The organism is Serratia sp. PF-27, assembly GCF_030053255.1.
Classification (GTDB): Bacteria; Pseudomonadota; Gammaproteobacteria; order Enterobacterales; family Enterobacteriaceae; genus Serratia; species Serratia bockelmannii.
The window spans coordinates 1-113,329 of the sequence record NZ_JASGBT010000006.1 but is presented as its reverse complement, the minus strand read 5'-3'; the positions used below and the strand labels follow the sequence as shown (position 1 = coordinate 113,329).

Sequence of the window (113,329 nt, the reverse complement as noted above, 5' to 3'; positions counted from 1 at the left end):
TTTTCTCAGCGTCGGCACCGATTTAGGGGCACGATCCACGCTGGCGATTGAAGACGGCGCGGTGCTGAATACCGCCTTTGACGCACGCATCGGCAATGGCAGCGGGCCGGGCGAGAGCGATATGCTGAGCCCGAAAGCCACGGTCACGGGGGCTAATTCCCAATGGAACGTCGGCCGTGCGCTCACGCTTTACGGCGATCTGGACGTGCTGAACGGCGGCGCGGTCAACGTCGGTAATATTCAGGTGGCGGGCGTCTCCGGCGCGCGTAAAACCGCCGAGCTGACGATCGCCGGCAGCGGCTCACGGTTTACCAGCGGCAGCAGCGTCAACGTCGGCGATTACGGCAATGGCGTGTTGGCGGTCATGGACGGCGGGACATTCTCCGCCGGCGGCAACGAAGTGGTGCTGGGCAAGACCGGTTCCGGTTCTAACCGCGGCGCGCTGATTATCGGCAGCCGCGGCAACATGGATACCGGCACCGGGTTGACCGAGCCGACGCTCGGCGCGGCGGGCGCTGCTGGCACTATCGATGCCCAGACGGCGATCGCCCTGCGGGGCGGATTGTTCCGCAGCTATGTGTACTTTAACCATACCGACGGTAATTACGTCTTCAGCAACAAGATGAGCGGCGAAGGCGAGGTGATCAACACCGCCGGGCACACGACGCTGAACGGCGATCTCACTGGCCTGCAGGCAAACGTCACCGCGCGCGGCGGTAAGCTCATCATCGCCAGCGACATCAATACCCAGAAAGAAGACGACATTTTCGAGATCCAAACCCTCAGCGCCGAAAACGGCGGCACGCTGATCCTCAATGCGACGGCGGGTTCCGACGTCAATAACGGGCAGGGCTACAGCAGCGCCGCCTCGATCAAGGCCGGCGGCACGCTGGGCGGCAACGGCACGCTGGGCCAGACCGAGATCCAGTCCGGCGGCCATATCTCGCCCGGCGACGGCAATATCGGCACGCTGACGCTGAAACGCTACCTGAATTTTATCGGCGAATCCTTCTACGACGTCGATATCGCCGGCGACGGCCGCAGCGATCAACTGCTGGTGGCGGGCAAAACCACCATCAGCGATCAGGCCAAGGTGCAGGTTACGGCGCTGGATCCGCAAACCAGCTATAAAACCGGCCAAAGCTACCGCATTCTGACCTCGGACGGCGGCATTGACGGCCAGTTCGCGTCGGCGGTTTCCAAGTCCGCCTTCCTCGATGTGGCGTTGAACCACAGCGCCAACGCCGTGGATCTGACCATCGCGCAGAAAGACACGGGCGGTGAAAACCCTGGCGGCGAGAACCCGGGTGGGGAAAACCCAGGCGGTGAGAATCCAGGGGGCGAGAATCCGGGCGGGGAAAACCCAGGGGGCGAGAATCCAGGCGGCGAGAATCCGGGCGGAGAAAGCCCAGGCGGTGAAAATCCGGGGGGCGAGAATCCAGGCAGCGGCAAACCGGGCATTTTCCAAACGGTGGCCGAGAGCGGCAACCAGTGGAATACCGCTGGCGCGCTCTCGACGCTGGCGCAGAGCGGCCCTTCGCTGGCGCTGTATAACTCGCTGCTGCTGCTGAGCGCGCCGGAAGCGCGCGAGGCGTTCAATCAGCTGTCCGGTGAAGTCTATCCGTCGATGCAGTCTAACCTGATCGCCGGCAGCACCCAGCTGTTCAACGTGCTGAACCAGCGCATGCTGCGCCTGTTCGACAATGACAGCCTGCCGATACCGCCGTTGGCGATGTCGCTGGTGCAACCGGCGCAGGCGCAAAACAGCGGCGTTTGGGGGCAAACCTTCAGTTCCTGGGGCAAAAACAGCGGCAACGGCAACGTGGGCAAGCTGGATGGCAACACCACCGGCTTCCTGTTGGGCGCGGATCGCAAGCTGGCGGACCATAACGTGCGCATCGGCGGCTACTTTGGTTACAGCCGCGGCGACTACGACGTCGACAGCCGCCGTTCCAAGGCCGATACCGACAACTACCACCTCGGCCTGTATGCGGCGGGGCAGCAGGATGCGTTCTCGCTGCGCGGCGCGCTGGGTTACACCTGGCATAAGATTGAAGGCAAGCGCAACGTCGATTTCAGCGGCTTCTCGGATCGGCTGAAGTCGGATTATGACGCGAACTCGCTGCTGGCGTTCACCGAAGCGGGTTACCGTTTCGGCCAGCCGGAGATGAACGTCGAACCGTTCATCAACCTGAGCTACATCCGCCTGCATACCGACAGCTTCCAGGAGTCGGGTGGCGCGGCGGCGCTGAGCGTGCGCAATGAAACGATGAACACCTTCTACTCTACGCTCGGGGTGCGCGGCGTGACCGAACTGCCGAAGAACGTCAGCCTTTACGGCTCACTCGGCTGGCAGCACGCCTACGGCGATAAGAACACTTCATCGCGCATGGCGTTTGCCGGCAGCGACGCGTTCGTCACGCAGGGCCAGGCCGTGGATGACAACGTGATGGTGGGCGATATCGGTGTGAGCGTGAAACTGTCGCACGCCGCGACACTGGATGTCGGCTATCAGGGGCAATTTGGCGCCGATACTCGCGTTAATTCGGTCAACGCCAACCTGCGCTGGTCGTTCTGATTTTTTCCTCCAGGCTTCTCTGGTACTTGCAGGCCCGCTTGATGCGGGCCTTTTTTATGGTGAGAACGCAGTGGCGGCCTGTGGCTGACTTTTATGATGAAAAAGCCCGCGCGATGGCGGGCTTGGCGAGAAGCGCGAGCGGGGGTTAACGCCCTTTTTTCTTGCGCCCTGGCTGGGTAAAGCGCTTGCGGCCGGCTGGCGCAGCGGCTTTGTCGGCGCCTTTCGGCCCGCCGGCGTTCGGTTTTTTCGCCGGGGCAGATTTGGCCGGGGCTTTCTTCGTCGGTTTAGCCTCGGACGAAGAGCCTTCAATCAGCTTGAACAGCTCAATCAGCTCGTCATCGGTCAGATCGCGCCACTCGCCCAGCGGCAACCCTTTCAGGCTGACGTTCATGATGCGCGTGCGTTCCAGCTTGGTGACCTCATAGCCGAAGTGTTCGCACATGCGGCGGATCTGGCGGTTCAGCCCCTGGACCAGCGTGATGCGGAACACGAACGGCGCCTCTTTCTTCACCTTGCACTTTTTGGTCACGGTGCCCAGCATCGGCACGCCGGCGCCCATGCCGCGAATAAACTCGTCGGTCACCGGCTTGTTGACCGTCACCAGATACTCTTTCTCATGATTGTTGCCGGCGCGCAGGATCTTGTTGACCAGGTCACCGTGGTTGGTCAGAAAGATCAGCCCCTGTGAATCCTTGTCCAAACGGCCGATCGGGAAGATGCGTTTGCTGTGGTTGACGAAGTCGGCGATGTTGTCGCGCTCGCCGTCTTCGGTGGTGGTGACGATGCCGACCGGTTTGTTCAGCGCGATCAGCACCAGATCTTCTTCATTGCGCGGTTCGATCAGCTGACCGTTAACCTTCACCACATCGCCGGCAAATACCTGAGCGCCCACGGTGGCGCGTTTACCGTTGATGAAAACGTTGCCCTGTTCGATGTATCGATCGGCGTCGCGGCGTGAGCAGATGCCACTCTCGCTAATGTATTTGTTCAGACGAATGGATGAGTTAGTCAGCATGGGATCTCCGTAAAACGCGGACTATACATTACCCGGATGACGCTGCGAAGCGAATCATGCAGGGGGGCTGGATAAGGGTATCCTGACCGCGGCTACTACAAAGGTATTTGCAATATGTTTTTTTCGTTTAATTAATTATAGAAAATCGATGAGGATTTTTCTGCAAATTATTCAGGTTATAAATGGATTGTGCCAAATTAAACCATTTAAGCGTTCATGTATAGATTCATTTTAGAAAAGCATTAGGATATTGATAAATTCAAGGAGGGATAAATTAACGCATTAGCCGAGGAAGGGACGTTACGACGTATGACCATGGGGGAAATTAAATTGGCTCGCCATATATATGGAAGCTCAATTATATATGGTCGTGTATGGATACACTGTGATAGCTATTTCCCGTTTGGCTTACAAAACAGAAGTTATGCCATGGCACCTAATGGCGAGTTATGGTTTCGGAGGGAACTCTATAAAGACGATTTTTCTGATAACACGGTTCTGATAGAAGAAAAACATCTTTTCATCCATGAGTTGGGGCATGTATGGCAGCATCAGCATGGACAATGGGTAAGAATGCGTGGGTTGTTTAGTTGGGCGGCTGAGTACAACTATCGTCTTGATAAGAATAAAATTACTGATTACTCGCTGGAGCAACAAGCTTCGATTTTTGCTGATTACTGGCTGCTGTTGGTTTATGGTATTGAAACGTGGCGTTATTATCAACGTCCTGGACGAGTGGGCAAGTACAGGGGAACCGATAGTTTGCGTGACATTCATGCACTTTATCAAAAAATTATTAAGGGATGAGGGGAGCATGAAAAAATATTTGGTTCTATTCACGGCCAGCCTCCTGGTCGGCTGTCCGGGGCCTGGCGATAAGCTGACTCCGCGCTTCCCCGCCGTCGTCACTGCCAAAGATAACCATGTCTGCATTCTTTCTTCTATGAAGGCAGGGGATAATATTCGCTTCGTTCAGATTTATAGCGAATCAGGCGATAAGCTCATTAAAGCTATCGATAATGACGTTTTCTTCGTTGAGCCGGGGAGGTGCATGCCGGTATTCGACTATGCTTTTCGGCCAGGGAAGCGTTATTCCGTCGCCTACGATATACAGACACCCGAAGGTTCGCATTTGATTACCGCCGCATTCATGGTTGTCTCCGACGAACGGGGCAACCTGAGGGTTAACCATTAACGCATGTTCTTAGGTTTAGTTTGTTGGACTGCGTTAGGTTGTAGAATGAAAGGCTATGAAAAAACTTGCCCTGTTGCTCGCTAACGCATTGGCTGTTGTTGGGCTGGCTGTGCTGACAATAAAGCTTTTTCCTGTACCCAGGCTAAACCAGAATCAAACCGCTTGGCTGATTGACGCCAGTGGGTTTTTCCATTTTAACGGTACGGAATGGTTTGGTGCGCTCGTTTTTGGCGCGGTTTATCTGCTGGCCGGGTGTCTGGAATGGCTCTTTATCCGCCAGGTTTTTCAGCGGGTGAGCTGCGGGCACCGCCACTAACTCTCATCACCGTTCCTCCACCTTCACCACCCGGGTATTCAGCGGGGTGAGCGTTTGCCCGGCGCTGCCGATCGGCGTCAGGCGCGGGACGGGGCGGCCGCTGTCGCTTTCCACCAGCGTTGAGTGCGCTTCTCCCTCGGCGAACAGATGATCTTCCCCCCACTGGCGCAGGCCGACGATCACCGGAAACAGCCCGCGGCCTTTCTCGGTCAGCACATATTCCTGATAGGCGCTGCCGTCTGCGGCGGGCACGATCTCCAGCACGCCGTGCGTCACCAGCGCGCGCAGGCGGGTGGCAAGGATGTTCTTCGCCATCCCCAGCCCTTTTTGAAATTCGCTGAAGCGGGTGACGCCGTCGAAGGCGTCGCGCACGATCAGCAGCGACCACCAGTCGCCAATCACATCCAGCGTGCGCGCCACCGGGCACGGCGCGTCTTCCAGGCTTTTACGTTTCACGACGGTTATCTCCAGCTGCATATTCTGGTTGCATTATAAAACCTCTGCACCTAAAGTTCATTGGGTTTAATAATGAAACCAGATTGAGGTGTGCAATGAGCGACAAACTGCTGGATCCTCCCTGTGCGGCGCTGGGGCGCTTGCCGGCCACCCTGGTGCTGCTGTTGGCCGGTGCCAGCGCCTTTAGCGTGGCCAACGTTTACTATGCGCAGCCGCTGTTGGACGCTATCGCCCATGATTTTTCCATCAGCCTGGCGGCGGTCGGCATGGTGATCTCCGTGACTCAGTTGGGCTGCGCGCTGGCGCTGCTGTTGGTGGTGCCGCTGGGGGATCGGTTGAACCGGCATCGGTTGCTGGCGGGGCAGCAGCTGGGGCTGATTGGCGCGCTGTTGCTGGTAGGCTGGGCGCATAGCGCATCCGGGCTGCTGGTAGGGATGTTGTTGGTAGGCTTATTGGGCACCGCCATGACGCAGGGGCTGATCGCTTTTGCCGCGGCACTGGCGCCGCCGCAGGAGCGCGGGCGGGTGGTTGGTGCGGCGCAGGGAGGAGTGGTGCTGGGATTGCTGTTGGCGCGCACATTGTCCGGTGCGCTGGCGGACGTTGGCGGCTGGCGCACGGTGTATTTTTTCTCCGCCGGGGTGACGCTGGTATTGCTGCCGATCCTGTTGCGCCTGCTGCCTGCGCCGCGCACCGCTCCCAGTACGCTGAGTTATCCCGCGCTGCTGCGTTCAATGCTGACCCTGTTGCTGCATGACCGCACGCTGCAAATTCGCGGCATGCTGGCGCTGCTGATGTTCGGCGCTTTCAGCCTCTTTTGGAGTTCACTGGTGTTGCCGCTGAGCCAGGCGCCGTTCAGCTTCAGCCATGCCGCGGTGGGGGCGTTCGGCCTGGTCGGTGCGGTGGGCGCGCTGGCGGCGGTGCGCGCCGGGCATCTGGCGGATCGCGGGTTGGGGCAGGCGGCCAGCGGCGTGTGTCTGCTGCTGTTGACGCTGGCCTGGCTGCCGCTCGGTTTGCTCGGCAGCGGCCTGGTTTGGCTGGTGGCGGGCATCGTGCTGCTGGATCTGGCGGGCCAGGCGATCCACGTGCTGAACCAGAGCATGATCTTCAGTGCACACCCGCAGTCGCACAGCCGGCTGGTGGGCTGCTATATGCTGTTTTACGCCGTCGGCAGCGGGCTGGGCGCCTTTGCCGGCACCCATATGTACGCCTGGGCGGGCTGGAGCGGCGTCTGCTGGCTGGGGGCGGGCGTCAGCCTGAGCGCGTTGCTGTTTTGGCGGCTGACGCTGCGCGGGATGCCGCCCTCAGCGACGGCGGTGGAGCAGTGAAAGCTGGAAGCCCAGCGCACCGCACAGCTGCTGAGGCGCGGTGAAGCCGCTTTCCGCCAGGAGGAGACGGCTGCGCGCCGCCGTCATCGGGTGCCAGTTGCGGCGGGTGCGTTCGATCACCTCCTGCGCCTGCGCCGCCGAATGCCCGGCGCTTTGCAGCCAATGTTGGTAGTGGCTGGCGGGCAGGCCCTCCGGTTGATAGTCGAACAGCAGCAGCGGTGCGGCGGGGGAGAGGCGCTGCGCCAACTGCTGCAGAAAATCCAGTTTGGCGCCATCGTCGGCGATAAAGTGCAGCACCAATGAGCACACCGCCGCATCGTGGCGGGTTTGCGGCGCTTGTTGCAGCAAGGTGGGTTGGAAACTCACCCGTTGTGCATAACCCGCGGCTTCGGCCTTGGCGCGTGCGGCCGCCAGCATGCCGGCGGAGGGTTCCACGGCGCTGAAACGCCAGCTGGCGTTGGCGGCGGCCAGCGCCGACAGTTCGCTGCCGGTGCCGCAGCCGGCCAGCAACAGCGTGGCGTCATTCGGCAGCGTCTGCGCGAGCGTCGCCGTCAGCAAAGCCTGGGCAAACTGATAGCCGGGCACCAGGGTCAGGATACGGCGATCGTAATCCGCCGCTGCGGCATCGGGGAAGCGAGTATCCGTTTGATGTGGCATAACCTTCCTTGCCAAGTTCATTGAGAGGGGCAAGGAAGGGTATGCTTAAATGATAATGAAATCCATTATCATTAATGAGTTCTGTGACGGGAAAGGCGGCGTTAGCGGGCCGGTGAATGCATCAGGTAATAATCTTCTTCGCCGTCGTTGCCGGTAGAGATGATGCGCCAACCGTGTTTGCGGTAGAACGCCAGCGCCTTTTCATTCTTCACCAGGCATTTCAGCGAGCCGGTGGCGGTGAAGGTGGCTTGCGCTGCCTGCAGTAGCGCACTGCCGACGCCGCGCGGCGGCTGATGGGGATCGACATACAGGTTATGAATGAAGTTGTCTTCGCGGTAGACGGAGACGAATCCCAGCAGCGTGCCGCCGTCTTCCGCCACCCAAATCGCTTCGCCCAGCGTCGCGCCGTCGAAATCTTCCAACTGATAGTTTGAGGTATCGCGCCAGCCGAACGCCGCCTTGCGCGACGCCAGGTACAGCGTGCGCAGGAAGGGGCGATCGGTCTCTTGGTAGGGTCTTATCTGCATGGCATCTCCCGGTGGTTTGTGCTCACTATAGCGCATTGCACCGGGCGTGCACGGCCACAAACGGAAAATGCTAGGCGTCGCCCCAGGCGGGCAGGCGATTGAGCCCGTCGCTCAACTCCTGAGCCAGGTGGCGCACGGTGTCGGCATGCAGGGCGGCCAGCGGTGGATGAAAGTCGGGCGTCCGCAGCGCTTGCGGCGCGCTGGCAAGCTGCGCCGCATACTCGGCGAGAACGCGCCCGCCCTGGCGTTGCACCTCGATCAGCGCCTGGCGTTCGTGCACGGACAGCGCCGCGCCGCCGCCTGCCAGATAGGTGTTGAGCTTTTCGCTGGTCAGCAACAGGCTGCGCGTCTGGTTAAAGATCAGTTGGATGTGCCGGGTGAAGCTTTCATGGTTATCATCTGCCAACTGCCAGGTAGGCTCTAGCGTCACCCGGGCCACCACCGCTTCGCAGCCCTCGATCTTTTGCCAGATGCCGATGGCGTTTGTGTTCTCGCCGCCGAGGAAGCGCGCCAGTTCCCGCAGCACGTTGGCAACCTGCTGCCGCAGCGACTCCCCTTCGTATTCCGGCCACAGCGTGGCGTGAATGAAAGTGGCGAACCCTACCCCCAGCACGATGCCGATCAGGCGATCGCGGATCTCGGTCAGCTCGGTGACCGGGCCAAAGCTTTCCAGCAGCGCCAGGGAAAAGGTGAACAGGATCTGTACCCCTGCATAGCTTATCTTCTCGGAGCCGGCGGCGATCCAGGCGGAGAGGGCGATCACCGGCAGCGTCAGCAGCAGTAAGCCGACGAGGCTGTCGAGGTGAGGCATGATCCACACCACCGAGATCAGCGCCAGCAGGCTGCCGATCGCCGCGCCGCCGAGACGCAGCCGCGCCCGCCGCTGTGTGGCGCCAAGGCTGGGCTGGGCCACGATCAGGCAGCTCAGCATGATGGTATGAATGCCGGGCCAATCGACGGCGGTATAAAACACGTAGGCGACCAGCACGGTCAGCAGCGTTTTCAACGAAAACTGGATGTAAACCGGGTTGGTCAGGGCATCGGGGGTAAAGAAGGGCACTTTTGGCGGTGGCGCGGCCTGCAGGGCGTCGGCGTAGTCGCTGCGGTTGGTGTAGACCTGCAGGAGGCCGGCCATTTCATTGAGCGGCGCCGGCACCTGCGGATCGTCGCTGCCGGCGATCGCGACGGAAAATCGCAGCGCGCTGTCGTGGCTGATCGCGGTTTGCAGCGCGCGGCAGGCGGCGTCTATCTCTTGCGCCAATTGACGCGCGGCCGCGCCGAAAGCCGGCGGCAGCTGATAGGCCAGAATATTCAGCTGCAACACCAGGGTGATCAGCGCCAGATAACCGGGCTCGCTGGCGCGGCAGCGATCGCTGCGCATCACCGAAAAGCGCAGCAGCTTATGCAGCTCGGTGGCGTGCTGCGAGATGGCGCTCAGATCGTGCGTCTCGCCGCCATTGGCCAACATAGCGCGGGTTTCGTCCAACACCGCGTTCATCCGGCCCTTTAGCTGCTTCAGCGGTTCGGCCGGCAGCAGCAGGGTATTGACGATCAGGGTGAGCAGGATGGCGTAATTGATCGCCACCCATACCCACAGCACCAGCCGTATCACCACTTCCGCCTGCGGAGTGAGATCGACAAAGCTTTGCGTGTAGATCACCACCAGCGCCATCAGGAAGAACAGTACCCCAACCTTGGTCACCCGCATCAGGAACACGCTGAGGAAAAACAGCGCGCTGGAGAGCAGGATGCGCAGTATCGGGTAGTCGTAGGTGAACTTCAGTACCAGGATAGCGGCGCCGATCGCCAGCGTGGAGCTGACGAAAAACAGGATGCCGATCGTGCGGGTGATAACGATATTGGACTGCGTGATAAAGAAGACAGCGATCAGCGACAGCGCCAGCCACGGCACCTGCAGCGTCTGCGAGATCACGATGGCGATCGCGCTGGAGAGCAGAGCACGGATCATCAGGTTGATGCGGCTGTCCGAAGGGCGCAGCTCGTCGATCAACGGGGACAGCCAGCCGCGAGACATCGTTTTATTCTTCATGGCGCAGGTTCAGCTTGGCTACCGCCGAAGCGCCCACGCGGAACAGCGCCGGGTTGGGGGCCTCGACCGCGATCTTGACCGGGAAGCGCTGCGACACGTGTACCCAGTTGATGTTGCGCGACACGTTGGGTAGCCCGCCCAGCACGGTGCCGCCGTCGTCGGGCTGCACGCCGTAGCTGATCGATTCCACCTTGCCGCTGAAGGTCTGGCCGGCGTCGCTCATTAAATACAGCGTGGCCGGCACGCCGGGATGCACGCCTTTCAGGTCGGTTTCGCGGAAGTTGGCGACCACGTACCAGTGGCGGGTGTCGATCAGCGTGAACACCGGTTTGGCGCTGGAGGCATATTGGCCGACGGTGGTTTTCAGGGAGGCGATGCGGCCGTCGAACGGCGCTCTCACCTCGGTGAACTCCAGGTTCAGTTTGGCGATGGCGATGTCGGCCTGTACTTCGGCGCGCTGTGCGACCAGGGCTTCGACGCCGCTGACGGCGGCTTCCGCCTGTTTCGCCTGCAGCAATGCGGCCTGCAATTCCGCCTGCGCCGAGCGCTGGGAGGTGCGGGCGGTTTCCACTTCTTCCGCCGAAACGTAGTTCTTGCCGAGCAGCTTTTGCCGGCGGTTAAGGGTGTCGGTCGCCTGCGCCACCAGCGCCTGTGAGCGTTTGACGATGGCGTTCATCGATTCGGCGTTGTACTGCTGTGCGTTGACCGAACGCTGCGTCAGCTTGATCTGTTCATTCAGCGTGATCAGGCGCGCTTCGCTGGCCGCCAGCGCGTCCTGGTAAGGGCGCGGATCGATGCGGAACAGCAGATCGCCTTGCCGCACTTCCTGGTTGTCGCGGATCGGCATCTCGACGATGCGACCGTTCACCTCCGGCACCACGTCGATGGTGTCGGCATAGGCGTAAGCATCGTCGGTACTGGGGGCGTTTTCCACCCGCCAGACGACGACGGCGGCCACGATGAATGTCAACGCCAGGATGGTAAGCACCAGCAGTCTGCGCCGGTTTGGGGTGTGTGGTTGGGTCATGGCGTCAGTCTCAGTGGGGGAAAACCAGTAACCAGATCAGCATGGCGATCAGCGCGGTCAGCGCCGGATACGTCAGCAGTTGCGGCGCCAGCCAGGCGCGTTTTTCCGGGGTGCGCAGCAGCAGGTGGAGCGCCACCATACCCGCCACGCCGCCGCACAGGCAAAACAGCCAGTCGGGGAACGAAGCGCCGAACACCACTATCGACGGTGCCGGCGAGCACCCGGTGAGCAACAGCGCGGTCAGGCAGGTGATAAGCAGTTTTTTGTCGGGCATAGGGCATTCTCTGACGATTGGCTTGGGCGACGGGCCGAATGAAATGACTCTTTTTCAGTGAGTGAGGTCACTGTTTGTCTTCCCCACGCTTGCGTCAGGGTAAACTAGAATAAATACTCTACTCTAAACTAGAGGGATTAATCTAGTTTTTTGTGTCGCCCTGCCTTCGTAGCGGCAAATGGGTATAATGCGTTGATGACAGCGGGCAGAAACGAATATGCAAATCGACGAAAACATCACCGGGCGAGAGCCACAGCAGGAAAGAGGGCGGCAACGCGTACAAACCATTCTGGATTCGGCGGCGGCGATCGTGGCGCAGGACGGCCTGGCGGCGCTCAGCATGCAGCGGCTCGCCAAGCACGCCAAAACCTCCATCGGTTCGATGTATCACTTTTTTCCCGATCGCCACGCGGTGATCAAGGCGCTGGCAGATCGGCATACCGAGTCGATTGAGGCGCTGGTGCGCGACATGGCGTTGGCCAGTGACGATGAGTGGCGGCGCCTCTCCGCTGAAGCGGTGATCCAGCGGCTGTTTTCACCCTATGCGCAGTACCTGCGTGAGCATGCCGACTACCTGCCGGTGATGCGGGAAATGAACCTGCCGGATGAAAAGTCCAGCTTCCTGACGCTGATCGCTAGCGTGTTGCAGCTGCGCCGCCCCGAGACCGCCGAAGCGGAGATCCTGCAGCAAACCCGGCTGTTGCAAAGCCTGGTGGCCGGTACGCTGCACCATATCTTCAAGACGGCGCCGCAGAGCGTGGCGTTCACGCTGGCGGAGCTGCCCGGCGTGCTGAGCCTGTACCTGACGGGAAAAGAGGGAAACATCGCTTAGGCGCGAGTCAATTTATTCGCTTGTTTGTCCGCGCCGCCGCTGGCATGATCCCCTGCAGGGATTAACGCAACGTTGATCACAACCTATTGATTTTCATGACTCGGGGTGCCCTTCTACGTGAAGGCTGAGAAATACCCGTATTACCTGATCTGGATAATGCCAGCGTAGGGAAGTCACGGCCGCCCAGCCGGCGCCGCCTTCTTGAACGCCGGTTGGGAGGAATATGATCGCTCGACCTGATGCACTACCCGGCGCGCGCGCCGCGGCCTGTCTGACCCAATTCCAACAGCGCCCTTCGCTGATCCACTGCCTGACTAACGAAGTGGTGCAATCGCTGACCGCCAACGTGTTGCTGGCGCTCGGCGCTTCCCCGGCGATGGTGGTGGAGCCGCAAGAGGCGGCGCAGTTCAGCGCGCTGGCCGACGGCCTGCTGATCAACGTCGGCACCCTCAACGCGCTGCGTGCCGAATCGATGCGGGCGGCGGTGGCCGCCGCCAATCGGGCCGGCAAGCCCTGGACGCTGGATCCGGTGGCGGTCGGCGCGCTCTCCTACCGCACCGCCTTCGCCAAACGGCTGCTGGACGAGAAACCGGCGGCGATACGCGGCAACGCCTCGGAAATCATGGCGCTCAGCGGGTTGCTGGCCAGCGGCCGCGGCGTGGACAGCGGCGACGATTCGCTGGCGGCATTGCCCGCCGCGCGTGAGCTGGCGCAGCGCAGCGGCGCGGTGGTGGCGGTCACCGGCGCGGTGGATTACGTCACCGACGGCCAGCGCGACTGGGCGATCGAAGGCGGTTCCCCGCTGATGACGCGGGTAGTGGGCACCGGCTGCGCGCTGTCGGCGGTGGCGGCGGCGTTTTGCGCCCTGCCGGGCGATCGCCTGGATAACGTGGCGACCGCCTGCCGAGTGATGTCTCACTGCGGTGGCCTCGCGGCCAGGCAGGCCGCCGGGCCGGGCAGCTTTACGCCGGTGTTCCTTGACGCGCTGTATCAGCTGCGTGGGGAGGATCTGTGATGAAACGCATTAACGCCCTGACCATCGCCGGCACCGATCCCAGCGGCGGCGCCGGCATTCAGGCCGATTTGAAGGCTTTCTCGGCGCTTGGCGCCTACGGCACCTCGGTGATCACCGCGCTGGTGGCGCAGAATACCCGCGGCGTGCAGTCGGTGTATTACATCGATCCGGCGTTCGTCGCCGCGCAGCTGGACTCGGTATTCAGCGACGTGCGCATCGACAGCGTCAAGATCGGCATGCTGGCCAACGCTGACATCGTGCAGGCGGTGGCCGAACGGCTGCGCCATTACCGGCCGGAATTCGTGGTGCTGGACACCGTGATGCTGGCGAAAAGCGGCGATCCGTTGCTGGCGCCGGAGGCGGTGGCGTCTATTCGGCGCGAGCTGTTGCCGCTGGTGTCGATCATTACGCCGAACCTGCCAGAAGCGGCGGCGCTGCTGGCGTGCGCGCCGGCGGAAGATGAAGCGCAGATGCGTGAGCAGGGGCGGGCGCTGCTGGCGATGGGCTGCCGGGCGGTGCTGATGAAGGGCGGCCACCTGAGCGAAAGTGAGAGCCCGGACTGGCTGTTTACCGCAGAAGGCGAGCAGCGCTTTACCGCGCCGCGCGTCGCCACCCGCCACACCCACGGCACCGGTTGCACGCTCTCGGCCGCGCTGGCGGCGCTGCGCCCGCGCCATGCCGACTGGGCGGCCACGGTGGCCGCCGCCAAGGACTACCTGCAACACGCGCTGCAACAGGCGGACACCCTGGAAGTGGGGCACGGCATCGGGCCGGTGCATCATTTTCACGCCTGGTGGTGAGTCAACTTTTTGCCGCAACCGTGGTCTGACTAGTTCAGGCCCGGTTTGACGGGCGAAACCTGATTTAACCTAGGGAGAAGGACTATGACGGGACACCAGGCGCTGCGTTGCGCCCTCTTCGGCGCACTGCTCAGCTTCAGCGCGGGCAGCTTTGCCCAGCAGATCGTCACCACGTCGGATTTAATTCAGCAGCCGGGGTATCAGGCCAGCTGGCAAAACATGGTGAAAGGCCAGGCGCGGATGCCGGGCTGGGCGCGCAAGGGCGTCGGCACCTCTACGCCGGCGCAGAACCTGAGCTGGAAGGGCAAAGAGTATCTGGTCGGCAACCTGTGCAAGCCGCACGACTGCGGCAACAACTTTTTGATCGTGGCGTTCAGCGCGGATAAATCTCAGGCCTGGGGCGTGCGGGTCGCGGTGGAAGATCGGCCGGAAGCCGTCGATCATCCGAAGAAATACGCCAAGTACCAGTGGCTAGGCAAGCCGAATGACGACATGAAAGCGCTGCTGAAGCAGCAGTTCGAGAACAATCCCGATTGGAAATGATCTGACCGGGGGCGCCGGTGATGGCGCCCCCGGCGTTGATCAGCCGATGCCGGCCTGATGCAGATCGTGCAGGTTGAGCGCCCCCACCAACACACCGTCCATATCGACCACCGGGGCCGCGCTGATGTGCTGTTCGTGCAGCGCTTCCAGCGCCTCGCCGGCGCGCCACTGCTCCGGCAGCCGATAGCCGGGGCGGGTGATCGCCGGGCTGAGCGGATCCTGCAGGCTGTTGCCCTTCACCAGCCAGCGGCGCAGGTCGCCGTCGGTAAATACGCCCACCACCCGCTGCTGCGCGTCGCAGACCGCCACCAACCCGAGCCCGGTGCGGCTCAGTTCCAGCATCGCTTCCATCACGTTGGCGCTTTCGCTCACGCGCGGCAGGCGATCGCCGGTGCGCATCAGGTGATGCACGCGGTTCAGCAGGCGCGCGCCCAGACTGCCGCCCGGGTGCGAGCGGGCGAAGTCTTCCGCGTTGAAACCGCGCTGGCGCATCAGCGCCATCGCCAGGGCATCGCCCATCATCAGGGTGTTGACCGCGCTGGAGGTGGGCGCCAGCCCCATTGGGCAGGCTTCTCGCTCGACGCCGATATCCAACACGCAGGCCGCGGCCTGCGCCAGCGGCGACTCTTTGCCGCCGGTAACGGCGATCACCGGAATACCGTTCTCCGCCAGCAGCGGCAGGATCAGGTCCAGCTCTTTGGCGCGGCCGGAGTAGGAGATGAACACCACCACGTCGTCGGCGCCGATCATGCCGAGATCGCCGTGCAGCGCCTCCGCCGGGTGCACGAAGAACGACGGCGTGCCGGTGCTGGCCAGCGACGCGGCGATCTTCTTGCCGATATGGCCGGACTTGCCGATGCCGGAAATCACCGCTTTGCCACGGCAGTTCAGCAGCAGTTCGCAGGCGCAGACGAAGTTGTCGTCCAGGCGCGCCAGCAGGCGCTGCGCTTCGGTCAGCTCGATCTCCAGCGTTTCGCGGGCGAAGGCGAGCAGGGCGTTGGCGTTACTCATCGGGGTCTCCTACCAGAAGGATATTGATGCCTTTCGCCTGCAGGGCGGCGAGGTAATCGGGGTTGATGTCTCGGTCGGTGATCAGCGTGTCGACGGCGCTGAGTTCGCACACCACGTTCGGGCTCTTACGGCCGAATTTCGAGGAGTCGACCAACAGAATAATGCGGCCGGCGGCTTCGCACATCGCTTTGCTGACGTTGTGCACTTCGTTGAAGGTGGTGACGCCGGCGTTGAGATCGACGCCGTCCGCGCCGATAAACAGCTTGTCGAAGCTGAACTGCTGGAACGCCGATTCGGCCAGGCTGCCGTGGAACGAGGCCGATTTTTTGCGGTAGGTGCCGCCTGGCATCAGGATGGTCTGATCGTTGTCCAGCTCCACCAGCGCGTTGACGATGGTCAGGCTGTTGGTCATCACCGTGATGTTATTGAACTGCGCCAGGTGCGGCACCATCTGCAGCACCGTGCTGCCGGCGTCGAAGATCAGCGAGTCGCCGTCGGCGATCAACGCCACGGCGGCGCTGGCGATGTGGCGTTTTTTCTCGGTATTGATATGGGTTTTGCGGTCGATCGGCTGATCGCCGTCGTCGCGGCTGAGCACCACGCCGCCGTAGGTGCGGATCACCTCGCCTTCGTCTTCCAGCAGGGTGAGATCCTTGCGGATGGTGGTGCCGGTGGTGGAGAAATGCTCTGCCAGGGCGTCCACTGCCGTTTTGCCATGCCGCTGCAGATATTCAAGGATAGCGGCCTGCCGCTGCTTTGGTTTCATCGCGATTCCCGTTCACAAGAGTGGGGCATTTCCCCTCGCTGAATAATTCACTATGAAAGGTAATGCCTTTTAATGTGAAAATATCACGATTTGGGTTCAATCGCTAACGATAGTGCAGACTGGCATGCGCGATCCTCGGGGAAGATCACATCCGGGCGCAAATCCCGCTGATGCAAACCGTGTAATCGGGGCAGCGGGCGGGGCTGGGCGAAAACGGTCAGGCCGCGTAGCAACAGGCTGCCGCACACCCGCCGATCGGCATCGAAGGCCAGCGCCAGCACCACCCGCGGGCGGAAACGGCCGCCGGAACGGCCGACGCCGACGGCGCCCAGTTGGCACAGGCCGTCGAAGGCGCGGTTGAAGCGCTGCAGTTGCCACCAGCCGAAGGCGATTTGCAGCAGCCAGGCCAGCAGTGCGAAGGCGATCAGAGCTTGTGTCATGGGGTTCTCCTTAGGCCCCCTTCCACGGGAGGGGGGCGTCGGTGGCGTCAGAACATTACCTGGCCGCCGGTGATGTTGATCGACTGGCCGGTGCAGTAAGAGGCCTTCTCGCTGGCGTAGAACAGCAGGGTGTTCAGCACGTCCTGATAGTCGCAACCGCGTTTCAGCGGCACCTTGTCGATGTAGTACTGCTCCACCTGTTCCGGCGCGATGCCCAGTTTTTGCGCGTACTGCGGCAGCAGCGACTGGAACATCGGCGACTTCAGCAGGTTGCCAAGCATCAGTGAATGCACGGTAATGCCGTACTCCGCCAGATCGAGCGCCAGCGACTGCGTCAGCCCCACGCCGCCGAACTTGGCGGCGCTGTAGCCGGAGTTGTGCTTGCTGCCGACCTTGCCGGACTTGGAATTGATCTGAATGATGCGCCCGGCGATGCCGTCACGGATCATCAGGCGCGAGAATTCGCGGGCGCAGAGGAAATAACCCACCAGGTTCACCTGCAGCGAGCGATCGAAGTCGCCCAGCGGGAAATCGGTGATCGGCGCCGCCTTGGCGATGCCGGCGCTGTACACCAGCAGGTTGGTCTGGCCGAATGCCCGGTCAACCGCCGCCGCCAGCGCGATCACGCTCTGTTCGTCGGTGGCGTCGGCCTGAAAACCGCAGGCGCTGCCTGCGCCAAACGCTTCGTTGATCTGCTGTGCCACCCGATTGGCATTGTCGGCGTTCAGATCGGCCACCGCCACCCGATAACCGGCCTGCGCCAGCCCGTGGGACAAAAAGGCGCCTAACGTTTGGCCGCCGCCAATCACTACAGCTACTTCAGACATGGTCTACTCCTTATGCGATAAATGACAGCGTGCTGCCCAACGGGATATCGGTCGGCGTCGGGCCGGATACGTGGATCGATCCGGGGAATTCGGCTTCGGCTTCGCCGTCGAAGCGCACGGTGATGTGGCCCAGTTCGCGCAGATTCTGCGTGGCGACGCTGCCGACGGCGGTGATGGCGTAGCGCTGCTGCGCCAGCTCCATCACGCCGCCGACCTGCAGCTCGCCGGCGGTCGCACCGTGGCGGTGGATGAAGCAGAACTCTTCGATATCCGCCGGCGCACCTTCACGGAAAGTGATCAGCATGTTGTCCAGCAACGCGTCGCGGGCGCAGCCGCCGATCTGTGTGATGGTGGTATGAAAAATGGTGTGCATAAATGTCTCCCTAGGGATCAACTTATTGATAAATGAAGGCCGAGGCGGCCCAGGCGATCAACACCGTCGGCGCGCCGGTCAGGAAGCGGCCGACCAGCACTGAAGGCACGCCGACTCGCACGGTGTCCTGCTTGGCTTCCGCCAGCGACAGGCCGACCGGAATGAAGTCGCAGGCGGCCTGCGCGTTGATGGCGAACAGTGCGGGCAGCGCCAGCTGCGGCGGAATATGGCCGAGGCCGATCTGCACCCCGACCAGCACGCCGATCACCTGGGCGATGACCGCGCCGGGGCCGAGGAACGGCGACAGCAGCGGGAATGAGCAGATCAGCGCCAGCGTTACCAGGCCGATCGGGCTGTTGGCCAGCGGCGTCAGGCCGTGAGCGATAAAGTCCCCGAGGCCGGAGGCCATGATGATGCCGATCAAGGCCGAGACGAACGCCATAAACGGCAGGATGGTCTTCAGCACGGTGTCGATGGTGTCGCGCCCGGCCTGGAAGAACACCGCCACCACCGATCCCATGCCCATGCCGACCTTCGCCAGCAGCCCGTCGCTTTGCTCGGTGATCTTCTTGCTAGTGTCGTAGTCGCGCGCCTTGGGCGGCGCGGCAACGGCGGCGGCGGGTTGGCTATCTGCCGCTTCGATTCGGCTGATGTTGTGGTCACGCACGCCGGAGACATAGATGTCTTCGAGGATAAACTGCGCCAGCGGGCCGGACTGGCCGGTGGCGTGGATGTTGACTGTCGGAATGCGGCGTTTCGGATACAGGCCGCAGCGCAGGGTGCCGCCGCAGTCGATCACCGCCACGCCGATCTCTTCCGCCGGCGGCTCGCCCTCTTTGAAACCGTCGACGGCCGGCCAGCCGGTCAATTCGCTGAGGCGATCGACGATGGAAGGTCGGGTGCCGGCGGTGATGTACACCACTTTTTTACCGGGTTCGATCGGCAATTCCAGGGGGCCGCCCCAGCCGCTGGCGCCTTTTTCAATACGGATATAAGCACTCATGCTGCACTCCACGAATTAAAGTTGCACCTGGCGATCCAGACGGATGCCCATCTTGCGTTCAAACAGGCTGGTGGTCAGATCGGTGACCCAGCCGCGGAAGAAGTTGGTGAACAGCCCCACCAGGAAATAGCTCACCGCCAGCGGGCCGAGCGGCAGACCGAGGGTGGTCAGGCCGCTGGCGATGCCGAGATAAACGAACAGTTCGCCGGGGTTGATGTGCGGAAACAGGCCGTTCATCGAGTGGCAGCTGTAGGAGGCCGCCGCGTAGTAGCTCGGCTTGTATTTCTCCGGCATGAAGCGCCCCAGGCTGAGGGTCATCGGGTTGCAGAAGACAAAGGTGCCGATCAGCGGCAGCAGCAGATAGCGCGAGACGGGGTTGCCCGCGCAGCGCTGCGCCAATCGTTCGATACGTTCCTGGCCAACAAATTTGATCAGCGCGTTCATGATTACCAACAGGCTGATCAACAAAGGTAAAATGCCGGTCACCATGCCGACAAACACTTCACCGCCTTTCTGAAACAGGCCGATAAACCACTCGGCGCCGTGGGTGATTAGCTCAATCATTATGTTCTCCTGTAATGGACTGATATGGCCTGGAGCGAACGGCGGCTCTGTCGCCATGGGCCTTACAGTAGTCACTTTGGTGGGCTATTTGTTTTAAATAGATCACAATTTGAAAGATAAATATTTTATTTTGAAAGTTTAAGGTGAAAGAAAGAGAAGGTTGACGGCGTCGGGTTTAGGGGAACGGGCACAAAAAAGCCCGGCGAACCGGGCTTTGGGACAGGCGGTCTGTCACATCAGGCGATGGTGACCTTCTTGTCCAGGTAGGCGTCTTGCACGGCGTTGATCAGCGCCACGCCGTCTTTCATCGATTTCTTGAACGCCTTGCGCCCCAGGATCAGGCCCATGCCGCCGGCGCGTTTGTTGATCACCGCGGTGCGCACCGATTCCTGCAGGTCGTTCTCACCGGCGGCGCCGCCGGAGTTGATCAGTCCAGCGCGGCCCATGTAGCAGTTGGCCAGCTGGTAGCGCACCAGATCGATCGGGTGATCGGTGGTCAGTTTGTTGTAGACGCGATCGTCGGTATAGCCGAATTTCACCGCACGGTAGCCGCCGTTGTTTTCCGCCATTTTCTGTTTGACGATGTCGGCGCCGATGGTGGCGGCGATGTGGTTAGCCTGGCCGGTCAGATCGGCGCTGGAGTGGTAGTCCACGCCGTCCTTGGTGAACGCCGGGTTACGCAGATAGGCCCACAACACGGTGACCATGCCCAGCTCATGCGCGCGCTCGAAGGCGATCGAGATCTCTTCGATCTGGCGGCGCGACTGCTCGGAGCCGAAGTAAATGGTGGCGCCGACCGCCACCGCGCCCATGTTGAATGCCTGCTCGACGCTGGCGTACAGGGTCTGGTCGTACTGGGTCGGGTAGCTCAGCGTTTCGTTGTGGTTGAGTTTGACCAGGAATGGGATCTTGTGCGCGTAGCGGCGCGATACCGACGCCAGCACGCCGTAGGTGGAGGCGACGCAGTTACAGCCAGCTTCAATCGCCAGCTCGACGATGTTCTTCGGATCGAAATACAGCGGGTTGGCGGCGAACGAGGCGGCGGCGGAGTGCTCTATGCCCTGATCGACCGGCAGGATAGACAGGTAGCCGGTGCCGGCCAGGCGGCCGTGGTTGAACAGGGTTTGCATCGAACGCAGCACGCTGTTGGGGCGGTTGTTATCGATCATTACGCGGTCGACGAAGTCGTCGCCCGGCAGGTAGAGATTCTCGGCGGGGATAGTGGTACAGCGGTGTTGCAGCAGATCTTCCGCTTCCTTTCCTAGCAACTGCACAATATCAGTCATGATTCACTCCCGATTAAGCTTCTTCATACACCGGCAATGCAAGGGTTTTTGACCACCGGCGCAGTAAAAAAGCGGTGATTGAAGCTGTAAAGCGATGCTACCGAACTTGATCCGGCAAGGACAAACAATAGATGCGATTGAGAGGAAATGCCATTGGCGTGGCCAAATACGCGGGGGCGATCGCCCCCGGCGCGCTAAGCGATTGATTATTCGATCTCGAACCACTCGGTGTTCTGCAGGGCGATCGGGGTGATGGAGTAGATCATCTCCTGCAGGTGATCGTGGATGGCGCGCTCCGCCGCCTCGGCGTCGCGCGCTTTCAGCGCCTCGTAGATGCGGTAGTGCTGCTTGATCAGGCTCTCTGGCGGCGAGACTTCGCTCAGGCTGAGGAAACGCACTCGATCCATGGTGGCCTTGATGGTTTCGATGGTCTCCCACGCCAGCGGGCAGTCGGCAAACTGGGTCAGCAGTTGGTGGAATTCGTCGTCCAGCGCCAAAAACTCGCGCGTTTGCCCGTTCTGCGCCGCCAGCGCCTGGCGGTGCAGATTATGCTCCAGCGTCATCAGCTGCGCCGGGGTGGCGCGCTCGGCCGCGCGGCGCACGATGGCGCATTCCACCGCCTGACGGATAAAGCGCCCGTCGGCCACGCGCTTGGCGGAAATCTTCATCACGAAGGTGCCGCGCTGCGGCAGGATCTGCACCAGGCCGGCCTCCGCCAGCTTGATGAAGGCTTCGCGCACCGGCTGGCGCGAAACGCAAAAGCGGGTAGAAATCTCTTTCTCGGACAGCAGGGTGCCGGGGGGGATGGTGCAGTCGACGATATCCTTGCGCAGGAAGCGATAGATCTGTTGGTTGACCGGGACGTTGTTGGTGAGGCTGTACGTTTCAGACATGGCGACAATCAGGCATCTGGCTGGAATTCGAATGCCACCATACTAGCAGATTATTGGTTAAGGGCGGGGGGATAAATCCGCCCGCCGAGCAGGGTAACTCAGTGATGCCAATCCTGATATTCCTGCTTGCGCCGCGCTGGCGCAGTTTCCGGCATCAGGCTCAGGCCGATGGCCGACACCACGCCCAGCACCATCATGTACCCCGCCAGCCCGTAGTAGTGGCCGCCGGTCACCTGCAGGATCTTCACCGCCAACAGCCCGAGAATGCCGCTGCCGATCAGCGAGCCGATCTGCCAGATCAGCGCGATGCCGCTGCAGCGCACGCGGGTGGGGAACAGCTCCGGGAAGTAAGAGGCCTGCGGCGCGTAGCACATGCTGTGGCCGAAGGTCAGCACCACGATCATGGCGATCTGCGTCACCCAGAAGCTATCGAGGTTGATCGCCATAAAGAACGGCACGATGCACACCACCTGCAGCAGCGCGCCGGCGATGTAAACCGGTTTGCGCCCCAGCCGATCGGAGAGGCGGCCCATCAGCGGAATGGCGAAAATCTCCAGCAGCACCGCCACGATCATCGCCTCCAGCAGAATGGTTTCGTTGAGGTGGTTGGCCTTGCCGTAGGCCAATACGATCACCGTGAACATGGCGAAGGCGCAGGCTTCGATCAGCTTGGCACATACCCCTTTGCCGATAAGGCCGGGATAGCGGCGGGCCACTTCCACCACCGGCCGGCTCTCCACCGCTTTGGTGGCGCGGATCTGGGTAAACACCGGCGATTCGTCGATCCTCAGGCGAATAAACAGCCCGACCAGCACCAGCAGCAGGCTGAGCAGGAACGGAATGCGCCAGCCCCAGTCCAGCATCTGCGCCGGTGACAGCACGGCGGTCAGCAGCGCGAACAGCCCGGACGGCAGCAGGAAACCGGCGGGCGCGCCGATCTGCACCCAACTGGCGTAGAAGCCACGCTGGGGCGGCGGCGCATATTCGGCGGTCATCAGCACCGCGCCTGCCTGTTCGCCGCCGACGCCGAAGCCCTGCAGCACGCGGATAAAGATCAGCGCGAGCGGCGCCCAGATGCCGATCTGCTCATAGGTGGGCAGCAGGCCGATGCAGAAGGTGCCGAGGCCGACGATCAGGATGGTGATCACCAGCGCCTTCTTGCGGCCGACCTTGTCGCCGATATGGCCGAACACGATGCCGCCCAGCGGGCGCGCCAGGAAACCGACCGCGTAGGTGGCGAAGGCCGCCAGCGTGCTGATCAGCGGATCGGCGCTGGGGAAAAACAGCTGGCCGAAGAACAGCACCGCGGCGGTGCCGTAAGCGAAGAAATCATAATATTCGGCGGCGGTGCCGATGGCCGAAGCGCTGGCGACGCGCCGCAGCAGCGGTTGATTGCCGGTATTGACGGCGTTATGCGTGGTGACGGTCATCGGAAACCTCCCGGTCGGTAAGCGGCAGAGCGGCGACGGCGGCTTTGGCCCCCTGGCTCAGCAGTTGATGATAAGCGTGGCTGACGGCGCGGACGAAGTCAGGCGAATCGGGCAGATCGTGGCCGAAGACGCTGTCGAGCTGCAGCAGCGCCAGGACGCGGGGCCGGCCTTCCTCGCTGCCGGCGACCAACGCGGCGAGGCGCTCGCGCAGCGGGTCGCTGATGGCGATCGGCTTGCCTTGTTCATCGCGGCCGCCGACGTAGCGCATCCAGCCGGCGACGCCCAGCGCCAGGCAGTCGAAGCGGCTGCCGCGCGCCAGATGCCAGCGGATCGCGTCCAGCAGCCGTTGCGGCAGCTTCTGCGTGCCGTCCATGGCGATCTGCGCGGTGCGGTGCTTCAGCGCGCGGTTGCGGTAACGCTGCAGCAGCGAGTCGGCATACTGCGCCAAATCGACGTTCGGCACCTGCAGGGTCGGCGCCTGTTCCGCCAGCATCAGGTGACGGGCGGCGCGGACAAAATCCGCATCCAGCATACAGTCGCCGACGTGCTGATAACCGGCCAGGTAGCCGAGGTAGGCGAGGAACGAATGGCTGCCGTTCAGCATGCGCAGCTTCATCTCCTCATACGGCAGCACGTCGCTCACCAGTTCGGCGCCGGCCTTTTCCCAGGCCGGGCGCCCCTGAGGAAATCGGTCCTCAATGACCCACTGGCTGAACGGCTCGCAGGCCACGCTGACGTCATCCTCGACGCCGCCCAGCCAGGTGCGCAACTGTCGGCGGGCCTCCGGCGTTACCGCCGGCACGATGCGATCCACCATGGTGGAAGGGAAGGCGACCTCTTGACGCACCCAGTCGGCCAACGCCGGATCCTGCCGCTGCGCCAGTTCGACCAGCACCTGGCGCGTGACCCGGCCGTTAGCCGGCATGTTATCGCAGGACATCACGGCGAACGGCGGCAGCCCGCGTTCACGGCGCAGGCGCAGCGCCGCCAGCAGCAGCCCCGGCGCCGACTGCGGCTGTGCCGGGTGGGCGATATCGTGCGCGATCGCCGGGTGTTCCTCCATCAGCCGACCGCTGGCGGGGTGGTAGCAATAGCCCTTTTCGCTGATGGTCAGCGAGACGATGGCGATCTCAGGCTGTGTCAGGGCCGCCAGCACCGCCGCCAGCCCGTCGGTTTGCAAGTGCAGCGCCTGGCGAACCACGCCGATGACCCGGCCCCGCCAGCCGTCGTCGTCCATCTCCGCCACCGAGAACAGCAGGTCCTGTTGCCGTAGGTCGGCGATCTTTTGCTGGCCGTGCTGCATGCTGATTTCGCAGTAACCCCAGTCACTGCCGTGCTCGCTGGCCAGCCTGTCGGCGTACATCGCCTGGTGCGCGCGGTGAAACGCGCCGAAGCCGATATGCGCCATGCGCGGTTTCACGCGCTCACGTGCGTAGCCGGGCCGGATAACGGCGGCCGGCAGCGCGCTGTGGTCGGAAAGTCTCATGTTCAATGTCCCTGGAGAGGTAAGCAAAGGGGCGAAGCCGCCCCGTCTGGCGTTAGGGTTTTAAGATTTGCACGCCCGCCGTTGCGCGCGGCGCCTTGATCACCAGCAGCACCAGCAGCGCGCCCAGCGCGGCGACGCCGCCCGCCAGCATAAAGGCGCTGTCGAATTTGCCGGTGTTCTGCACGATGTAGCCGGTGACGATCGGCCCGATGATGCCGGAGACGCTGCCGATCAAATGAATGAACCCGCTGGCGCCGCCGACCCGGGATTTATGCACCACGTCCTGGATGATCGCCCAGTAGAGAGCGCCGGTGATGTAAAGGAAGAAGATCGACACCGACATCAGCATCACCGCCGGCACCACGCTGCTGACAGTGCCTGCCAACGCCACGCACACCGCCGCCGCCAGCAGGCTGGTGACCAGCACGATCTTGCGCGACAGCAGCAATTTGCCGGTGATGTTGAAGATCTTGTCGGAAATATAGCCCCCGAGCGCCAGCCCGACGAAGCCGACGATCCACGGGATCATCGTGGTCAGGCTCATCTCTTTGATGTTCAGGTTGTGCGCCTGCACCAGATACGAGGGGAACCAGCTCAGGAAGAAGAACAGGATGTAGTTGTAGCAGAAGAAGGCGAAGGCGGTGACCAGAATGATCGGCTGCTTCAGGTAGTAACCCAGCCCGTGCGCGGCGTCGCTCAGCGCGCTTTCCTCGCCGAGGTTTTCCTGTTTCAACTGTGCGATCAGCGCCCGTTCTTCGTTGCTGACGCGTTGGCTTTTCGCCGGGTTATCCGCCACCACGAAGAACCACACCAGCATCCAGACGATGCCGATGGCGCAGATGATCATAAACGCCGGCCGCCAGCCGAACGCCAGCGCCAGATAGCCGACGATCGGCCCGGCCACCGCGCCGCCCAACGGTGAACCGGCGCTGAGCAGGCCCATAGCGGTCGCCGCCTGTTTCTTCGGGAACCAGCCGTTGATCATCTTGTTGGCCGAGGCGCAGATCGGCCCTTCGGCCATGCCGAACAGGACGCGCAGGATCAGCATTGAGTAAAAGCCGGTGGCGATCGCCGTCATGCCGCAGAAGATGGACCACAGGCCGACCGCCACGCCCAGCACCAGCGTCGGGCCGAAGCGGTCGACCGCCAGCCCGCCGACGAAGTTGAAGATGGCGTAGCCGAAGAAGAAGCTGCCGAAGATCAGGCCGAACTGTTCGGCGTTCAGCATCAGATCCTGTTCGATCATCGGCACGGTGATCGACAGCGCTACGCGATCGAGGTAGTTGATCATGTAGACCATGAACAGCAGGAACACGATGGTCCAACGCAGGTTTTTAAACATAAAGCACTCCACTGGGTGTCGTTTTAATCGTGATGCTTCGTTGTTTGCACGGGCGGCGGGTGCCGCCCCATGCCCCGATGCTGCCGTGACGTTACTCGAACTGCAGCAGTACCTTGCAGCAGGTGCGCTGATCCCGCTCGAACATCTGCATTGCCCGTTCGACGTCGCCGGCGGGCACGCAGTGGGTGAGTAGCCGCTGCGGGTCTAGCTTGCCGTCCGCCATCCAGGCGATCACCTGTGGGAAGCGCGCGCTGTTCAGGCGCGAGGAGAAGATCGACAGCTCCTTGCTGGTGATGCTCTGCTGGGTCAGGGTGCAGGCGTCGCCGGAAAAGCCCATGATGCCGATGCGCGCCGCCGGCGAAGCCAGCGCGATCGCCTCCGGTAAAATGGCGGGGTGGCAAGCGGCATCGACGATCAGCGTCGGCTGAACGCCGCGCTGCTGCAGCGCCTGCGGCAATGCGGCCTCGGCGTTGTTGAATGTTTCGTCGGCGCCGTTGGCGCGCGCCATGTCCAGCCGCTCGGCGATGCGATCGACGACCCATACCTGCTTGACGCCATACACCCCTTTCAGCGTCTGGATCACCGTGAGCCCCATCGGCCCGGCACCGTAGATCAGCGCGATGTCGTCGGGGCGCGGTTGCAGATGGGCGGTAATGTTGGCGGCGATGCTGAAGGGCTCGATCATCGCGGCGTGGCGATCGCTGATGGCGGCCGGAACCGGATAGGCGTTGCGTGCCGGCACGCAGGCGTAGTCGCTGAAGCCGCCGTCGCGGTGCACGCCGATCACCTGCAGCGAGGTGCAGACGTTGGGGCGGCCGACCGAACAGGGATAGCAGTGGCCGCAGCTCACCACCGGGTCTACCGAGACGCGTTCGCCGAGGCGCGCCGGATCGACGCCTTCGCCCAGAGCATCGATCAGGCCGAAGAACTCGTGGCCGATCACCCGCGGGTAGCGGGCGAACGGGTTATGGCCGTGATAGATATGGACGTCGGAGCCGCAGATGCCGGCGAATTTCACCTTGACCCGCACCTCGCCGGCCGCCGGTTGCGGCAGCGCGCGCGTCTGCAGCGCCAGGCGCCCGGGCTGTTCGATCACGACGCTGCGCATGGTGTTTACCAGTTCCATAAGGTGCCATCCTCCAGACGTGCGACCGGCAGGTAGGCCGGTTCATACGGGTAACGGGCCGCCAGCTTCTCATCGAACTCGATGCCGATGCCCGGCTTGTCGCCCGGATGCATATAGCCGTCGTCGAACGTCCAGCTGTGCGGGAACACCTCGAGCATCTGCTCGGAATAGCCCATGTATTCCTGCACGCCGAAGTTCGGCACCCACAGATCGAAATGCAGCGCCGCCGCCATGCAGATCGGCGACAGATCGGAAGGGCCGTGAGAACCGGTGCGCACCTGATACAGCGAGGCGAAGTCGGCGATGCGCCGCATGCCGGTAATGCCGCCCGCGTGCGTCAGGGTGGTGCGGATGTAGTCGATCAGCTGTTCTTCGATCAGCTGTTTGCAGTCCCAGATGCTGTTGAACACCTCGCCGACGGCGATCGGCGTGACGGTATGCTGGCGGATCAGGCGGAAACAGGCCTGATTTTCCGCCGGCGTCGGATCCTCCATCCAGAACAGGCGATACGGCTCGGCGCTTTTACCAAAGCGCGCCGCTTCAATTGGCGTCAGGCGGTGGTGCATGTCGTGCAGCAGGTGCTCGTTGAAGCCGAACCTGTTGCGCACCGCGTCGAACAGTTTGGGGGTGAAATCGAGGTATTTTTCCGTCGACCACAGCTGCTCTTCCGGCCAGTCACCCTTGGTGGCCGGCTCATAGGCCTGGCCTTTGCCCTTGGCCATGCCGTAGGTGGTTTTCATGCCGGGCACGCCGCATTGCACGCGGATCGCCTTGAAGCCTTGTTCTTTATGTTTGGCGTAGTCGTCGAGCACCTCGTCGATCGAGTGGCCGGTGGTATGGCAATACACCATCACTCCCGAACGTGAGGCGCCGCCCAACAGCTGATACAGCGGCATGTTGGCGGCCTTGGCCTTGATGTCCCACAGCGCCATGTCGACGGCGGAAATGGCCGACATGGTCACCGGGCCGCGCCGCCAGTAAGCGCCTTTGTAGAAGAATTGCCAGAGGTCTTCGATCCGCTGCGCGTCGCGGCCGATCAACTGCGGGCAGAGGTGATCTTTCAGGTAAGAGGCCACCGGCAATTCGCGCCCGTTCAGCGTGGCGTCACCGAGGCCGATGATGCCGTCATCGGTGGTGATTTTCAGCGTGACAAAGTTGCGCCCCGGGCAGGTGACGAACACCTCGGCGTTGACGATTTTCATAACCTTCACATCCTGTAGCTGCGGAGAGATAGCGCGAAAATACGTCATGAACTAACTACCATACAAGTATGAATTGATGAATTTGCCGGAGAGGATCACATTTGATCGCGAGTGGAAGCGGATGAACGGAGGGGAATAAGTGGGGCGCAGCGGCTGCGCCCGACAAGGTCAGCCCAGCAGGGCGCAGTTAGGCGGCAGGCGGCATTCGATGGCCTGCGGCAACACTTCGATGCGGAAATGGCGGCCTTTGAGCGGTTCGCCGTCGAGGTTGAAGGTCATCTCATGCGGCGCGTCGATCTCGAGCCACGGCAGCGCCGCGCTGAGGATGCTGTTGCTCTCTTCGTCGTTGAACAGGGCGGCGACCAGCGCCGGCAGCAGTTCATCGGCGATCAGCAGGCGCAGCTGCAGCAGACCGTCGTTGATCAGCGCGCTGGGGCACAGTTCCTGGCCGCCGCCGGCCTGCTTGCCGTTGCCGATGCCGATCACCAATGCTTCGCCGGCCCAGCGGAAGTCCGGCCCGCGGATTTCACAGCGGTCGGCCTGCAGCGTATCCATGCGCAGCAAGCCGTGCACGAAGTAGGACACGCCGCCCAAGGCTGCTTTCAACTTCTCCGGTGTCTCGGTGGTGATGCGGGTGCCGAAGCCGCCGGTGGCCATGTTGATGAAGTAGCGCTCGCCGTTGACCTTCGCCAGATCGATCGGTACCGAGCGGCCCTTGATCGCCAGCTGCAGCGCCAGTTCGGGGGATGGGGGGATATTGCACGCCATGGCGAAGTCGTTGGCGGTGCCGAGCGGCAGAATGCCCAGCGCCGGCCGGTTATGCGCCGGCAGCTGCACCAGCGCGGCGGCCACTTCGTTGATGGTGCCGTCACCGCCGCCGGCGACGACGGTGCCGACGCCGAGTTGTGCAGCTTCCGCGACGTAGCGCGCGGCGTCGCCGTGCTCCCAGGTCACGCGCACGTACAGCGTGATTTGCTCTTCGCGCAGCCGTGTGACCGCCTGACGCAGTTCTTCGTTGCCGGCGCCCTTGCCGTTGAGAATAAGCAGGGCGGCTGCATGTGAGTGTTGAGGCATTACCGATCTCCTCCGGCGGAAAACCAAGAATGCCTCAAGATAAACCAGCCTACGCCGCCAAGCCATCAGAATATTCAGCTAATTCCGGTTATTTCCTATTGTGCCGTGAATATGAAGACGATGCGAATTTATCTGAATTTAACCTGACAATAAGCGGAATTTTAATGGCGGCAGGATTAATCGCTATAGCGTTATTTATATATCGATGTGGCGTTATTATTTTTATTAAAATGGATAACGGGAAAACGTAATGAAAAATAGGCGCACCGGCGGCAATGGCGGACCCATAAAGAAAAAGCCAGCCCAAGGGAGATTGGGCCGGCTAAGGAGGTGGTTCCTAGTATTGCTATGCAAATATTTTCGTTGTTCGTTTTAAGCAGCGTGATAGTAACCAAGCTGCGGGCACATTGATGTGATCCAATTCTAATATTTGCTAAAAATCGCCGCCGAATGGCGACGATTGATTGTTAGGCTCCGGCGCTATTTTCTTCCGCCAAATTGCGGATCAGCAATGCATAATTGAGATCAATATCCTGCGGGATCGGCAAATAAACGATATGGCCGTTGCCCGGCGCGACCTCAATCGGCTCGCCTTTCTTATTTTGCATGCTTTCGAGGGTGAACAGCACGTTGCCGCCTGGCGTCATCATCTCGACGCTGTCGCCGAGTGAGAATTTATTCTTCACGTCGACTTCCGCCCAGCCTTCGCGGCGCACGCCGGTGAACTCGCCGACGAACTGCTGGCGCTCGGAGAGCGAAGAGCCGTATTCGTAATTCTGCTGCGCTTCGTGCACGTGGCGGCGCAGGAAGCCTTCGGTATAGCCGCGGTGCGCCAGGCCTTCCAGCGTGGTGAGCAGGGTCGGATCGAACGGTTTGCCGGCAACGGCGTCGTCGATGGCGCGGCGGTAGACCTGGGCGGTGCGGGCGCAGTAGTAGAAGGACTTGGTGCGCCCTTCGATCTTCAGCGAATGCACGCCGAGCTGCGTCAGACGCTCCACGTGCTGGATGGCGCGCAGATCCTTGGAGTTCATGATATAGGTGCCGTGTTCGTCTTCGAAGGCGCTCATATATTCACCTGGCTTTTGCGCTTCAGACAGCATGAACACCTTGTCGGTCGGCGCGCCGATGCCCAGCGTCGGCTCGACGGTCTGCACCGGGATCGGTTCGTGCAGGTGCACGATATTGCCGGTGTCGTCCTCTTTGCCTTCCTCCGCCTTGTACTGCCAGCGGCAGGCATTGGTGCAGGTACCCTGATTGGGATCGCGTTTGTTGATGTAGCCGGACAGCAGGCAGCGGCCGGAGTAGGCCATGCACAGCGCGCCGTGGACGAAGATCTCCAGCTCCATGTCCGGCACTTCGGCGCGGATCTCGGCAATCTCTTCCAGCGACAGTTCGCGCGACAGGATCACGCGGGTCAGGCCCATTTGCTTCCAGAACTTCACCGTCGCCCAGTTAACGGCATTGGCCTGCACCGACAGGTGGATGTCCATCTGCGGGAAGGCTTCGCGCACCATCATGATAAGGCCAGGATCGGACATGATCAGCGCATCCGGGCCCATATCGATAACCGGCTTCAGATCGCGCAAGAAGGTTTTCAGCTTGGCGTTGTGCGGGGCGATGTTCACCACCACGTAGAATTTTTTGCCCAGCGCATGCGCTTCGTTGATGCCCTGCGCCAGATTCTCGTGGTTGAACTCGTTGTTGCGTACCCGCAGGCTGTAGCGCGGCTGGCCGGCGTAAACCGCATCGGCGCCGTAGGCAAAGGCGTAACGCATGTTTTTCAGCGTTCCGGCCGGGGAGAGAAGTTCCGGTGTAAACATAGTGTGTCTCGGTCTGATTTCAGGTCAGCACCACGCCACCTGATGGCGCAGTAAAAGCGGGGGATTGTAGCCGCAGCGCGGCAAGAAATCAGCAGTTAACCGGATTTATTCAAGGGAGATTGATCCCGGTCAAACGGAAAACGCGCGGTGGCGGCCACCGCGCGGGCGAAACGGGGGATCAGGCGCTCAAATCGCGGATATCGGTGGTCGGGCCGTTTTTCGTCACCGACTGGATACCGTTTTTGGCCGCGCTTTCGGAGCTGTACATTTCGCTGACGCCGATCACCTGATGGTTCTTGGCCTTCAGCACAAAATAGGGCTGATTGCTGGCGCTGTGCTTCAGTTCGTACTGCGCTTCGTGCGGTGAATTGGTCTGCACCGAGGCGATGCCGTTCTCCGCCGAGGCTTTGCTGGCATACATCTCGCTGGCCAGAATAATTTCGCCGTTACTGGCTTTCAGGTTGAAGTGGTACTGTCCGTTCTTTGCTTTTTTCAGCTCGTAATGACCGATTGCCATGGTTCTTCTCCTGTAGGTTCCGATTCGTGATGTAAGTGTAGCCAATCGCTTGAAAATCGGCGGCTAAACCTCACTGCAGCTTAGTCGAAAAAATGCGCAGTTTTTTTGCGCCGGCGCGGAGTTTTCATTCGGTGAGCCCGGCGCCGCACGGGAAGCTAAGGAAAGGCGCGGTGATTGCGCAGTGCGCCGCATAATGACAATTACGTGGTTTCATCGAGCAGCATTGCGCGTTACCGTTTGCCCGCTACGTAAAGGTGAGTGAAAAGTGAGCGATAGATCTTGGCATCGACGCGCTGCAGGCATATGCTTTGGCCTATGCCTGCTGTGGAGTGTCGAGATGGAAAGAATCGCCAAGCTGTTTAAAAACGGTAGAAATCAGGCGGTGAGGTTACCGGTGGAATTTGAATTTGATACGGATCGTGTGTATATCCGTCGCGATCGGGAGGGAAACGTGATTTTATCCAAATATCCGGCAAAGCCGGACAGCTGGGCACCGCTGCTGAGCATTATCGCCCAAACGCCGGTGCCGCAAGAGTTTCTTGGCGCGGAAGATCGTCAGCAAGGGGTTGCAGACCGCGATCCATTCTCAGAGGAAGAGTAGGCGATGTACATGTTTGATACCAACACCGTCAGCCACTTGTTTCGGCAGCATCCGCAGGTGCTTAACGTCATGCAAAAGCTCCCGCCTTCTGCCGTATGTATTTCCAGCGTCACGGAGGCGGAACTGCTTTACGGTGTGGCCAAACGGCGGAACAAAGCGTTGCAAAGCATGGTCGAGGCCTTTCTTGCTGCGGTGACGGTCTATGCATGGGATCGCGAGGCCGCCCGCTGCTACGGTGAAATGCGGGCAACCATGGGGAGAAAGGGCAAAATCATGGGCGCGATGGATCAACTGATCGCCGCTCACGCGCAGAGCCGTGGCGCGACGCTGGTGACCAACGATCGCGCATTCGCCATGGTGCCCGGGTTGGCGGTTGAAGACTGGACGCGCTGATTTCCCTCTAAACCCCATTCATCAGCCGGCAGGGCTCGGCTTCCCAGCGGTAGCCCACACCGTATACCGAGCGAATAAAGGATTTTTCCCCGTCGATCAGTTCCAGCTTGCGGCGCAGGTTTTTGATGTGGCTGTCGATGGTGCGGTCGGTGACCACCCGGTAGTCGTCGTACAGGTTGTTCAGCAGCTGCTCGCGAGAAAACACGTTGCCTGGCTGGCTGGCCAGCGTTTTCAGCAGGCGGAACTCCGCCGGCGTCAGATCCAGCAACTGCCCCTGATAGCTGGCCTGGAAGCGCGGTTCATCGATGTGCAGCAGATCATCTTCCCGCGCGTTCTCCTGCGGCCGATAGCTGCGGCGCAGGATGGTTTTCACTCGCGCCACCACTTCACGCGGGCTGTAGGGTTTGCAGATGTAATCGTCGGCGCCGATCTCCAATCCCAACAGGCGGTCAATCTCTTCGATTTTCGCCGTCACCATCACGATGGGCACGTCGCTGAAGCGGCGCAGCTCGCGGCACACCGTCAGGCCGTCGGCCCCTGGCAACATCAGGTCGAGTAAGATCAGCGCCGGCGGATGCTGGTGCACGGTCGGCACCACTTCATTACCGTTGGTCAGCCAGCGGGTGGCGTAGCCCGCCGCCTGCAGATAATCCACCAGCAGCTGGCCCAGCTTGGGCTCATCTTCAACAATCATGATCTGCACGGGTTGATTCTGAATGTCCATCAGGGCGCCTTATTTTTTATCGGGGTAGCAAATTCTACTGTAATGCGCACGCCGCCTAAAGGCGAATGCTCGGCGCGGATTTTCCCGTCGTGCGCTTCCACGATGTTGTGGCAGATCGCCAACCCCAGCCCTGAGCCGCCGCTGGCGCGGTTGCGTGAACCTTCCGCCCGATAGAAGCGTTCGAAAATGCGCGTCAGTTGCTGATCGCTGATGCCCGGCGCGCTGTCCTGCCAGCAGAGGATCAGTCTCCCCGGCTGCAGCTCGGCGCCGATCTCCAGCCGGCCACCGACGTCGGTGTAACGCAGGCTGTTTTCCAACAGGTTATTGAACAGCTGGTTCAGGCGATCGGGATCGCCGAACAGCGGCGCCTGGGCCGGCAGATGGGTGACGATCTCCAGCCCTTTGGCGCGGAAGCGTTCGCGGAAGGCGGCGACGGCGATCTGCACCAGGTGCACGCAGTCCACCTGCGCCTTGCGATAGGCCAGCGCGCCGAGATCGGAGAGCGACAGCTGGTGCAGGTCGTCGACCAGTTTGGTCAAGGTGGATACCTCAGCCTGCAGCGAGCTGAGCGACGCCGGCGTCGGCTGGCGCACGCCGTCCTGCAGCGCCTCCAGCTCGCCGCGCAGCACCGCCAGCGGCGTGCGTAGCTCGTGCGACACGTCGGCCATAAAGGCGCGACGCATCTGCTCGTTTTTTTCCAGCGAGGTGGCCAACTGGTTGAAGTCGTGCGCCAGCCTGCCCAGTTCATCCTGGCTGCTGACCGCCACGCGGGTGGTGAAATCGCCCGCCGCCAGGCGGTGGGTGCCCGCCACCAGGCGCTTGACCGGGGCCAGCATGCCGCGCGACAGCAGCCAGGTCACCGCCGCTGCCAACAGGGTGGAGAGCGCGACGATAATCCAACTGGTGCGCCGCTGCTGGCGATCGAAGTTGATGTCCGTATTGCGCGTCAGGCGCTCGACCGGGGTGGTGAGCACCCAGCCGACGATCTCGTTGTTATAGCGGATTGGGTGGCGCGGCCCCTCTTTCGGCAACGGGCCGGAATGCCCGACCAGCCGATTGAACTGGCTGTCCACCACCCAAAACTGGGTGCGCCAGCCCTTGGGCGGCAGATTGTGGCTGCTGTCGCTGTTCTGTTCGAACGAACGCATGATTTGGTAGACCACCTGATCGTTGTTGCGCAGGAATATCCAATTGCCATGATGGCTGTACTGTTCCTCCAGCGCTTCGCTCAGCATGTTGATGCGCTGCTCGTTGCTGCTCTTGATGTAATCGATAAAGCCGCGCTCAAAGCTGACGCGTACCCCCCAATGCATGGTGATCAACACCAGCATGCAGGTAGCGAAAATGGCCAGGAACAGCTTCCCGGTAATGCCTATCCTCATTGCAACCTCGTTGAGCCGGTACCCGGCTCTTTGTTCAGCGTGCGGTTGGGCGCGCTATCGGCCGGCACGCGCGCGAAGGCGAGCGCGGGCAGGGCGATAATCAACGCCATACAGCAGTAGCTGTAAATAAATGCGCTGTGAATGGCTGGGCTATCGGCCACCACCTGGTGATGGGCGAAGCTGCCGATCAAGATGCCGGCGACGCTGACGCCGAGGCTCATCGACAGCTGCATGACCATCGACAGCAGGCTGTTGCCGCTGCTGGCCAGCCGGTCCGGCAGATCTTTCAGCGTCAGGGTGTTCATCGCCGAGAAGCGCAGCGAGTTGACCATCCCCTGGAAGAACAGCACCACCGGCAGCAGCCACAGCCAGCCGAGCATCGTCGCCAGCAGGAAACTCAGGCTGACCAGCGCCAGCAGCAGCGTGGCGGCCACCAGCACGTTGCGGTAGCCGAAGCGGTTGACCACCTGCACCACGATGCGCTTCATGCCCATGCTGCCGATGATCATCGGGATCATCATCAGCCCGGCGTGGAACGGCGAGAAGCCCATGCCCACCTGCAGAAACAGCGGCGTCATGAACGGCAGCATGCCGCTGCCGATGCGCCCCAGCAGGCTGGCCAGCAGTCCGATCTTGTAAGTCGGGGTGCGCAGCAGCCGCAGCGAGAACAGGGCGCGGCTATTGCCGTAAGCATGCCAAACATACCCCAACAGCGCCGCCACGCCCAGCGCCACCAGGCCGGCGATGGCGCTGCCGGACAGCCCCATGCCTTTGTGGCCGTCGAGCGCCAGCGTCAGCGACGCCATGCCGATCGCCAGCAGGATAAAGCCGCTGACGTCGAAGCGGCGGGTCTGCATTTGGTAGTTGGGCATCAGCAGCAGCGTGGCGATGGCGCCCACGATACCCACCGGAATATTGATCAGGAAAATCCAATGCCAGCTGGCGTATTGCACCAGGAAGCCACCCAGCGCCGGCCCCATCAGCGGGCCGATTTGGCCTGGCAGCGTTACGAAGGTCATCGCCGCCATGTACTGCTCGCGCGGCACGATTTTCATCACCGTCAGACGGCCGACCGGCACCATCATCGCGCCGCCGACGCCCTGAAGCACGCGCGAGGCGATCAGTTCGTTCAGGGTTTCCGAGCGGGCGCAGAGGAGGGAGCCGAGGGTGAACAGCACGATGGCGCTGAAAAACACCCGCTGTACGCCGACCTTGTCCGCCAGCCAGCCGCTGGCCGGCAGCGTCACCGCCACCGTCAGCACATAGGAGACGATCACCGACTGCATGCGCAGCGGGTTCTCCCCCAGGCTGGCGGCCATCGAGGGCAGGGCGGTGTTGACGATAGTGGTATCCAGCGTCTGCATAAAGAAGCCGAATGCCACTATCCAGAGTTGCCAGCGTACTGTGGCGGTGTGTTTCATCAGCATCGGTCGGCCATTAATGGGGCAGCGGGGCCAGTTGCTTGTTGCGGCGGAACTTCGCCTGCAGCCGGTCGAAGTAAAGGTAGATCACCGGGGTGGTGTACAGCGTCAGCAGCTGGCTCATCACCAGGCCGCCGGCGATGGTGATGCCGAGCGGCTGGCGCAGCTCCGCGCCGTCGCCGCGGGTCAGCACCAGCGGCAGCGCGCCGAACAACGCCGCCAGCGTGGTCATCATGATCGGCCGGAAACGCAGCAGGCTGGCCTGGAAAATCGCCTCGCGGGCGCTGATGCCGCCGTTGCGCTGCGCTTCGAGCGCGAAGTCGACCATCATGATGGCATTTTTCTTCACGATACCGATCAACAGCATGATGCCGATCAGCGCGATCAGGCTGAACGGTGCGCCGAACAGCTCGAGCGCCAGCAGCGCCCCCACGCCGGCGGAAGGCAGCGTGGAAAGGATGGTCAGCGGATGGATATAGCTCTCATACAGCACGCCGAGCACGATATACACCGTGGCGATCGCTGCCAGGATCAGGATGAGCTGCGACTTCAGGGTGTCCTGGAATACCTGGGCGGTGCCGGCGAACGCGCCGCGCACCGTGGACGGCACACCGAGCTGAGTCATGGTGCGCTCTACCGCCGCGGTGGCGTCCGACAGGCTGCCGCCGTCCGGCAGGTTAAAGGAGATGGTCGAGGCGGCGGACAGCCCCTGATGGTTGACCGACAGCGGCGCGTTGGCCGGTCGCCAACTGGCGAAGTAGGAGAGCGGTATCGCCTTGCCTTCGTTGTTGATGATGAACATTTTGTCCAGCGAGCTGACGTCCTGAGTGTAAGGCGGCGCCACTTCCATCACGACTTTGTATTGGTTGAGCGGTTGATAGATGGTCGAAATCTGTCGCTGGCCGAAGGCGTTGTTCAACAGGTTGTTGGCGTCGGACACCGAAATGCCGAGGCGCGCCATGGTTTCGCGATCGTAGACCAGATCCATCTCCGAGCCTTTATCCTGCTGATCCGAGTTGACGTCCGCCAGCTCGGGCAATGCGGCCAGCGCGATGCGGATCTTCGGCTCCCATTCGCGCAGCGCGGCGAGATCGTCCGCCAGCAGCGTATATTGGTAGCTGGCGTTGGCCTGCCGGCCGCCGACGCGGATATCCTGTACCGCCATCAGAAACAGGCTGGCGCCCGGTTCTTTGGCCAGGCGGGCACGCAGGCGGGCGATCACTTTCTGCGCGTCGTCGCTGCGTACCGACAGGGGTTTCAGTGAGATGAACATCGAACCGCTGTTGGTGCGCGAGCCGCCGGTAAAACCGGTGACGTTTTCCACGTCCGGATCTTCGCGCACGATTTTCATGAAGTCTTCCAGTTTGCCGCGCATCGCCTGGAACGAAATGCTTTGGTCGGCCTGGATAAAGCCCATCAGACGCCCGGTATCCTGTTCAGGGAAGAAGGTTTTCGGGATGCTGATATACAGCCAGACGTTGAGCGCAACGGTGGCGAGGAACACCGCCAGCACCCAGCGCGAGTGGCCGAGCACCCAGTTCAGCGAGCGTCCGTAACCCTGCTGCAGCGCCAGCAGCATTTTGCCGAAGCCGCGCGCGCGCCGCTGCGAACGCGCCGGCTGGTGGCGCAGCAAATAGGCACACATCATCGGCGTGAGCGTCAGCGAGACGATGAGCGACAGCCCGATCGATACCGACAGGGTGACGGCGAACTCGCGGAATAGCCGGCCGGGCAGGCCTTCCATCAGCAGCAGCGGGATAAACACCGCCACCAGCGAAACGCTCATCGACAGCACGGTGAAGCCGACTTCCCGCGCGCCCAGCAGCGCGGCGTTGATCGGTTTCATGCCGGCCTCGACGTGGCGGGAAATGTTTTCCAGCACCACGATGGCGTCGTCCACCACAAAGCCGGTGGCGATGGTCAGCGCCATCAGCGACAGGTTGTTGAGGCTGAAGCCGCACAGATACATGGCGGCGAACGAGCCGATCAGCGACACCGGCACGGCGACCGCCGGGATCAGCGTGGCGCGCCCGGAGCGCAGGAAGATGAACACCACCAGGATCACCAGCCCGATGGCGATCGCCAGCGACTGTTCCACCTCGGCCAGCGACGCGCGGATGGTTGGCGAACGATCCTGCGCGACGTTGAGTTGAATCGAGGCCGGGATATTCTCCTGCAGGGCGGGCAGCTCGGCGCGAATGCGATCGACGGTTTCGATGATGTTGGCGTCCGGCGCGCGGCTGATGGCCAGAATGATCGCCGGTTTGGCGTCGGTCATCCCGGCGTTACGCACGTCTTGCACCGAGTCTTTGACCTCGGCCACGTCGGCTAAACGCACCGCCGAGCCGTTGTTGTAATGAATGATCAGCGGACGATAAGCATCGGCGGTTTTCAGCGCGTCGTTGGCCTGGATCTGCCAGCGCTGCTGCGGGTTTTCCACGGCGCCCTGCGGACGGCGCACGTTGGCGTTGGCGATGGCCTGCCGCACGCTGTCCAGCGACACGCCCTGATTGAACAGCGCCGAAGGGTTCAGCTCCACCCGCACCGCCGGCAGCGAGCTGCCGCCTACGGAAACGTCGCCGACGCCCTCGGTCTGGCTGATCTTCTGCGCCAGCTGGGTGGAGGCGAAATCGTAAAGCTGCCCCTGGCTGTAGGTGTCCGAGGTCAGCGTCAGGATCATGATCGGCGCGTCGGAAGGGTTGACCTTACGGTAGCTGGGGCGGCTCGGCATGCCGGTCGGCAGCAGGCTTTGCGCGGCGTTGATCGCCGCCTGCACGTCGCGCGCGGCGCCGTTGATGTCGCGATCGAGATCGAACTGCAAAATGACGCGGGTACTGCCGAGCGAACTCATCGAGGTCATTTCGTTAACCCCGGCGATGCGGCCCAGCGCGCGCTCCAGCGGCGTCGCCACCGAGGACGCCATGGTTTCCGGCGAGGCGCCCGGCAGCGACGCGCTGATCGAAATCACCGGAAAATCCACCTGCGGCAGCGGCGACACCGGCAGCAGGCGAAAGCCGATCGCGCCGCTGATGGCGATGGCCAGCGTCAGCAGGGTGGTGGCCACCGGCCGGTGAATGAACAGGGCGAAGAATTTCACGGCAGCTCCTGCGTATCCAGCTGGCGATGCGTGTTGCGCGCCAGCTTGTCAAACAGCAGGTAGATCACCGGCGTGGTGAACAGCGTCAGGATCTGGCTCATGATCAAACCGCCGACCATACAGACGCCGAGCGGATGCCGCAGCTCCGCGCCGACGCCGGTGCTCAGCATCAGCGGCAGCGCGCCGAGCAAGGCCGCCAGCGTGGTCATCAAGATCGGCCGGAAACGCAGCAGACAGGCCTGATAGATGGCGTCGCGCGGCGATAAACCCTGCTCGCGTTCCGCCGCCAGCGCGAAGTCGATCATCATGATGGCGTTCTTCTTCACAATGCCGATCAGCAGGATGATGCCGATGATGGCGATCACGTCCAGCTCGCTGCCGGCCAACATCAGCGCCAACAGGGCGCCGACCCCGGCGGTCGGCAGGGTGGAGAGGATGGTGACCGGATGAATGAAGCTTTCATACAGCACGCCCAGCACGATGTACATCGCCACCACCGCCGCCAAAATCAGCCACAGCGTGCTGCCGAGCGCCGCCTGGAAGGCCAGGGTCGCCCCCTGGAATTGGGTGGTGATGTCCCTTGGCATATTGAGATTTTTTTCCGCCTGGGTGACCGCGTCGACCGCCTCGCCGAGCGAGTAGCCGTCGGCGACGTTGAACGAAACGGTGGCCGACGGGAACTGATCGAGATGGTTGACCGACAGCGGGCCGAAGCGCTCTTCGATTTTGGCGATGGCGCTCAGCGGCACTACGGCGCCGTCGTTGCCGCTCAGACGGATCTCATTGAGCGCCGCCAGCCCCGGTGTCGCGCTGACGTCGTGCTCCAGCACCACGCGGTATTGATTGGCCTGGGTGTAGATGGTGGAGATCAGGCGCTGGCCGAACGCGTTGTACAGCGCATTGTCCACGTCGCTCATGGTGACGCCGAGGCGGGAGGCCGAATCGCGATCGACGTTGACATAGGCCACCAGCCCCTGATCCTGCCAGTCGCTGGTGACGTCCGCCAGCTGCGGGGTTTGCTTCAGCTCATCCATCAGCTGCGGCACCCACAGGCTGAGATCGTCCAGCGACATTGCCTGCAGGGTGAACTGGTACTGGGTGCGGCTGACCTGGGTATCGATGGTCAGATCCTGCACCGGTTGCAGATACAGCTTCACGCCGGGGAACTGCGCCGTTTGCTGCTGCAGGCGGCTGATGATCGCCGGAATGCGCTCGCTGCGTTCGCTCAGCGGCTTTAGGTTGATCTGCAGCCGGCCGCTGTTGAGCGTGGCGTTGCTGCCGTCGACGCCGACGAACGAGGTCAGGCTCTCCACCGCCGGATCTTTGAGGATCTGCGCCGCGACCTGCTGCTGGCGCTCGGCCATGTTGCTGAACGAGACGCTCTGCGGCGCCTCCAGCGTGCCCTGAATGATGCCGTTGTCCTGCACCGGGAAGAAACCTTTCGGGATCAGCAGGTACAGCAATACCGTCAGCGCCAGCGTGCCCACGGCCACGCCGAGCGTCAGCCAGGGATGGTTAAGCACCGTTTTCAGCCACTTGCCATATTGCGCGATCACCCGGTCGAAAAAGCGTTCGGAGGCGGCGGAAAAACGGTTCTGCTTGCGCAGCGATTCGTGGCTGAGCATGCGTGCGCACATCATCGGCGTCAGCGTCAGCGACACCACGGCGGAGATCAAAATTGCCACCGCCAGCGTGACGGCGAACTCGCGGAACAGGCGGCCGACGATGTCGCCCATGAACAGCAGCGGGATCAGCACCGCCACCAGCGAGAAGGTCAGAGAGATGATGGTGAAGCCGATCTCGCCGGCCCCTTTCAACGCGGCGTCGAGCGGTTTTTCCCCTTTCTCGATGTAGCGCGAGATGTTCTCGATCACCACGATGGCGTCGTCCACCACGAAGCCGGTGGCGATGGTCAGCGCCATCAGCGTCAGGTTGTTGATGGAGAAGCCAAGGAAGTACATGGCGGCGAAGGTGCCCACCAGCGACAGCGGCACCGCCACGCTGGGGATAATGGTCGCCGGCACGTTGCGCAGGAACACGTAGATCACCATCACCACCAGCGCGATCGCCAGCAGCAGCTCGAACTGCACGTCGCTGACCGAGGCGCGGATGGTGGTGGTGCGATCGGTCAACACCTTGACGTCGACTGACTTGGGCAGGCTTTTAATCAGCGTCGGCAGCATTTCGCGGATGCTGTCGGCGGTGGTGATGACGTTGACGCCGGGCTGGCGTTGGATGTTCAGCACGATCGCCTGTTGCTTGTTGGCCCAGGCCGCCAGTCGGGTATTTTCCGCCCCTTGTTCGATGGTGGCGATATCCTGCAGGCGGATCGCCGCGCCGTTCTGATAGGCGACGATCAGCTGGCGATAGTCGTCGGCAGATTTCATTTGGTCGTTGGCGGAGAGGGTGACCGATCGGGTCGGGCCGTCAAGGCTGCCTTTCGCCGAGTTGACGTTGGCGTTGCTGATGGCGGCGCGAATGGTTTCACTGTTCAGGCCATAGGCGGCGACCGCCGCCGCGTTCAATTTTACGCGCACTGCCGGGCGTTGGCCGCCGGCCAGCGTCACCAGGCCGACGCCGGTCACCTGAGAAATTTTTTGCGCCACGCGGGTTTCCACCATGTCTTCCACCTGCGTCATCGGCATGGCGGTGGAGGTCACGGCCAGCGTCAGGATCGGCGGATCGGCGGGGTTAACCTTGCTGTAGATCGGCGGGTAAGGCAAATCGGTCGGCAGCAGGTTGGTGGCGGAGTTGATCGCCGCCTGCACTTCCTGCTCCGCGACGTCGAGCGGCAGCGCCAACTGGAACTGCAGTGTGACCACCGAGGCGCCGCCGGAGCTTTGCGACGCCATTTGCTTCAGGCCGGACATCTGGCCGAACTGGCGTTCCAGCGGCGCGGTAATGGCGGAGGTCACCACGTCCGGGCTGGCGCCGGGGTACAGCGTCACCACCTGGATAGTGGGGTAATCCACCTCCGGCAGGGCGGACACCGGCAGCGCGCGATAACCGATAATCCCCGCCAGCAATATTGCCACCATCAGCAGCGTGGTGGCGACCGGACGCAGAATAAACAGGCGGGACGGACCGCCGCCGGCGTTGGGAGGCATCACCTGCATCAGGACTTCCTCTGAACGTCAGGTTCGCGCTTGGCGTTGGCCGCCGCCGGCGCTTCGCTCGGCGCGAGCACTTCCACCTGCATGCCTTCGGTCAGGCGATCGATGCCGTCGGTCACCACCCGATCGCCGGCGTTGAGACCGGCGCTGATCACCACCTGTCGGCTGTCCTGCACGCCGGCGGTGACCCGATGTTTGCTGACCTTGTTGTCTTCGCCGAGCGTCCAAACGAAGTTGCCCTCGTTGCCCATCTGCAGCGCAGCGGTCGGGATCACCACCGCATCGTGCAGGGTATCCACCTGCAGCCGCGCGTTGACGAACTGATTGGGGAACAGCGCGTCATCTTCGTTGGCGAAGCGCGCTTTCAGCTTGATGGTGCCGGTGGCGGTATCAATTTGGTTGTCCAGGCTCAGCAGCGAACCGGTCGTCAGCTTGTTCTGGTTGGTGCGATCCCAGGCTTCGACGCTCACCGGCCCGGCTTTTTGCGCCTTGAGCAGATCGGCGATGCTGCCTTCGGGCAGCGTGAACACCACGTCGATCGGGTGCGTCTGCGTGATCACCACCAGACCGGTGGTGCTGCCGCTGGTAACGTAGTTGCCGACGTCGACCAGTTTCAGGCCGACGCGGCCGTCGATTGGCGCAGTGATGCGGCTGTAGGTGATCTGCAGTTTGGCGCTGTCGACCGCGCCCTGATCGGCCTTGATCGCGCCTTCGGTCTGCTGCACCAGCGAGGCCTGCGTATCCAGCTCCTGACGGGACACCAGATTGGTTTTCACCAGCTGCTGATAGCGCGCCAAATCGCGTCGGGCGTTGGCCAGCGTGGCCTGATCTTTTGCCAACTGCCCCTGAGCCTGGGTCAACTGAACCTGGAATGGCCGGGGATCGATTTCCGCCAGCAGATCGCCGGCTTTGACCTGCTGGCCTTCGGTAAAGTGGATCGCCATCAGTTGGCCATCGACCCGGCTGGTGACGGTCACGGTATTGGCGGCGGTGGCGGTGCCCAAGCCGGAAAGATAGCGTGGCACCGTCTGTTGCGTGGCGGTCGCCGCTTGCACCGGCGACATCGGCGCGCCGCGTCTGCCGCCCGCCGCGCGGCCCGCTCCCGTTTTACCGGCGGCCTGGTGCGCGCCCGGCGTCGTCCCAGCGGTCGGTTGGGCGGCGCTGAAATGGCGCCAGGCCAGAACGGCGACGATGATCGCAATCGCCGCAACCAGCAGGCGCAGCAGCAGGGAACGACGTTGGGGTTTTGCATTCATGGTGGTGAAAATTCTCTCCAAAAGGCAGGGGCGCGGGCACTCATTGCCACAAAAATGACACTCCTTACAGGATACTAGTTTAGCCAGCGAAGACGGCATAAAAATGAAGGAAATATGGAGGAACCGTCAGCATTGTCTTAATAAGTGGGTGATTTGCGCGTGCTATGTTTATAAGTGATTTATTCCGGCTTATAGCTAATACGTTTTAACGATTTCCTGTATTTGGCGCTAATAATTAACAGGCAAATCATTTAACCCATGGAGCCTTTGTGATGAGCAAGAAACAACTGGGTCGTTCCGGCATTCAGGTGCCGGCGTTAACCTTCGGTGGCAACGTGTTCGGCTGGACGGCGGATCAAGCGACCTCGTTCAGCCTGCTGGATGCGCTGGTGGACAATCAGCTCAACTTTATCGATACCGCCGACGTTTATTCCAGCTGGGCGCCGGGCAACCGGGGCGGCGAATCGGAAACCGTCATCGGCGAATGGCTGAAGAAGAGCGGCAAGCGCGACCAGGTGATCATCGCCACCAAGGTGGGCAAACCGATGGGCGAAGGCAAGCAGGGGCTGTCGCCGCGCTATATTCAGCAGGCGTTGGAGGACTCGCTGCGTCGCCTGCAAACCGATTATATCGATCTTTATCAGTCGCACGACGATGACCGCGATACGCCGCTGGAAGAGACGCTGGCGGCGTTCGATGCGCTGATCAAGGCCGGCAAGGTGCGGGCGATCGGCGCCTCCAACTATCAGGCGGATCGCCTGGAAGAAGCGCTGCGGGTGAGCGAGAGCAACGGATTGGCGCGCTACGAAACCCTGCAGCCGGAATATAACCTGTATGCGCGCGAAGGGTATGAAGCCGAGCTGGAAGGCGTGGCGCAGCGTCATGGCCTCGGGGTGATCAACTTCTTCGCGCTAGCCAGTGGTTTTCTGACCGGCAAATACCGCAGCAAAGCGGACGAGGGCAAAAGCCAGCGCGGCGATCGCATCGTCGAACGCTACCTGAACCCGCGCGGTTTCCGCATTCTGGCGGCGCTGGATCGGGTGGCGGGCAAACACGGCAGCTCCCCGGCGCAGGTTTCGCTGGCCTGGCTGATAGCGCGCCCGAGTATCACCGCGCCGATCGTCAGTGCGACCTCGTTGCCGCAGCTGGATGAGTTGGTCAGCGCCACCCGCCTGACGCTGGATGCGGACGACATTCAGGCGCTGAACGACGCCAGCGCCGAGTAGGGGGCGTTACCCGGCGGCGATTTTGCTCTATGCTGAAGGGGTTAACATGGCCCATTCAGGAACCCGCAATGTCTGGTGATATCATCAACGACCTCGCGACGCTGGAACAGCTGTACGGCAAACCCGCCGCGCCCTCGGTTTTTAAAGAAGTCAGCTATATTCACCCGGCGTACCGTCCGTTTATCGAGGCGGCGCCGTTTGCCGCGCTCTCGACGGTCGGGCCGGACGGCATGGATGTCTCTCCGCGCGGCGATCCGGCCGGTTTTATCCATATCGAAGACGAGAAAACCCTGCTGCTGCCGGACCGTCGCGGCAATAACCGCATCGACAGCTTGCGCAATATCCTGCACGACAACCGGGTGGCGCTGCTGTTGCTGATCCCCGGCATCGGCGAAACGCTGCGGATTAACGGGCGGGCGGAGATCGTGGTGGCGCCGGCGGTGCTGCAGCGCTTCGTCCATCGCAACCAGCTGCCGCGTTCGGTGCTGCGCATTCGGGTGGAGGCGGTGTTCTTCCAGTGCAGCCGGGCGATCTTGCGTTCGGGATTGTGGGAAGAGGGCAGCCGCCTCGAACGTTCGGCGCTGCCCAGCCCCGGCCATATTTTGGCCGCGGTGAGCCAAACGCGCTTCGACGGTGAGGAGTACGACAGCGCGCTGCCGCAGCGGCTGAAGGATACGCTGTATTAATCGCCGTGGCGTTCGCGCCACATTTGCCGGTTCAGCCGATACAAGACGTGCTTTTGCAGCGGATGGCCCGTCGGCAGGCGCGGATGCAGGAAGGTTTCGCCGTCAAACTGCATGCCGATGCGCGTCATCACCCGGCGCGACGGCTGGTTATTTTCGGCGGTGAAGGACACCACTTCCGGCAAGTGCAGCGTGTCGAAGGCGTACGCCAGCGCGGCGCGCGCCGCCTCAGCGGCGTAGCCGTTGCCCCAGTGAGCCGCCGCCAGCCGCCAGCCAATCTCCACGCAGGGGGCACAAGGCAGATCGTCGCCCGGCCGCGCCAGCCCGACAAAACCGATAAAAGGCGCGCCGCCTTTCACTTCCACCGCCCATAGCCCCCAGCTATGTTGTTGCATGAAGGCGCGAATGCGTTCGGCCTGCGCGTGGCTTTCCTCGGCCGTCATCGTCGCCGGGAAATAGCGCATCACCTGCGGATCGGCGTTAAGCGCGGCGAAGGCCGGCAGATCGTCGTCGCACCAGGCGCGCAGCCGCAGCCTGGCGCTGTCGAGGGTAAGGATGGTCGACATGATGCATAGCCTCCAATGAACAAGGGCGCGGCGAGCCGCGCCCTTGGGCTGTCAACGGAACAGCGTTTGCGCCCAGCGCGCCAGCCCGGCGGTGACTGAGCCGAAGTCGTTGCCGCCGACGATCGGAATGCCCGGCAGCTGCTGTTGCAGCGCGGCGCGCAGCAGAGGTGAGCGCGCGCTGCCGCCGGTCAGGTAGATCACCTGCGGCGCGGTCTGGCTGCTGGCCAGCGCGGCGCTGACCTGCTCCTGAATGCGCATCAACGGCTGCGAAATGGCGTCGGCGAGCTGAGCCTGGCTGATGCTCTCCGCCAGATCGGCCTGCACGAAATTGAGCGGCGCGCTGATGGCCGTTTGGCCGGACAGGGCGATCTTACTCTCTTCGGCCGCCCGCACCAATCGGTAGCTCAGGCGCTGTTGGTACACTTTCAGCAGGCGTTTGACCTTTTCCGGCTCCGCCGCGTCGAGGATCAGATCGCGCAGCACGCGGCCGTTGGCGGCGCTGTAGAAGTCATTTTGCGCCGGCACGTCGTTGGTCGCCACCGCGTTCCAGTAAGGCAGCGCCGGCAGGGCGATGCCCTTCGCGGTTTCGCCGCCCAGGCCGAACAGCGGCATCAGCTGTTTGAAGGCCAGCATGATGTCCAGATCGTTTCCGCCGACCCGGCAGCCGCTGTGGCCCAGCAGGCTCTGCTGACGATCGGCGCGGTCGCGCCACTGCGGCCCCATCAGCAGCACCGAGCAGTCGGTGGTGCCGCCGCCGATGTCTACCACCAGCACGGTTTGCTCTTCGCTCAGCGTCGCCTCGAAGTCCAGCCCCGCTGCCACCGGCTCGAACTGGAATTCAATGTCCTTGAAACCGGCACGTTCGGCGGCGCGCTGCAAAATGCCCTGCGCCTGCCGGTTGGCTTCGTCGCCGCCGATGCCCTGGAAGTTGATCGGCCGGCCGATCACCGCCTGATCGATGCCGGTCTGCAGCACGTTTTCCGCCTGGCGTTTGATGTGGAACATCATGGCGCACACCAGGTCTTCGAACAGCGCGATCTGCTGCGGTTTCAGGCCGTTGGCGCCGAGGAAGGACTTCGGCGAGCGCACGAAGTACACCTCTTCGGGATCTTCCATATAGTGCGCCAGCGCCTGCAGGCCGAACAGCACGCTGTCGCCGTTGACCGGAATGTCTTCTTCGCGGTTGTAACTGATGGCGCGGCGCAGCAGCTGCTGGTTTTCTTCGCTGCCGGTCGGCACCTGCCAATGGCGGTGCAGGCATTCGCTCACCGCTTCGCGGGTCGGCGCGCACAGCATCGAAGGCAGATACGGCTCGTTGTTTTCCAGTGTCAACAGCTCGGGGCCGTGGTCGCGCATCACTGCAACGGAACAGTTGGCTGTCCCGTAATCGAATCCAATAAACATCTCTTTTTTGTCCCCATGCCAATGAAGGGGGGCGACTTTACCCGAGACGGGGCCGGCGGGCAATGCACCAATGCGCGAGTGTCGAAAAATTTAGCGGGCGCGGCGGCGGCGTGCTTAACTTAATGTCCGAATTCCGCACGTCAGCGCGTCAGGCGAGCCCCATAATGCAGAAAAAACCGAACCCGAGCGTTGCCATGAATACTCAACAGCAAGCGTTGTACGACGCGCTGCGCGCGCGTGACCGCAAATTCGACGGCCGTTTTTTCGTCGGCGTCTCTTCCACCGGCATCTATTGTCGCCCGGTGTGCAGCGCCCGCACGCCGAAGCGGGAAAACTGCACCTTTTATCCGAGCGCGGCGGCGGCTGAACTGGCGGGGTTTCGCCCCTGCCTCAAATGCCGACCGGAACTGGCCCCTGGCCTGGCGCTGATCGATCTGGGCAACCGCTATGCGCAGGTGGCGGTGCAGCTCATCGAGCAGGGCTATCTGTCCGAACACAGTTGCGAAGCGCTGGCGGCGCGGCTCGGCATTTCCGATCGCCACCTGCGGCGTATCTTCGCCGAGCAGTTTGGCGCTTCGCCGATCGATTACGCGCAGTCGCACCGGCTGCTGCAGGCCAAGCGCCTGTTGGCGGATACCGACCTGCCGCTCAGCGAGGTGGCGTTCGCCGCCGGTTTCGGCAGCCTGCGGCGTTTCAACGAGCTGTTCAAGGCGCGCTACCGCCTGATCCCGTCGGCGCTGCGCAGCGGCGGCGCGCGTGGTGAACGGGCGGCCGCCAGCGGGTTGGTGTTTCACCTGGGCTATCGGCCGCCCTATGACTGGGATCGCATGCTGAATTTCTTGCAGGCGCGCGCCGTGCAGGGCGTGGAGCGGGTCGAGGGGCGCCGCTACCTGCGCTCGATCGCCGTCAGCCAGGGGGGCACTGAACACCGCGGCTGGTTCAGCGTGCAGCCGGAAGAGGCGCGCAATCGGGTTCGGGTCGAGGTAGCGCCGACGCTCAGTCTGGTGACGACGGAGGTGTTGCGCCGGGTCCGCTTGCTGTTTGATCTGGACGCCGCGCCGGATCGCATTAATGAGGCGCTGGGCTCGCTGGCGGCCGATGCGCCGGGATTGCGCCTGCCGGGCTGCGTGAACAGTTTCGAGCAGGCGACGCGTGCGGTGCTGGGGCAACTGGTCAGCGTGAAAATGGCGGCGACCTTCGCCGGGCGGATGGCCGAACGCTGGGGGGAAGCTCTGGCAACGCCGCATGAGGGCATCACCCACGTTTTCCCCACCGCAGAACGGGTGGCGCAGCTGCAGCCCGAAGAACTGCGCCCGCTCGGGGTGCAGGTGAAGCGTGCGGCGGCGCTGATCGAGATTGCCCGCGCGCTGGGCGAAGGGCGGCTGCAGCTCGACAACGTGCTGGATATCGAACAGGGCATCAAGGCGCTGACCGCGCTGCCCGGTATCGGCAACTGGACCGCCAGCTATATCGCGATGCGCGCCTGGTCGTGGCCGGACGTGTTCCTGGCCGGCGACTACCTGATCAAACAGCGTTTCCCTGGCATGACGCCGCGCCAGATTGAACGCTACGCCGAGCGCTGGCGCCCGTGGCGCTCTTACGCCACGCTGCACCTGTGGCACAACGGCGGCTGGGCGCCGGAAGGGGAGAGTTGAACGTGGCTAGCGGGGGGACTCGATCAGCTGCAGCAAGCGGCTCATGCCTTCACGCATCAGGAACGCCAGCAGCTTTTCCCGTTCGGCCGGCGTCAGGTGATAGTAATACTCGATCCAGACCCGTATTGGATCCTGGCGTTTGACGTCGTAGTCCGGATGATCGGCCTCGTGCAACGCCGAGAGGCTGCGCGCGCCGAATGGCAGGCTGTCGATATGGTATTCCAGCGCTTTGCCCTGTACGCCGCTGCGGCGGCGACTGACCCAGCCTTCTCGCCGGGCCATCAAATTGACTCCTTGTGGGGTTGAGGGCAACCCCGCCTTCCCCATCAGTTCCCTGGCGGAAAACCATTTCTTTTCCATAGTCCCTTATCCTGAGTCATCACATGTCGAGGAAAATCAACGGATACGCTGATACTCGCATGGGCGATTCATCTTACTTAATCGTTTAAGCCTAAGGTGTTATTTATATCACTAATCTCGTATGGGTTAACACAATGTGAAATACGGGGGAGTGCGGCGGCGCCCGTGCGACGGCGCCGGTGAGGAAGAGGGATTAGCGAATGCCGAAATAACCGTCGCTGAGCAACACCGCCAGCGGCTGCTCCAGCGCCACCTGATCGCCGTCCGCCAGATCGATGCCGATATCGCGCAGCGCCTGCAGCGTCACCGGCTGGTGGGCCGGCCCGGCGAGCGTCTGCGCCTTGATTCGATGCGCCGCGCCGTTGAGCATCGCGACCATCAGCTCGTCCATCTGGTTGCAGTGCACGTTGGTGATAAAGCGCTCATCGATGCGAATGATGTCTATCTTCTGATCGCCCAACTCATCGAAGGCATTGATGTTATGCCCAAAGCCGTTGACGATCAGTCGGCAGCCCAGCTGCTGCAGCTCGCGGAGAAATGCCCGGCACTGCGCGGCATGTTCCAGCACCGCAGCCTCATCGACGCTAAACAGCAGTGCCTGCGGCGGCAGCGAGGAGGCGCGCACCGTTTCCGTCAGCTCGCGCTGGAAGTCGGTGCTCAGCAGGCTGTCGGTGGCCAGCGGCAACGCGAGCGACAGCCCCTTGCGCTTGATGTCGTCGGCGCACGATACCAGCAGCTGCGCCACCGCCCAGCGGTCGATATCCGGCATCAGGCCGTACAGCTGCGCGGCGGCGATGAACGCCTCGTGCGGCAGCGGCCGATCGTCCGGTGCCATCACCTGCAGCTTCACCTGGTGGAACGCGGCCGACAGCGGCGTCGCCGGCGGCGCGACCGCGTGGGTCAGCAGCCGCAGTTGCCCCTCGCTGATGATGGCCTGTACCTCCTGCGAGTTCAGCAATTCATGCTGCCGTTCCAGCAGCTGTTTTTGCCGCGTTTCGTATAGATAAACCTGGCCGCGCCCGTGGTGTTTGGCGGTGTAGCAGGCGATGTCGGCCTGCGCCAACAGTTCGCTGCTTTGGGCGTCGCCGCTGATGTGCGTGATGCCGGCGCTGGCGCCGACGCGGTAAATTTTTCCTTCCCAATAGAACGGATGCTGGCTGATTTGGTTGACCACCTGCTGTACCAGCGATTTGGCCTGTTCCAGCCGGCAGTCGAACAGGATCAGACCGAACTCGTCGCCACCCAACCGAGCCAGGCAGTCGCTATTGCGCAGCTGGTGGCGCATCAACTGAGCGATGTCGCGCAGCAAGGCATCGCCCGCCGCATGGCCGGCGGTGTCGTTCACCGCCTTGAACCGATCCAGATCGAGGAATACCAGCGAATGCGGCGGCGACGGTTCCCCGGTGGCGGCGATCGCCGCCTTCAGCTGCTTCTCGAAGCGGGTGCGGTTCGGCAACCCGGTCAGCGCATCGTGCGAGGCGCTATAGCTGAGCTTTTTCATCAGTTCGCGCGAGGCGGTGACGTCCTGCAGCACCATCACCGCGCCCATGGTTTCGCCGTCGAGAGTTTTCAGCGGTGAGACCGACTGCTGCACGTCGAAATAACGCCCGTCGCGGCTGTGCAGCACCAGCGCATAATCCGCTGGCCATTGCCGTGGGTATTGCGTGAGGTTTTCGATTTCCGGGCCGTCTTTGCCGTTGGTCAGGCGCACCACGCCGGCGACCGGCATACCGATCGCCAGTTCGAGCGGCCAGCCGCACATCTGTTCCGCCACCGGGTTCATAAAGGTGATACGCAGGTGGCTGTCGGTGGAGATCACCCCTTCGCCGATGGCGTCGAGAGTGATGTGCAGGCGCTCCTTTTCTTCGTGCAGCGCCTCGGCGAGGCTCTTGAGCTCGGTCATGTCGATATTGGTGCCGATCATACGTAGCGGCCGGCCGTGGTCGTCGAGGATCACGTTGCCCTGGCCGCGGATATGGCGCACTTTGCCGCCGCGCGTCGTGATGCGAAACTCCATGATGAATGGCCGCGGCTGCGCCAGGATCTCGGCCAGTTCGCGATCGGTGCGCTCGCGATCTTCCGGCACCAGCAGGCTGCGCCACAGCGCCTGCGTCGGCGTTTGGTCGGGATTGAGATCGTAGAGTTCGAACATACGCTGATCCCAGGTGAAGTTTTCCTGGTTCATCACCCATTCCCAGATGCCGACGCCGCCCACCTGGTTGGCCAGCGTAATGCGCTCCACCAGCCGGTTGTTCTCCGCCTCGCTGCGTTTGAGGCCGCTGATGTCCTCGACCTGAGAGATGAAGTACAACGGCCGGCCTTCGCCGTCGCGCACCAGCGAGACCGCCAGCAGCGCCCAGACCGTCTGGCCGTCGCTGCGGATATAGCGCTTCTCTAGGGTGTAGCTGCTGATATGGCCGTCGAGCAGTTCGTGCAGTTGGGATAGGTCGGCGTTCAGATCGTCCGGGTGGGTGATCTCTTGAAAGGTCAGGCGATAAAGTCTTTCGGGCGGATAGCCGAGCAGTTTGCACAGCGCCTGATTGACCTGCAGCCATTTGCCCTCCGGCGACACCAGCGCCATGCCGATGGCGGAATACTCCAGCGCGCTGCGAAACCGGCTCTCGCTCTCGACGATGTGCTGTTTCTCCACCCGGAAGGTGTGCATCACCATCGCCATGGCGTGCGCCGGGATCAGGATCAGCAACATCGGCAGATAGAGGCCGAGTTCGCCCAGGAAAGTGTGCCGGGAAGACGTAAGGCGCATCAGGCCCAGCGACAGCAGGACGGTGATCAGCAGGATTGTACAGAAACAGACGGTGAAGGTTTCGAAGCGCGACAGGGCGATAGCCGCCCACAGCAGCGGCAGGATGACGAAGGTAAAGGGGAAGGGCAGATGCGTCAGCGCCAGATAGCTGAAGGCCAGCGATCCCATCAGGGTCAACAGCAGCGGATACGGATTCAGCCCAGCCAACAGGCGGCGGTGATAGGTGAGCCCGAGCGGCGCCAGCGACAGCACCCCTATCGCCTCAGCGATGAACCAGGTGCCGAACGATTGCCAAAACGTCTGGTCCGGCGTTGGGGGCAGTCCGGCGGCCAGCAGCGCGCTGAACAACGGGGTAAAGATCACCGCGCAGACCACGAAGCGCAGCCAGCAGCCCAGATCGCTCAGCGGATCGTTCGCCGGCAGCGTGCGGCGCAGCAGCAGGGCGCAAACCGCCGCTTCCAACAGGTTGATGGCGGCCAGCTTGACGGGAGTGGCGCTGACGCCGAACAGCAAGAAACTGGCGAGCACGATGCCGAGGCCGCTGGCCAGCAGCGGCAGGCCCCAGTGGCGCGGGGCGTGGCGGAACAGCACGGCGATCGCGGCGGCGGTCGGGAACCACAGCGGCGTGAAGTGATGAGCCTCACTGGATAACGACAGGCTCAGCAAGGCGAGCAAAAACGTCGCCAGCGCCACGAACAGGGAATGCGTCAGCACGACGCCTTTGTGTGTGCCGAACGTGTTCGGCGCGCTGATCTCCATAGACACCCTTACCGATGGCCTCTGCCTGTGATTGAATTCATGACGTGAATGAATTAAGGCGATTTATTGGCAAAGGGTAGTACAGCGTGAGAGGAAAACCTACCGGGAGGGCCGACTTTACTGCATTAGCGCAGGCCCGGCGACAGAATGACGAAAAAGCCGGCGCGGGGCCGGCTTTGAGCGTCTTACAGCAGGAACAGGGTGGCGAGGCCGAGGAAGATGAAGAAGCCGCCGGTGTCGGTCAGCGCGGTGATGAGCACGCTGGAGCCGACCGCCGGATCGCGGCCCAGTTTGAGCATGGTCATCGGGATCACCACGCCCATCAGCGCCGCCAGCAGCAGGTTGAGCAGCATCGCCAGCGTCATTACGCCGCCCATCGCCGCGTCGCCATACAGCAGCCAGGTGATCACGCCCATGATGCCGCCCCACACCACGCCGTTGATGATGGCGACGCCCAGCTCCCTCAACATCAGGCGCGAGATATTGCCGACTTCGATCTGGTGCAGCGCCAGCGCGCGCACGATCATGGTGATGGTCTGGTTGCCGGTGTTGCCGCCGATGCCGGCGACGATCGGCATCAGCGCCGCCAGCGCCACCAGCTGGGAAATGGTGTGTTCGAACAGGCCGATCACGCGGGAGGCGATGAATGCGGTGCAGAGGTTGATCGCCAGCCAGGCCCAGCGGGTCTTGACCGCCTTGCTGACCGGGGCGAACACGTCTTCTTCCGGGCTCAAACCGCCCATGCGGCGCAAATTGGTGTCGCTCTCTTCGTTGACGGCGTCGACGATCTCTTCGATGGTCAGGCGGCCCATCAGTTTGCCTTTGGCATCAACCACCGGGGCGCTGATCAGGTCATAACGTTCGAAGGCGCCGGCCGCATCATCGGCCTTGTCTTCGGGCTGAAAGGTGGCGGGATCGCTGTCCATCACGTCGCGCACCGGGATCTCCGGATCGTTCAGCAGCACCGCGGTCAGCGGCAGCTCGCCCAGCAGGGTGTTTTTGCGGTCGGTGACGAACAGTTTATCGGTGGCGTCGGGAATGGTTTTGCGCATGCGCAAAAAGCGGTGCACCGCGCCGAGCGTGACGTCCGGCCGCACCGTCACCAGTTCGAAATCCATCATCCAGCCGACGCTGTCTTTGGCGTATTGGCTCATCTCGCGCACCTGGGCGCGCTGCTCCGGCTCCAGCGAGGTCAGCAACCGGCCCATCAGGTTACGCGGCAGGTATTGCGCCAGGTAGGCCTGTTCGTCGACATCCAGCGTTTTGATCGCCTTGAGCAGGTCTTTGTCGCTCATTTCCTCGATCAGGCTGTCCCAGACCGGCTCGGCGACTTCCACCAGCGTCTGGCCGCGCTTGCTGTTGCCCACCAGCCGCCACAGCGCCATGCGTTCGTCCTGCGGCAGCGCTTCCAGCAGGTCCGCCAGGTCGGCGGCGTGCATGTCGTCCAGCAGGCCGGTAATTTCCGCCGTCTGGTTCAGCCGTTCGCTTTGGCTGAGGGCGTGTTCATCCCCCGGCCGGCCGAGAATGCCGTCGACCAATTCCTTATTGTTCAACAACAGAGTAAGAATGCGCTGGCGGTGTTCAGCGACTTTTTTGACGTTATGGGTTGCGGCTGACATGGTGTTCCTTAACGGGCGCTCGGCGTTCCTGACGCAGGCTCATTAAAAGATAGAGCATAGCGAGTGCCGGAGTCATTTTTATGAAACGGACGGGGCGCGGCGGTTATTCAGAGGAGGCGTCCTGTTGCGGCGCGCTGACTTCGGCGGCGTTTTGCGCAGCGGCCTGCTTTTTTTCCTGATGATGAGGCACCGCCACCACGGCGGCGTACAGCAGTCGGCCGACTAAAATGATAAAGCTGATAAACAACACTATCTTCGTCATCTGTCCGGTGGTTTTCTTGCGCATATATCACCCGGTATGCCGGTGTCCTGTGTTATTCGCTCGAGAATTTGTAACCGGATTTTAGGCGCTGATGACAAAAGTTGTCCATTTTTTTCCGGCGAGCGGCGCGCCGTATTAGGGTTTCGTTTAGGTTGGCGGAGCGGGGGCGGAAAGAAAAACCCCCTGGCTGGCAGGGGGCGAAGGATCAGGCGGAGCGCTGTTCGTCTTGCGAGCCTTCTTCGTCGATCAGCAGCTTCCAGCCGACGACGTCGTTCCAGTAGGCCTGCTCGCGCTCGAAGTCCAACTGCACCAGGTTGTTTTGCGCCAGGTAGCCGGCCGGGAAACGCAGCGTCCAGTGGTTGTCGTCGGTGGTCAGGCGCAGCGTTTCCGGCGTGGTGGTCGACTGACGCTGGTTGTTGAGCAGGGTGCTCAGACGCAGCAGCTGGATCAGCGGCAGGTAGTGTTTCTTCTTGAACAGGTTAAGGCGCGGCAGCTCTTCCAGCTTGATCGCCTTGCGGTGGAAGCGCACCAGCGCCGCCAGCAGCAGCTGCTGTTCCTGATTGAAGCCAGGCAGGTTGGAGTTTTGCAGAATGTAGGCCGAATGGCGGTGCATGCCGCTGTGGTTGATGCTCAGCCCCACCTCGTGCAGCATGGCGGCCCATTTCAGCAGGGCCTCCAGCTGCGGATGCGCCAGCTTGGTGTTTTGCGCCATCCACTGTGAGTAGAGCAACTCGGTGGTTTCCAGCACCCGTTTGGCCTGTTCGCGGTCGATGTTGTAGTGATCGGCCAGGCTCTTGGCGGTGCGGCTGCGGATGTCCTGGTGGCGGAAACGGCCTTCCATTTCATACAGCACGCCTTCGCGCAGCGCGCCGTCGGACAAGCGCAGATCGCGGATCGCCAGCGCGTCGAACACGCCGCACAGGATAGCCAACCCCGGCACGAACACCGATTGGCGGTCTTCCGACAGCCCCGGCAGGCTCAGCGAGCCGAAGCTTTTGAACTGCAGCACCTGTTCGGCGAGCATTTCCAGGCGTTCCAGGGTGATGAGACCGTCTTTTTCTCCCATCGCCACCAGCACTTCGTGGGCGGCCTTGATGGTACCCGAGGCGCCCAGCGCGTACTGCCAGCCCTGAATGCGGTACTGCCAGGCCAGCGTTTCCAGCTTCTGTGCCGCCGCCAGCCGCGCGCGGCGGAAGTTGTTTTTGCTGATCTCTCCGCCGGGGAAGAACAGCTGGGCGAAGCTGACGCAGCCCATGCGGCGGCTTTCCGCCAGCAGCGGCTCGAAGTCTTCGCCGATCACCAGCTCGGTGGAGCCGCCGCCGATGTCGATCACCAGCTTGCGGCCTTTCTCCGGCTGGGTGTGTTCCACGCCCATGAAGATCAGGCGCGCCTCTTCCTGGCCGGCGATGATTTCGATCGGGTAGGGGATCACTTTGGCGGCGCGCTTGAGGAATACTTCGGCGTTCACCGCCTGACGCAGGGTGTGGGTCCCGACGATGGTGACGTTATCCGCCGGGAAGCCCTGCAGCCGTTCGGCAAACAGCGCCAGGCAGGCCAGGCCGCGTTCTATCGCCTCTTCACTGAGTACGTTGTTGCTGTCCAATCCGTCGGCGAGATGTACCCGTTGTTTCAAACGGCCCAATACCTGTAAAGCGCCGTTGACGACGCGGGCGATCACCATGTGGAAGCTGTTCGACCCGAGGTCGATGGCGGCGATTTCCTGCGGTTTGTTCGATGCAGTGTTTTTTAGCGGCATAGTTGCTGGCCTACTGTCCTGGTTGTTCCAGAGCTTTTAAATACTCGTAAATAGCCACCTGGGCGCGCACTTTGCGGCGGTTGCCGCGCGGCACGTACTGGTTGCTCAGTTCTTTATCCACATAACGGGCCTTGACCGTATCGCTGAACAGGATCTCCAGAATGTCCAGAACGCGCTGTTTCAGCGCCGGATCCAGCAGCGATACCGCCACTTCGATACGGTAATCTATGTTGCGGGTCATCCAGTCGGCGGAGGACAGATACACCCGTTTGTCACCTTTATTGTCGAAAACGTAAACCCGATCGTGTTCCAAAAAGCGATCGACGATGCTGATCACCTGAATATTGTCGCTGATCCCCGGCAGGTTGGGAATCAGGGAACACATGCCCCGCACCAGCAGGCGGATCTTCACGCCGGCGCCGGACGCGGTATATAACCGATCTACCAGTCCTTTATCCACCAGATTATTTATTTTCAACATAATGCCGGCCTGTTCCCCGGCCTGCGCGTTGGCGATTTCGTTGTCGATCAGCTCATACAGCTTCAGGCGCGAGTTCTGCGGCGACACCATCAGGTTGTCGAAGGTGACCGGCCGGTAGGGGTTCTCGATAAAGTTGAATACCCGGCGCACCTCGTTGGTGATGCGTGAATCGGCGGTCAACAGCGAATAGTCGGTGTAGATGCGCGCGGTTTTTTCGTTAAAGTTGCCGGTGCCGATATGAGCATAGCGCACAATGTCATCGCCTTCACGGCGTGAAATCAGGAACAGCTTGGCGTGGATTTTCAGGCCCGGCGCGGAGAAGATCACGTGTACGCCGGCCTCGGTCAGGCGCTTCGCCCAGTGAATGTTGGCTTCTTCGTCGAAGCGCGCCTGCAGCTCGACCACCACCGTGACCTTCTTGCCGTTGTGCGCGGCGTGGATCATCGATTCGATGATGCGCGAATCTTTCGCCACTCGGTAGATGTTGATTTTGATCGCCAACACGCTCGGATCGAACGACGCTTGGCGAAGCAGCTCCAGCACGTGCTCGAAGGTGTGGTACGGGTAGTAGAGCAGCACGTCTTTTTCACGAATGGCGTCGAAGCCGTTGCGGAAACCGTCGAACCAGATGTGGCGCAGGCGCGGCAGCGGCTTGTTGACCAGATTGGCCTTGCCGACGTTCGGGAAACTGATGAAATCTTTGAAGTTGTGGTAACGGCCACCGGCGATCACCGAATCGTAGTTGGAGATGCCCAGCTTGCCGCGCAGCAGTTCCACCATTTCGTTCGGCATGTCGCGCTGATAAACAAAGCGCACCGGCTCGGCGGTCAGGCGCTGTTTCAGGCTGGAGGACATCAGTTCCAGCAGGCTGGATTCCATTTCGGTGACCAGATCGTACTCCGCGTCGCGGGTCATTTTCATCGAATAGGCGTTGAGCGCATCGTAGTCGAAGAAGCCCTTGAAGATATCGTCTAGGCAGTAACGCAGAATGTTGTCCAGCAGGATCATTGGCTTACGGCGGCGCGGCGCTTCCGGCGGCAGATTGACGAAGCGCGGCACCTTGTCGGACGGGATCTCCAGCAGCGCATAGTCGGTGCGGGCGCCGCGGATGATCTCCACCGCCAGATAGGTGTAGTCGTCTTTCAGGAACTGCACCAGGTTGGTGTCGTGGTTGATCAGGATCGGCGTGATGTGCTGGCGCAGATGTTGTTTGAAATATTGCCGCAGCCAGATTTGCTGGTTCTCGGACACCTGGCGTTCGTTGATCAGGAAGATCTGGTTGCGGGCCATTTCCAGCAGCAGATCGTTGTACAGGCCGTCGAACTCCTGATCGGTTTTCAGCACCTTGGCCTGGATCTTTTTCAGCAGGTGGCGCGAGGAACCGGCGGAGCCTTGCTCTTCGCTGATCAGGATGCGCCGTTTGAGATCGGCGAAGCGGACTTTATAGAACTCGTCGAGGTTGTTGGAGTAAATGCCCAGAAAACGCATACGTTCAATCAGGGGATTGCTCTTATCTGCGGCTTCCTGCAACACGCGTTCATTAAAGGATAACCAGCTTAGTTCTTTTTCGATGTAGAGCTTTTCCTGACCCATTGCCACTCCAGTTCAAATTTAGAATAGGATCCGGGACGCAGCGCCCGGATGCCGCTCTAGTGTCCTTCATCATTATTGCGAGAGATTGACAGGAAAGTCCAACATATCCATTGCGTTGGCGCGCGGCGTTTTTCGGCGGCAATAAATTTTCCCCGCGGCGGGATGCTCGGCAGTAAAACGATCAGCATGAAATGACGGCTAGCAGGCTTATTCTTGGCGTTATAAAGCGTGTTTATGGTCATTTTTCAGCAATATATCAAATTCATATTGTCTGTTGGCAGTGTAAAAAACCTGGGTTGAGTCGGGTAACTTTGTCATGCAAACGTCATAAAACTGACATAAGATGCCCGGTTATCTTACGGCGTAAGCCCGATTACATCAGCGACAGCGAGACACATGACACAGACGACGGCCAATCAACATCCCCGAGATCGCATGCGCGGGCGCATCGACCGCGGCGTGCAGGCGGCAGTGACCGCCAGCGGGCTGATGGTGCTGGTGACGTTGATGCTGATCTTCGTTTATCTGCTGTTTGCGGTGCTGCCGCTGTTCAAACCGGCCTCGCTTGGGCAGGCTCAGCCGCTGCCGATCGCGGTGTCGGCCCCGGCGCTGGCGCTGGGCATGGACGTGCAGCAGCGCGTGGGTTATCGCATCGACGCGCAGGGCGCGGGGCAATTTTATCGTCTGACGCCGGCGCCGAGCGGCCAGGCCCAGACGCCGCTGGCACAGCAGACGCTGTTGGCTAAACCGGCGCTGCTCGCGCAGGCTGCCGGAGAGCGCGATCTGTTTGCGCTGGCGCAGGCCGACGGCCGGTTGGTGGTGGCGCGCGCGGACTTCGCCACGGCGGAAAACGGCCGGCCGCAGTGGCAGTTCCCGCTTGGGCAACAGCCGTTGGCGCTGGATCCGCAGAACAAACCGCTGAAACTGCTGTCGCTGGCGGATGCGCATCGCGGGCAGTATCTGCTGGCCGGGGTGACCGACGATCGGCGCCTGGTGTTCGGTCGCTTCAGCCCTGACCGGCCGCCGCAGTTCAGCGAGCGGCCGCTGGAGCACGACGGGGAGCAACTGGTGCTGACGCCGGATGGCCGCCAGCTTTACCTGCTGACCGGCAACCGGCTGGCGCGTTATCAGATCGACGGCGCGCAGCTGCAGCTGCGTGAAACGCGTACCCTTGGCGAACACGCCCCGTATCAGATGACGGCGCTGCCCGGCGGTAGCGCGCTGCTGATCAAGGGCGCCGACGGCAATCTGCGCGAGTGGTTCGAGGTGGAAAAAGATCGGCGCTGGCGCCTGACGCCGGTGCAGCATTTCGATCACGGTGCTGACGGGCAGGAGCTGACGGTGGCCGAGCCTTACCGCCGTGTGTTCGCCACTCTGCGGCCCGATGGCGGCTTCTCGTTATTTTCCGCCATTCAACCGCAGCCGCTGCTGAATACCCGTTTGGGTGCCGAGGTGCGGCAGATGGCGTTCGCGCCGCGCGGCGATGGTCTGCTGCTGGAGAGCGCGCAGGGCTGGCAGCGCTATGCGCTCGACAACTCGTATCCGGACGTCACCTGGCGTTCGCTGTGGGGCAAGGTGTGGTATGAGAACTACCCGCAGCCGGCCTACGTCTGGCAGTCCACCTCCGGCGAAGACAGCTACCAACCCAAATTCAGCCTGATGCCGGTGATCTTCGGCACCTTCAAGGCGGCGGCTTACGCGATGCTGTTCGCCATACCCTTGGCCTTGGCCGGCGCCATCTATACCGCTTACTTTATGACGGCGGGGCTACGACGGGTGATCAAACCGGCTATCGAAGTGATGGGCGCGCTGCCGACGGTGGTGATCGGGCTGGTGGCCGGCATCTGGCTGGCGCCGATCATCGAGCAGTATCTGTTGGCGGTGCTGGCGTTGCCGCTGCTGCTGGCGGCGGCGGTGTTGCTGTGCGGCGCGTTGACCCATCGCTTTATGCCGCGCTGCCGGCCGGGCGTCGATCTGCTGCTGCTGTTACCGCTGCTGGCGTTGACGGTGTGGCTGGCGTTCAGCCTGGGGCCGTGGCTGGAGGTGGCGCTGTTCGGTGAGCCGTTGCATTTCTGGCTGGGGGATAATTATGACCAGCGTAATGCGCTGGTGGTGGGCGTGGCGATGGGCTTCGCGCTGGTGCCGATCATCTTCTCGCTGGCTGAGGACGCGCTGTTCAGCGTGCCGGCCACCCTGAGCCAGGGCTCTTTGGCGCTGGGCGCCACCCAATGGCAGACGGTGATCAAAGTGGTGCTGCCTTCCGCCAGCGCCGGCATTTTCTCCGCGCTGATGATCGGCTTTGGCCGCGCGGTGGGGGAAACCATGATCGTGCTGATGGCTACCGGCAACACGCCGATTATCGACGGCAGCCTGTTCCAGGGGCTGCGCGCGCTGGCGGCCAACATCGCCATTGAAATGCCGGAGGCGGTTTCCGGCAGCAGCCATTACCGCGTGCTGTTCCTGACTGCGCTGGTGCTGTTTGTCTTCACCTTCGTGTTCAACACGCTGGCGGAGGCGGTGCGCCTGCGGTTGCGTAAGCGTTACACGCCGAATCAGGAGGCGCCATGAAGAGCTGGGTGAAGAGTGGGTCGCCGTGGGTGTGGCTGACCGCCGGTTCGGTGGCCGTCAGCCTGTTGGCGCTGATCGGCATTCTGCTACTGCTGGCCGGGCAGGGGATGCGCTATTTCTGGCCGAGCCCGGTTTATCAGTTCGAACTGAATCAGAACGGCGCTGGGCCGGTGACGGTGATCGGTGAGTTGTACCAGCAACAAAGCATTTCCCGGCGCCAACTGGCCGAGGCGGGCGTCACGCCGCCGGGCGAGGCGCAGAACGTCGAACGTTATCTGATTAAGGTCGGCAACCGCGAACGCGAGGGGCAGGATTTCCGCACCTTGCTGGCCAGCGATATCCGCAGCCAAAGCACGCCGCGCAGCCTGCTGGTGCTGGAACGCGACAGCCACGGCACCGCTTACGGCTATCTGGCGGGGCTGCTGGAAGACGGGCAACCACTGACCGGCCGCAATCTGGGGCAGGCGTTGCAGCAGCGCCTGCCGCAAATCGCCGCGCTCTCGCGCCAGGCGCACGACATTCAATTCCGCGACATGGCGCGCATCAATCAGCAGTTTGACGCGCTGCGGCTGCGGGAAAAGCGCCTGCAGCGCGACGATAAGCTGGACGCCCGCGCACAGGACGCCATCAAGGCCGAACGGCTGGAGCTGCAGCGGCAGTATCAGCTGTTGTCCGAACGTCTGGCGGGGCTGAACCGCGATCGCCAGCGCGACGCGTTGCTGCTGCGCGACATGCACGGGCAGACGTTGACCATTCCGCTCAGCCAGGTGCGCGATGCCTGGTACCCGAACGCCATGAGCACCACCGAGAAGCTGATGCACTGGGGCGAGCAGGTGAAGAAGTTTCTCACCGACAGCCCGCGTGAGGCGAATACCGAAGGCGGGGTGTTCCCGGCCATTTTCGGTACGGTGTTGATGGTGATCCTAATGTCGATCGTGGTGATGCCGTTTGGCGTGATCGCGGCGCTGTATCTGCACGAATATGCCGGCAACAATCTGCTGACGCGGGTGATCCGCATCGCGGTGGTCAATCTGGCCGGCGTGCCCTCGATCGTCTACGGCGTCTTCGGCCTCGGCTTTTTTGTTTATATGATCGGCGGCACGCTCGATCAGCTGTTCTATCCTGAATCTTTGCCCAACCCGACCTTCGGCACGCCCGGCGTGCTGTGGGCGGCGCTGACGCTGGCGCTGCTGACGCTGCCGGTGGTGATCGTCGCCACCGAGGAAGGGTTGTCGCGCATTCCCGCCTCGCTGCGGCAGGGCTCGATGGCGCTGGGCGCCAGCCGGGCCGAGACGCTGTGGCGCATCGTGCTGCCGATGGCGGCGCCGGCGATGATGACCGGCCTGATCCTGGCGGTGGCGCGCGCCGCAGGGGAGACCGCGCCGCTGATGCTGGTGGGGGTCGTGAAATCGGTGCCGGTGCTGCCGGTGGACGAGATTTTCCCGTATCTGCACCTGGAGCGGAAGTTCATGCATTTGAGCTTCCAGATCTACGATATGGCATTCCAGAGCCCGAGCGTGGAGGCGGCGCGGCCGCTGGTGTTCGCCACCGCCTTCTTGCTGGTGACGATCGTGGTGAGTTTGAATCTGGCGGCGATGGGCATCCGCCATTCGTTGAGGGAGCGGTACCGAGCATGGTCGCAGTAACAATGACGCTATTTTTGGGGAGTGCGTAATGGGTTTGATGACGCCAGGCAGTTTGCCCCGGCTGGATGTCCAGCATCTCGACGATGAACAGACCGCGCTGGCGGTCAACGGCCTGAACCTGTTTTATGGTGACAAACAGGTGCTGCACGATATTTCGCTGCGTATCCCGAAACATCGGGTGACGGCCCTGATCGGCCCTTCGGGCTGCGGCAAATCGACGCTGCTGCGCTGTTTCAATCGCATGAACGATCTGGTGGACAACTGCCGCATTGAGGGCGATCTGCAGCTGAACGGCGCGGCGATCTCCGGCGCGCAGATCGACGTGGCGGCGCTGCGGCGGCGGGTGGGCATGGTGTTCCAACGGCCGAACCCGTTCCCGAAATCGATCTATGAAAACGTGGTGTACGGCCTGCGGCTGCAGGGCGTGCGCGACCGGCGCTTGCTGGATGAAGCGGTGGAGCGTTCACTGCGCGCCGCCGCGTTGTGGCATGAGGTAAAAGACCGGCTGCGCGAAAATGCGTTCCGCTTGTCCAGCGGCCAGCAGCAGCGCCTGGTGATCGCGCGCGCCATCGCCATCGAGCCGGAAGTATTGCTGCTCGACGAGCCGACCTCGGCGCTCGATCCGATCTCCACGCTGACCATCGAAGAGCTGATTTCCGCGCTGAAACAGCGCTATAGCGTGGTGCTGGTGACGCACAACATGCAGCAGGCGGCGCGCGTCTCCGACTACACCGCCTTTATTCATCAGGGGCGGCTGGTGGAGTACAACGACACCGACGCCATTTTCACGTCGCCGCGCCAGCGCCGCACCGAGGATTATATTACCGGGCGGTATGGTTGAGGCCGTTTGGGCTATGAACAAACGAAAGGCTGCACAACCGTGCAGCCTTTTGTCTATCAGGGGCGTCAGTAATTTTTACGAATGCGGATCGCTTCTTCTACCCACTCAGCCAAATTGTCTTTTATATGGTTATAGACATTGGTGCTGGTCGAATAAGGCGGATCATAGGCTTTGGCGATTGTGGAAAGCTTTGCGTCACCCAGCTTGATGTGATCCAACGGGTTTTTACCTTTCGTGGTTTGGTCGCCGGCGCTGTCTTTCAAATTGTGTATATACACCACCAGCACGCCCATGCCTTTTTTCCAAGCCTCGCATATTTCGAAATTAATCCATTTGCGATCAGCGGTATCTTTACCGGCGAGAATCACGGCGCAGCTGCGATTGTCCAACTGGCCCTTGATCCAAGCGGCGATGGCGGCGTCACCGCCTTTTTTCACTTCCTCCCAATCGTTATCCGTGGCTGGCCGGTTACCTTCCAGCGAGCCCATTTCGCGTACCTGAGAAGCGCGCCAGTTGTCCGGCTCATAATGGAAACTGTAAAAACATTTTCTGGTCATCGGGGGTTATCCTTAGTAATGATATCGATAAGCGCCAACAGGCTTTTTTTCTTCTCCGCCAGGCTGCCCGGTTCGTTAAGCTGATCCAGCAGATTCATGGCGGCGGGGTTGCGGTAGTAGAGGGTTTCTTTCATCTCCTCCTTGATTTTTCGGTAGATCTCGGCAGATGCGCTGCCGGTACAACCGATAGGAATGCAGACGCAGCCTTGTTCCGTGGCGATCTGGAACTCTTTCAATAAACCGTCGGCCAGCACGTATTCGCCTTCGGCGTTGCGTTTGTTGCCGAACAAAAAGATTGCGATGCCGCTGAGCGAAATCATGTTCTGACGGTATTCGTGCCAAAGTGCCGGTAGGGTAATGCCGCCGCTGGCGAATTGGGGGAAAGGACGCAGCACCAGCTGGCTTTCGCTGATTTTTCCTTGGCTATCGTAAATGGCTTCCAATGCGCCGTTGATCACCGCTGTGCCTACGCCCCAGCCGAAACCGTTGACGATGCGATACTGTTTGTGGATAAGCAGGCGCGCCAGACGATGTATGAACTGGATGGACTCTTCACGGGTATAGGGCTGGTAGTTGTCGGCGCTGCCGGAGATAAACACCGTGCTTTTTTTGAACTGCGTTTCGATGGCATACAGCAGGTCAGTGATTTGCCGATAGTCATCCACCAACAGCGTTTGAATGCCGTAACGGCGCAGATCGTTAATCATCAAGCCTTGTTTGCGGCTGTTGTAATCGCAAGACGCCTGATCCTCGCTGCCGCTGTCGCCGAGCTGGACGCGCCGCATGATGCAGTAGTGGTTTCTCTGCCCTTCGCCGTACTGTGCGTAAAGGCGGCTCAATACATATTGCAGGTTGGGGTCTTCAAAGCTGAAACCGATAAACAGGAAGGTTTTGGCAGTCAGCTCCGCCATCAGCATGTTGATAAAAGGAAGGTGTGTACGGGAGTAAGTTTCGTATTGTTCGCGGGTGATAATCGCCTGGTTGGGATTTCTATAGTCACCATGCATTTTATATAAAACAACATCACGTTTATGAATGTTATTAGTCAGGCTTTCCGGCGTGGTTTTGACGTCGCAGACGCGATTATAACGGGCATAGGTTTTTTCAATCAGGTCGTCGTAATTAGTGGTCCAAAGTGACGCTATCGGTAATCTGGCGATAATCCGGTGGTTTTCTGTTTCTTCCGCCTGCTCAGCGAATTCTGTAATTATTTTCTGATTTATCTTATGTCTGTTGCCTTTTTCATTGAGGTGATATTGCGCCAGAGAAATAAGATCGCTCTCTTTTTCGATATCCAGCTCCAGTTCATAAGCGATATCGCCGATAAGCTCTTTCCAGCTAACGAAACCGGCGGGGATGGACAGTCCGGCGCCGGCAAACAGCGCAGCGCTGCCGGCTTTGATATCATTAACGTAATCTCGAATAAACAGTTCTATATCACGGTTAAACATGAGGCTATTCCCGATATTGTTTTTCTTTATTGGTTAGTTAATAACTATGTTTTTTATGAATTAATTATGCGAATAGAACGACCAAGATAAAATGGCGAGTTAACTTTGTAAACTCTGCTCGTTTGTTTTTGTCGATATTGAATGTGTTATTTTAATATTGAATTTATTTGCTTTTATTATTTGTTTTTTTAATTTTAATTTTAATTAAATGCACTCTGGTTAATAAGACGCAGTGGTCGTGGCATATCTGCATTTTTTGTCACATTGTGACTTCGATTAAATGGAAGTGATTCTCATTATCGTTGATTTGCGGCGTAAATTGTATATACTTCGCTAAGGTATGTAAGTTAACGTAAATAGATGTGTTTAAATGTGTGCATGGAAGCTGAGGATTTGGCCTGTGCTCTTGGCGTTTTGCAGCTCTGCGTGGTGCGCGGAAATCACCAGCCCTGCTGACCGCGACAGCATTACCCAACAGCAGAAAACGTTGCTGGAGCAGGCGCAGCAGCAACGCGAGGCGCTGCAACATAACGTTGAATTGCCGGCGTTACCGCTGCCTGTGCCGGCCGCCGCAGGGGCGGTTTGCCAAACGGTGCGGCAGATCGTTTTTCAGGGCGCCGAACATCTTTCCTGGTCGGTAAAAGAAAGCCTGGCGCGCCCGTATCAGGGGCGTTGCCTGACGCTGGAGCACATCAACCGTCTGGTGCGCGAAACCACCAATGCTTATCTGCAACGCGGCTATGTCACTTCGCAGGCCTGGCTGCAGGAGCAGGATATCTCCCGCGGCGTGTTGACCGTCAGCGCCAGCGAAGGGCGAATCGAGTCCATCACGCAAAACGGTGAGCAGACGCTGGCGTTGAAGATGGCGTTCCCCGGTCTGGTTGGTGACGTATTGAATCTGCGCGATATCGAGCAGGGCATGGAGCAGCTCAACCGCCTGCCGTCGCAACAGGTGACTATCGATATTCAACCTGGCGAGCAACCCGGCTTTTCCAACGTGGTTTTGCTGCGCGGTGCCACGCGCGCACCGGTCTCTTTCTCTTTCGGCGCCGATAACAGCGGCCAGAAAAGCACCGGCACCGGGCAGATGAACGCCGCCTTCTCGCTGGATAATCCGCTGCATCTTGCCGATCAATGGTCGCTTTCCGCAGCGCGCAATAACGATTTCAGCCCGCATTATCGCAGCCGCAGCCTGAACGGCAGCGTTACCTTACCCTATGGCTATTGGCTGTTCAGCTACCAGTATGCCTGGAACGATTTTTTCCAGCAGGTGCCATTCAACGGCACGGCTTACCGCTATCAGGGCAACAACCAGACCCAGCGTTTGGGCGCGAACCGCACGTTGCTGCGGGATGGCACACGTAAGCTGGCCGTCGATATCGGGCTGGCGCGGCGCACCACGGAAAATAAGCTGGCGGGGGAACGGTTGGGCGTCAGCAGCCCGACGCTCAGCATCGCCAGTCTGGGCCTCAATTACAGTGCGGTCACGGGCGGCGGCTATATGACGTTGAACCCGACGGTAAGCCGTGGGCTGCGCATGCTGGGCGCCACCGCCGACGATCCTGAGCGCAACGGGGCGCCGCGCAGCGAGTTCCGCAAGCTTGGCCTCAGCGCCAGCTATTTCTATCCGCTCGCGCCTTCTCTCTACTACCTGACCTCGGCCTACGCACAAACCAGCGCCGACAACCTGTATGCCGGCGAACGCATTTCCATCGGCGGGCAATACTCGGTGCGTGGCTTTAAAGAGCAGTACCTGACCGGTAATCGCGGCGCCTACTGGCGCAATGAACTCAACTGGCAATGGCTGACGTTGCCGAGGCTGGGGGAGCTTTCTTTGACCGGCGCGTTAGACGCCGGCTGGCTGCAGGGGCGCGCCGGGCAGATAGACGGCGGCAGCGTCGTCGGGGCGGCGCTGGGCGCCACGCTAAGCGGCCGTTGGTTCAATCAGGCGGTCACCGTCGGTAAACCGCTGACGCACCCAGACAGCCTGCAACCGGATCGTTGGGTGGCCTACTGGCAAGCCACCGTCACGTTATAACGCCAGCACACAGCAGGAGCGCCTCGGCGTTCAAAACAACATCCTTTCGAAGGAATGAATATGGATAAGCTCAATCATCCGCTGGCGCGGGGCGCCAGCTATTTGCTGATCTACCTGACGGCTTTCCAGCCGTTGCACCCGGCGTTCGCCGCCGGCATTACCGCCGCTAACGGCAATACGCAGGTGGTTATCAAGCCGGGCAACGTACCGGTGGTGAATATCGCCACGCCGAACGGTGCGGGCATCTCCCACAACACCTATAAAGATTTCAACGTTGGGCCACAGGGTGCCGTATTGAATAACGCCACACACGGCGGCAAAACGCAGCTGGGCGTGGAGATCTACAGCGCGCAGGGCAACACCTACCTGAAGGGAAAACCGGCGGAGTTGATCATCAATGAGGTGATCGGCGGCAGTCGTTCCGAGTTGCAGGGTAAACTCGAGGTATTCGGCAACAAGGCCAACGTGATGATCGCCAACCCGAATGGCATCACCTGCGACGGCTGCGGCTTTATCAACGCGCCGGGCGTGACGTTAACCACCGGCAAGCCGCAGTTCGACAAGCAGGGCGCGCTGGAAGCGCTGGAGGTGAAAAAAGGCGGCGTCACCATCGGCGGTAAAGGGCTGGACGGCAGCGGCGCCGACTATGTCGATATCATCAGCCGCGCCACCGAGTTGAACGGCAAAATCAATGCACAAAATCTGTCTCTGACTCAGGGCGCCAACCGCATCAGCTTCAAGGACGGCAGCATCAAACCGATCGCCGGTGAAGGCGCTAAGCCCCAACTGGCCGTGGATACCAAAGCGCTGGGCGGCATGTACGCCAACAAAATCCGCCTGGTGGCCAACGAGGATGGGGTGGGGGTGAACCTGAAAGACCTCACCAGCAAACAGCGGGATATTACGCTGAGCGTTAACGGTAACCTGGTGCTTAACGGCACCACGCACAGCAAGGGTGACCTCAATGTTAGCGCCAAGGGATTGCACATTACGCGGGGTGCTGTCGTGCAGGCGGACGGCAACGCCACGCTGGCAGCAACGACGCTGGTGAATGACGGGCAAACCAGCACCAGTGGCGATATGCGTATCTTTGGCGACCATATCCGCAACGCCGGGGAAAATGCCAAGCTGCACGCCAATAAAAATATGTGGATCCAAAAGGATGCTCAGGGCAACAAGGCTAAATCCGTCGAGAACCGTTCGGCGAAAATCCTGACCAACAGCGGCGATTTAGTGATACGCACGGAGAGTTTGAACAACGTTCGCCAGCAGTTCGCCATTTCCTCCAACAACGCGCCGAAGGACAACAAGGATATCGATCGTTGGTTGGCTGATGGTGTGTACGAGGGGCAATTCGATTACCAATTTTTTGATTATTTGGCGGACTTTGAAGATAAAAATTTCACCTGGTTGGGACACGTCGATTTCAAAAAAACGCCCTGGGTTAACAGTGAACGCGCGCGTTTTACCGTAGTGACCGACAGCCGTCCCGCAGAAATCATTTCAGGGAAGAATGCCTACATTAATGCGTCGGAGCTTTGGAACCACGTCAGCACAATAAAAGCGACTAACGATCTGATTTTAACTGGTAATAATCTGGGCGTGCGCAGTGAAATGACGGGGGACATGAACGACTATGCACTTTTCGAACCGAAGGTGCCGAATCCTAACGTTGTTCTGGGACATAAATGGCAGGATCAGAAATCGTCGATCCCGGAATATGTCATTTATGTCAGAAAAGGCGGGCAAAAGAGCTGGTCGGCTTCTGGCTATCCGGCCTCAGCCATGTTGGCGGGCGGCAATTTGGTTGCGGATTTTAAAAATCAGATAGAAATTAAAACTTCGACGCCGGCGGGAAATCAGCTTAGTGAGGTGGTGGCTTCGGGACGGCCTGACTCACTGGTAGCTCACAACATTGTGCTGCATGCGGGACGTGTTATCAGTACCGATAAAATAAACGCGCGTAACGACCTGACTGTGGTTGCCGATGATGTGTTTTACACCGACGGTGCTGAGCTAACTGCGGGCAAGAGTCTGAACGTTGCAGCAGTGAATGAGCTGGATGCCCGTCAAAGCTATCTGAAGGGACATCATGTCACTTTGACCAGCCGCAACGGCAACGTCAAAGTGCACACTGTACCTAGCCCACGCTATTTCGGCGTCGATGGTGCCCGCTGGCTGAGCCAATTGAATGCTGCCGGGGACTTAACCTTAAATGCCGGGCAAGGTATTTATCTACGTAACACGCACTTCGCGCCGCAAAGCCAAAATATTGCAATGACGGCGAACGGCACTGTTTCGATTGTCAGAAATGACGAGGCGTTGAATAACGATCGTTTAGCGCAGAATTTATCTCCTGAACAACGACAAACGCAGTTCAACCAACTGCTAAATGCCGGACAGTTGAACGCCAGTGGTTCAGTGCTGCTCAACAGCGGCGGTTATCTGGCGTTGCGCGGGACGCACATTAAAGCAGGTAAAGATGTCACGCTGTTGGCCGGCCATAATGCCGATCTGAACTATCGCGAATTGGGGGAGCAATTTAGTCGCTTGTTCCCCTCTTCCCGCACGCCTGAACTGGGTAGCCGGGTACACGCCGGCGGCAATTTACTGATTAACTCGGCCCGCGACATCGGCACCCAGGGCGGCGCGCTTTCCGCCAACGGTAATATCACGCTGCTGGCCGGGCAGAATCTATGGTTGTCGAACCTGGCCTATTCCGCCATTGATGCCGCTAACGACAACAACAAAGACGACCGCCATGTGGTCACTACCCTCAGCGCCGGGAAAAACCTGACCGCGTCGGCGAATAACCAACTGCTGACTTACGGCGCCAGGCTGACTTCCGGCGCCAACATGACGTTGACCTCCGGCGGCGATATGCGCTTCGAGGCGGTGCAAAACCACACTTACCGCGAGAGCGGCAACGAGTTCACCGAAACCCGTACCCAGCAAGGTACCGAGCTGAATGCCGGCGGCCTGATGACGGTGATTTCCGGCGGCAGCATTCTGTTCCAGGCGACCAAGCTGGTGGTTAAAGGATTAGGAGCGAACTGGAAATCACCGGTAGCGGTGACGGATTGGGGGAGTCGGATAGCCATTGCCGAGCAGCAGCTTCGAAATACGCAGCAGCAAATTAATCAGGCATTGCAGGCAAAAACAAATGCTGAACATATTGTTACGCAAAGAATTTCGTTCGTTCAGCAAGCAGAGGCTGCCGTCAGAGATGCTGAGGAAAGGCGGGATGAGTTTATGCGTAATAACCCACCTCACGAATATGGCAGTGGTTGGTCTGCTGAAGTAGGGAGTTGGGATAAATTCGTAGCACAGCGCGAAGGAGAACTTAGTGCTGCAAGAAGTAGTCTGGCTGCTGCTCGAAATGATGTCACGCAGGCAGAGCAGCGAATTAATCAAGGCAACAAAACAAAAAACGAGGCACAAAACCAGCTGACCGCTGCGCGCCAGGAAGCCCAAAGCAAAGGCATTGACGAAGCCAAACAAAAGGCCCAGGTCGACGCCCACAACCAGGCTGAAGCCATGCGCGCCGGCAATATGGATATCGCCGCCAAGGGTGGCTATCTCTACGCTCAGGCGATGGAGGAGTCCAGCCACTACGAGAAAACCGAGAAAAAACGCAAATGGTGGGGCAAGAAAACCGAGGTTAAGCAGACCCGCCATGACGTAACCAACAAGGTTACCGAGTTTACCGCCGCCGGCAATATCACGCTGATGAGCCGCGACGACAGCACCTATGAAGCCAGCAAAATCGCCGCCGGGCAAAACGCGCGCCTGACCAGCACGCATGGCCAGGTTAGCTTCCGCGCGGTGAAAAACACCTCTTTCGAACAGACCGTCAGCAATTCGAAAGGCTTCTTTATCAAGCAGGCCAATAAAGGGTACGAAGACAATAAGTGGGTGCTGCCGAGCATTCATACCGGTGGTGCCTTGACCGTGGAAGCCGCCAAGGGCGTCAGCGCCGACGTGAAGGTGAAAAACGGGCAGGCGCTGCAAAGCGCCATCGACGCCCTGGGCAATACGCCGGGCACCACCTGGGTCAAAGATCTGAACAAGCGCAACGACGTGCAGTGGAGCAAGGTCAAAGACGCTTACGACAGCTGGGATTACAAGAGCCAGCACCTGAACCCGGCGGTGGCGGCGGTGATCGCCATTGCGGCAGCGGCGGTGACCGCTGGCAGTTCACTGGCGGCCACGGCGGCTTCCAGCGTTTCCGGCGCCGTGGGCGGTGGGGCGATAACCAGCGGCGCGGTCACGGCCGGAATGTCTTCGCTGGCCTCCCAGGCGGCGGTGGCGCTGGTGGAGAACCAGGGCAACCTGTCGAAAACCCTGCAGGCGCTGGGCAGCAATGAAAACGTCAAGGCGACCGCCACGGCGATGGCGATCGGCGGCGCGCTCAACGGCTTCGACAGCGCGATGGGCTGGAGTAAGGATGCGGCGGGCAAACCGCTTAACCCGAACAACGTCAAACTGCCGCAGCTGAGCAACGGCGACTGGAGCAAGGTGGCGCAGCGGGTGGCCGGGCAATCGGTCATCAGCTCCAGCCTGAATACCGCCATCAATGGCGGCAGCTTCAAAGACAACCTGACCAATGCGCTGCTGGCGAACATCGGCAGCCAGGTTCAGGCCGAGGGCGCCAACCTGATTGGGGATAACGGTCAGGTTCTCGATAAAAACAGTTGATGGACATCAATATGCACGTATAGGTGATCGTCTTTACTCTCAACATGCCGTTGACCGAATGTAAGCAACAAGCTTAGGCTCTTCGGCAGGAACCATTGGACCTGGAAAAACCGTTTCGTCCAATATAGTTGAGTATGTAATTAAAATAGGTGTTACTGAAACAAGCATATCTAATGATATTCAAAGGACAATTTATCGGGCTGGTGACATTGGTGTGGTTACTGAAAACCATGGTAACATAATAATCACAATCCTTCGCAGGAGTGAAAAATGAGTGGGTGGATTTATCCCGATGTAATTAAAAAGCTTAGTTTTTCCTGTGTGGCCTTTTTAGAAGGAAAACTACCTGTGGCTGAAATTCAATCAGAAATAAATAACGCAGGTGACAGTATTGTAGCGATAGAGGAAAAATGGTTACGACAGATGCTACTTGATGCGGAAAGCGACATTGAGCTTTTAATCTTCACTATTGACAATGAAAAATTGACAGCAGCTGTCAAACCTATCGTGCAGAATATTATCAAGGCAATAAGTTAGGACATGGATTAACCCCCTATTTCCGCAACATGCTATGCATCATAAAATAGGCACCTGATACCGTTTATGAAGGCTGTTGACCCACGTATGGAAACGGCTCTTCGGAGCCGTTTTCTGTTTTTAACGTCCCCGCCCCGAAACCCGCAACACTACCCCCACCAGCAGCAACGCAGCTCCCGAGGCATAGAGCGGGAACCAACGCGTCCACCAGAGTGAGGAAAACAGCGGGGTGCTATTGGGATCTGCGGAGGCGTAGCCGCTATAGGTATTCAGGCCGGCGGCGATGGCGAGCATCGCCAGGCCGATAAAAAGCAGCAGGTTTGAGACGGTTGTCATGGCATTTTTCCTTTGTAGAGGCAGAGGGTAATTCTTACTATTAATTATTGTTCGATTAATTATCTCGGGAAATATTATTTATTTTCGTATTCATCAGGCTATTTCCTGACGATAAAATAATATGCCTTAATACTAGCCGCTTATTTCCCAATAAAAAACCCGCCTGGGCGGGTTTTCTCTTTTTTCTCGCAAATTGTCACTTCACCAGCGGCTTATCATTGGGCGTTTTGAACTTCGCCAGGTATTGCGGCTGGAAGATGCACATGCGCAGCACGGTGCGGTATTCGCCGTTGACGAAGAACTCGTCGATCAGTTCGCCTTCCACGTTGAAGCCCAGCTTGCTGTAGATGTGGATCGCCTTCGGGTTCTCCTTATCGACGATCAGGTACAGCTTGTACAGGTTCAGCACCGAGAAACCGTAGTCCATCGCCAGACGGGCGGCGGTGCTGGCGTAGCCTTTGCCCTGGTGGGCAGGATCGATGATGATCTGGAACTCAGCGCGGCGGTGGATGTGATCGATCTCCACCAGCTCTACCAGGCCGACCTTGGCGCCTTCGTGCTCGATGATAAAGCGGCGCTCGCTCTGATCGTGGATGTGTTTGTCGTAGAGATCGGAAAGCTCGACAAAGGCTTCGTAGGGTTCTTCAAACCAATAGCGCATGACGCTGGCGTTGTTGTCCATCTGGTGGACGAACGACAGATCGTCCCGTTCCAATGGGCGTAACCTGACGCTGGCAGTGCTGGACATGTGGGCTCCTCTGTGCCGTGAAATTGTGCAAAGTATAACTTCACAGAATGGATGAAGGCGAAAAAAAACGGCGCCGCGTGGGCGCCGTTTAGGCAAGGTTCAGGCTGCGCGCATCAGTCGGCGGCGTGACCCTGCTCAGGCAGGCGTTCGCCGTCCAGCCAGGCGGCGCCATCGCGCATCGCCAGGCGACCGTCGACGAACCAGCTCACCACCAGCGGATAGATCGTGTGTTCCTGGGTTTGCACCCGTTCAACCACGTCATCCTCTCCGTCGTCAGCGAAAATCGGCACCTTGGCCTGTAAAATCACCGGGCCGCCGTCGAGCTGTTCGGTCACGAAGTGCACCGAGGTGCCGTGTTCGCTGTCGCCGTTGTCGATGGCCTGACGGTGGGTATGCAGACCCGGGTATTTCGGCAGCAGGGAAGGGTGGATGTTCAGCATGCGGCCGGCATAACGCTGCACGAACTGCGGGCTGAGGATGCGCATGTAGCCGGCCAGCACCACCAGATCGGGCTGGTGCTGGTCGATGGCGTCCGCCAACGCGGCGTCGAACGCCGTGCGATCGGCGTAGGCCTTGGCATCCAGCGCCTGGGCGGCGATGCCCGCCGCTTCGGCGCGTTGCAGGCCATAAGCCTGCGCCTTGTTGCTGAACACCGCCACGATTTCGGCGGCGATGCGGCCTTGCTGGCAGGCGTCAATCAGCGCCTGGAGATTGCTCCCCTGGCCGGAGACCAACACCACGATCTTTTTCATCAGTTGATGACCACTTGTTGTTCGTCGGAAGAGGCGGTCAGTTTACCGATTTTCCACGCTTTTTCACCTGCCGCGGTCAGCAGCGCGATGGCCGCTTCCACTTCGGCTTCCGGCAGGGCGATGACCATGCCTACGCCGCAGTTGAAGGTGCGGTACATTTCATGACGGCTGACGTTGCCGGCCTGCTGCAGCCAGGTGAACACTGCCGGCCACTGCCAGCTGGTTTCGTCGATCACCGCCTGCATGCCTTCCGGCAGCACGCGCGGAATGTTTTCCCAAAAGCCGCCGCCGGTGAGGTGAGCGATGGCGTGTACGTCCGCCTTCTCGATCAGCTCCAGCACGGACTTCACGTAAATTTTGGTCGGCGCCAGCAGGTGGTCGGCCAGCGGCTTGCCTTCCAGCTGAGTGGCGGTCGGATCGGTGTTGCTCACTTCCAGGATTTTGCGCACCAGCGAGTAGCCGTTGGAGTGTGGGCCGGAAGCGCCCAGGGCAATCAGCGCGTCGCCGGACTGCACTTTGCTGCCGTCGATGATCTCGGATTTTTCGACCACGCCGACGCAGAAACCGGCCACGTCGTAGTCTTCGCCGTGGTACATGCCCGGCATTTCAGCGGTTTCGCCGCCCACCAGCGCACAGCCAGACTGTTTGCAGCCCTCGGCGATGCCGGTGATCACGCTGGCCGCGGTGTCCACGTCCAGCTTGCCGGTCGCGTAGTAGTCGAGGAAGAACAGTGGCTCGGCGCCCTGAACCACCAGATCGTTGACGCACATCGCCACCAGATCGATGCCGATGGTGTCGTGGCGTTTCAGATCCATCGCCAGACGCAGCTTGGTGCCCACGCCGTCGGTACCGGAAACCAGCACCGGCTCGCGGTATTTCTGCGGCAACGCACACAGGGCGCCAAACCCGCCCAGACCGCCCATCACTTCCGGGCGACGGGTCTGTTTAACTACACCTTTGATGCGATCTACCAATGCGTTGCCTGCATCGATATCGACACCTGCGTCTTTATAGCTGAGAGAGGTTTTGTCGGTCACTGCGCGATTCCCCACGACGATTTGCGGTTTGAAAACTGTGCTTCCGATGTTGATTCCGGAATAAGGCGCGGCAATTCTAACAGCGCAGGCAAACGTTTGCGAGCGGCTTGTGAACCGGCTCCGCTTTTTCGTCATCTATACTGATATTCAAACTTTTGTTGATCCCGATCGGGCTATTGTGGGTGGCGCGGCGAAAAAAAGGAGGTATAATCCCGCGATTTTTTTGGCCGCAACCACCTTAATAGGAGAAAAATGATGAAGATCGTTGAGGTGAAACACCCGCTGGTAAAACACAAGCTTGGCCTGATGCGTGAAAATGACATCAGCACCAAACGCTTCCGTGAGCTGGCCTCAGAAGTGGGTAGTTTACTGACCTATGAAGCGACCGCCGATCTGGAGACGGAAAAAGTCACCATCGAAGGCTGGTGCGGGCCAGTTGAAGTGGATCAGATCAAAGGGAAAAAGATTACCGTAGTGCCAATCCTGCGCGCAGGTCTGGGCATGATGGAAGGGGTGCTGGAGCACGTGCCGAGCGCGCGCATTAGCGTGGTGGGCGTATACCGCGACGAAGAAACCCTGGAGCCGGTGCCGTACTTCCAGAAGCTGGTTTCCAACATCGAAGAGCGCATGGCGTTGGTCGTCGACCCGATGCTGGCCACCGGCGGTTCGATGATCGCCACTATCGATCTGCTGAAGAAAGCCGGCTGCCACAGCATCAAGGTGCTGGTCCTGGTCGCAGCGCCGGAAGGCATCGCCGCGCTGGAGAAAGCGCATCCGGACGTTGAGCTGTACACCGCCTCCATCGATCAGTGTCTGAACGACAAGGGCTACATCGTGCCTGGCCTGGGCGATGCGGGCGACAAGATATTTGGTACTAAGTAAACATTTGAGCCGACTTAACGAGTCGGCTTTTTTTTGACTAAAACCTATAAAACCAATAAACCGAGGAAAAGCACACATGACCCGTCGCGCCATCGGCGTCAGCGAGCGCCCGCCGCTGCTCCAGACCATTCCGCTCAGCTTCCAGCACCTGTTCGCCATGTTCGGCGCCACCGTGCTGGTGCCTATCCTGTTCAAGATCAACCCGGCGACCGTGCTGTTGTTCAACGGCATCGGCACGCTGCTGTATCTGTTCATCTGTAAAGGCAAGATCCCGGCCTACCTCGGCTCCAGCTTCGCGTTTATCTCGCCGGTGCTGCTGCTGTTGCCGCTCGGTTACGAAGTGGCGTTGGGCGGTTTCATCATGTGCGGCGTGCTGTTCTGCCTGGTGGCGCTGATCGTGAAAAAGGCCGGCACCGGCTGGCTGGACGTGATGTTCCCGCCGGCGGCGATGGGGGCGATCGTCGCCGTCATCGGGCTGGAGCTGGCGGGCGTAGCGGCCAACATGGCGGGGCTGCTGCCGGCGGAAGGCACCAGCGCCGACTCGACCACCATCACCATTTCGCTGGTGACGCTGGCGGTCACGGTGCTCGGTTCAGTGCTGTTCCGCGGCTTCCTGGCGATTATCCCGATCCTGATCGGCGTGCTGGTGGGCTATGCGCTGTCGTTCTTCATGGGCGTGGTGGATTTGACCCCGATCCGCGAGGCGCACTGGTTCGCGCTGCCGACCTTCTACACCCCGCGCTTTGAGTGGTTCGCCATCTTCACCATTCTGCCGGCGGCGCTGGTGGTGATCGCCGAGCACGTCGGCCACCTGGTGGTGACCGCCAACATCGTGAAAAAAGACCTGATCCGCGATCCGGGCCTGCACCGCTCGATGTTCGCAAACGGCATCTCGACGGTGTTCTCCGGCTTCTTCGGCTCCACGCCGAACACCACCTATGGCGAGAACATCGGCGTGATGGCCATCACCAAGGTCTACAGCACCTGGGTGATCGGCGGCGCGGCGGTGCTGGCGATCCTGTTGTCCTGCATCGGTAAGCTGGCGGCGGCGATCCAGGCGGTGCCGGTGCCGGTGATGGGCGGCGTTTCCCTGCTGCTGTACGGTGTGATCGGCGCTTCGGGCATTCGCGTGCTGATCGAGTCCAAAGTGGATTACAACAAAGCGCAAAACCTGATTTTAACCTCGGTGATCCTGATCATCGGCGTGAGCGGCGCCAAGGTGCACATCGGCGCGGCGGAGCTGAAAGGCATGGCGCTGGCGACCATCGTGGGGATCGGCCTGAGCCTGCTGTTCAAGGTCATCAGCCTGTTCCGCAAGGAAGAAGAGGTGCTTGACGCGCCGGACGAATCGGCGGAGCAGAAGTAACGAAAAGGGCAGCCCAGGGGCTGCCCTTTTGACTTATGGCATTCGCCTTAGCTGCGAATTTTGCGGTACACGAACAGCACCACGATGGCGCCGATAACCGCCACCACGAAGCTGCCGAAGTTGAAGCCGTCAACCTTGCCGTAGCCGAAGAAGGTGCTGATATAGCCGCCGACCACGGCGCCGATGATCCCCAGCACGACGGTCAGAATAAAGCCGCCGCCGTCTTTGCCGGGCATGATCCACTTAGCCAAAATACCGGCGATCAGGCCGAAGATAATCCAGGAAATAATCCCCATTTACTGCTCCTTTCTTTGGTGGCTGAGAATAGCTTACTGCTGGGTGGCCGGCTGAGTATTGCCGTTCACCGCCGCATCGGTCTCTTGTTTCAACTCTTGCGCTTTGTTTTCGGCGCTGTTCTTGATGGCTTCGGTCTTCGCCTTGGCCTGCTCGGTCAGATCGTTGGCGCCGTTGATGGCGTCGTTTTTGATGGCCTTGGCCTGATCCACCAACTGCTGGCTCTGTTTACCTGCGTCGTCTTTGATCGCGGCGGCTTTGGCCTTGGCGTCGTTGGTGATGGCGTCCGCCTGCTTGGCGGCGTCTTCTTTAATCGCCGAAGCTTTGTCTTTCAGCTGATCCGCCTGAGTGGCGGCCTCTTTTTTGATTTCATCCGCCGTCGCTTTCGCTTTGTCCGTCAGATCGTCCGCTTTTTTCTGGGCGGCGTCTTTCATCTGCTCGGCGCTGTCTTTGGCTTTATCCAGGTTGGCGTCAACCTTGGACGAGTCATCACAGCCGGCAACCAACAACCCGATAAAGGAGGCCAACAGCACTTTATTCCATACTTTCATCGTCTATATCCTTGCAGAAACCTTGTTGATGGTGATTGCATTTAGCCTACCTATACTAGGTCAGATTTTACTTAAATTACAAATTTAACCTGCGCAGGCATGGAGTTAGGGAATGATATCGGATAATTCTTGCCTCGACGGGTGCCGCCGCCGATCAAGCGGCGCTTAGGCATTGTTCACTATTGCGGCATAAGATCCTGCCGGTTCAACAGCGCCCGTTTTCTGTGTTAAACTGCCCACGTTTTTCTGCCAGTTTTGGTTGAGGTGCTTCTCTGAATACGCCGGCACAGCTTTCACTGCCACTTTATCTTCCCGATGATGAAACTTTCGCCAGTTTTTATCCGGGCGAGAACCCATCCCTATTAGCCGCGATCCAATCCGCCGTCCGTCAGGAACATGGCAGCTATATCTATTTCTGGTCGCGTGAAGGCGGCGGGCGCAGCCATCTGCTGCATGCGGCCTGCGCCGAGCTTTCGCAGAAAGGCGAAGCGGTGGGCTATGTGCCGCTCGACAAGCGCGCTTACTTCGTGCCTGAAGTGTTGGACGGCATGGAGCAGCTGGCGCTGGTCTGCATCGACAATATCGAATGCATCGCCGGCGACGAAGAGTGGGAGATGGCGATCTTCAACCTCTACAACCGCATCCTGGAAACCGGCCGCACCCGGTTGTTCATCACCGGGGATCGCCCGCCGCGTCAGCTGAACCTGCGTTTGCCGGATCTGGCTTCGCGCCTGGACTGGGGGCAGATCTACAAGCTGCAGCCGCTGTCGGACGAAGAGAAACTGCTGGCGCTGCAGCTGCGCGGCAAACTGCGCGGCTTCGAGCTGCCGGAAGACGTGGGCCGCTTCCTGTTGAAACGGCTGGATCGCGAGATGCGCACGCTGTTTATGACTCTCGATCAGCTCGATCGCGCCTCGATCACCGCCCAGCGCAAGCTGACCATCCCGTTCGTTAAAGAGATCCTGGGGCTGTAATAGCCTGAGTAAAAGAAAGGGCGCGACAGTCCGCGCCCGAATTCGAATCTATAAAATCTCCAGCACCTGCTCCGGCGGCCGGCCGATGCGCGCCTTGCTGCCTTTCACCACGATCGGGCGTTCGATCAGTTTCGGGTTCGCCGTCATCGTCGCCAGCAGCTGCTCTTCGCTCAGGCTGTCGTCCGCTAGCTTCAATTCCTTGTACAGATCTTCTTTTTTGCGCATCAGTTCGCGCGCGGATGTGAAGCCCAGTTCCTTCAACAGCTTTTTCAGCTCATCAACCGTAGGGGGCGTTTCGAGGTACAGCACCACCTTGGGATCGACGCCGTGCTGTTCCAGCAGCGCCAGGGTTTCACGGCTCTTGGAGCAGCGCGGGTTGTGGTAAATCGTGACGTTTTTCATGGCGTTCATTCCTTGTTGAATCAGCTGCGTTGGTATTGGCGGAAGCGCTGTTGCAGTTGGCGCAGCTGGTCGATGCGCGCATCGTAGCGCGCCTGTTTTAGGCTGCCGAGTTTTTGCAGCGAGCTGGCATTGCTGAGCAGGCCGATGGCCTGATCGAGCCGGCCGTTCAGCGCCAGGCTTTCGGCACGGGCCGACAGCTCTTCATCGCGCAGCCCTTGTGCGGCGCTGGCCTGCGCCAGCAGATCCCAGCCGTTCGGATCGTCCGGATGGGCAAAGGTGTAGCGGTTCAGGATCTTCGACGCCTGCGCCGGCTGGTTGCCTTCGACATAGGCGTTGGCCAGGTTGAGCTGCAGCACCGGATTGTTGCTTTGGGCGGCGTTGGCCGCCTGCAGGCGGGCGATGGCCTGCGGCGCGCGTTTCTGGCCGAGATCGATGTCGGTCATCAGGTCGATCAGCCAGACGTTTTTCGCATCCTGCGCCAGCATCGGTTGAATGATGTTGCGCGCGTCGTCGTATTTTTTCGCTTCATAGAACTGGATGGCGCGGCCGTATTTGGCGGCCGCCTGTTCGCGCACGTTGCCCTTGCTGAGCGATCCGAGCAGTTCTTCGTTCAGGCCATAGCCTTCCGAACTGTACATGCCCAGTGCGCGCACCTTGGCCATCAGGTAATCCTGCGAGGACTGCACGATGTGTTTCGGCATCTGGTTGGCGCGGTTGCGTGCGTCGGAGAGGCGGCTGTCCGGCAACGGGTGCGTTAGCAGCATTTCCGGCGGTTTGGAGGCGTAGCGCGACTGATCCGAGAGTTTCTGCAGGAAGTCGGGCATCGCTTCCGGATCGAAACCGGCGCGCTGCAGCACCTGAATGCCGATGCGATCGGCTTCCTGTTCGTTCGATTGGGTAAAGCTGATCATGCCTTGCTGGGTGCCGGCCATGGTGCCGCTCAGCGCCGCCATGCCCATGGTCGGGTTGGCCATCGCCAGCAGGATGGAACCAAGCGCGCCCACCCAGGTCAACGGGGCGTTGCGCTGCTGATCTTCCATGGCGCGCGCCAGGTGGCGCTGGGTGACGTGCGAGATTTCGTGCGCTAGCACCGAAGCCAGCTGGCTTTCGTTGTCGCTGACGCGGAACAGGGCGGAATGCAGCACCACGTTGCCGCCGAAGAAGGCGAAGGCGTTGATTTCGTCGTTGCGCACCAGATAGAAATGGAACGGCGTGCGCACCGAATAGGCGCTGGCCACCAGCCGGTTGCCCAGCTGATTGATATATTGGATTAGCAGCGGATCGTTGATCAGCGGGGCGCTGGCGCGCAGTTGGCGCACGTAAAAATCGCCCATCGCCAGTTCTTGTCCGATGCTCAGGGTGCCGCCGGCGGAGGTGCCCATATCCGGCAACTGGTCCTGGCTTTCCGCCTGTGCTGGCGCCAGGGCGGTGGCGTTCAGCGTGCCGAGCAGCAGCACCGCTAACGCGGTTTTGGTCAACCGGTTGGTCATAGTCAGGCGTTTCCCTTAAATAATCATTTCTAAGACGTCAGCAGCAGACAAGAGTTCTTTATTCCCACGGCGCAATCCGCGTGAAAGTGCGGCGGCTCACAAACCGCGGCGGCGGTGCCCATCACATCATAGTCAGCCGTTGGCAACAAGGAAACGTTAGCCGGGCGCGAATCGGGCAAAAAAGTTTTATTTTTCATTTCGAAGGGCGTTTTCTGCGTCGCCGGTGGCCTGCATTGTCAATAAAACACGGACAAAGTTGATCTGTGTTTTATTGACAAGATAAACGCAGACTCATATAGTCTGCGTTATTGAAGGTTCATTGACGGTTGAAAACGGACATATGGCGTACATCACAACCAGCGTTGAATATGGCATCCACTGCCTGCTGTGGCTGGTCGGCGATAACCAGCGGGCGCTCAGCAGCCGCGAACTCGCCGAGCTGCAAGGGATCTCACCCAGCTTTCTGGCCAAGATTTTCCCCAAGCTGGAAAAGGCGGGGATCGTCGCCGCCAGCGAAGGGGTGCGCGGCGGCTACCGGCTGGCCCGCCCGGCGGACGAGATCAGCTTTCTGGCGATCATCGACGCTATCGAGGGGCACAAGCCGCTGTTCGATTGCCAGGAGGTGCGCGGGCGCTGCGCGGTGTTCGATGACTCCCCGCCGGATTGGGCGGTCTCCGGCAAATGCGCTATCCATGCGGTGATGCTGCAGGCGGAGAAGGCGATGCGCGATGCGCTGGCGGCGCAGACTCTCGGCGCCGTCGCCGCCCGTTTTGGCCGCAAAGCGCCGCAAGGCTTCTTCGGCGAGGTCAACCTCTGGCTCGACGAGCGCATGACGGAACGCACCGCGCGCAGCGGCAAAACGGCGCGCGCCAAGACCTAACCACCGCCTTTCCTTAAAACGAAACACACTTTTTCCCGCCTCTTCGGAAGGGGCGGGCGGGCCTTCTGCACCCTGTTACGGGAGCGGGACGGCATCGTTCATCCGAAAAAACTGCGGGCAGCCTTGTCGCCCGGTTAACCCTGTATGAAGGAGTCATCCCATGACGCAGAAAATAGTGATTGCCGGTTCCGGTTTTGCCGGTTTTTGGGCCGCCGTGTCCGCCATGCGCGCCATTACCCTTGCCGGTAAGCATGACGATATCGAGGTGCTCATGGTTTCACCGACGCCAACCGTCACCATCCGGCCACGCCTGTACGAAGCCGTGTTGGAAAACATGAACCCGGACATTTCCGCGCAGCTCGCCGCCGTCGGTGTGCGCCACCTGGCCGGGATGGTAGAGCGTATCGATGCCGCTGCCAAAACGCTCACGGTGGCGCAGGCGACGGGGGAACCCCTTGAATTGGTGTACGACCGCTTGGTGTGGGCCACCGGCAGTCGGCTGTCCGTGCCTGCGGTGCCGGGCTTTGCCGAATACGGTTTCAACGTCGATACGTTGGAAAGCGCGCAGCGTCTGGATGCCCATATTAAAGCGCTGGTGGCCAAACCGTCGACGCCGGCGCGCAACACCGCCTTGGTGGTGGGGGCGGGGCTGACCGGCCTGGAGAGCGCGGCGGAGATGCCGCAACGGCTGCGCGATGCGCTGGGCAAAGACGAGAACGTGCGCGTGGTGATCGTCGATACCGCGCCGGAAGTGGGTGCCGGGATGGGGGCGGAGCCGGGGGCGGTGATACGCCAGGCATTGGCGGAGTGTGGCGTGGAAGCGCGGGCCGGCCTGCGCGTCTCGGCTATCGACGCTGAGGGAGTGATGCTGTCGAACGGTGAGCGCATCGCCGCCAACACGGTGATCCTGGCGGCGGGCGTGCGGGCGCACCCGCTGACCGAACAGATCCCCGGCGAGCGCGACGGCAGCGGCCGGGTGATCGGCGACGCCTTCCTGCGCGCGCCGGCGGCGGCGGGCATTTTCGTGACCGGCGATACGGTGAAGGCGGCGACCGACGATCTCGGTAACCACAACCTGATGACCTGCCAGCATGCGCTGAGCCTTGGGCGCGTGGCCGGCCACAATGCGGCGGCGGAGCTGACGGGCTTGCCGACGCACCCTTACAGCCAGCCGAAGTATGTGACCTGTCTGGATCTGGGCCCCTGGGGCGCGCTGTATACCGAAGGCTGGGAGCGCCAGGTGCGCTTTACCCGTGAGGAAGGCAAAAAGATTAAGCAGGAGATCAACACGCAGTGGATTTACCCACCGGCGGCGGATCGCGAGGCGCTGTTTGCCGTCGCCAATCCGGATTTCGTGATTGTGCCTTAAAGAAAAGAGAAAACGGGAGCGGCAACGCTCCCGTCGTCATTGGCCCAGCGGCAGGAACGAGCGCTCCGGCACCACGGTTTTCATCACCAGCGTGGAGCTCAGGCGCTGCACGCCCGGCAGAGCGGAGAGCTTCTCGTCGTAAAGCTGCTGGAAGGCGGGCAGATCGCGGGCGATCACGTGCAGCAGATAGTCGGGATCGCCAAACAGCCGCTGTGCCTGCACCACCTGCGGAATGTCCACCATGGCGTTTTCGAAGGTTTCAACGGCGCGGCGATCGCCTTCGCGCATGGTGACGAACACCAGGGCGGAAAAGTTATAGCCCAGGCTGCCGGGGTCGAGCTGGGCGCGGTAACCCCTGATCACCCCGGACTCCTCTAATGCCCGTACCCGGCGGTGGCAGGGGGATACGCTTAATCCGATCCGCTCGGCCAGCTCGGTCACCGACAAACGGCCGTCAACCTGCAGTTCAGCAAGAATCTTGCGATCAATCTTATCCATTTGGAAAAATTTCCCCACTTATGCCGGTTTCAGGCAAGTAATTGAAAGCACATTTTAACGCCTTGAGGATATTCTTGCCATCTGTTGAACGGTTTTGACGGCCAGCACGGCAGGCGGAGGCCGTTCTTCTTCCAAGAGGAAAACGCAATGGTTCTTTGTTCGGAATGGCGCGGCGCGTTTGAGCGGGCGCCGGCATGACGCTCGCTCTGTTCGCCGCTTTTTGGGCGGTGTCGATTTTGTTGGTGATCACGCCGGGTATGGATTGGGCCTATGTGATCTCGGCGGGCATTCGCGGCCGGGTGGTGGTGCCCGCCGTCGCCGGTTTGCTGTTCGGCCATCTGCTGATGATTGCGATCGTGGTGGCGGGCGTCGGCGCGTTGCTGGTCGGCAACCCGCTGGCGCTGACGGCGCTCACCTTGCTGGGGGCGACTTATCTGTTGTGGATCGGTTTCAACATGCTGCTGCACCCGCCAGTGCCCGGCGCCGGTGAAGATCAGCGTTCCGATTCCTGGCTGCGCTGGGCCGGCAAGGGCGTGTGCGTCAGCGGCTTGAACCCCAAGGTGTTTCTGCTGTTTCTGGCGCTGCTGCCGCAGTTTACCGACGCCCGAGCCGAATGGTCGGTGCCGATGCAGATGCTGGCGTTGGGCGTCGTGCATTTGATCAGCTGCGGCCTGGTGTATCTGCTGGTGGGATTCGGTTCGCAGTCGGTGCTGCGCACGCGCCCGCAGGCTGCGAAGGTGGTGGGGCGCATCTCCGGCGCGGCGATGATCGTCATCGCCCTCGGGCTGCTGGCCGAGCAGGCGCTGAAATAGTGGTTCGAAAGGCCCGCTGGCGCGGGCCAGGCGGTATCAGGCTCTGACGGCGAGCAGCACCGATGAGGCTTTGATCAGGGCAATGGCGCGCGAACCGTTCTTCAGCGCCATCTCCTGCAGGCTTTCATTGGTGATCACCGACGTCAGCACAAAACCGGCATCCGCTTTGAGGTGTACGGTGCTGTTGACTGCGCCGTGCTCAACCGCAGTCACTTCCCCGGCAAACTGGTTGCGGGCGGAAAAACGCAAACCGCAATCCTCTGTCGCCAGGATCACCCACGGCGCTTTAATCAGCGCGACGGCCTCTTTGCCGACGCTTAACCCCAGCGACTGTTGGCTTTGTACCGTGACGATGGCCACCAGTTTTTCACCGCCCTGCAATGCGATCTCCACTTCGTCATTGACGGCGCCTTTGGCGACGGCGGACACGGTACCGGTGAATTGGTTACGGGCTGAAACGGGCATAGACTCTCCTTGAAAGGGGCAAACGGTAAAATTTTTCGCCAGCATGCACCCTAACCGCCGCGATTGCCAATGCCGCGGGGAAAGAGTGTGAGCAGAGCGAGCTTACTTAAAAATTAACGCCGATAGATGTCCGGCCGGGCGATCTGCCAAACAAAATCGGGACGATTGATGGCGCTATAGCCCACTTTTTCATAGAGCCAGGGGGCGGTGCTGGTGACCAGCATGATTCGCCGCAGCGTCGCCATCAGCGGATGGGCCTGGCAACATTCCGCCAGCCATAGACCCAGCCCGCTTTTTTGGTACGTTTCCAGCACGTACACGTCGCACAGATAGCCGAAGGTGGCGTAATCGGTGACCAGCCGGGCGAAACCGATTTGTCTGGTGCCGTGATACAAACCGAAGCACAGGCTGTGGGCGAGGGACTGGCGAACGGTCTCTTTATCAATGCCTTCCGCCCATGACGAACGGGTCAGAAATGCATGGATGGCGTCAAGATCCAGCAGGGCGGGCTCGGTGCTGACGAGATAGTCAGCACGCCGCCACTCCCGTGGGTCAGAGGTTGTCATGAGGGGGCTTCTCCTGTTGTCTGCTTGTTTGCCGTTAAGTGTCTGTACGCAGGGTGAGGCAGTCTCTCGACGGTGTAAGGCGAGAGAATCATGCCCGGCACCGCGGTCGATAGCTGACGTATTGGCTTTGATAATACGAGATACCGCCATGACTTTTAGAGAGCGAAGGAAAATAATTACGCTTGATTGCGTAAATAATAATGAGTATGTTTCTCATTCTCTTTGTTGTTCGCGGGCGCATGAAGGAGTTATTAGCCTGCATTAGCGTGATAGTTGATTCACAGGGAAACACTGAGACGCGCGGTGGCGCTCATTTCTCGTTATGAGAAAGCTCAAAACTAAACTGCAGAGCCCCCGTTAACGCCGTTTTAAATGGTCAAGGATTTCCCCGATGAAAATGAAAATCTCTGTGCTCGCCCTGCTGACGGGTATGGCGCTAAGCGGCTGCGTGCCGCACCAAACCACTTCCTCTTCCCCTGCCGTGCAACCTCTCGCGCCAGCGGCGCAATCCGACAGCGTCGTCAAACGCCAACTGGCTTATGGTTTGTATGAAATGGCGCTGACGCCAGGGGGAGATGCGCTGTACGTCGCCAGCGCCGAAAGTTTTAAAGATGTACAGGGGGGCGTGGTCTATAAGCTGGACGCCAAGACCCTGAAAACCCTTGGCACGACGCATACCGATCTGAAAAATTTCGCCATGCAGGCCTCTGCGGATGGAAAAACCCTTTATGTCAGCAATTCGCTGGACGGCGGTATCAGCGCAATCGGCGCCGCCGACGGTAAGGTGAAAGGACGTTTGTTGTTCAGCGAGCGCAATGAGAAAGGGTTGCCGTATGGTGCGCGCCAAATTCTGGCTCACAACAATACGCTGTATGTGGGGGCGGTGGCCGATCCGGCGCAAATTTGGGTGGTTGACGCCGAAACGCTCAAGCTGAAAACGCGCATTAAAAATACCGGCAAATGGATGACCGGCCTGCATTACTCCGAACAGACCCAACGTGTGTATGCCGCCAATGGCAGCGGCGAGATCCTGGTGATCAACCCGCGTTCCAATCGCATCGAGAAACGCTGGAAACCGTTGGGAGACCAACCGGCACTGCTGCTTAATATGGCTGAAGACGAGGCTACCGGTCGTTTGTTCGTCACTGACAACTCCAAGGCGAAGACCACGCTGGTCTTGGATATTCATACCGGAAAATTATTGAAGCGGCTTGATGTGGGCGACTCTTTGGCTGTCGTTTTCAATTCACGGCGCAATGAAATTTATATCTCGCAGCGTGAATCCGGCAATGTACTGAGCCTGGATGCGACGACCTATGCGGTGAAACAGCGCTGGGCGCTGCCGCCGAATCCAAACAGCTTGCTGTTGTCGGCAGATGGCCAGACATTGTTCGTTACTGTCAAACAACCGTTTAACAAAGATCATTCCACTCAGGGGCCGGACAGCGTGGTTCGCATCGCGTTGAATCAATAAGCCCCATCGGCTCGGCGACGGGCCATTTAACTTTTTATCCTCATTCATGAGTGAATTATGCACAACACCAGTACAACGAATTCCCCTTTACGCAAAACGCTGCTGGCGCTGGCTATCGGCGCGCTGAGCCAAGGCGCGCTGGCCGCAGACGGCGACGCCAAGAAAAACCAGGAGGACACCCTGGTCGTCCGGGCCGAAAAACACGCCGATTTCAACTCCGGCGGCAATGATTTGGTTCCCGCCTACCTGGATGGACAGGTTGCCCACGGCGGCCGCCTGGGAATGTTGGGCGAACAGAAAGCGATGGACGTCCCGTTCAACGTCATAGGTTATACCGCGAAGCTGGTACAGGATCAGCAGGCGAAGACCATCGCCGACGTGGTCAGCAACGACGCGGGTGTGCAGGCGGTGCAGGGATACGGTAACTTCGCCGAAACCTATCGCATCCGCGGTTTCTCACTGGACGGCGACGACATGACGATGGGCGGGCTGCCGGGCGTGGTGCCGCGTCAGGTGATGGATACCCAGATGCTGGAGCGGGTAGAGATCTTCAAAGGGGCGAACGCCTTGCTGAACGGCCTGGCTTCCAGCGGCGTTGGCGGCATGATCAATCTTGAACCGAAACGGGCGGAAGAAACGCCGACCACTCAGATCGGCCTCGACTACACCTCCGATTCTCAGGTGGGCGGCAAGCTGGATCTGGGCCGCCGTTTTGGTGACGACAACCAGTTTGGCGCTCGCGTCAACCTGGTACACCGAGAGGGGGAAACGGCGGTTGAGGATGATAAGCGGCGCACCACGCTGGCATCGGTCGGGCTGGACTATCGCGGCGATCGTTTCCGTTCATCGTTGGACTTCGGTTATCAGAAAAAGACCTTCCATGGCGGAACGATGGGGGTCAACATCAGCGGCATCGATGTGATACCCGCAGTGCCTGACACCCGTAAAAATTACAGTCAGCAGTGGGGCTACAGCGATATCGAGAACGAATTCGGCATGGCGAAAGCGGAATATGATTTAACCCGCGACTGGAAGGCCTATGCCGGATTGGGCGCGCAGCACGGCCATGAAACCGGCGTTTACAGCGCACCGAAGCTCATCAACGCCAACGGCGACGCCACGGTTGGGCGCCTGGACACCAATCGCATCATCGACGCTTTCAGCGGCATGGCGGGGCTTGAGGGCAAGTTCACGACCTGGGCGGTTTCGCACCGGGTCAACGTCGGCTATTCCGCGCAGATTAAACGCGACAAAACCGCGTGGCGCATGTCTGCCAACAATCCGACGACCAATATCTACGATAACCATGATGTCGCAATACCGGACAACGCCTATTTCGGCGGCAACTACAGCGATCCGCTGACCACGGCGCGCAACCGGACGCAGGGCTGGTTGTTCAGCGATACGCTGGGCTTTTTCGGCGACCGGGTGTTGTTAACGGCGGCCGCGCGTCATCAGAAAGTGGTGGTGCGTAATTACAGCAATGCCACCGGCCTGGAGGATACCGCCTCCCGTTATACGCAAAGCCGCTGGATGCCGACGTTCGGGCTGGTCTATAAGCCGTGGGAAACGGTGTCGCTTTATGCCAACCATACCGAGGCGTTGCAGCCTGGCGGCATTGCGCCGAAAGAGGCGGCTAACTTCGGGCAGAGTACCGGTATCGCCCGTTCCAAGCAAAATGAAGTGGGCGTGAAAGTTGATTTCGAACGCGTGGGTGGCTCGTTGGCGCTGTTTGAAATCAAAAAGCCGGCCACCATGATCGACAGCAACAACTACTACACCTTGAACGGCGAACAACGCAACCGCGGCGTGGAGTTGAATGTGTTCGGCGAACCGGCATTCGGCCTGCGCCTCAACGGCAGTGCTACCTGGCTTTCGCCCGAGTTGACCAAAACCCAGGGCGGTCGTAACGATGGCAAAGACGCGATCGGCGTAGCGCACTTCTACGCGGTGCTGGGAGCGGAGTACGACATCAAGCCGGTCGATGGCCTGACTGCAACGGCGAAAGTGCGGCATACCGGTTCGCAATATGCCGACTCCGCCAATACCAAAAAGCTCGATAGTTTCACGACCCTGGATCTCGGCCTTCGCTATCGCATGCGTTTGAATGAGGATCAAAATACGCTGGTATGGCGTGTGGGGTTGGACAACGTCACGAATGAGAAGTATTGGTCCGGCGTAGAAAGCAATGGCACTTACGTCTTCCAGGGACAGGCGAGGACGCTGAAAGCGTCGGTAACTTACGACTTCTAATCGAAACGGAAACGACGGCGGCCCACATGCGATGGGGCGCCGGCTCCTTCACCACCGGGGGGTGCTTTTCAGCATGACCGATGGGTGAGGACGCTGATCAAATCCAGCGCGTCGTCCGCCGCCGCGATTTCGCTTTCGCTGAGCGCCTGTCGTTCGATGAAACACTCGATAGCTTCCAACAGGGAGAAGACGCTGATTTCATCCCCTATCTTCACGACTTCGCAAACGCCACGCCCGATCGCCAGACAGATGGCTTCATCAAATTCACACGGTTTGCTGTTCATCTTTCCCCCTACGGCGTTTGGGATGATATCGGCCATGCTACCGGTTTTTTCCCGACGGCTGTCTGATGAAAATCTCATTTTTTCGTTGATGCTGACTGGCGCACGACCGCGGGCATTGGCGAAATTCTGATTTCCTCACCGTGGTCAAATTTCCCTTGTGACCACCGTGCCGGCGCGGTATTGTCGCCAAATGACGACAATACCGCCTCATTGTCCGCATAAAAAATTCATGACGTTATCATCCCTTCATCCCGCTGCCGTGCGGGATTTTTTTATGAGGTTTATCTCAAAGTGCGGATAACCTCGACGCGATCGCTTGCCATGCTCTGAGAATAATCCTAGCTTGAAATAGTCATTTAGGGTTAGCAATCCCTCATGACCTCCTTGTAACACTTGATGCACCAGAACGTTTTCTCCCCCGCTGCGGCGGGGGTTTTTAATGACGTGCATCAGAAAAGGCCGCAACGCAAGAACCGACAGAGTTCGTGACGATAACCAGTTTAAGTATCAGGGGACGGGACTATGAAAAATGATCTGGCGGCGGCGATCGCGATTGGCTGTGTGTTGTTGTTCGCATTGGCAGTCGGTTCGCCCCTTTCTATCGGTACCTCGCTGTAATCTTCCGCGGCCCCGTTCGGGGCCGCTCACCGAACCTGTCGCCGCGTCTGCGGATTGTTGCGCCGATCGCCTGCCCGCGCGATAAAATCAGCCAAATCGCTGTTGATGTATGGTGAACTTTGAGTACTCTGAGTGCTTTGCACACCTCGCGTGCGCCCGTTCTATCTATGCTTTAATCAGGCCCATCACAGGAATCGCCATGCCCGCCCGCCAAATCTCGAGGAGCCCGCTCTGATGCTGGAGATGTTATTACAGTGGTACCGCCGCCGCTTCACCGATCCGCAGGCTATCGCGCTGCTGGTGATCCTGGTCGCCGGGTTCCTCATTCTCTATTTTCTGCACGGCATTCTGACCCCGTTGCTGGTCGCCATCGTGCTGGCGTACCTGCTGGAGTGGCCGACCGCGCGCCTGCAGCGCATCGGCTGTTCGCGCACCTGGGCGGCGAGCATCATGCTGTTGGTGTTCGCGGGCGTTGCCATGCTGCTGGTGTTTGTCGTCGCGCCGACCGCTTGGCAGCAGGGCATCAATCTGATGAGCGATCTGCCGGGCATGCTCAACCAGTTCTATAACTTCGCCGCGACGCTGCCGAAGCGTTATCCAGCGCTGGTGGATGCCGGCATCATCGACATGATGGCGGAAAACCTGCGCAGCCGGCTGTCCGGCATGGGCGAATCGGTGGTGAAATTCTCGCTGGCGTCGCTGGTCGGCCTGCTGACGTTGGCTATCTACCTGATCCTGGTGCCGATGATGATGTTCTTCCTGCTGAAGGACAAAGATCAACTGTTGAACGCGGTGCGCCGCGTGCTGCCGCGCAATCGCGGCCTGGCGGGGCAGGTCTGGAACGAAATGAATCAGCAGATCACCAACTATATCCGCGGCAAGGTGCTGGAGATGGTGATTGTCGGTGTGGCGACCTACCTGGTGTTCGCCGTGCTGGACATGCGCTACTCGCTGCTGCTGGCGGTGCTGGTGGGCTTTTCGGTGCTGATCCCCTACATCGGCGCGGTGCTGGTCACCATACCGGTGGTGGTGGTGGCGCTGTTCCAGTGGGGCGTCGGCGCCGATTTCTGGACGCTGATCGTCGCCTATCTGGTGGTACAGGGGTTGGACGGCAACCTGTTGGTGCCCATTTTGTTCTCCGAAGCGGTCAACCTGCATCCGCTAGTGATTATCCTGGCGGTGATCGTGTTCGGCGGGATGTGGGGCTTTTGGGGCGTGTTTTTCGCCATACCGCTGGCGACGCTGGTGAAGGCGGTGATTCACGCCTGGCCCGATGAACTGCGGGTCGAGGTGGAAGACAAGGCCGGCTGACAGGGAAGAAACGAAGCGCAGCAGGCCGCTGCGCTTCGTGAGAATTACTGCTGCAGGTAGCTCAGAACGATGTCGTGGTGATTGGTGGTTTTGAAATCATCAAACACTTTTTCAATCTTGCCGTTGGCGTCGATCAGGAAGCTGATGCGGTGAATACCGTCGTAGGTCTTGCCCATGAAGGTTTTCTCGCCCCACACGCCAAACTGTTGCGATACCTGATGATCTTCATCAGACAACAGCGTGAAGTTGAGCAGCTCCTTTTCGGCGAAGCGCGACAGTTTTTCCGGTTTGTCGGTGCTGATGCCCAGCACTTCGACGCCGACCTTTTTCAATTCGTCCATGTTGTCCCGCAGGCCGCAGGCTTGCACGGTGCAGCCCGGCGTCATCGCCTTCGGATAGAAATAGACCAATACTCGCTGTCCCTGGAAGTCGGCCAAATTAATTTCCTCACCGTCCTGGTCAGGCAAACTAAATTTCGGCGCTGTGTCACCGGCTTTCAATGGGCTCATCACTACTCTCCATCTTTCTCATCATGCTGTGGATAGTTCACCACGCTAATACTGCCTTGCGCGTTCAATTCTGTACATAGGCGATGGAAGGCTTGCTCAATATTTGAGGCATCCCGATCGCCGGAGCTGTGGGCGGTGATTTGGATATACAGCTGCGGTGGCAGGTCGCCGTCCGCCGGCTGCGTGCGCGAGACCAGCTCGGCGATATTCATCTGGCTGGAGTCGAACAAATCGGTAAAGCGTTCGATGATATGCGGCGAGTCCTTGACTTCCACCTGCACCCATACCGTGGCCGGCATCGGCGGCCTTTCGTGCGAGTTTGTGCGCTTCATCACGATCAGCAGATCCAGCTCCGCGCCTTTTTGCGGCAGGGTGGATTCGATCAGGGTGATGGCGTTCCAGCTGCCGGACAGCAGCATGATAAACGTGAACTCCTCCCCCAGCATGGCCAGACGGCTATCTTCGATATTGCATCCGCAACTGCTGACGTGGCGGGTGATGGTATTGACAATTCCGGGGCGGTCGGCGCCGAGTGCGGTAATCACGAGATAGTGTTCGTCTGACTGAGGCAAAATAGCGCTTCCTGTCGTGCTTAATGGGGTTACCATGGTAAACATAAAAAAAACCGCCTGCCAAGCGCTTACAACGCGGTTGTGCGCTTGCTTTTGGATAGGCAGCAAAAGTACCATGAGTGACTTGTTTGTGGAGGGGACGGCCAATGTTTACGGGAAGTATTGTTGCACTGGTTACGCCGATGGACGACAAAGGTGCTGTCGATCGCGCGAGCCTGAAAAAATTGATCGATTATCATGTAGCCAGTGGCACCGCGGCGATCGTTTCCGTAGGGACCACCGGCGAGTCCGCAACGCTTGCCCATGACGAGCACGTTGACGTGGTGCTGCAGACGCTGGAGCTGGCCGACGGCCGCATCCCGGTGATCGCCGGCACTGGCGCCAACGCTACCGCCGAAGCCATCGCGCTCACCACCCGCTTCGCCAACACCGGCGTGGTGGGGTGTCTGACGGTGACGCCGTACTACAATAAGCCGACGCAGGAAGGGCTGTATCAGCACTTCAAGGCGATCGCCGAGAGCACCGAGCTGCCGCAGATCCTGTACAACGTGCCTTCGCGCACCGGTTGCGACATGCTGCCGCCGACCATCGCTCGGCTGGCGAAAATCAAGAATATTGTTGCTGTAAAAGAAGCGACGGGGAACTTAAGTCGCGTTAGTCAGATCCAAGTGCTGGTTGACGATGAAGATTTCATTTTGCTGAGCGGCGACGACGCCAGCGGACTGGACTTCATGCAACTGGGCGGCAAAGGGGTGATTTCCGTGACGGCCAACGTGGCCGCGCGCGAGATGGCGGAACTTTGCGCGCTGGCGGCGCAGGGCAAGTTTGCCGAAGCGCGCCGCTTAAATCAGCGCTTGATGCCGTTGCATCAGGATCTATTTGTAGAAGCAAACCCAATTCCGGTGAAGTGGGCCTGTAAGGCGTTGGGATTGATGGCAACCGATACGCTGCGTCTGCCGATGACGCCGTTGAGTGAAACCGCCCGCCCGGTGGTGGAGCGCGCGCTGAAAAGCGTCGGTTTGCTGTAACTCTAAGGGAAATTTGATGGCTTATTCATTGCAAAAGTCGACGGTAGCAAAAGTAGTGGGCATCTCTTTGGTGATGATGCTGGCAGCCTGCAGCAGCGATCAGCGCTACAAGCGCCAGGTCAGCGGCGACGAGGCCTACCTCGACGCGGCTCCGCTCAAGGCGCTGAACGCGCCGTCCGGCATGATCCTGCCGGTGCAGAGCGGCAACTATGACGTTCCCGCCACGAAGCTGCAAGGCAACGTCGGCAAGCAACTGGACATTCGTCCGCCGGTGCAGCCGTTGGCGCTGCTGAGCGGTTCACGTGCGCAATACGCCGGCGACAGCGGCACGCTGCTGCTGGAAAACAGCCCGCAGAACCAGAACCTGTGGTCGCGCGTCGTCAGCCTGCTGCAGGCGAAGAACATCGCGATCGCTTCCCGCCAGGACGCCGGTCAGACCCTGACCACCGACTGGGTGAAGTGGAACCGTCTGGACGAAGACAACCAGTACGAAGGCCGTTATCAGATCAGCGTGCAGCAGCAGGGCTACCAGCAGGCGCTGGTGGTGAAAAGCGTTGGCCTGCAGCAGCAGGGCAAGAGCGAGCAGGTGACCGACCAATCTGAGATTCAGCGCTACAACGGCATGATGATCAACACCCTGATCGAAGGCCTGGACAAGCAGGACAACCTGGCGAGCAGCCAGACCGCCAGCCGCTTCGGCGCACTGGACGTGCAGAGCGGCGCCGATGACACCGGCCTGCCGATGCTGGTCGTGCGTGGCCCGTACACCGTTGTGTGGGATCGCCTGCCGCCGGCGCTCGAAAAACTGGGGATGAAAGTGGGTGACCGCAGCCGTCCGCAGGGCACCGTCGCCGTGACCTACAAGTCCTTGAGCAGCAGCGATTGGGATGCGTTGGGCGTTAAGGATCCTGAACTGGCGGAAGGGGATTACAAGCTGCAGGTCGGCGATCTCAACAACCGCACCAGCCTGCAATTCATCGATCCGAAAGGCAAACCGCTCACCCAGTCGAAAAACGATGCACTGGTGGCGGCATTCCAGTCTGCCTTCAGTAAAACCAGCGTTAACTAATCAAAAAGGGGCCTCGGCCCCTTTTTGTTTTGTCTATACGGTATCGTTTGCGTCGCAGGTTTGGCACAATAGTGTCCGGCACGCCAAAGAATTCATTAGGTCAATTCTATACCCCCTAATTTCGGGCCGCGCTCGGGAGACAACGGGGATACATCACTGGAGTAAGTAAGATGCAAAAGCTAGCTGAGCTGTATCGTGGAAAGGCAAAAACCGTTTACACCACCGAGAATCCCGATCTGTTGGTGTTGGAGTTCCGCAACGATACGTCAGCACTGGATGGTCAGCGCATTGAGCAGTTCGATCGCAAAGGCATGGTGAACAACAAGTTCAACCATTTCATCATGAGCAAACTGGAAGAAGCCGGCATCCCGACCCAGATGGAGCGTCTGCTGTCCGACAACGAAGTGCTGGTGAAGAAGCTGGACATGGTGCCGGTGGAATGCGTGATCCGCAACCGCGCCGCCGGTTCGCTGGTGAAGCGTCTGGGCATCGAAGAAGGTCTGGTGCTGAACCCGCCGCTGTTCGATCTGTTCCTGAAAAACGACGCCATGCACGATCCGATGGTGAACGAATCCTACTGCGAAACCTTCGGCTGGGTGAGCAAGGAACATCTGGCGCGCATGCGTGAGCTGAGCTACCGCGCCAACGAGGTCTTGACCCAGCTGTTCGACGACGCCGGCCTGATCCTGGTCGACTTCAAACTGGAGTTCGGCCTGTTCAACGGCGAAGTGGTGCTGGGCGATGAGTTCTCGCCGGACGGCAGCCGCCTGTGGGACAAAAGCACCCTGGACAAGATGGACAAAGACCGTTTCCGTCAAAGCCTGGGCGGCCTGATCGAAGCCTATGAAGAAGTGGCGCGCCGCATCGGCGTGAAGCTCGACTAAGCGTTGGCACCGCCATTCGGGGCGATCCGGCCGGATCGTCCCGCTATTCTGCGTTTTTCCAGAAAATTTCTACATTTCCTCCGCGGCAGACCATTTATAATGATGGATGCGAGATGACTAAAACCTATCCCACTCAGGCTTGAAGCTGCCTTTGCGCTTACGATCGCGGCGCAACTTCAACGAGCAGGGGAAATATCTGGAGTATATTTATGCGTTGGCAAGGGCGTCGGGAAAGTGACAATGTTGAGGATCGTCGCGGGCAATCTTCAGGTTTGGGCGGCGGTGGCGGCGGCTTTCGCGTGCCGCGTGGCAAGGGCGGCATTGTCATTCTGGTAGTGGTGCTGGTGGCCGGCTATTACGGTATCGATCTGTCGCCGCTGCTGAACGGCGGTAACGTCGCACCGCAGGGTCAACAGCAGAGCGCTAACATCAGCCCGAAAGACGATGAGCTGGCCAAATTCACCTCTGTGGTACTGGCCTCAACCGAGGATAACTGGAAAGAGATTTTCCAGCGCATGGGCAAAACCTATCAACCGCCGAAGCTGGTGATGTATCGCGGCGTCACGCGCACCAGCTGCGGCACCGGCCAGGCGGCGATGGGGCCGTTCTACTGCCCGGGTGACAGAACGGTGTATATCGATTTGTCTTTCTACCAGGATATGAAAACCAAGCTGGGCGCCGGCGGTGATTTCGCTCAGGCCTATGTGGTGGCGCACGAAGTCGGCCACCACGTGCAGAACCTGTTGGGCATCGAGCCGAAGGTCCGCCAGATGCAGCAGGGCGCCAGCCAAGCGGAAGTAAACCGCCTGTCGGTGAAAATGGAGCTGCAGGCGGACTGCTTTGCCGGCGTGTGGGGCAAATACGCTGAGAAGCAGCAGATGCTGGAAGAGGGCGACCTGCAGGCGGCGCTGAACGCCGCACAGGCGATTGGCGACGATCGGTTGCAGCAGCAGAGCCAGGGCCGCGTTGTGCCGGACAGCTTCACTCACGGCACCTCGCAGCAGCGCTATACCTGGTTTAAACAGGGCTTCGACAGCGGCGATCCCAATACCTGCAACACCTTTGCATCCCGTTAACGCCTCAAGTGCCGGAGCCTGACTCCGGCATTTTTTTCGGATTGAGACACAGCGTTATGTTACAGGCAGCGCAACAACTTATGCGGCGGCAGGGCATCCGACGCCTGCTGGTGCTCAGCGGTGAACCTGACTGGTGCCGCGAACAGGCGCAGCGGCTGGCGGCTACGTTGCCAGGCGACTGGCCGTGGGTCGGGGAAAATCCGCCGCCCGGCCAGGTGGCTTTAGCAAGCGGCGCGATGCGCCAATTGCTGGGGCAGGAGCGGCTGCACGCGGTGTTCGACGCCTGTCACTCGCTGGACGTAGAGGCGCTGGCGGCGTTGAGTGGCGCCTTGCGCGCCGGCAGCTGGCTGCTGCTGTTGACGCCCCCCTGGCGACAATGGCCTCAGCAGCCGGACGGCGACAGCCTGCGCTGGAGCGATTGTCCGCAGCCGATCACCACGCCGCATTTCATTCATCATCTGCAGCAGCATCTGGCCGATGACAGCGAAGTGACGATCTGGCGGCAGGGAGAGCCCCTGATGCTGGCCGCGCTGCCGGCGCGTGAAGGGTGGCAGCCGCCGGATGGCCGCCCGACCGAGGAACAACAGGCGATCTTGACGGCGCTGCTGCAGGCCGAGTCCGGCGTGTGGGTGCTGACCGCCGCCCGTGGCCGCGGCAAATCGACGCTGGCCGGCATGCTGGTGGCGCAGTCGCCGCTGACCTGCTGGATCACCGGGCCGAGCCGCGCCGCCACTGAGGTGGCCGGGGAATGGGCGCAGGGGCGCGCGCAGTTTTGGGCGCCCGATGCCCTGCTGGCGCAGTGTCGTGAGGGTGACGTCAGCGCCGTGGGGTGGCTGCTGGTGGATGAGGCGGCGGCGATCCCCGCGCCACTGTTGCAGCAGTTGATCGGTTATTTTCCTCGCGTGCTGTTGACCACCACGGTGCAGGGCTATGAAGGCACCGGCCGCGGTTTTCTGCTGAAGTTTTGCGCCGGGCTGCCGTCCTATCAGGCGCTGAGCCTGCAACAGCCGATGCGTTGGGCACAGGGGGACGCGTTGGAACGGATAACGGACAATGCGCTGTTGTTCAACGAGCTGCCCGCCTGGCCGGCGGACGGCCAGGCGATCGATTACAGCCAGGCGGAGCAGCGTGAACTGTGCGCCGCTCCGCAGCGGCTGGCGCGTTTCTATGCTCTGCTGAGCAGCGCGCATTACCGCACCTCGCCGCTGGATTTGCGCAGGTTGATGGATGCGCCAGGCATGCATTTCGGGCTGGCGCAGGCCGAACAGGAAGTGGTGGGCGCCGTGTGGCTGGTGGACGAAGGCGGGTTGAGCGCCGAGTTGGCGCACGACGTGTGGGCCGGCCGCCGCCGACCGCGCGGCAACTTGGTGGCGCAGTCGCTGGCGGCGCATGGCGGCCAGTGGTGGGCGCCGACGCTGCATTCACGGCGCATTACCCGCATCGCGACGCTGCCGGCGTTGCGGCGGCAGGGTATCGCGCGTCAGCTGGTCGAGCGGCAACGCCGCCAGGCGCAGGGTCTGGACTTCCTGTCGGTCAGCTTCGGCTATACCGAGCCGCTGTGGCGCTTTTGGCAATCCTGCGGTTTCGAGCTGGTGCGCATCGGCAGCAAGCCGGAGGCCAGCAGCGGCTGCTATACCGCGATGGCTATCTTGCCCCTGAGCGAGCAAGGAGAGGCGCTGCGGCACGCGGCGCACAAGCATCTGGCGCGCGACTGGCCCTGGCTGCGGCAGCGTATTGAACTCGCGCTGGCGATCCCAGGCGACGACGGCGACACGCCGCTTGGCGAAGAGGACTGGCGCGAGCTGGCCGGATTCGCTTTCGCCCATCGGCCGCTGGAGGCCAGCCTGGGGGCATTGCAGCGTTTGCTGTTGGCCAGCAATTTGCCGCTGCCCGCGCTGCGCGGCCATCTGCAACGGCGACAATCCCCGGCGGCGTGCGCGGAGCAGGCGGGCGTAAGTGGCCAGAAAGCCTTGCTGCGGCACTGGCGGCACGAAACGGCGCAGGCGCTGGAACAGTTGAATGCGCAGCACTGCCGTTACTGGCGCGACTGGGCGCAGTCGTTGCAATAAATTGAATAACTCGCTCAATAAAACCCGATTTTCCCGATTTCTCAACGGCGTATAGTCACTGTCAGCGGTGCGGCGGCGACTGTCGCCGCACCAGGTTTGGTTACTATTAAGGAGTCATCGATGAAACATGAGCATTTCGTTGTCCAAACCCCGGCGACCCCGGCGGCGCAGCTGATCTTGCTGTTTCACGGTGTCGGCGACAACCCGGTGGCGATGGGGGAGATCGGCAGCTACTTCGCCAAAGACTTTCCTCAGGCACAGGTGGTGAGCATCGGTGGCCCCGAAGCGTTCGGCAACGGTGCAGGGCGCCAGTGGTTTTCGGTGCAGGACGTGACCGAAGAGAACCGCGCGGCCCGCATCGCAGACGTGATGCCGCAGTTTGTGGCGGTGGTGCGCCATTGGCAGCAGTTGAGCGGCGTAGGCTATGCCGGCACGGCGCTGGTGGGGTTCTCGCAGGGGGCGATCATGGCGCTGGAAGCGTTAAAAGCGGAAACCCGACTGGCCGGGCGCGTGGTCGCGTTCAGCGGGCGTTTCGCCCAGTTGCCTGAGCAGGCTTTCGGCGACAGCGTGGTGCATTTGATCCACGGTGAAGAGGACGCGGTGATCGCGGTGCAACACGCTCACGCGGCGGCGGAGGCGTTGCGGACCAACGGCGCCGATTTCACGCTGGACGTGGAGGAAAACGTCGGGCACGCAATCAACCAGGGCATGATGAACGCCGCGTTGGAAAGGCTGCATTATTATGTGCCGCAGCGCTACTGGGACGAAGCCTTGTCCGGCAAGCGCGGCGAGCTGATCGCCTTTCGCTAAAAATTCAGGGCGCCGATGAGCGCCCTGATGTCATTTCTTTTTCGGCCAGTCGTCTTCGTCATCCCACTGGGCATTGTTGTCGCGGTGCGGCGGTATCTCCGGCTTGTTGGCCAAATAGCTTTTAACGTCGACGCGGCGCAGTTCCTTGATGCCGCTGACGACCATCCCCACCAGAACCAGCAGGATAATCCACCAGTAATCAGCTAACCATTGCATAGCTACTCCTTTCCTTCACTGCGTATAAAACGCGAAAAAATCGAGGGCAGATGGCGTTCGAGCCATTCGGCACCGGCGACCTCCTTATCATGCCAGGCCGCCAGCAACAGCGCCGGGGTCAGCAAATATTCGGCCTCTTGTGCCAGCGGCCGGTAGCTCAGATGCCACGGCTCCACCGCCACGCCGCCGCAGTCTTCGGTAAAGGGGCGGTAGAAACCGAATTCGGCCATATGCGCCGTCAGCCACTGGTTGAGCGGCGCAAAGTAACCGCCGTCCTCATATTCCCACGGCTCCAGCTGCAGCTTTTGCCCTTCCGGCAACAGCGACGGATCGTACACGTCCAGATCGCTGCCCCAGTGATGGCGGCTGGCGCCCGGCAGGGCCGACCAGCGCAGGATCGCCTCACAGCGCTCGGCGGCCGATAACGTCGCGACGTCGATCGGGCGGCTGTCCTTATCTAATACTGGCCGCTGGCCGCAGAATTTGCCATTCCAAATCGCCAACTGGCGGTCGAAATCGCGGAAGGTGCTGGCGGGCTGGAGATCGAATCCCGCCTCATGCGCCGCCTGCTGCATCGCCAGGAAGGCGTTGACCGCCTGCGGCTGCAGGCGGTGGTTCCCGCTCAGCGGCGCGAGGTGTTCGGTTGAGCGGCCGGTGAGCATCTCTGCGTTGATCATGCGACCAATTGCTCCATGATGCGTTGATACATGCGGCTCAGCAGCTGCAGATCCGCGGCGTTGACACATTCGTTGACCTTGTGGATGGTGGCGTTGACCGGCCCCAGTTCCACCACCTGCGCGCCCATCTGCGCGATGAAGCGGCCGTCGGAGGTGCCGCCGGTGGTCAGCAACTGCGGCGTCAATTCAGAATAGTGCTCGACCGCGTTGACCACCGCATCCACCAGCGCGCCGCGCGAGGTGAGGAACGGTTGACCGGACAGCCGCCATTCGATGCTGTAATTCAACTGATGGCGTTCCAGCAGCTCTTCCACGCGCTGCTTGATCATCGCGTCGGTCAGTTCGGTGCTGAAACGGAAGTTGAACTGCACGTAGAGATCGCCCGGGATCACGTTGTTGCTGCCGGTGCCGGCCTGCACGTTGGCGATCTGCATACTGGTCGGCGGGAAGAACTCGTTGCCGCGATCCCATTCGATCGCCACCAGTTCATTCAGTGCCGGCATGGCGCGGTGCACCGGATTGTCCGCCAGATGCGGATAGGCAACGTGCCCCTGTACGCCGTGGATATGCAGGTTGGCGGTGATGGAGCCACGACGGCCGTTTTTCACCACGTCGCCGACGCGCTCGGTGCTGGACGGCTCGCCGACCAGGCAGTAATCCAGCCGCTCGTTGCGCGCCATCAGCGCTTCGACCACTTTAACCGTGCCGTGAGTGGCGCTGGCTTCTTCATCCGAAGTGATCAGGAATGCCAGACGGCCCCGGTGATTCGGGTTGGCGGCGACAAAGCGTTCCGCGGCCACCACCATCGCGGCCAATGAGCCTTTCATGTCCGCCGCGCCGCGGCCATAGAGCATGCCGTCACGGATTGCCGGTTCAAACGGCGGATTGTCCCAGCGTTTTTCATCACCGGTCGGCACCACGTCGGTGTGCCCGGCAAACGCCAGGGTTTGCCCTTCACCGCGCCAGGCCCAGAAGTTTTGGGTATCTTCGAAGTCCATTGCTTCGACGGTGAAGCCGATCGCCTGCAGGCGATCGATCATCAGCTGCTGGCAGCCTTCGTCATTCGGGCTGAGGGAAGGGCGTTTGATCAACTGCTGGGCCAGTTCGATAACCGGGCAAGTCATACGGCAACCTCGGTGATAAATTGTTGGTAAGCGTCGGCGTTAAAACCGAGCAGGGCGTGGCCGTTGCCGTCGTCCAGCAGCGGACGTTTAATGATTGCCGGCTGCGCCAACATCAGCGCGATGGCGGCGTCGGCATTATCACAGGCGTTGCGCTGCGCTTCATCCAGCTTGCGCCAGGTGGTGCCGCGGGTATTGAGCAGCGGCTCCCAACCCAGCTGCGCGACGAAACCGCGCAGTTGCTGTTCGGTCAGGCCGTCGGCGCGGTAGTCGTGAAAATGATAGGCTATGCCCTGATCTTCCAGCCAGCGGCGGGCTTTTTTGATGGTGTCGCAGTTTTTGATGCCGTACATCGTCAGCGTTGTCTGTTGCGGTTTATTTGCCATGGCGTAAAGCTACCTGTCTCGTCGAGTCGATACTGAGCGGCGGGCGCGGTCTTAGGCCTTCTCGCCGCCCGGCGATAGCAGAGATAATGCCAGTAAAGCGGCGGCGAGATCCAGACAACGATGCGCGCGAGAGACGATTGGGCGCCAGGGAGAGAGAGGTTGGCAAAGCGATGAAACGGCGACCTTCGCCAGCGGTGCTTTTAAAAGACGCCGGCGAACGCATTCAGCCGCCAATGCGGAGCTGGGGGGCGGTCACTACTCTTTATTGATTCTTATGTTTAAACGGTCGGTCAAACACCGTACGCGGGTAATATGCAACAGCGGTTTTATCCTGCTGGCGCCGAGCTTTTTCATTATTCGCGACTTGTAATGATTGGCGGTTTTATTTCTGATATTCATGGTATTGCTGATATCGGCCAGCGATTTTCCCGTCGACCACTCCGAAAGGAAAAGGGACTCGCGCTGGGAGAGTTGCGGCGGTTCGGTATAGTGACTGTAACGCTTATATAAGTCACCGATCAGGTGGCTGAAGCGGCTCAATGATATAAGGTTTGATAATATAATGGTCTTATTGTCGACAATCACCACCTCATGCAGGCAGTCGGTGATAATGATTATTTTGTAGGTATTGGGGTTGGCATATTCATCGCGGTAACGTGCTTCAAAATTGGCGATAGTGACATCGATAAAGCAGACCCTTTTACGGCTAAAGCCGGCCGGCGCGCGTTTTTCCGCCCATGTTTGGTTAATGAGTTGTCGAATGCCGACGGTGGTATAGGCACACTCGCTGAAAATATCAATTTCCATTTTATTATAGTCCTTTACTTTCTATTTCCCGGTGAGGATTGATATCTTAAAACATAAAAAAAGAAATAATCTAAATAATTTCATGTTGAACTTATCTTGCACCGCAAACGAATGAGCGTTATCTGGGCGCGAGCTTTGAAGGGAAGGTTATATACTGGCATGATTTATAAAGAGTAAATCTTTTTTTCAACCGAATTTTTAAGCAAGGTAAGGCTAATAGAATAGACATCTTCTATTAATACCTCGGTAATTGAAAGGAATTAACATAGATATTGACTATCAAAATTATCAAAACGATCGTTTTTGACGATCATTAAATGACGGGAGATTGCGTTTAATGAGTTAAAAACTAAGATTTTTCTTGGTTTTATCACGATGAGAAGCTTTACTTGGAGCGACAGTAAAGTCGGCGCTGAAGTCATGCGAAAATTAACGTGGAAATTGAGACAAAGATAATTCTAAACAAAGAAAATGCGATGTTTTAAGCTGTGAGCAGAGTGCGAACGTGGATGATTGATACGGAGAGCTGGCGTGAAAGAATGTTATATCGAAATTTCCGATCGGGTAACGCCGGAAATAACGTCTTGTATTGCGGAGGGGTTGGACCGTTTTAATGATCAACAGATCGGCTACGGTGATCGTCTGCCGCTGGCGGTGGTGGTAAAAGATCCCGACAGTGGGGACGTTCTGGGGGGAATTACCGGGCGTTCATCGTTAGGGCTGCTGTTTCTCGATCTCTTCTATCTGCCGGAAGCGCTGCGCGGCGCGGGGCTGGGCAGCGAACTGTTGCGCCGCTTCGAACAGGAAGGTCGCCGGCGCGGTTGCCTTTCCGCCGTGTTGTACACCATCAGCTTTCAGGCGCCGGACTTTTATCAACGGCATGGCTGGCAACGCATGGGCGAAGTGCCTTGCTTACCGCCGGGGACTAGCCGCATCTTTATGAGCAAAACCCTGTGAAGCGCGTTTAACGCACGTAGCCTCCCTGTTGCAGGCGCTGCAGGGAGGCGCCGTCCGCATACACCATGCCGGTGGTCAAATCGTGAAAGCCGTACTTTTTATAAAAGGCCAGCTTTTCCGGGACGGAATAGATGAAAATCTTGCCGAGCGGCGCCAGGTCTTGCATCACCCGATCCATCAACCGGCGCCCCAATCCCTGTCCCTGAAAGCGCGGATCGATCGCCACGTCGGCCAGGTAAGCGACCGAGGTCAGATCGCTGATGGCGTGCGCGGTGGCGATCAGCTCGTCGCCGATAAACCCCCAATAGCAAAACTGGCTGTGTTGGTAAACGCGCCGCAGGGTGTGTGGATCGCGCTTGCCCAGTCCGGCTGCCTCCAGCAATTCGCACAGCCGCTGCCAGTCGATGGCGCGGCGGTTCAGATCGGTGACAATTTCCATCGTTTTCCTCTAACCAATAACATTGAGATCGGCGGCATAGTGCCGAATGGCGCGCTGATAGCCGCGGATGTCGGGGTCTGACGAGGTGTCCGCCAACAGCAACAACAGATCGGCCACGGCCCGTTTATTTTCGCCCAGGTTGTACAGCGCCATAGCGCGAAACAGCATCAGCTCGTTGGCCTGCGGGAACTCGGTCAGGCCATCGTCGAAAGCCCGTAGCGAAGCCGGGTATTCTCCCAGGGCGCGGTAGGTGCTGCCGAGGCCCAGCCAGGCCTCGCGGCGCTGGGCGGGCGGCAAATCGCGGGCCAGCGCCGCGAGGTAGCAGGGAATGGCCTGTTGTTCCAGGCCCTGAACGTCATACAGGCAGGCCAGCTGAAAGTGCAGCATCGCCGCTTCCGGTTCTGCTGCCAGCTGCCGTAGCGCCAGTGCAGTGGCTTCCTGATAGCGGCCCTGCGTTTTCAGCTGTGAAAGAGACAAAGAGGTGGACATGATCGGCGCTCCATTGGCGTATTTTTATACCTTTTACACGCTATCGTGGAGAAATTGATATCACAAGGGAATAGCTGCACTGAGTATTGATCAGATAAATACGAAAATGTGCGCTAACCCCGGTTTCCGGGCCTGGCATCGTTCCCGTTTCCCTTCACATGGTCAAAAAACAGGCGTAGAATCCGCTTCGTCAAATAATTGAGGTTGTAAAGTATTATGGTTGATCGTGAATTAGGAAACTGGAAAGACTTCATTGATGAGATGTTGGGCAACTGACACAGCGTTGAAGCAGATGGCAAGGTTGAGTCATTGGAGCGTCACTGAAACACCTTGGGAACGAGATTATCGTTCGAAATAAAGCAGCATCGGTTCACCCGACGCTGCTTTTTTTATATCCCGCGGCTCACTCCCCGGCGGCCGTCGTATTGCCTGCCGGATGCGCTTTACCCGGGAAACGGCGCCGCACCAGCACGAAGAACAGCGGCACGAAGAAAATCGCCAGCAGGGTGGCGGAGATCATGCCGCCCATCACCCCGGTGCCGACCGCATGCTGGCTACCGGAACCGGCGCCGCTGCTGGTGGCCATCGGCAGCACGCCGAAGATGAACGCCAGCGAGGTCATCAGGATCGGCCGCAGACGCATGCGGGACGCGTCGAGCGTCGCCGACATCAGATCCTGGCCTTTATGGTTCAGCTCATTAGCGAACTCGACGATAAGAATGGCGTTTTTCGCCGACAGCCCAATGATGGTCAACAGGCCAACCTGGAAATAGACGTCGTTCTCCAGACCGCGCAGCCAGGTGGCGGCGACCGCGCCGATCACCCCCAGTGGCACCACCAGCATCACAGAGAACGGTATCGACCAGCTCTCGTACAGCGCCGCCAGGCACAGGAACACTACCAGCAGCGAGATGGCGTACAGCGCCGGCGCCTGCGAGCCGGACAGCCGTTCCTGATAGGACATCGCCGTCCATTCCAGCCCGAAGCCGGTCGGCAGTTGGCTGACCAGTTTTTCCATTTCCGCCATCGCGGTGCCGGTGCTGACGCCGTTGGCCGCTTCGCCGACGATCTCCAGCGCCGAGCTGCCGTTATAGCGCTCCAGCCGCGGCGAACCGTACTCCCAGTGCGAGCTGGCGAAGGCCGAGAACGGCACCATGCCGCCCGCGCTGTTGCGTACATACCATTTGTTAATGTCAGCCGGCAGCATGCGGAACGGCGCTGCGGCCTGCACGTAGACTTTTTTCACCCGGCCGCGGTCGACGAAGTCGTTGACGTAGGTCGAGCCCCAGGCGGTGGAGAGGGTATTGTTGATGTCGTCGATAGACACGCCCAGTGCCTGAGCCTTGCGTTGATCGATATCGATTTGCAACTGCGGGCTGTCGTCCAGGCCGTTGTGGCGCACGCGCGACAGCAGCGGGTTTTGCCCGGCCAGCTGTAGCAGCTGATCGCGCGCTGCCATCAGCTTGGCGTGGCCGAGGCCGGCGTGGTCTTCCAACTCCATATCGAAGCCGGAAGAGTTGCCGAGGCCGGTGATAGCCGGCGGGCTGCTGGCGATCACCCGCGCTTCGTTAATCTTGTTGAACGCCAGGGTGGCGCGATCGATGATGTCGAACGAGCTGTTGGCGCCCGAGGTGCGCAGATCCCAGTCTTTTAGCCGAATGAACAGACGCGCCACGTTTTGGCCGTTCCCCCCCGGCCCGGAGCCGATGATGGCGAACACCGACAACACATCCTGTTTCTCTTCGGTGAGGAAGTACCGCTCAACCTTTTCCACCACTTTGGACGTTTGCTGCAGGGTCGAGCCTGCCGGCAGCTGCACCTGTACGGTGAAGATGCCACGGTCTTCCTGCGGCAGGAAGGAGGTCGGCAGCTTGATGAACAGCAACGCCATGCCGCCGAGCAACAGCAGATAAATCACCATGTAGCGGCCGCTGGCGTGCAGGATGCGCCCCACGCCGCGCTCATAGCGTTCGGTGTTGCGGTTGAACATGCGGTTGAACCAGCCGAAGAAGCCGCGCTTACCGTGGTGGTGGCCCTTGGCGATCGGTTTGAGCAGCGTGGCGCACAGGGCAGGGGTCAGGATCATCGCCACCAGCACCGACAGCACCATGGCGGAGACGATGGTGATGGAGAACTGTCGATAGATGGCGCCAGTGGTGCCGCCGAAGAACGCCATCGGCACGAACACCGCCGACAGCACCAGGGCGATGCCGACCAGCGCGCTCTGGATTTGCCCCATGGATTTGCGCGTGGCTTCACGCGGCGGCAGGCCTTCTTCGCTCATCACGCGTTCGACGTTTTCCACCACCACGATGGCGTCGTCCACCAGCAGGCCGATCGCCAACACCATGGCGAACATGGTGAGGGTGTTGATGCTGAAGCCGCAGGCGGACAGGATGGCGAAGGTGCCCATTAGCACCACCGGCACGGCGATGGTGGGGATCAGCGTGGCGCGGAAATTCTGCAGGAACAGGTACATCACCAGGAACACCAGCAGGATGGCTTCCAGCAGCGTTTTCACCACGTCCTTGATCGAGGCTTTGACGAACGGGGTGGTTTCATAGGCCACTTTGGCCTCCAGCCCGCGCGGGAAGTACTGCGACAGTTCGGCGATCTTGTCCTTCACCAACTGGTCGGTCTGCAGTTCGTTGGCGCCGGAGGCCAGCTTGATGTTCATGCCCGCGGCCTGCATCCCGTTGTAGCGGCTGAGGTAGTTGTAGTTCTCGCCGCCCAGTTCGACGGTGGCGACGTTGCCCAGCGTCACCAGCGATCCGTCCTGATTGACCCGCAGGGTGATCTGGCGGAACTGTTCTGGCGTCTGGAGCTGCGACTGGGCGTTGATGGTGGCGTTCAACGCCTGTTTATCGACCGATGGCGTGCCGCCCAACTGGCCGACCGCCACCTGGGCGTTCTGCGATTGAATGGCCTTGACCACGTCCTGGGTCGTGAGCTGGTAACTGTTGAGCTTGTTGGGATCGAGCCAGATACGCATGGCGTATTGCGAGCCGTACACGTCCATGCTGCCGACGCCGTTGATGCGGCTGAGCGGATCCTGCAGGTTGGAGACGATGTAATCGGCGATGTCCTGCTTGTCCATGCTGTTGTCGGTGGAGACGAACGCCACCATCATCAGCGTGGTGTCGCCGGATTTCGACACCGTGACCCCCTGATTCTGCACCGCCTGCGGCAAACGTTTGATCGCCGCCTGCAGCTGGTTTTGCACCTGCTGCATCGCTTCGTTGGGATCGGTGCCGGCTTCGAACGTCAGCGTGACGGTTGCCTGGCCGGTATTGGTGCTCTGCGACGACATATACATCATGTTGTCGAGGCCGGTCATATTCTGTTCAATGATCTGCGTGACGGTGTTTTCCAGCGTTTGCGCCGAAGCACCTGGGTAAGTTGCGCTAATGCGCACGTTCGGCGGCGCCAGATTCGGGTATTGTTCTACCGGTAAAGAAAAAATCGCCAATGCCCCGGTCAGGCAAAGAATAATTGCCAGCACCCAGGCGAAAATCGGGCGATCAATAAAAAAATTGGCCATGCAGCGCGAACCTCGTTATGACTTGTTCTATCTTTAAAACGCATCGGAAATATGCATTTCAGCGGCAGGGAAGGATTCCGGCGCTATTGCACTTTACTCGGGATAGTCGAGGAAAGCGTGGAGAAAAAAAGGAGATAGTGTAAATAACGGTAGCGGAAAACGCCGTGGATCACCGACGCCGATAATTGTACGCTATTAAGACATTTTTATTACTATCAAAGGCCTTGCGCATGTCTTCGCCGCAGGCAACCGAAAGTAAAAACTGGACTCACCTTACAGCAGGAGCTTGGCATGGGAATTAACCCGGTATTTGCCCGTCGGCTTTATTTATGCTGGCTGATCAGCCACAGTGAGCGGCCCAATGTGCCGCGGTTGATGGCGCTGACCGGTTGGCCGCGCCGCACGTTGCAGGATGTGCTGAAGGCGCTGCCCGGCATGGGCGTCGAGCTGCAGTTCGTGCAGCAGGGCGTGCGCAACAACGACGGTTTCTATCAGTTGGAAAGCTGGGGGCCGTTCAACAAGAGCTGGGTGCATCAGCACCATCAGGCGCTGCTCAGCGCCATCGAGTAAGCGGCCCCGGCGTATTGGCCGGGGCGGGGCGATCAGTGGCTTTTGTACTCCAGGTACATCACCGTCGCCGCCACGCGAGAACGCACGTCCAGCTTGCGCAGTATATTGCGGATGTGCACCTTCACGGTTTCTTCAGAGATATGCAGCTGCGCCGCCACCTGTTTGTTGGACAGGCCGCGCGCCACCTCTTGCAAGACGTCCAGTTCGCGTTCGGTCAAGGCGGCGAAGGGATCGCGTTGCTCGCCGCGCGCCAGCAAATAGTCGGCCATGGCGTCGCTGATCACGTTCTGCCCTTCGGCGGCGGCGCTGATGTGTTCCAGCAGCTGTTCCGGTTCACTGTCTTTCAGCAGATAGCCGTCGGCGCCGGCGTCGATCAGCGCATACAGATCGCTGCGCGCGTCGGAGACCGTCAGCACGATGATGCGCGCGTCCACGCCTTCGTTGCGCAGGGCCCGCAGCGTATCCAGCCCGGACATGCCCTTCATGTTCAGATCCAACAAGATCACGTCCGGCGCGTGCTGCAGTGCCAGCGCAACCGCCTCGCTGCCGTTGCCGGCCTCCGCTACCACGCCAAATCGCGCATCCAGTCCCAGCAGCTGTTTGATGCCGCGCCGCATCAACGGATGATCGTCAACGATCATGACTCGGTATTGCTTCATCACCATGAAATATGCTCCCTGTAGCAAGTAAAGCCACTCAAACGCGCCCGGAGGCGTGCTTCACAGTGGGACTGTCTCTTCAAAAATAGCGGCATTCTGCACCGCAAACCTCTCTGGGCAGCCTTCTGCCCGGCGGCAACCGTAACGCCGAGTGAACAGCCGCAAGGTCAGGGCGAGAATGTCAGGCAGACCGCCGTGCCGCCGCCGCTTCTGCGCCGGATGCGCAGCGTTCCTCCCAGTCGCGCCGCGCGTTCGCTCATGATGGTCAAGCCGTAATGCCCTTCCGGTTCTTCCAGACTGGCGATGCCGCAACCGTCGTCGGTAATGCTGAATACGTTGTCGCCTGCGGCATTGACCTCGCAACACACCGCGATCTCGTTCGCTCCGGCGTGCTTGACGGCATTGAGTACCGCTTCGCGCACGATCTGCAGCGCGTGCACCTGCTGTTGGGCGTTGAGCGCCTGCGAGGGCAGCCGACAGTGTAACTGAATCCGCGCGGGGGTTAGCGCCTTTAATGGCTGCAACAGTTGCTCCAGCGCGGCATTCAGATCCGCCTCCTGAATGTTGAGGCGGAAGGTGGCCAGTAATTCTCTCAGCTGGCGATAGGCATCGGCCAGCGTGCGATCGAAATCATCGATAATCGTCTGCGCCGCCGGATCGTCGGCGGCGCGCCGGAGCAGCGTCAGCTGGATGCGCAGGAACGACAGCGTCTGCGCCAGCGAATCGTGCAGCTCGCGGGCGATGGTCCCACGCTCTTCCATCAGCAACAGATATTGGTGCTGCTTTTGCGCGCGGTTGAAGTAGACGCCGCGGCCCAACATATTGGCCAGGCTCTGCATCAGGTGAGGATGCGGCGGCTGCGCCTCGGGCTGCCAACGCAATTCGCCCAGCAGTTTATCGCCTTGAGTGATCGACAGCGCGCTCCAGGCTTGCGCCGGCGCCGGCTCTCCTTCGTTCAGTTGCCACTGGCCATGGTCGTCCGCCACGTTCAACCGGATGCAGCGCAGTCGTTCACTTTGGCGCACGATGCGCAGCACATTTTCAAACGCCTGCTGATCGATCTGGCGCACGCTCAGCGCCTGCGAGCAGCGATACAGCACCTCCAGCGTTTCGTTGGCCTGCTGCAGGCGCTGGGTCTTTTCCTGCACTTTCAGCTCCAGCGACTGATAGAGCCGGGCCAGCTCGTCCGACATGGCGCTGAAGGTTTGCGACAGCACGCCGAGTTCGTTCGGCAGCGCCACGTCCAGCTGCGGGTGGCAAAAGTCGCGCTGTTGCACGCGCTGGCTGGCGTCGACCAGATGCTGCAGCGGCGTGACCACCTGGCGGCGCATAAAACGGATGCAGAACAGCACCAGACCGATGATGGCGGCGTAGCCCAGTACGCTGATGGCGGCCACCAAGGTGAGTTTCAACTCTGAATAACGCTGTAGAGCGGAAACGAAATGATCGACGCGGTTGACGTAGCCGGCAACCTCTGCCCGGTAGGCGGCCGCCTGCCCGTCGCGGATCTGCTGCTCCATCGTTTGCCATGTTCGTTGCAACGCCAGATAGTGGTTGCGTACCTCGGCCGGGACGTAAAAACGCGCCAGCTTTTGCAGCGCGGGTGCCTGCAAAGATTGCCGGTATTGCTGCAGGTGCAGCTCCAGCTCCGGGTTCTGCCGGTCGAGGTCAAAGGCCAAGCGGTAGCTTTGCATGCGCAGCGAACCGGCGATGTTGATCGCCTCGGCATCGCTCTGGCTGCCCGCGACGGTCGTCAACGCCAACCCGGTGGCGAGCACCGACAGGATCACGATGCCGAACAGCGCTCTGGCCAGGCTGCCGGTCACGGAACGTTTAACAAGCAATCACGGAATCCTTTTCTCTCAGGTGAGGCGCTTCGCCAGTTTCATTCGAAAGCAAAACTATAACTTTTGCAACTAAATTGCACCGCGATTTGTATCAAGTTGTCAACAAAACGGGAACAATTGTCGTTGTGTAATCAAATGAATAGCGAAATGCCCACCGATTTTCAGCCGCAGCCCGGTTTCCACTGATGATTTGCCTTTGTGGATGCGATTCGTCCTGACTCGTCTGTCAGAGTCTGCGTCTGCCCACGATGTATTTTAAATCCTGGTTTACCCGGAGAGGCGATGTGATTTTTGTTGCAAATCGTCTGCCGCGGCGCGGCCTAATCGCGGTATGATCTGCACGTTGTCACGCAAGGGAAAAGGGTTATGTCGTCGAAAATTGAGAATGTGAAGAAAGAGCTGCTGTCGGACAACTGGTATGTGCTGCACAAGTACACGTTCGATCTGAAACGCAAAAACGGCGGTTCGGTGCAACAGGTGCGCGAGGTCTACGATCGTGGCAACGGCGCTACCATTTTGCTGTACAACCGCGCCAAGGGCACGGTGGTGCTGACCAATCAGTTCCGCATGCCGACCTACGTCAACGGCAACGAGAGCGGCATGCTGCTCGAGGCCTGCGCCGGCCTGCTGGACGCCGACTCTCCGGAGCAATGCGCGCGCCGCGAAGCGGTGGAGGAGACCGGTTTTCAGGTCAGCGAGGTGAAGAAAATCTTCGAAGCCTACATGTCGCCGGGCGGCGTGACCGAAATCGTGCACTTCTTTATCGCCGAATACCATGATGATGAGCGGCGCGCGGCCGGCGGCGGCATTGAAGATGAAGATATTGAGGTGATCGAACTGCCGTTTCGCGACGCGGTGGCGATGATCGCCGACGGCCGGATTAAAGACGGCAAGACCATCATGCTGCTGCAGTATTTGCAGATTCATCGGGTGATGGAATAAAAAAAGCCGGTCATGATGACCGGCTTTTTTATCGGCTTGCGCCCGGCCGCTTACTTCAGCAGCGCCTGCGCCTTGGCC

The 113,329-nt window shown here is 60.3% G+C and carries 104 protein-coding genes and 1 riboswitch (1 of these 105 cut by a window edge); of the genes, 40 read left to right on the top strand and 64 right to left on the bottom strand.

Translation table 11 applies throughout. From position 1 onward, the window contains the following. Positions 1-2,578 carry the 3' portion of an autotransporter outer membrane beta-barrel domain-containing protein gene (locus tag QMZ29_RS02365; protein ID WP_261426539.1) on the top strand. 485 nt of this gene lie to the left of the window's left edge, so 2,578 of the gene's 3,063 nt are visible here — the last part of the coding sequence; its start codon lies beyond the left edge, outside the window; it ends in the stop codon at positions 2,576-2,578. Between the two features lie 145 nt (positions 2,579-2,723). Here the strand turns inward: QMZ29_RS02365 and rluF are convergent, their stop codons facing one another. Continuing rightward, positions 2,724-3,593, bottom strand: a complete 870-nt coding sequence (gene rluF, locus QMZ29_RS02360; protein WP_025303889.1) for a 23S rRNA pseudouridine(2604) synthase RluF — start codon at positions 3,591-3,593, stop codon at positions 2,724-2,726. 273 nt (positions 3,594-3,866) lie between these two features. On the opposite strand from rluF, the gene QMZ29_RS02355 reads away from it, so the two are divergent. Genes QMZ29_RS02355 through QMZ29_RS02345 form a run of 3 tightly spaced genes read left to right on the top strand, consistent with a single transcriptional unit; the run spans position 3,867 to position 5,104 of the window. Continuing rightward, the gene (locus tag QMZ29_RS02355) at positions 3,867-4,400 is read left to right on the top strand and encodes a type IV secretion protein Rhs (protein ID WP_072269867.1); all 534 of its coding nucleotides are present in this window, start codon (positions 3,867-3,869) and stop codon (positions 4,398-4,400) included. Between the two features lie 7 nt (positions 4,401-4,407). Further along, complete coding sequence (locus QMZ29_RS02350; protein ID WP_060434380.1) at positions 4,408-4,788, top strand: putative T6SS immunity periplasmic lipoprotein; 381 nt, start codon at positions 4,408-4,410, stop codon at positions 4,786-4,788. 55 nt (positions 4,789-4,843) lie between these two features. Beyond that, complete coding sequence (locus QMZ29_RS02345; protein ID WP_060434382.1) at positions 4,844-5,104, top strand: DUF1158 family protein; 261 nt, start codon at positions 4,844-4,846, stop codon at positions 5,102-5,104. Between the two features lie 6 nt (positions 5,105-5,110). Here QMZ29_RS02345 and QMZ29_RS02340 read toward each other — a convergent pair whose 3' ends face one another. Then, a complete protein-coding gene (locus QMZ29_RS02340; protein WP_060434485.1) occupies positions 5,111-5,560 on the bottom strand; it encodes a winged helix-turn-helix transcriptional regulator in 450 nt (149 codons plus the stop codon). 95 nt (positions 5,561-5,655) lie between these two features. Here QMZ29_RS02340 and QMZ29_RS02335 point away from each other — a divergent pair, with 95 nt between their 5' ends. Further along, positions 5,656-6,885 carry an MFS transporter gene (locus QMZ29_RS02335; protein WP_261426528.1) on the top strand — a complete coding sequence of 410 codons (1,230 nt, stop codon included), beginning with the start codon at positions 5,656-5,658 and terminating at the stop codon, positions 6,883-6,885. On the opposite strand, the gene QMZ29_RS02330 is transcribed toward QMZ29_RS02335, so the two are convergent. The 5 genes from QMZ29_RS02330 to QMZ29_RS02310 form a co-directional block, all read right to left on the bottom strand. Further along, entirely contained in the window at positions 6,862-7,542 is a 681-nt protein-coding gene (locus QMZ29_RS02330) for a methyltransferase (protein WP_261426526.1), read from the bottom strand. The genes QMZ29_RS02335 and QMZ29_RS02330 overlap by 24 nt on opposite strands. 101 nt (positions 7,543-7,643) lie before the next feature. After that, positions 7,644-8,069 carry a GNAT family N-acetyltransferase gene (locus QMZ29_RS02325; protein ID WP_099816852.1) on the bottom strand — a complete coding sequence of 142 codons (426 nt, stop codon included), beginning with the start codon at positions 8,067-8,069 and terminating at the stop codon, positions 7,644-7,646. A gap of 70 nt (positions 8,070-8,139) precedes the next feature. After that, positions 8,140-10,119: an FUSC family protein gene (locus tag QMZ29_RS02320; protein ID WP_230201424.1), complete on the bottom strand. Its 1,980-nt coding sequence runs from the start codon at positions 10,117-10,119 to the stop codon at positions 8,140-8,142. Further along, complete coding sequence (gene mdtN, locus QMZ29_RS02315; RefSeq protein ID WP_049204871.1) at positions 10,109-11,146, bottom strand: multidrug transporter subunit MdtN; 1,038 nt, start codon at positions 11,144-11,146, stop codon at positions 10,109-10,111. The genes QMZ29_RS02320 and mdtN overlap by 11 nt, the downstream gene beginning before the upstream one ends. Before the next feature lie 10 nt (positions 11,147-11,156). Then, positions 11,157-11,420 (bottom strand): YtcA family lipoprotein, encoded by a 264-nt coding sequence (locus tag QMZ29_RS02310; RefSeq protein WP_060434389.1) that lies wholly within the window; start codon positions 11,418-11,420, stop codon positions 11,157-11,159. Positions 11,421-11,637: 217 nt separating this feature from the next. Here QMZ29_RS02310 and QMZ29_RS02305 point away from each other — a divergent pair, with 217 nt between their 5' ends. The 4 genes from QMZ29_RS02305 (at position 11,638) to QMZ29_RS02290 (ending at position 14,610) form a co-directional block, all read left to right on the top strand. Then, the gene (locus tag QMZ29_RS02305) at positions 11,638-12,252 is read left to right on the top strand and encodes a TetR/AcrR family transcriptional regulator (RefSeq protein WP_060434391.1); all 615 of its coding nucleotides are present in this window, start codon (positions 11,638-11,640) and stop codon (positions 12,250-12,252) included. 91 nt (positions 12,253-12,343) lie between these two features. Then, a riboswitch (TPP riboswitch) is annotated at positions 12,344-12,440 on the top strand. 35 nt (positions 12,441-12,475) lie between these two features. Continuing rightward, a complete protein-coding gene (thiM, locus tag QMZ29_RS02300; protein ID WP_060434393.1) occupies positions 12,476-13,267 on the top strand; it encodes a hydroxyethylthiazole kinase in 792 nt (263 codons plus the stop codon). Further along, positions 13,267-14,067, top strand: a complete 801-nt coding sequence (gene thiD, locus QMZ29_RS02295; protein ID WP_025303881.1) for a bifunctional hydroxymethylpyrimidine kinase/phosphomethylpyrimidine kinase — start codon at positions 13,267-13,269, stop codon at positions 14,065-14,067. Before thiM ends, thiD begins: the two co-directional genes overlap by 1 nt. Before the next feature lie 84 nt (positions 14,068-14,151). Then, positions 14,152-14,610, top strand: coding sequence for an inhibitor of vertebrate lysozyme family protein (locus QMZ29_RS02290; protein WP_060434395.1), 459 nt, complete (start codon positions 14,152-14,154; stop codon positions 14,608-14,610). A gap of 39 nt (positions 14,611-14,649) precedes the next feature. Here the strand turns inward: QMZ29_RS02290 and gutQ are convergent, their stop codons facing one another. The 15 genes from gutQ to yegS all read right to left on the bottom strand — a co-directional run bounded on the left by gutQ (position 14,650) and on the right by yegS (position 29,433). Continuing rightward, positions 14,650-15,621, bottom strand: coding sequence for an arabinose-5-phosphate isomerase GutQ (gutQ, locus tag QMZ29_RS02285; RefSeq protein WP_016926691.1), 972 nt, complete (start codon positions 15,619-15,621; stop codon positions 14,650-14,652). After that, positions 15,614-16,387 (bottom strand): glucitol operon DNA-binding transcriptional repressor SrlR, encoded by a 774-nt coding sequence (gene srlR, locus QMZ29_RS02280; RefSeq protein WP_025303878.1) that lies wholly within the window; start codon positions 16,385-16,387, stop codon positions 15,614-15,616. The genes gutQ and srlR overlap by 8 nt, the downstream gene beginning before the upstream one ends. 83 nt (positions 16,388-16,470) lie before the next feature. Then, positions 16,471-16,827 carry a transcriptional regulator GutM gene (gene gutM / locus QMZ29_RS02275; protein WP_043138008.1) on the bottom strand — a complete coding sequence of 119 codons (357 nt, stop codon included), beginning with the start codon at positions 16,825-16,827 and terminating at the stop codon, positions 16,471-16,473. A 47-nt stretch (positions 16,828-16,874) separates the two neighbouring features. Further along, a complete protein-coding gene (gene srlD, locus QMZ29_RS02270; protein WP_173888308.1) occupies positions 16,875-17,654 on the bottom strand; it encodes a sorbitol-6-phosphate dehydrogenase in 780 nt (259 codons plus the stop codon). A 10-nt stretch (positions 17,655-17,664) separates the two neighbouring features. Further along, entirely contained in the window at positions 17,665-18,027 is a 363-nt protein-coding gene (gene srlB, locus QMZ29_RS02265; RefSeq protein WP_004941520.1) for a PTS glucitol/sorbitol transporter subunit IIA, read from the bottom strand. 22 nt (positions 18,028-18,049) lie between these two features. Continuing rightward, positions 18,050-19,030, bottom strand: coding sequence for a PTS glucitol/sorbitol transporter subunit IIB (srlE, locus tag QMZ29_RS02260; RefSeq protein ID WP_025303875.1), 981 nt, complete (start codon positions 19,028-19,030; stop codon positions 18,050-18,052). A gap of 15 nt (positions 19,031-19,045) precedes the next feature. Further along, positions 19,046-19,594, bottom strand: coding sequence for a PTS glucitol/sorbitol transporter subunit IIC (srlA, locus tag QMZ29_RS02255; protein WP_004941528.1), 549 nt, complete (start codon positions 19,592-19,594; stop codon positions 19,046-19,048). A gap of 236 nt (positions 19,595-19,830) precedes the next feature. Beyond that, a complete protein-coding gene (gene fbaB, locus QMZ29_RS02250; RefSeq protein WP_025303873.1) occupies positions 19,831-20,880 on the bottom strand; it encodes a class I fructose-bisphosphate aldolase in 1,050 nt (349 codons plus the stop codon). 206 nt (positions 20,881-21,086) lie between these two features. Continuing rightward, entirely contained in the window at positions 21,087-21,773 is a 687-nt protein-coding gene (locus QMZ29_RS02245) for a GntR family transcriptional regulator (RefSeq protein WP_025303872.1), read from the bottom strand. 98 nt (positions 21,774-21,871) lie between these two features. Continuing rightward, positions 21,872-23,203, bottom strand: a complete 1,332-nt coding sequence (locus QMZ29_RS02240; protein ID WP_060434399.1) for an MFS transporter — start codon at positions 23,201-23,203, stop codon at positions 21,872-21,874. Continuing rightward, positions 23,184-24,689 carry a mannitol dehydrogenase family protein gene (locus QMZ29_RS02235; protein WP_147824122.1) on the bottom strand — a complete coding sequence of 502 codons (1,506 nt, stop codon included), beginning with the start codon at positions 24,687-24,689 and terminating at the stop codon, positions 23,184-23,186. The genes QMZ29_RS02240 and QMZ29_RS02235 overlap by 20 nt, the downstream gene beginning before the upstream one ends. 52 nt (positions 24,690-24,741) lie before the next feature. Next, positions 24,742-26,031 (bottom strand): MFS transporter, encoded by a 1,290-nt coding sequence (locus QMZ29_RS02230; RefSeq protein ID WP_025303869.1) that lies wholly within the window; start codon positions 26,029-26,031, stop codon positions 24,742-24,744. Between the two features lie 91 nt (positions 26,032-26,122). Then, positions 26,123-27,139 (bottom strand): Zn-dependent oxidoreductase, encoded by a 1,017-nt coding sequence (locus QMZ29_RS02225; RefSeq protein ID WP_261426734.1) that lies wholly within the window; start codon positions 27,137-27,139, stop codon positions 26,123-26,125. A 5-nt stretch (positions 27,140-27,144) separates the two neighbouring features. Then, positions 27,145-28,359, bottom strand: a complete 1,215-nt coding sequence (gene manD / locus QMZ29_RS02220) for a D-mannonate dehydratase ManD (RefSeq protein WP_025303867.1) — start codon at positions 28,357-28,359, stop codon at positions 27,145-27,147. A gap of 168 nt (positions 28,360-28,527) precedes the next feature. Beyond that, the gene (gene yegS / locus QMZ29_RS02215) at positions 28,528-29,433 is read right to left on the bottom strand and encodes a lipid kinase YegS (protein ID WP_043137977.1); all 906 of its coding nucleotides are present in this window, start codon (positions 29,431-29,433) and stop codon (positions 28,528-28,530) included. 29 nt (positions 29,434-29,462) lie between these two features. Here yegS and QMZ29_RS02210 point away from each other — a divergent pair, with 29 nt between their 5' ends. Then, positions 29,463-29,684: a hypothetical protein gene (locus QMZ29_RS02210; protein WP_141998673.1), complete on the top strand. Its 222-nt coding sequence runs from the start codon at positions 29,463-29,465 to the stop codon at positions 29,682-29,684. A gap of 216 nt (positions 29,685-29,900) precedes the next feature. Here the strand turns inward: QMZ29_RS02210 and trhP are convergent, their stop codons facing one another. Further along, the gene (trhP, locus tag QMZ29_RS02205; protein WP_025303865.1) at positions 29,901-31,253 is read right to left on the bottom strand and encodes a prephenate-dependent tRNA uridine(34) hydroxylase TrhP; all 1,353 of its coding nucleotides are present in this window, start codon (positions 31,251-31,253) and stop codon (positions 29,901-29,903) included. 178 nt (positions 31,254-31,431) lie between these two features. Continuing rightward, the gene (locus QMZ29_RS02200) at positions 31,432-31,770 is read right to left on the bottom strand and encodes a YegP family protein (RefSeq protein WP_016926703.1); all 339 of its coding nucleotides are present in this window, start codon (positions 31,768-31,770) and stop codon (positions 31,432-31,434) included. A 337-nt stretch (positions 31,771-32,107) separates the two neighbouring features. On the opposite strand from QMZ29_RS02200, the gene QMZ29_RS02195 reads away from it, so the two are divergent. Together QMZ29_RS02195 and QMZ29_RS02190 are read left to right on the top strand one after the other, a co-directional pair. Then, the gene (locus QMZ29_RS02195) at positions 32,108-32,371 is read left to right on the top strand and encodes an antitoxin (protein WP_004941563.1); all 264 of its coding nucleotides are present in this window, start codon (positions 32,108-32,110) and stop codon (positions 32,369-32,371) included. A 3-nt stretch (positions 32,372-32,374) separates the two neighbouring features. Then, positions 32,375-32,764, top strand: coding sequence for a type II toxin-antitoxin system VapC family toxin (locus QMZ29_RS02190; RefSeq protein WP_261127805.1), 390 nt, complete (start codon positions 32,375-32,377; stop codon positions 32,762-32,764). A gap of 7 nt (positions 32,765-32,771) precedes the next feature. Here the strand turns inward: QMZ29_RS02190 and baeR are convergent, their stop codons facing one another. From baeR to QMZ29_RS02160, 6 genes are read right to left on the bottom strand one after another with little or no spacing between them, the layout of a single operon-like run. Next, positions 32,772-33,488, bottom strand: a complete 717-nt coding sequence (gene baeR, locus QMZ29_RS02185) for an envelope stress response regulator BaeR (RefSeq protein WP_004941568.1) — start codon at positions 33,486-33,488, stop codon at positions 32,772-32,774. Then, on the bottom strand, positions 33,488-34,870 hold the full coding sequence (gene baeS / locus QMZ29_RS02180) for an envelope stress sensor histidine kinase BaeS (protein WP_049204856.1): 1,383 nt from the start codon (positions 34,868-34,870) through the stop codon (positions 33,488-33,490). The genes baeR and baeS overlap by 1 nt, the downstream gene beginning before the upstream one ends. Then, a complete protein-coding gene (locus QMZ29_RS02175) occupies positions 34,867-36,297 on the bottom strand; it encodes an MFS transporter (RefSeq protein ID WP_261426508.1) in 1,431 nt (476 codons plus the stop codon). The genes baeS and QMZ29_RS02175 overlap by 4 nt, the downstream gene beginning before the upstream one ends. A gap of 10 nt (positions 36,298-36,307) precedes the next feature. Continuing rightward, positions 36,308-39,388, bottom strand: a complete 3,081-nt coding sequence (gene mdtC, locus QMZ29_RS02170; protein WP_282980697.1) for a multidrug efflux RND transporter permease subunit MdtC — start codon at positions 39,386-39,388, stop codon at positions 36,308-36,310. Then, positions 39,385-42,504, bottom strand: coding sequence for an MdtB/MuxB family multidrug efflux RND transporter permease subunit (locus QMZ29_RS02165; protein WP_025303860.1), 3,120 nt, complete (start codon positions 42,502-42,504; stop codon positions 39,385-39,387). The genes mdtC and QMZ29_RS02165 overlap by 4 nt, the downstream gene beginning before the upstream one ends. Further along, the gene (locus tag QMZ29_RS02160) at positions 42,504-43,757 is read right to left on the bottom strand and encodes an MdtA/MuxA family multidrug efflux RND transporter periplasmic adaptor subunit (protein WP_060448095.1); all 1,254 of its coding nucleotides are present in this window, start codon (positions 43,755-43,757) and stop codon (positions 42,504-42,506) included. The genes QMZ29_RS02165 and QMZ29_RS02160 overlap by 1 nt, the downstream gene beginning before the upstream one ends. A gap of 272 nt (positions 43,758-44,029) precedes the next feature. Here QMZ29_RS02160 and QMZ29_RS02155 point away from each other — a divergent pair, with 272 nt between their 5' ends. Then, a complete protein-coding gene (locus QMZ29_RS02155) occupies positions 44,030-44,983 on the top strand; it encodes an aldo/keto reductase (protein WP_261426499.1) in 954 nt (317 codons plus the stop codon). Between the two features lie 68 nt (positions 44,984-45,051). Then, on the top strand, positions 45,052-45,669 hold the full coding sequence (locus QMZ29_RS02150) for a pyridoxamine 5'-phosphate oxidase family protein (protein ID WP_261426496.1): 618 nt from the start codon (positions 45,052-45,054) through the stop codon (positions 45,667-45,669). On the opposite strand, the gene QMZ29_RS02145 is transcribed toward QMZ29_RS02150, so the two are convergent. Both QMZ29_RS02145 and yegD read right to left on the bottom strand, forming a co-directional pair. After that, on the bottom strand, positions 45,666-46,232 hold the full coding sequence (locus QMZ29_RS02145; RefSeq protein ID WP_261426494.1) for a GNAT family N-acetyltransferase: 567 nt from the start codon (positions 46,230-46,232) through the stop codon (positions 45,666-45,668). The two genes, QMZ29_RS02150 and QMZ29_RS02145, sit on opposite strands and share 4 nt — an antisense overlap. Before the next feature lie 51 nt (positions 46,233-46,283). Continuing rightward, positions 46,284-47,636, bottom strand: a complete 1,353-nt coding sequence (yegD, locus tag QMZ29_RS02140) for a molecular chaperone (RefSeq protein ID WP_025303855.1) — start codon at positions 47,634-47,636, stop codon at positions 46,284-46,286. Positions 47,637-47,800: 164 nt separating this feature from the next. Between yegD and alkA the strand changes: the two genes are divergently transcribed. Continuing rightward, on the top strand, positions 47,801-49,291 hold the full coding sequence (gene alkA, locus QMZ29_RS02135; protein WP_173888288.1) for a DNA-3-methyladenine glycosylase 2: 1,491 nt from the start codon (positions 47,801-47,803) through the stop codon (positions 49,289-49,291). 6 nt (positions 49,292-49,297) lie between these two features. On the opposite strand, the gene QMZ29_RS02130 is transcribed toward alkA, so the two are convergent. From QMZ29_RS02130 to ppk1, 6 genes are all read right to left on the bottom strand, one after another. Further along, positions 49,298-49,651: a DNA-binding protein gene (locus QMZ29_RS02130; protein ID WP_025303853.1), complete on the bottom strand. Its 354-nt coding sequence runs from the start codon at positions 49,649-49,651 to the stop codon at positions 49,298-49,300. Positions 49,652-49,844: 193 nt separating this feature from the next. Continuing rightward, positions 49,845-53,174, bottom strand: coding sequence for a diguanylate cyclase (locus tag QMZ29_RS02125; RefSeq protein ID WP_261426484.1), 3,330 nt, complete (start codon positions 53,172-53,174; stop codon positions 49,845-49,847). 185 nt (positions 53,175-53,359) lie between these two features. Continuing rightward, positions 53,360-54,793 (bottom strand): magnesium transporter, encoded by a 1,434-nt coding sequence (mgtE, locus tag QMZ29_RS02120; protein ID WP_025303851.1) that lies wholly within the window; start codon positions 54,791-54,793, stop codon positions 53,360-53,362. Between the two features lie 103 nt (positions 54,794-54,896). Further along, positions 54,897-55,079, bottom strand: a complete 183-nt coding sequence (locus tag QMZ29_RS02115; protein WP_004941600.1) for a YfgG family protein — start codon at positions 55,077-55,079, stop codon at positions 54,897-54,899. Between the two features lie 181 nt (positions 55,080-55,260). Beyond that, complete coding sequence (ppx, locus tag QMZ29_RS02110) at positions 55,261-56,811, bottom strand: exopolyphosphatase (RefSeq protein ID WP_025303850.1); 1,551 nt, start codon at positions 56,809-56,811, stop codon at positions 55,261-55,263. Between the two features lie 10 nt (positions 56,812-56,821). Next, on the bottom strand, positions 56,822-58,885 hold the full coding sequence (ppk1, locus tag QMZ29_RS02105) for a polyphosphate kinase 1 (RefSeq protein ID WP_025303849.1): 2,064 nt from the start codon (positions 58,883-58,885) through the stop codon (positions 56,822-56,824). Between the two features lie 396 nt (positions 58,886-59,281). Here ppk1 and QMZ29_RS02100 point away from each other — a divergent pair, with 396 nt between their 5' ends. Genes QMZ29_RS02100 through pstB form a run of 3 tightly spaced genes read left to right on the top strand, consistent with a single transcriptional unit; the run spans position 59,282 to position 63,940 of the window. Beyond that, positions 59,282-61,453, top strand: a complete 2,172-nt coding sequence (locus tag QMZ29_RS02100) for an ABC transporter permease subunit (RefSeq protein ID WP_173888284.1) — start codon at positions 59,282-59,284, stop codon at positions 61,451-61,453. Next, on the top strand, positions 61,450-63,099 hold the full coding sequence (gene pstA, locus QMZ29_RS02095) for a phosphate ABC transporter permease PstA (RefSeq protein WP_141998665.1): 1,650 nt from the start codon (positions 61,450-61,452) through the stop codon (positions 63,097-63,099). Before QMZ29_RS02100 ends, pstA begins: the two co-directional genes overlap by 4 nt. A gap of 28 nt (positions 63,100-63,127) precedes the next feature. Then, positions 63,128-63,940, top strand: coding sequence for a phosphate ABC transporter ATP-binding protein PstB (gene pstB, locus QMZ29_RS02090; protein WP_019452422.1), 813 nt, complete (start codon positions 63,128-63,130; stop codon positions 63,938-63,940). A 65-nt stretch (positions 63,941-64,005) separates the two neighbouring features. Here pstB and QMZ29_RS02085 read toward each other — a convergent pair whose 3' ends face one another. Beyond that, on the bottom strand, positions 64,006-64,497 hold the full coding sequence (locus QMZ29_RS02085) for a TIR domain-containing protein (protein ID WP_049296092.1): 492 nt from the start codon (positions 64,495-64,497) through the stop codon (positions 64,006-64,008). Then, positions 64,494-65,948 carry an SIR2 family protein gene (locus QMZ29_RS02080; protein ID WP_049204834.1) on the bottom strand — a complete coding sequence of 485 codons (1,455 nt, stop codon included), beginning with the start codon at positions 65,946-65,948 and terminating at the stop codon, positions 64,494-64,496. The genes QMZ29_RS02085 and QMZ29_RS02080 overlap by 4 nt, the downstream gene beginning before the upstream one ends. Positions 65,949-66,318: 370 nt before the next feature. On the opposite strand from QMZ29_RS02080, the gene QMZ29_RS02075 reads away from it, so the two are divergent. From QMZ29_RS02075 to QMZ29_RS02065, 3 genes are all read left to right on the top strand, one after another. Further along, positions 66,319-67,986 (top strand): ShlB/FhaC/HecB family hemolysin secretion/activation protein, encoded by a 1,668-nt coding sequence (locus tag QMZ29_RS02075; RefSeq protein WP_261426481.1) that lies wholly within the window; start codon positions 66,319-66,321, stop codon positions 67,984-67,986. 60 nt (positions 67,987-68,046) lie between these two features. Further along, on the top strand, positions 68,047-72,684 hold the full coding sequence (locus QMZ29_RS02070) for a two-partner secretion domain-containing protein (protein ID WP_283225692.1): 4,638 nt from the start codon (positions 68,047-68,049) through the stop codon (positions 72,682-72,684). A gap of 270 nt (positions 72,685-72,954) precedes the next feature. Next, a complete protein-coding gene (locus QMZ29_RS02065) occupies positions 72,955-73,221 on the top strand; it encodes a hypothetical protein (protein WP_060434423.1) in 267 nt (88 codons plus the stop codon). A gap of 120 nt (positions 73,222-73,341) precedes the next feature. On the opposite strand, the gene QMZ29_RS02060 is transcribed toward QMZ29_RS02065, so the two are convergent. The 4 genes from QMZ29_RS02060 to purM all read right to left on the bottom strand — a co-directional run bounded on the left by QMZ29_RS02060 (position 73,342) and on the right by purM (position 76,094). Continuing rightward, positions 73,342-73,557, bottom strand: coding sequence for a hypothetical protein (locus tag QMZ29_RS02060; RefSeq protein WP_043140451.1), 216 nt, complete (start codon positions 73,555-73,557; stop codon positions 73,342-73,344). 196 nt (positions 73,558-73,753) lie between these two features. Further along, complete coding sequence (gene speG, locus QMZ29_RS02055; protein WP_004941631.1) at positions 73,754-74,305, bottom strand: spermidine N1-acetyltransferase; 552 nt, start codon at positions 74,303-74,305, stop codon at positions 73,754-73,756. Between the two features lie 113 nt (positions 74,306-74,418). Further along, entirely contained in the window at positions 74,419-75,057 is a 639-nt protein-coding gene (gene purN, locus QMZ29_RS02050) for a phosphoribosylglycinamide formyltransferase (protein WP_025303844.1), read from the bottom strand. Next, on the bottom strand, positions 75,057-76,094 hold the full coding sequence (gene purM / locus QMZ29_RS02045) for a phosphoribosylformylglycinamidine cyclo-ligase (protein ID WP_167324509.1): 1,038 nt from the start codon (positions 76,092-76,094) through the stop codon (positions 75,057-75,059). The genes purN and purM overlap by 1 nt, the downstream gene beginning before the upstream one ends. A gap of 255 nt (positions 76,095-76,349) precedes the next feature. Here purM and upp point away from each other — a divergent pair, with 255 nt between their 5' ends. Beyond that, positions 76,350-76,976 carry a uracil phosphoribosyltransferase gene (upp, locus tag QMZ29_RS02040; protein ID WP_004941642.1) on the top strand — a complete coding sequence of 209 codons (627 nt, stop codon included), beginning with the start codon at positions 76,350-76,352 and terminating at the stop codon, positions 76,974-76,976. 76 nt (positions 76,977-77,052) lie between these two features. Continuing rightward, positions 77,053-78,342: a uracil permease gene (gene uraA, locus QMZ29_RS02035; protein ID WP_016926727.1), complete on the top strand. Its 1,290-nt coding sequence runs from the start codon at positions 77,053-77,055 to the stop codon at positions 78,340-78,342. A gap of 47 nt (positions 78,343-78,389) precedes the next feature. Here uraA and QMZ29_RS02030 read toward each other — a convergent pair whose 3' ends face one another. Together QMZ29_RS02030 and QMZ29_RS02025 are read right to left on the bottom strand one after the other, a co-directional pair. Then, entirely contained in the window at positions 78,390-78,638 is a 249-nt protein-coding gene (locus QMZ29_RS02030; RefSeq protein ID WP_016926728.1) for a GlsB/YeaQ/YmgE family stress response membrane protein, read from the bottom strand. Between the two features lie 33 nt (positions 78,639-78,671). Further along, positions 78,672-79,187 (bottom strand): hypothetical protein, encoded by a 516-nt coding sequence (locus QMZ29_RS02025; RefSeq protein WP_016926729.1) that lies wholly within the window; start codon positions 79,185-79,187, stop codon positions 78,672-78,674. Positions 79,188-79,459: 272 nt separating this feature from the next. Here QMZ29_RS02025 and hda point away from each other — a divergent pair, with 272 nt between their 5' ends. Next, a complete protein-coding gene (gene hda / locus QMZ29_RS02020) occupies positions 79,460-80,161 on the top strand; it encodes a DnaA inactivator Hda (protein ID WP_025159568.1) in 702 nt (233 codons plus the stop codon). A gap of 48 nt (positions 80,162-80,209) precedes the next feature. Here hda and arsC read toward each other — a convergent pair whose 3' ends face one another. Continuing rightward, a complete protein-coding gene (arsC, locus tag QMZ29_RS02015; protein ID WP_261426472.1) occupies positions 80,210-80,563 on the bottom strand; it encodes an arsenate reductase (glutaredoxin) in 354 nt (117 codons plus the stop codon). Positions 80,564-80,583: 20 nt separating this feature from the next. Then, positions 80,584-82,053: a beta-barrel assembly-enhancing protease gene (gene bepA / locus QMZ29_RS02010; RefSeq protein ID WP_049204829.1), complete on the bottom strand. Its 1,470-nt coding sequence runs from the start codon at positions 82,051-82,053 to the stop codon at positions 80,584-80,586. A gap of 340 nt (positions 82,054-82,393) precedes the next feature. Between bepA and QMZ29_RS02005 the strand changes: the two genes are divergently transcribed. Together QMZ29_RS02005 and QMZ29_RS02000 are read left to right on the top strand one after the other, a co-directional pair. Further along, entirely contained in the window at positions 82,394-82,933 is a 540-nt protein-coding gene (locus tag QMZ29_RS02005; RefSeq protein ID WP_025303838.1) for an RrF2 family transcriptional regulator, read from the top strand. Positions 82,934-83,093: 160 nt separating this feature from the next. Then, on the top strand, positions 83,094-84,302 hold the full coding sequence (locus QMZ29_RS02000) for an NAD(P)/FAD-dependent oxidoreductase (protein WP_261426465.1): 1,209 nt from the start codon (positions 83,094-83,096) through the stop codon (positions 84,300-84,302). A gap of 36 nt (positions 84,303-84,338) precedes the next feature. On the opposite strand, the gene QMZ29_RS01995 is transcribed toward QMZ29_RS02000, so the two are convergent. Then, positions 84,339-84,800: an Lrp/AsnC family transcriptional regulator gene (locus QMZ29_RS01995; RefSeq protein WP_060434434.1), complete on the bottom strand. Its 462-nt coding sequence runs from the start codon at positions 84,798-84,800 to the stop codon at positions 84,339-84,341. Between the two features lie 194 nt (positions 84,801-84,994). Between QMZ29_RS01995 and QMZ29_RS01990 the strand changes: the two genes are divergently transcribed. Further along, positions 84,995-85,612, top strand: a complete 618-nt coding sequence (locus QMZ29_RS01990) for a LysE family translocator (protein WP_261426462.1) — start codon at positions 84,995-84,997, stop codon at positions 85,610-85,612. A gap of 36 nt (positions 85,613-85,648) precedes the next feature. On the opposite strand, the gene QMZ29_RS01985 is transcribed toward QMZ29_RS01990, so the two are convergent. After that, positions 85,649-86,077 (bottom strand): TOBE domain-containing protein, encoded by a 429-nt coding sequence (locus tag QMZ29_RS01985; protein ID WP_173888276.1) that lies wholly within the window; start codon positions 86,075-86,077, stop codon positions 85,649-85,651. A gap of 113 nt (positions 86,078-86,190) precedes the next feature. Then, positions 86,191-86,643 (bottom strand): GNAT family N-acetyltransferase, encoded by a 453-nt coding sequence (locus QMZ29_RS01980; RefSeq protein ID WP_141967344.1) that lies wholly within the window; start codon positions 86,641-86,643, stop codon positions 86,191-86,193. Between the two features lie 391 nt (positions 86,644-87,034). On the opposite strand from QMZ29_RS01980, the gene QMZ29_RS01975 reads away from it, so the two are divergent. Beyond that, positions 87,035-88,117 carry a YncE family protein gene (locus QMZ29_RS01975; protein ID WP_254599037.1) on the top strand — a complete coding sequence of 361 codons (1,083 nt, stop codon included), beginning with the start codon at positions 87,035-87,037 and terminating at the stop codon, positions 88,115-88,117. Positions 88,118-88,174: 57 nt separating this feature from the next. Then, positions 88,175-90,370 (top strand): TonB-dependent receptor, encoded by a 2,196-nt coding sequence (locus QMZ29_RS01970; protein WP_122016734.1) that lies wholly within the window; start codon positions 88,175-88,177, stop codon positions 90,368-90,370. A gap of 68 nt (positions 90,371-90,438) precedes the next feature. Here QMZ29_RS01970 and QMZ29_RS01965 read toward each other — a convergent pair whose 3' ends face one another. Further along, on the bottom strand, positions 90,439-90,654 hold the full coding sequence (locus QMZ29_RS01965; RefSeq protein WP_033644007.1) for a hypothetical protein: 216 nt from the start codon (positions 90,652-90,654) through the stop codon (positions 90,439-90,441). Between the two features lie 852 nt (positions 90,655-91,506). Here QMZ29_RS01965 and QMZ29_RS01960 point away from each other — a divergent pair. After that, entirely contained in the window at positions 91,507-92,583 is a 1,077-nt protein-coding gene (locus QMZ29_RS01960) for an AI-2E family transporter (RefSeq protein WP_025303831.1), read from the top strand. A gap of 44 nt (positions 92,584-92,627) precedes the next feature. Here the strand turns inward: QMZ29_RS01960 and bcp are convergent, their stop codons facing one another. After that, entirely contained in the window at positions 92,628-93,092 is a 465-nt protein-coding gene (bcp, locus tag QMZ29_RS01955) for a thioredoxin-dependent thiol peroxidase (protein WP_025303830.1), read from the bottom strand. A gap of 2 nt (positions 93,093-93,094) precedes the next feature. Next, positions 93,095-93,700, bottom strand: a complete 606-nt coding sequence (locus QMZ29_RS01950) for a glycine cleavage system transcriptional repressor (protein ID WP_369783268.1) — start codon at positions 93,698-93,700, stop codon at positions 93,095-93,097. Between the two features lie 110 nt (positions 93,701-93,810). Between QMZ29_RS01950 and dapA the strand changes: the two genes are divergently transcribed. From dapA to ypfH, 6 genes are all read left to right on the top strand, one after another. Beyond that, positions 93,811-94,692, top strand: a complete 882-nt coding sequence (dapA, locus tag QMZ29_RS01945; RefSeq protein WP_033644005.1) for a 4-hydroxy-tetrahydrodipicolinate synthase — start codon at positions 93,811-93,813, stop codon at positions 94,690-94,692. Between the two features lie 16 nt (positions 94,693-94,708). Continuing rightward, on the top strand, positions 94,709-95,761 hold the full coding sequence (gene bamC / locus QMZ29_RS01940) for an outer membrane protein assembly factor BamC (protein ID WP_025303828.1): 1,053 nt from the start codon (positions 94,709-94,711) through the stop codon (positions 95,759-95,761). A gap of 170 nt (positions 95,762-95,931) precedes the next feature. Further along, the gene (gene purC / locus QMZ29_RS01935) at positions 95,932-96,645 is read left to right on the top strand and encodes a phosphoribosylaminoimidazolesuccinocarboxamide synthase (RefSeq protein ID WP_147824109.1); all 714 of its coding nucleotides are present in this window, start codon (positions 95,932-95,934) and stop codon (positions 96,643-96,645) included. 209 nt (positions 96,646-96,854) lie between these two features. Then, a complete protein-coding gene (gene ypfJ, locus QMZ29_RS01930) occupies positions 96,855-97,721 on the top strand; it encodes a KPN_02809 family neutral zinc metallopeptidase (protein WP_043140420.1) in 867 nt (288 codons plus the stop codon). Between the two features lie 56 nt (positions 97,722-97,777). Then, a complete protein-coding gene (locus QMZ29_RS01925; RefSeq protein ID WP_147824108.1) occupies positions 97,778-99,790 on the top strand; it encodes a tRNA(Met) cytidine acetyltransferase TmcA in 2,013 nt (670 codons plus the stop codon). Positions 99,791-99,910: 120 nt separating this feature from the next. After that, complete coding sequence (ypfH, locus tag QMZ29_RS01920; RefSeq protein WP_049296083.1) at positions 99,911-100,600, top strand: esterase; 690 nt, start codon at positions 99,911-99,913, stop codon at positions 100,598-100,600. 30 nt (positions 100,601-100,630) lie between these two features. On the opposite strand, the gene QMZ29_RS01915 is transcribed toward ypfH, so the two are convergent. The 5 genes from QMZ29_RS01915 to QMZ29_RS01895 form a co-directional block, all read right to left on the bottom strand. Then, the gene (locus tag QMZ29_RS01915) at positions 100,631-100,816 is read right to left on the bottom strand and encodes a YpfN family protein (protein ID WP_004941720.1); all 186 of its coding nucleotides are present in this window, start codon (positions 100,814-100,816) and stop codon (positions 100,631-100,633) included. Between the two features lie 2 nt (positions 100,817-100,818). Next, positions 100,819-101,493 (bottom strand): M15 family metallopeptidase, encoded by a 675-nt coding sequence (locus QMZ29_RS01910; RefSeq protein ID WP_147824107.1) that lies wholly within the window; start codon positions 101,491-101,493, stop codon positions 100,819-100,821. Beyond that, positions 101,490-102,617 carry a succinyl-diaminopimelate desuccinylase gene (dapE, locus tag QMZ29_RS01905; RefSeq protein WP_025303823.1) on the bottom strand — a complete coding sequence of 376 codons (1,128 nt, stop codon included), beginning with the start codon at positions 102,615-102,617 and terminating at the stop codon, positions 101,490-101,492. Before dapE ends, QMZ29_RS01910 begins: the two co-directional genes overlap by 4 nt. Beyond that, positions 102,614-103,000 carry an ArsC family reductase gene (locus tag QMZ29_RS01900; protein ID WP_043140410.1) on the bottom strand — a complete coding sequence of 129 codons (387 nt, stop codon included), beginning with the start codon at positions 102,998-103,000 and terminating at the stop codon, positions 102,614-102,616. Before QMZ29_RS01900 ends, dapE begins: the two co-directional genes overlap by 4 nt. Before the next feature lie 255 nt (positions 103,001-103,255). Continuing rightward, positions 103,256-103,807 (bottom strand): LuxR C-terminal-related transcriptional regulator, encoded by a 552-nt coding sequence (locus QMZ29_RS01895; protein WP_025303821.1) that lies wholly within the window; start codon positions 103,805-103,807, stop codon positions 103,256-103,258. 531 nt (positions 103,808-104,338) lie between these two features. Here QMZ29_RS01895 and QMZ29_RS01890 point away from each other — a divergent pair. Beyond that, positions 104,339-104,764 carry a GNAT family N-acetyltransferase gene (locus QMZ29_RS01890; RefSeq protein ID WP_261426450.1) on the top strand — a complete coding sequence of 142 codons (426 nt, stop codon included), beginning with the start codon at positions 104,339-104,341 and terminating at the stop codon, positions 104,762-104,764. 7 nt (positions 104,765-104,771) lie between these two features. Here the strand turns inward: QMZ29_RS01890 and QMZ29_RS01885 are convergent, their stop codons facing one another. Next, complete coding sequence (locus QMZ29_RS01885) at positions 104,772-105,203, bottom strand: GNAT family N-acetyltransferase (RefSeq protein ID WP_060441177.1); 432 nt, start codon at positions 105,201-105,203, stop codon at positions 104,772-104,774. 9 nt (positions 105,204-105,212) lie between these two features. After that, complete coding sequence (locus tag QMZ29_RS01880; RefSeq protein ID WP_084827296.1) at positions 105,213-105,692, bottom strand: tetratricopeptide repeat protein; 480 nt, start codon at positions 105,690-105,692, stop codon at positions 105,213-105,215. A 216-nt stretch (positions 105,693-105,908) separates the two neighbouring features. Between QMZ29_RS01880 and ypfM the strand changes: the two genes are divergently transcribed. Next, entirely contained in the window at positions 105,909-105,968 is a 60-nt protein-coding gene (gene ypfM / locus QMZ29_RS01875) for a protein YpfM (RefSeq protein WP_100396732.1), read from the top strand. A gap of 127 nt (positions 105,969-106,095) precedes the next feature. Here ypfM and acrD read toward each other — a convergent pair whose 3' ends face one another. Then, on the bottom strand, positions 106,096-109,233 hold the full coding sequence (gene acrD, locus QMZ29_RS01870; protein WP_261426446.1) for a multidrug efflux RND transporter permease AcrD: 3,138 nt from the start codon (positions 109,231-109,233) through the stop codon (positions 106,096-106,098). 291 nt (positions 109,234-109,524) lie between these two features. On the opposite strand from acrD, the gene QMZ29_RS01865 reads away from it, so the two are divergent. Then, positions 109,525-109,803: a winged helix-turn-helix domain-containing protein gene (locus QMZ29_RS01865; RefSeq protein WP_004941750.1), complete on the top strand. Its 279-nt coding sequence runs from the start codon at positions 109,525-109,527 to the stop codon at positions 109,801-109,803. A gap of 32 nt (positions 109,804-109,835) precedes the next feature. Here QMZ29_RS01865 and QMZ29_RS01860 read toward each other — a convergent pair whose 3' ends face one another. Continuing rightward, on the bottom strand, positions 109,836-110,468 hold the full coding sequence (locus QMZ29_RS01860; protein WP_127146646.1) for a response regulator: 633 nt from the start codon (positions 110,466-110,468) through the stop codon (positions 109,836-109,838). Between the two features lie 161 nt (positions 110,469-110,629). After that, on the bottom strand, positions 110,630-112,306 hold the full coding sequence (narQ, locus tag QMZ29_RS01855; protein WP_197781266.1) for a nitrate/nitrite two-component system sensor histidine kinase NarQ: 1,677 nt from the start codon (positions 112,304-112,306) through the stop codon (positions 110,630-110,632). A gap of 369 nt (positions 112,307-112,675) precedes the next feature. Between narQ and nudK the strand changes: the two genes are divergently transcribed. Continuing rightward, complete coding sequence (gene nudK / locus QMZ29_RS01850; protein WP_033643990.1) at positions 112,676-113,251, top strand: GDP-mannose pyrophosphatase NudK; 576 nt, start codon at positions 112,676-112,678, stop codon at positions 113,249-113,251. Positions 113,252-113,329: the final 78 nt, after the last annotated feature.

Bases quoted from the DNA above. Each gene is read 5' to 3' on its own strand.
- gutQ (WP_016926691.1), bottom strand. From the start codon at position 15,621: ATGAGTAACGCCAACGCCCTGCTCGCCTTCGCCCGCGAAACGCTGGAG.
- pstB (WP_019452422.1), top strand. From the start codon at position 63,128: ATGGGTTTGATGACGCCAGGCAGTTTGCCCCGGCTGGATGTCCAGCAT.
- ppk1 (WP_025303849.1), bottom strand. From the start codon at position 58,885: ATGGGTCAGGAAAAGCTCTACATCGAAAAAGAACTAAGCTGGTTATCC.
- trhP (WP_025303865.1), bottom strand. From the start codon at position 31,253: ATGTTTACACCGGAACTTCTCTCCCCGGCCGGAACGCTGAAAAACATG.
- bcp (WP_025303830.1), bottom strand. From the start codon at position 93,092: ATGAGCCCATTGAAAGCCGGTGACACAGCGCCGAAATTTAGTTTGCCT.
- QMZ29_RS02350 (WP_060434380.1), top strand. From the start codon at position 4,408: ATGAAAAAATATTTGGTTCTATTCACGGCCAGCCTCCTGGTCGGCTGT.
- QMZ29_RS02130 (WP_025303853.1), bottom strand. From the start codon at position 49,651: ATGGAAAAGAAATGGTTTTCCGCCAGGGAACTGATGGGGAAGGCGGGG.
- QMZ29_RS02155 (WP_261426499.1), top strand. From the start codon at position 44,030: ATGAGCAAGAAACAACTGGGTCGTTCCGGCATTCAGGTGCCGGCGTTA.
- QMZ29_RS01885 (WP_060441177.1), bottom strand. From the start codon at position 105,203: ATGGAAATTGTCACCGATCTGAACCGCCGCGCCATCGACTGGCAGCGG.
- QMZ29_RS02005 (WP_025303838.1), top strand. From the start codon at position 82,394: ATGGCGTACATCACAACCAGCGTTGAATATGGCATCCACTGCCTGCTG.
- gutM (WP_043138008.1), bottom strand. From the start codon at position 16,827: ATGACACAAGCTCTGATCGCCTTCGCACTGCTGGCCTGGCTGCTGCAA.
- QMZ29_RS02190 (WP_261127805.1), top strand. From the start codon at position 32,375: ATGTACATGTTTGATACCAACACCGTCAGCCACTTGTTTCGGCAGCAT.
- QMZ29_RS02320 (WP_230201424.1), bottom strand. From the start codon at position 10,119: ATGAAGAATAAAACGATGTCTCGCGGCTGGCTGTCCCCGTTGATCGAC.
- QMZ29_RS02325 (WP_099816852.1), bottom strand. From the start codon at position 8,069: ATGCAGATAAGACCCTACCAAGAGACCGATCGCCCCTTCCTGCGCACG.
- QMZ29_RS01895 (WP_025303821.1), bottom strand. From the start codon at position 103,807: ATGGAAATTGATATTTTCAGCGAGTGTGCCTATACCACCGTCGGCATT.
- QMZ29_RS01860 (WP_127146646.1), bottom strand. From the start codon at position 110,468: ATGGTGATGAAGCAATACCGAGTCATGATCGTTGACGATCATCCGTTG.
- QMZ29_RS02175 (WP_261426508.1), bottom strand. From the start codon at position 36,297: ATGCTGATGAAACACACCGCCACAGTACGCTGGCAACTCTGGATAGTG.
- QMZ29_RS02080 (WP_049204834.1), bottom strand. From the start codon at position 65,948: ATGTTTAACCGTGATATAGAACTGTTTATTCGAGATTACGTTAATGAT.
- mgtE (WP_025303851.1), bottom strand. From the start codon at position 54,793: ATGTCAGCCGCAACCCATAACGTCAAAAAAGTCGCTGAACACCGCCAG.
- QMZ29_RS02235 (WP_147824122.1), bottom strand. From the start codon at position 24,689: ATGAGACTTTCCGACCACAGCGCGCTGCCGGCCGCCGTTATCCGGCCC.
- QMZ29_RS01960 (WP_025303831.1), top strand. From the start codon at position 91,507: ATGCTGGAGATGTTATTACAGTGGTACCGCCGCCGCTTCACCGATCCG.
- ppx (WP_025303850.1), bottom strand. From the start codon at position 56,811: ATGCCGCTAAAAAACACTGCATCGAACAAACCGCAGGAAATCGCCGCC.
- rluF (WP_025303889.1), bottom strand. From the start codon at position 3,593: ATGCTGACTAACTCATCCATTCGTCTGAACAAATACATTAGCGAGAGT.
- upp (WP_004941642.1), top strand. From the start codon at position 76,350: ATGAAGATCGTTGAGGTGAAACACCCGCTGGTAAAACACAAGCTTGGC.
- QMZ29_RS01900 (WP_043140410.1), bottom strand. From the start codon at position 103,000: ATGGCAAATAAACCGCAACAGACAACGCTGACGATGTACGGCATCAAA.
- QMZ29_RS02330 (WP_261426526.1), bottom strand. From the start codon at position 7,542: ATGCCACATCAAACGGATACTCGCTTCCCCGATGCCGCAGCGGCGGAT.
- acrD (WP_261426446.1), bottom strand. From the start codon at position 109,233: ATGGCCAATTTTTTTATTGATCGCCCGATTTTCGCCTGGGTGCTGGCA.
- thiM (WP_060434393.1), top strand. From the start codon at position 12,476: ATGATCGCTCGACCTGATGCACTACCCGGCGCGCGCGCCGCGGCCTGT.
- QMZ29_RS02240 (WP_060434399.1), bottom strand. From the start codon at position 23,203: ATGACCGTCACCACGCATAACGCCGTCAATACCGGCAATCAACCGCTG.
- arsC (WP_261426472.1), bottom strand. From the start codon at position 80,563: ATGAAAAACGTCACGATTTACCACAACCCGCGCTGCTCCAAGAGCCGT.
- ypfH (WP_049296083.1), top strand. From the start codon at position 99,911: ATGAAACATGAGCATTTCGTTGTCCAAACCCCGGCGACCCCGGCGGCG.
- bepA (WP_049204829.1), bottom strand. From the start codon at position 82,053: ATGACCAACCGGTTGACCAAAACCGCGTTAGCGGTGCTGCTGCTCGGC.
- nudK (WP_033643990.1), top strand. From the start codon at position 112,676: ATGTCGTCGAAAATTGAGAATGTGAAGAAAGAGCTGCTGTCGGACAAC.
- yegS (WP_043137977.1), bottom strand. From the start codon at position 29,433: ATGCCTCAACACTCACATGCAGCCGCCCTGCTTATTCTCAACGGCAAG.
- QMZ29_RS01980 (WP_141967344.1), bottom strand. From the start codon at position 86,643: ATGACAACCTCTGACCCACGGGAGTGGCGGCGTGCTGACTATCTCGTC.
- QMZ29_RS01985 (WP_173888276.1), bottom strand. From the start codon at position 86,077: ATGCCCGTTTCAGCCCGTAACCAATTCACCGGTACCGTGTCCGCCGTC.
- srlB (WP_004941520.1), bottom strand. From the start codon at position 18,027: ATGCACACCATTTTTCATACCACCATCACACAGATCGGCGGCTGCGCC.
- QMZ29_RS01950 (WP_369783268.1), bottom strand. From the start codon at position 93,700: ATGGTAACCCCATTAAGCACGACAGGAAGCGCTATTTTGCCTCAGTCA.
- QMZ29_RS02125 (WP_261426484.1), bottom strand. From the start codon at position 53,174: ATGGAGATCAGCGCGCCGAACACGTTCGGCACACACAAAGGCGTCGTG.
- QMZ29_RS02115 (WP_004941600.1), bottom strand. From the start codon at position 55,079: ATGCGCAAGAAAACCACCGGACAGATGACGAAGATAGTGTTGTTTATC.
- QMZ29_RS01995 (WP_060434434.1), bottom strand. From the start codon at position 84,800: ATGGATAAGATTGATCGCAAGATTCTTGCTGAACTGCAGGTTGACGGC.
- fbaB (WP_025303873.1), bottom strand. From the start codon at position 20,880: ATGACTGATATTGTGCAGTTGCTAGGAAAGGAAGCGGAAGATCTGCTG.
- QMZ29_RS02310 (WP_060434389.1), bottom strand. From the start codon at position 11,420: ATGCCCGACAAAAAACTGCTTATCACCTGCCTGACCGCGCTGTTGCTC.
- QMZ29_RS02200 (WP_016926703.1), bottom strand. From the start codon at position 31,770: ATGGCAATCGGTCATTACGAGCTGAAAAAAGCAAAGAACGGACAGTAC.
- uraA (WP_016926727.1), top strand. From the start codon at position 77,053: ATGACCCGTCGCGCCATCGGCGTCAGCGAGCGCCCGCCGCTGCTCCAG.
- baeR (WP_004941568.1), bottom strand. From the start codon at position 33,488: ATGGACATTCAGAATCAACCCGTGCAGATCATGATTGTTGAAGATGAG.
- QMZ29_RS01970 (WP_122016734.1), top strand. From the start codon at position 88,175: ATGCACAACACCAGTACAACGAATTCCCCTTTACGCAAAACGCTGCTG.
- srlE (WP_025303875.1), bottom strand. From the start codon at position 19,030: ATGAGTGCTTATATCCGTATTGAAAAAGGCGCCAGCGGCTGGGGCGGC.
- srlR (WP_025303878.1), bottom strand. From the start codon at position 16,387: ATGAAACCAAAGCAGCGGCAGGCCGCTATCCTTGAATATCTGCAGCGG.
- QMZ29_RS02070 (WP_283225692.1), top strand. From the start codon at position 68,047: ATGGATAAGCTCAATCATCCGCTGGCGCGGGGCGCCAGCTATTTGCTG.
- QMZ29_RS02345 (WP_060434382.1), top strand. From the start codon at position 4,844: ATGAAAAAACTTGCCCTGTTGCTCGCTAACGCATTGGCTGTTGTTGGG.
- QMZ29_RS01975 (WP_254599037.1), top strand. From the start codon at position 87,035: ATGAAAATGAAAATCTCTGTGCTCGCCCTGCTGACGGGTATGGCGCTA.
- QMZ29_RS02100 (WP_173888284.1), top strand. From the start codon at position 59,282: ATGACACAGACGACGGCCAATCAACATCCCCGAGATCGCATGCGCGGG.
- QMZ29_RS02085 (WP_049296092.1), bottom strand. From the start codon at position 64,497: ATGACCAGAAAATGTTTTTACAGTTTCCATTATGAGCCGGACAACTGG.
- dapE (WP_025303823.1), bottom strand. From the start codon at position 102,617: ATGACTTGCCCGGTTATCGAACTGGCCCAGCAGTTGATCAAACGCCCT.
- QMZ29_RS02150 (WP_261426496.1), top strand. From the start codon at position 45,052: ATGTCTGGTGATATCATCAACGACCTCGCGACGCTGGAACAGCTGTAC.
- QMZ29_RS02230 (WP_025303869.1), bottom strand. From the start codon at position 26,031: ATGTTTAAAAACCTGCGTTGGACCATCGTGTTCCTGCTGTTCATGGTC.
- QMZ29_RS02075 (WP_261426481.1), top strand. From the start codon at position 66,319: ATGTGTGCATGGAAGCTGAGGATTTGGCCTGTGCTCTTGGCGTTTTGC.
- QMZ29_RS01925 (WP_147824108.1), top strand. From the start codon at position 97,778: ATGTTACAGGCAGCGCAACAACTTATGCGGCGGCAGGGCATCCGACGC.
- baeS (WP_049204856.1), bottom strand. From the start codon at position 34,870: ATGAGGATAGGCATTACCGGGAAGCTGTTCCTGGCCATTTTCGCTACC.
- QMZ29_RS01915 (WP_004941720.1), bottom strand. From the start codon at position 100,816: ATGCAATGGTTAGCTGATTACTGGTGGATTATCCTGCTGGTTCTGGTG.
- QMZ29_RS02335 (WP_261426528.1), top strand. From the start codon at position 5,656: ATGAGCGACAAACTGCTGGATCCTCCCTGTGCGGCGCTGGGGCGCTTG.
- QMZ29_RS01910 (WP_147824107.1), bottom strand. From the start codon at position 101,493: ATGATCAACGCAGAGATGCTCACCGGCCGCTCAACCGAACACCTCGCG.
- mdtN (WP_049204871.1), bottom strand. From the start codon at position 11,146: ATGACCCAACCACACACCCCAAACCGGCGCAGACTGCTGGTGCTTACC.
- QMZ29_RS02225 (WP_261426734.1), bottom strand. From the start codon at position 27,139: ATGCGCAGCGTCGTGATCGAACAGCCCGGGCGCCTGGCGCTGCAGACG.
- purN (WP_025303844.1), bottom strand. From the start codon at position 75,057: ATGAAAAAGATCGTGGTGTTGGTCTCCGGCCAGGGGAGCAATCTCCAG.
- QMZ29_RS01880 (WP_084827296.1), bottom strand. From the start codon at position 105,692: ATGTCCACCTCTTTGTCTCTTTCACAGCTGAAAACGCAGGGCCGCTAT.
- QMZ29_RS02060 (WP_043140451.1), bottom strand. From the start codon at position 73,557: ATGACAACCGTCTCAAACCTGCTGCTTTTTATCGGCCTGGCGATGCTC.
- thiD (WP_025303881.1), top strand. From the start codon at position 13,267: ATGAAACGCATTAACGCCCTGACCATCGCCGGCACCGATCCCAGCGGC.
- QMZ29_RS02160 (WP_060448095.1), bottom strand. From the start codon at position 43,757: ATGAATGCAAAACCCCAACGTCGTTCCCTGCTGCTGCGCCTGCTGGTT.
- QMZ29_RS01865 (WP_004941750.1), top strand. From the start codon at position 109,525: ATGGGAATTAACCCGGTATTTGCCCGTCGGCTTTATTTATGCTGGCTG.
- QMZ29_RS02210 (WP_141998673.1), top strand. From the start codon at position 29,463: ATGCCTCAAGATAAACCAGCCTACGCCGCCAAGCCATCAGAATATTCA.
- speG (WP_004941631.1), bottom strand. From the start codon at position 74,305: ATGTCCAGCACTGCCAGCGTCAGGTTACGCCCATTGGAACGGGACGAT.
- QMZ29_RS02245 (WP_025303872.1), bottom strand. From the start codon at position 21,773: ATGTCTGAAACGTACAGCCTCACCAACAACGTCCCGGTCAACCAACAG.
- QMZ29_RS02000 (WP_261426465.1), top strand. From the start codon at position 83,094: ATGACGCAGAAAATAGTGATTGCCGGTTCCGGTTTTGCCGGTTTTTGG.
- srlD (WP_173888308.1), bottom strand. From the start codon at position 17,654: ATGTCTGAAGTAGCTGTAGTGATTGGCGGCGGCCAAACGTTAGGCGCC.
- QMZ29_RS02030 (WP_016926728.1), bottom strand. From the start codon at position 78,638: ATGGGGATTATTTCCTGGATTATCTTCGGCCTGATCGCCGGTATTTTG.
- QMZ29_RS01990 (WP_261426462.1), top strand. From the start codon at position 84,995: ATGACGCTCGCTCTGTTCGCCGCTTTTTGGGCGGTGTCGATTTTGTTG.
- yegD (WP_025303855.1), bottom strand. From the start codon at position 47,636: ATGTTTATTGGATTCGATTACGGGACAGCCAACTGTTCCGTTGCAGTG.
- QMZ29_RS02290 (WP_060434395.1), top strand. From the start codon at position 14,152: ATGACGGGACACCAGGCGCTGCGTTGCGCCCTCTTCGGCGCACTGCTC.
- pstA (WP_141998665.1), top strand. From the start codon at position 61,450: ATGAAGAGCTGGGTGAAGAGTGGGTCGCCGTGGGTGTGGCTGACCGCC.
- bamC (WP_025303828.1), top strand. From the start codon at position 94,709: ATGGCTTATTCATTGCAAAAGTCGACGGTAGCAAAAGTAGTGGGCATC.
- QMZ29_RS02065 (WP_060434423.1), top strand. From the start codon at position 72,955: ATGAGTGGGTGGATTTATCCCGATGTAATTAAAAAGCTTAGTTTTTCC.
- QMZ29_RS02145 (WP_261426494.1), bottom strand. From the start codon at position 46,232: ATGTCGACCATCCTTACCCTCGACAGCGCCAGGCTGCGGCTGCGCGCC.
- srlA (WP_004941528.1), bottom strand. From the start codon at position 19,594: ATGATTGAGCTAATCACCCACGGCGCCGAGTGGTTTATCGGCCTGTTT.
- ypfJ (WP_043140420.1), top strand. From the start codon at position 96,855: ATGCGTTGGCAAGGGCGTCGGGAAAGTGACAATGTTGAGGATCGTCGC.
- alkA (WP_173888288.1), top strand. From the start codon at position 47,801: ATGCAGAAAAAACCGAACCCGAGCGTTGCCATGAATACTCAACAGCAA.
- QMZ29_RS02025 (WP_016926729.1), bottom strand. From the start codon at position 79,187: ATGAAAGTATGGAATAAAGTGCTGTTGGCCTCCTTTATCGGGTTGTTG.
- manD (WP_025303867.1), bottom strand. From the start codon at position 28,359: ATGAAAATCGTCAACGCCGAGGTGTTCGTCACCTGCCCGGGGCGCAAC.
- QMZ29_RS01965 (WP_033644007.1), bottom strand. From the start codon at position 90,654: ATGAACAGCAAACCGTGTGAATTTGATGAAGCCATCTGTCTGGCGATC.
- dapA (WP_033644005.1), top strand. From the start codon at position 93,811: ATGTTTACGGGAAGTATTGTTGCACTGGTTACGCCGATGGACGACAAA.
- purC (WP_147824109.1), top strand. From the start codon at position 95,932: ATGCAAAAGCTAGCTGAGCTGTATCGTGGAAAGGCAAAAACCGTTTAC.
- QMZ29_RS02305 (WP_060434391.1), top strand. From the start codon at position 11,638: ATGCAAATCGACGAAAACATCACCGGGCGAGAGCCACAGCAGGAAAGA.
- QMZ29_RS02195 (WP_004941563.1), top strand. From the start codon at position 32,108: ATGGAAAGAATCGCCAAGCTGTTTAAAAACGGTAGAAATCAGGCGGTG.
- QMZ29_RS02165 (WP_025303860.1), bottom strand. From the start codon at position 42,504: ATGCAGGTGATGCCTCCCAACGCCGGCGGCGGTCCGTCCCGCCTGTTT.